The 111,503-nt window shown below is 71.0% G+C and carries 105 protein-coding genes and 1 tRNA gene (2 of these 106 cut by a window edge); 41 read left to right on the top strand and 65 right to left on the bottom strand.

All coding sequences use genetic code 11. The annotated features are described in order from the left end of the window. The 13 genes from CBM981_RS05805 to CBM981_RS05745 all read right to left on the bottom strand — a co-directional run. Window positions 1-1,258, bottom strand: the 5' portion of a protein-coding gene (locus CBM981_RS05805) for an ABC transporter substrate-binding protein (protein ID WP_172820934.1). Its footprint begins 332 nt before the window's first position; the window shows 1,258 of its 1,590 coding nt (coding positions 1-1,258); it begins with the start codon at window positions 1,256-1,258; the stop codon falls past the left edge of the window. An 82-nt stretch (window positions 1,259-1,340) separates the two neighbouring features. Further along, on the bottom strand, window positions 1,341-1,553 hold the full coding sequence (locus CBM981_RS05800) for a hypothetical protein (protein ID WP_087067644.1): 213 nt from the start codon (window positions 1,551-1,553) through the stop codon (window positions 1,341-1,343). A 386-nt stretch (window positions 1,554-1,939) separates the two neighbouring features. Then, window positions 1,940-3,274 (bottom strand): homoserine dehydrogenase, encoded by a 1,335-nt coding sequence (locus CBM981_RS05795; protein ID WP_087067643.1) that lies wholly within the window; start codon window positions 3,272-3,274, stop codon window positions 1,940-1,942. 34 nt (window positions 3,275-3,308) lie between these two features. After that, a complete protein-coding gene (locus CBM981_RS05790) occupies window positions 3,309-3,743 on the bottom strand; it encodes a SufE family protein (protein WP_087067642.1) in 435 nt (144 codons plus the stop codon). Beyond that, window positions 3,744-4,169 (bottom strand): hypothetical protein, encoded by a 426-nt coding sequence (locus CBM981_RS05785; RefSeq protein WP_172820833.1) that lies wholly within the window; start codon window positions 4,167-4,169, stop codon window positions 3,744-3,746. A 98-nt stretch (window positions 4,170-4,267) separates the two neighbouring features. Then, window positions 4,268-4,435 carry a hypothetical protein gene (locus CBM981_RS05780; protein WP_157665345.1) on the bottom strand — a complete coding sequence of 56 codons (168 nt, stop codon included), beginning with the start codon at window positions 4,433-4,435 and terminating at the stop codon, window positions 4,268-4,270. A 95-nt stretch (window positions 4,436-4,530) separates the two neighbouring features. Continuing rightward, window positions 4,531-5,175, bottom strand: coding sequence for a 5-formyltetrahydrofolate cyclo-ligase (locus CBM981_RS05775; RefSeq protein ID WP_087067640.1), 645 nt, complete (start codon window positions 5,173-5,175; stop codon window positions 4,531-4,533). Next, window positions 5,175-5,657: a crossover junction endodeoxyribonuclease RuvC gene (gene ruvC, locus CBM981_RS05770; protein WP_087067639.1), complete on the bottom strand. Its 483-nt coding sequence runs from the start codon at window positions 5,655-5,657 to the stop codon at window positions 5,175-5,177. The genes CBM981_RS05775 and ruvC overlap by 1 nt, the downstream gene beginning before the upstream one ends. 16 nt (window positions 5,658-5,673) lie before the next feature. Continuing rightward, window positions 5,674-6,762, bottom strand: a complete 1,089-nt coding sequence (bchI, locus tag CBM981_RS05765) for a magnesium chelatase ATPase subunit I (protein ID WP_087067638.1) — start codon at window positions 6,760-6,762, stop codon at window positions 5,674-5,676. Further along, window positions 6,759-8,231, bottom strand: coding sequence for a DUF3370 domain-containing protein (locus tag CBM981_RS05760; RefSeq protein WP_087067637.1), 1,473 nt, complete (start codon window positions 8,229-8,231; stop codon window positions 6,759-6,761). The genes bchI and CBM981_RS05760 overlap by 4 nt, the downstream gene beginning before the upstream one ends. Beyond that, window positions 8,228-9,235, bottom strand: coding sequence for a serine hydrolase (locus CBM981_RS05755; protein WP_087067636.1), 1,008 nt, complete (start codon window positions 9,233-9,235; stop codon window positions 8,228-8,230). The genes CBM981_RS05760 and CBM981_RS05755 overlap by 4 nt, the downstream gene beginning before the upstream one ends. Window positions 9,236-9,334: 99 nt before the next feature. Continuing rightward, entirely contained in the window at window positions 9,335-10,063 is a 729-nt protein-coding gene (locus CBM981_RS05750; protein ID WP_087069229.1) for an RNA methyltransferase, read from the bottom strand. Window positions 10,064-10,107: 44 nt separating this feature from the next. After that, a complete protein-coding gene (locus tag CBM981_RS05745) occupies window positions 10,108-10,485 on the bottom strand; it encodes a cytochrome c (protein ID WP_087067635.1) in 378 nt (125 codons plus the stop codon). A gap of 132 nt (window positions 10,486-10,617) precedes the next feature. On the opposite strand from CBM981_RS05745, the gene petG reads away from it, so the two are divergent. Continuing rightward, window positions 10,618-10,731, top strand: a complete 114-nt coding sequence (gene petG, locus CBM981_RS05740) for a cytochrome b6-f complex subunit V (RefSeq protein WP_087067634.1) — start codon at window positions 10,618-10,620, stop codon at window positions 10,729-10,731. A gap of 105 nt (window positions 10,732-10,836) precedes the next feature. On the opposite strand, the gene rsmD is transcribed toward petG, so the two are convergent. From rsmD to CBM981_RS05705, 7 genes are all read right to left on the bottom strand, one after another. Further along, complete coding sequence (gene rsmD, locus CBM981_RS05735; protein ID WP_087067633.1) at window positions 10,837-11,445, bottom strand: 16S rRNA (guanine(966)-N(2))-methyltransferase RsmD; 609 nt, start codon at window positions 11,443-11,445, stop codon at window positions 10,837-10,839. After that, complete coding sequence (hisH, locus tag CBM981_RS05730) at window positions 11,442-12,095, bottom strand: imidazole glycerol phosphate synthase subunit HisH (RefSeq protein ID WP_087067632.1); 654 nt, start codon at window positions 12,093-12,095, stop codon at window positions 11,442-11,444. The genes rsmD and hisH overlap by 4 nt, the downstream gene beginning before the upstream one ends. Continuing rightward, the gene (locus CBM981_RS05725; RefSeq protein ID WP_087067631.1) at window positions 12,092-13,150 is read right to left on the bottom strand and encodes an LOG family protein; all 1,059 of its coding nucleotides are present in this window, start codon (window positions 13,148-13,150) and stop codon (window positions 12,092-12,094) included. The genes hisH and CBM981_RS05725 overlap by 4 nt, the downstream gene beginning before the upstream one ends. 24 nt (window positions 13,151-13,174) lie before the next feature. Continuing rightward, window positions 13,175-13,498, bottom strand: coding sequence for a thioredoxin (gene trxA, locus CBM981_RS05720; protein ID WP_006909712.1), 324 nt, complete (start codon window positions 13,496-13,498; stop codon window positions 13,175-13,177). A gap of 166 nt (window positions 13,499-13,664) precedes the next feature. Further along, entirely contained in the window at window positions 13,665-14,828 is a 1,164-nt protein-coding gene (locus CBM981_RS05715; RefSeq protein WP_087067630.1) for a GuaB3 family IMP dehydrogenase-related protein, read from the bottom strand. Between the two features lie 57 nt (window positions 14,829-14,885). Further along, on the bottom strand, window positions 14,886-15,242 hold the full coding sequence (locus CBM981_RS15605; RefSeq protein ID WP_172820832.1) for a CAAD domain-containing protein: 357 nt from the start codon (window positions 15,240-15,242) through the stop codon (window positions 14,886-14,888). Window positions 15,243-15,579: 337 nt separating this feature from the next. Further along, window positions 15,580-16,764 carry a homocysteine biosynthesis protein gene (locus tag CBM981_RS05705; protein WP_087067628.1) on the bottom strand — a complete coding sequence of 395 codons (1,185 nt, stop codon included), beginning with the start codon at window positions 16,762-16,764 and terminating at the stop codon, window positions 15,580-15,582. An 83-nt stretch (window positions 16,765-16,847) separates the two neighbouring features. Here CBM981_RS05705 and gyrA point away from each other — a divergent pair, with 83 nt between their 5' ends. Continuing rightward, window positions 16,848-19,580, top strand: a complete 2,733-nt coding sequence (gene gyrA, locus CBM981_RS05700) for a DNA gyrase subunit A (RefSeq protein ID WP_225867552.1) — start codon at window positions 16,848-16,850, stop codon at window positions 19,578-19,580. Between the two features lie 55 nt (window positions 19,581-19,635). Beyond that, window positions 19,636-20,949, top strand: coding sequence for a lycopene beta cyclase (gene crtL / locus CBM981_RS05695; RefSeq protein ID WP_087069228.1), 1,314 nt, complete (start codon window positions 19,636-19,638; stop codon window positions 20,947-20,949). 32 nt (window positions 20,950-20,981) lie between these two features. On the opposite strand, the gene CBM981_RS05690 is transcribed toward crtL, so the two are convergent. Next, entirely contained in the window at window positions 20,982-22,550 is a 1,569-nt protein-coding gene (locus CBM981_RS05690) for a glycoside hydrolase family 57 protein (protein WP_087067627.1), read from the bottom strand. A 93-nt stretch (window positions 22,551-22,643) separates the two neighbouring features. Between CBM981_RS05690 and CBM981_RS05685 the strand changes: the two genes are divergently transcribed. The 3 genes from CBM981_RS05685 to CBM981_RS05675 are packed head-to-tail and all read left to right on the top strand — an operon-like array spanning window position 22,644 to window position 25,879. Then, window positions 22,644-23,324, top strand: a complete 681-nt coding sequence (locus tag CBM981_RS05685; RefSeq protein WP_087067626.1) for an NYN domain-containing protein — start codon at window positions 22,644-22,646, stop codon at window positions 23,322-23,324. Window positions 23,325-23,382: 58 nt separating this feature from the next. Then, window positions 23,383-25,026 (top strand): 2-isopropylmalate synthase, encoded by a 1,644-nt coding sequence (locus CBM981_RS05680; protein WP_087067625.1) that lies wholly within the window; start codon window positions 23,383-23,385, stop codon window positions 25,024-25,026. A gap of 4 nt (window positions 25,027-25,030) precedes the next feature. Further along, the gene (locus CBM981_RS05675) at window positions 25,031-25,879 is read left to right on the top strand and encodes a carbohydrate ABC transporter permease (RefSeq protein ID WP_087067624.1); all 849 of its coding nucleotides are present in this window, start codon (window positions 25,031-25,033) and stop codon (window positions 25,877-25,879) included. 22 nt (window positions 25,880-25,901) lie between these two features. Here the strand turns inward: CBM981_RS05675 and CBM981_RS05670 are convergent, their stop codons facing one another. Continuing rightward, entirely contained in the window at window positions 25,902-26,348 is a 447-nt protein-coding gene (locus tag CBM981_RS05670) for a hypothetical protein (protein WP_087067623.1), read from the bottom strand. 166 nt (window positions 26,349-26,514) lie between these two features. Between CBM981_RS05670 and galE the strand changes: the two genes are divergently transcribed. After that, window positions 26,515-27,540: a UDP-glucose 4-epimerase GalE gene (galE, locus tag CBM981_RS05665; RefSeq protein ID WP_087067622.1), complete on the top strand. Its 1,026-nt coding sequence runs from the start codon at window positions 26,515-26,517 to the stop codon at window positions 27,538-27,540. A 23-nt stretch (window positions 27,541-27,563) separates the two neighbouring features. Here galE and CBM981_RS05660 read toward each other — a convergent pair whose 3' ends face one another. The 4 genes from CBM981_RS05660 to CBM981_RS05650 all read right to left on the bottom strand — a co-directional run bounded on the left by CBM981_RS05660 (window position 27,564) and on the right by CBM981_RS05650 (window position 31,965). Continuing rightward, complete coding sequence (locus tag CBM981_RS05660) at window positions 27,564-28,181, bottom strand: hypothetical protein (RefSeq protein ID WP_157665344.1); 618 nt, start codon at window positions 28,179-28,181, stop codon at window positions 27,564-27,566. A 130-nt stretch (window positions 28,182-28,311) separates the two neighbouring features. Next, window positions 28,312-29,265 carry a peptide ligase PGM1-related protein gene (locus tag CBM981_RS16175; protein ID WP_369801670.1) on the bottom strand — a complete coding sequence of 318 codons (954 nt, stop codon included), beginning with the start codon at window positions 29,263-29,265 and terminating at the stop codon, window positions 28,312-28,314. Beyond that, window positions 29,187-29,867: a hypothetical protein gene (locus CBM981_RS16170; RefSeq protein ID WP_369801669.1), complete on the bottom strand. Its 681-nt coding sequence runs from the start codon at window positions 29,865-29,867 to the stop codon at window positions 29,187-29,189. Before CBM981_RS16170 ends, CBM981_RS16175 begins: the two co-directional genes overlap by 79 nt. Before the next feature lie 16 nt (window positions 29,868-29,883). Continuing rightward, complete coding sequence (locus tag CBM981_RS05650; RefSeq protein ID WP_087067620.1) at window positions 29,884-31,965, bottom strand: HDIG domain-containing metalloprotein; 2,082 nt, start codon at window positions 31,963-31,965, stop codon at window positions 29,884-29,886. A 96-nt stretch (window positions 31,966-32,061) separates the two neighbouring features. Here CBM981_RS05650 and folD point away from each other — a divergent pair, with 96 nt between their 5' ends. After that, the gene (gene folD, locus CBM981_RS05645; RefSeq protein WP_087067619.1) at window positions 32,062-32,943 is read left to right on the top strand and encodes a bifunctional methylenetetrahydrofolate dehydrogenase/methenyltetrahydrofolate cyclohydrolase FolD; all 882 of its coding nucleotides are present in this window, start codon (window positions 32,062-32,064) and stop codon (window positions 32,941-32,943) included. Window positions 32,944-32,982: 39 nt separating this feature from the next. Here folD and CBM981_RS05640 read toward each other — a convergent pair whose 3' ends face one another. Beyond that, a complete protein-coding gene (locus CBM981_RS05640; RefSeq protein WP_087067618.1) occupies window positions 32,983-34,404 on the bottom strand; it encodes a hypothetical protein in 1,422 nt (473 codons plus the stop codon). A 142-nt stretch (window positions 34,405-34,546) separates the two neighbouring features. Between CBM981_RS05640 and crtE the strand changes: the two genes are divergently transcribed. Genes crtE through CBM981_RS05625 form a run of 3 tightly spaced genes read left to right on the top strand, consistent with a single transcriptional unit; the run spans window position 34,547 to window position 37,617 of the window. Next, window positions 34,547-35,512, top strand: coding sequence for a geranylgeranyl diphosphate synthase CrtE (crtE, locus tag CBM981_RS05635; protein ID WP_225867551.1), 966 nt, complete (start codon window positions 34,547-34,549; stop codon window positions 35,510-35,512). Next, entirely contained in the window at window positions 35,509-36,093 is a 585-nt protein-coding gene (locus tag CBM981_RS05630; RefSeq protein ID WP_172820831.1) for a divergent PAP2 family protein, read from the top strand. Before crtE ends, CBM981_RS05630 begins: the two co-directional genes overlap by 4 nt. A 9-nt stretch (window positions 36,094-36,102) precedes the next feature. Then, window positions 36,103-37,617: an ATP-dependent RecD-like DNA helicase gene (locus tag CBM981_RS05625; RefSeq protein WP_225867550.1), complete on the top strand. Its 1,515-nt coding sequence runs from the start codon at window positions 36,103-36,105 to the stop codon at window positions 37,615-37,617. On the opposite strand, the gene CBM981_RS05620 is transcribed toward CBM981_RS05625, so the two are convergent. From CBM981_RS05620 to CBM981_RS05595, 6 genes are all read right to left on the bottom strand, one after another. Next, window positions 37,614-38,324: a GAP family protein gene (locus CBM981_RS05620; protein ID WP_087067617.1), complete on the bottom strand. Its 711-nt coding sequence runs from the start codon at window positions 38,322-38,324 to the stop codon at window positions 37,614-37,616. The two genes, CBM981_RS05625 and CBM981_RS05620, sit on opposite strands and share 4 nt — an antisense overlap. 60 nt (window positions 38,325-38,384) lie before the next feature. Continuing rightward, window positions 38,385-38,633 carry an acylphosphatase gene (locus tag CBM981_RS05615; protein ID WP_255376843.1) on the bottom strand — a complete coding sequence of 83 codons (249 nt, stop codon included), beginning with the start codon at window positions 38,631-38,633 and terminating at the stop codon, window positions 38,385-38,387. A 2-nt stretch (window positions 38,634-38,635) separates the two neighbouring features. Then, entirely contained in the window at window positions 38,636-40,141 is a 1,506-nt protein-coding gene (locus CBM981_RS05610; RefSeq protein ID WP_087067616.1) for a cobyrinate a,c-diamide synthase, read from the bottom strand. Window positions 40,142-40,192: 51 nt separating this feature from the next. Continuing rightward, window positions 40,193-41,503 (bottom strand): glucose-6-phosphate dehydrogenase assembly protein OpcA, encoded by a 1,311-nt coding sequence (locus tag CBM981_RS05605; RefSeq protein ID WP_087067615.1) that lies wholly within the window; start codon window positions 41,501-41,503, stop codon window positions 40,193-40,195. Between the two features lie 50 nt (window positions 41,504-41,553). Further along, a complete protein-coding gene (zwf, locus tag CBM981_RS05600; RefSeq protein ID WP_087067614.1) occupies window positions 41,554-43,077 on the bottom strand; it encodes a glucose-6-phosphate dehydrogenase in 1,524 nt (507 codons plus the stop codon). A gap of 138 nt (window positions 43,078-43,215) precedes the next feature. Then, complete coding sequence (locus CBM981_RS05595; RefSeq protein WP_087069223.1) at window positions 43,216-44,388, bottom strand: phycobilisome linker polypeptide; 1,173 nt, start codon at window positions 44,386-44,388, stop codon at window positions 43,216-43,218. 190 nt (window positions 44,389-44,578) lie between these two features. Between CBM981_RS05595 and CBM981_RS05590 the strand changes: the two genes are divergently transcribed. Continuing rightward, window positions 44,579-45,097: an SRPBCC family protein gene (locus CBM981_RS05590; protein WP_172820830.1), complete on the top strand. Its 519-nt coding sequence runs from the start codon at window positions 44,579-44,581 to the stop codon at window positions 45,095-45,097. 225 nt (window positions 45,098-45,322) lie between these two features. Here the strand turns inward: CBM981_RS05590 and CBM981_RS05585 are convergent. Both CBM981_RS05585 and CBM981_RS05580 read right to left on the bottom strand, forming a co-directional pair. Further along, window positions 45,323-45,395 (bottom strand) — tRNA-Glu (locus tag CBM981_RS05585). A 61-nt stretch (window positions 45,396-45,456) separates the two neighbouring features. Continuing rightward, window positions 45,457-46,614 carry a histidine kinase gene (locus CBM981_RS05580; RefSeq protein ID WP_087067612.1) on the bottom strand — a complete coding sequence of 386 codons (1,158 nt, stop codon included), beginning with the start codon at window positions 46,612-46,614 and terminating at the stop codon, window positions 45,457-45,459. Window positions 46,615-46,742: 128 nt separating this feature from the next. Between CBM981_RS05580 and CBM981_RS05575 the strand changes: the two genes are divergently transcribed. From CBM981_RS05575 to pepN, 3 genes are all read left to right on the top strand, one after another. Then, window positions 46,743-47,282, top strand: a complete 540-nt coding sequence (locus CBM981_RS05575; protein WP_087067611.1) for a hypothetical protein — start codon at window positions 46,743-46,745, stop codon at window positions 47,280-47,282. A gap of 92 nt (window positions 47,283-47,374) precedes the next feature. After that, window positions 47,375-47,806, top strand: coding sequence for a cAMP phosphodiesterase (locus tag CBM981_RS05570; RefSeq protein ID WP_225867549.1), 432 nt, complete (start codon window positions 47,375-47,377; stop codon window positions 47,804-47,806). 66 nt (window positions 47,807-47,872) lie between these two features. Then, complete coding sequence (pepN, locus tag CBM981_RS05565) at window positions 47,873-50,596, top strand: aminopeptidase N (protein ID WP_087067610.1); 2,724 nt, start codon at window positions 47,873-47,875, stop codon at window positions 50,594-50,596. Here the strand turns inward: pepN and CBM981_RS05560 are convergent. Further along, window positions 50,577-51,869, bottom strand: a complete 1,293-nt coding sequence (locus tag CBM981_RS05560) for a glycoside hydrolase family 10 protein (RefSeq protein WP_087067609.1) — start codon at window positions 51,867-51,869, stop codon at window positions 50,577-50,579. The genes pepN and CBM981_RS05560 overlap by 20 nt on opposite strands. Then, window positions 51,824-52,831 (bottom strand): ribose-phosphate pyrophosphokinase, encoded by a 1,008-nt coding sequence (locus CBM981_RS05555; RefSeq protein ID WP_087067608.1) that lies wholly within the window; start codon window positions 52,829-52,831, stop codon window positions 51,824-51,826. Before CBM981_RS05555 ends, CBM981_RS05560 begins: the two co-directional genes overlap by 46 nt. 69 nt (window positions 52,832-52,900) lie before the next feature. Here CBM981_RS05555 and CBM981_RS05550 point away from each other — a divergent pair, with 69 nt between their 5' ends. Next, window positions 52,901-53,479, top strand: coding sequence for a hypothetical protein (locus tag CBM981_RS05550; RefSeq protein ID WP_157665343.1), 579 nt, complete (start codon window positions 52,901-52,903; stop codon window positions 53,477-53,479). Here CBM981_RS05550 and CBM981_RS05545 read toward each other — a convergent pair. Beyond that, on the bottom strand, window positions 53,476-54,411 hold the full coding sequence (locus CBM981_RS05545) for an LCP family protein (RefSeq protein WP_157665342.1): 936 nt from the start codon (window positions 54,409-54,411) through the stop codon (window positions 53,476-53,478). The genes CBM981_RS05550 and CBM981_RS05545 overlap by 4 nt on opposite strands. Here CBM981_RS05545 and CBM981_RS15230 point away from each other — a divergent pair. The 3 genes from CBM981_RS15230 (at window position 54,410) to malQ (ending at window position 57,439) form a co-directional block, all read left to right on the top strand. Beyond that, window positions 54,410-54,625, top strand: coding sequence for a hypothetical protein (locus tag CBM981_RS15230; RefSeq protein ID WP_157665341.1), 216 nt, complete (start codon window positions 54,410-54,412; stop codon window positions 54,623-54,625). The two genes, CBM981_RS05545 and CBM981_RS15230, sit on opposite strands and share 2 nt — an antisense overlap. A gap of 121 nt (window positions 54,626-54,746) precedes the next feature. Continuing rightward, entirely contained in the window at window positions 54,747-55,907 is a 1,161-nt protein-coding gene (locus CBM981_RS05540) for a Coenzyme F420 hydrogenase/dehydrogenase, beta subunit C-terminal domain (protein WP_172820932.1), read from the top strand. Beyond that, the gene (gene malQ, locus CBM981_RS05535) at window positions 55,904-57,439 is read left to right on the top strand and encodes a 4-alpha-glucanotransferase (protein WP_087067604.1); all 1,536 of its coding nucleotides are present in this window, start codon (window positions 55,904-55,906) and stop codon (window positions 57,437-57,439) included. The genes CBM981_RS05540 and malQ overlap by 4 nt, the downstream gene beginning before the upstream one ends. Here the strand turns inward: malQ and CBM981_RS05530 are convergent. Both CBM981_RS05530 and CBM981_RS05525 read right to left on the bottom strand, forming a co-directional pair. Next, window positions 57,427-58,245 carry a helix-turn-helix transcriptional regulator gene (locus tag CBM981_RS05530; RefSeq protein WP_172820829.1) on the bottom strand — a complete coding sequence of 273 codons (819 nt, stop codon included), beginning with the start codon at window positions 58,243-58,245 and terminating at the stop codon, window positions 57,427-57,429. The two genes, malQ and CBM981_RS05530, sit on opposite strands and share 13 nt — an antisense overlap. 98 nt (window positions 58,246-58,343) lie before the next feature. Further along, window positions 58,344-59,072 (bottom strand): pseudouridine synthase, encoded by a 729-nt coding sequence (locus tag CBM981_RS05525; RefSeq protein WP_087067602.1) that lies wholly within the window; start codon window positions 59,070-59,072, stop codon window positions 58,344-58,346. Window positions 59,073-59,145: 73 nt separating this feature from the next. Between CBM981_RS05525 and CBM981_RS05520 the strand changes: the two genes are divergently transcribed. After that, complete coding sequence (locus CBM981_RS05520) at window positions 59,146-60,153, top strand: RpoD/SigA family RNA polymerase sigma factor (protein ID WP_087067601.1); 1,008 nt, start codon at window positions 59,146-59,148, stop codon at window positions 60,151-60,153. 25 nt (window positions 60,154-60,178) lie between these two features. Here CBM981_RS05520 and CBM981_RS05515 read toward each other — a convergent pair whose 3' ends face one another. The 4 genes from CBM981_RS05515 to CBM981_RS05495 all read right to left on the bottom strand — a co-directional run bounded on the left by CBM981_RS05515 (window position 60,179) and on the right by CBM981_RS05495 (window position 67,486). Next, the gene (locus CBM981_RS05515; RefSeq protein ID WP_087067600.1) at window positions 60,179-61,084 is read right to left on the bottom strand and encodes a M48 family metallopeptidase; all 906 of its coding nucleotides are present in this window, start codon (window positions 61,082-61,084) and stop codon (window positions 60,179-60,181) included. Then, window positions 61,081-65,199, bottom strand: a complete 4,119-nt coding sequence (locus tag CBM981_RS05510; protein ID WP_172820828.1) for a hypothetical protein — start codon at window positions 65,197-65,199, stop codon at window positions 61,081-61,083. Before CBM981_RS05510 ends, CBM981_RS05515 begins: the two co-directional genes overlap by 4 nt. A gap of 196 nt (window positions 65,200-65,395) precedes the next feature. After that, entirely contained in the window at window positions 65,396-65,866 is a 471-nt protein-coding gene (locus CBM981_RS05500; RefSeq protein ID WP_087067597.1) for a hypothetical protein, read from the bottom strand. Between the two features lie 27 nt (window positions 65,867-65,893). Further along, window positions 65,894-67,486, bottom strand: a complete 1,593-nt coding sequence (locus CBM981_RS05495; RefSeq protein WP_087067596.1) for an AarF/ABC1/UbiB kinase family protein — start codon at window positions 67,484-67,486, stop codon at window positions 65,894-65,896. Between the two features lie 236 nt (window positions 67,487-67,722). On the opposite strand from CBM981_RS05495, the gene CBM981_RS05490 reads away from it, so the two are divergent. The 3 genes from CBM981_RS05490 to CBM981_RS05480 all read left to right on the top strand — a co-directional run bounded on the left by CBM981_RS05490 (window position 67,723) and on the right by CBM981_RS05480 (window position 70,620). Next, a complete protein-coding gene (locus tag CBM981_RS05490; RefSeq protein WP_225867548.1) occupies window positions 67,723-69,045 on the top strand; it encodes a lysine decarboxylase in 1,323 nt (440 codons plus the stop codon). 103 nt (window positions 69,046-69,148) lie between these two features. Then, window positions 69,149-69,778: a precorrin-6Y C5,15-methyltransferase subunit CbiT gene (gene cbiT / locus CBM981_RS05485; RefSeq protein ID WP_087067594.1), complete on the top strand. Its 630-nt coding sequence runs from the start codon at window positions 69,149-69,151 to the stop codon at window positions 69,776-69,778. Beyond that, window positions 69,775-70,620 (top strand): phosphatidate cytidylyltransferase, encoded by an 846-nt coding sequence (locus CBM981_RS05480; protein WP_087067593.1) that lies wholly within the window; start codon window positions 69,775-69,777, stop codon window positions 70,618-70,620. The genes cbiT and CBM981_RS05480 overlap by 4 nt, the downstream gene beginning before the upstream one ends. Here the strand turns inward: CBM981_RS05480 and CBM981_RS05475 are convergent. The 5 genes from CBM981_RS05475 to CBM981_RS05455 all read right to left on the bottom strand — a co-directional run bounded on the left by CBM981_RS05475 (window position 70,617) and on the right by CBM981_RS05455 (window position 76,624). Beyond that, entirely contained in the window at window positions 70,617-71,255 is a 639-nt protein-coding gene (locus tag CBM981_RS05475; protein ID WP_087069221.1) for a DUF2993 domain-containing protein, read from the bottom strand. The two genes, CBM981_RS05480 and CBM981_RS05475, sit on opposite strands and share 4 nt — an antisense overlap. A gap of 7 nt (window positions 71,256-71,262) precedes the next feature. Further along, window positions 71,263-72,192 (bottom strand): alpha/beta fold hydrolase, encoded by a 930-nt coding sequence (locus CBM981_RS05470; protein ID WP_087067592.1) that lies wholly within the window; start codon window positions 72,190-72,192, stop codon window positions 71,263-71,265. Further along, window positions 72,189-73,367 (bottom strand): iron-containing alcohol dehydrogenase, encoded by a 1,179-nt coding sequence (locus CBM981_RS05465; protein WP_087067591.1) that lies wholly within the window; start codon window positions 73,365-73,367, stop codon window positions 72,189-72,191. The genes CBM981_RS05470 and CBM981_RS05465 overlap by 4 nt, the downstream gene beginning before the upstream one ends. A gap of 83 nt (window positions 73,368-73,450) precedes the next feature. After that, a complete protein-coding gene (locus tag CBM981_RS05460) occupies window positions 73,451-75,976 on the bottom strand; it encodes an ATP-dependent Clp protease ATP-binding subunit (RefSeq protein ID WP_087067590.1) in 2,526 nt (841 codons plus the stop codon). Between the two features lie 162 nt (window positions 75,977-76,138). Continuing rightward, complete coding sequence (locus tag CBM981_RS05455; protein WP_369801668.1) at window positions 76,139-76,624, bottom strand: GNAT family N-acetyltransferase; 486 nt, start codon at window positions 76,622-76,624, stop codon at window positions 76,139-76,141. 150 nt (window positions 76,625-76,774) lie between these two features. On the opposite strand from CBM981_RS05455, the gene lysA reads away from it, so the two are divergent. The 10 genes from lysA (at window position 76,775) to CBM981_RS05410 (ending at window position 85,091) form a co-directional block, all read left to right on the top strand. Next, window positions 76,775-78,193 carry a diaminopimelate decarboxylase gene (gene lysA, locus CBM981_RS05450; RefSeq protein ID WP_087067588.1) on the top strand — a complete coding sequence of 473 codons (1,419 nt, stop codon included), beginning with the start codon at window positions 76,775-76,777 and terminating at the stop codon, window positions 78,191-78,193. A gap of 20 nt (window positions 78,194-78,213) precedes the next feature. Then, window positions 78,214-79,044, top strand: coding sequence for a diadenylate cyclase (locus CBM981_RS05445; RefSeq protein WP_172820827.1), 831 nt, complete (start codon window positions 78,214-78,216; stop codon window positions 79,042-79,044). Next, complete coding sequence (locus tag CBM981_RS05440) at window positions 79,041-79,817, top strand: isoprenyl transferase (RefSeq protein WP_087067587.1); 777 nt, start codon at window positions 79,041-79,043, stop codon at window positions 79,815-79,817. Before CBM981_RS05445 ends, CBM981_RS05440 begins: the two co-directional genes overlap by 4 nt. A 44-nt stretch (window positions 79,818-79,861) precedes the next feature. After that, the gene (gene bioB, locus CBM981_RS05435) at window positions 79,862-80,821 is read left to right on the top strand and encodes a biotin synthase BioB (RefSeq protein WP_087067586.1); all 960 of its coding nucleotides are present in this window, start codon (window positions 79,862-79,864) and stop codon (window positions 80,819-80,821) included. Next, entirely contained in the window at window positions 80,818-81,774 is a 957-nt protein-coding gene (locus tag CBM981_RS05430) for a rhodanese-related sulfurtransferase (protein WP_087067585.1), read from the top strand. The genes bioB and CBM981_RS05430 overlap by 4 nt, the downstream gene beginning before the upstream one ends. 14 nt (window positions 81,775-81,788) lie before the next feature. Next, a complete protein-coding gene (locus CBM981_RS05425) occupies window positions 81,789-82,799 on the top strand; it encodes a DUF952 domain-containing protein (protein WP_087067584.1) in 1,011 nt (336 codons plus the stop codon). Then, the gene (locus tag CBM981_RS05420) at window positions 82,796-83,320 is read left to right on the top strand and encodes a hypothetical protein (RefSeq protein ID WP_087067583.1); all 525 of its coding nucleotides are present in this window, start codon (window positions 82,796-82,798) and stop codon (window positions 83,318-83,320) included. Before CBM981_RS05425 ends, CBM981_RS05420 begins: the two co-directional genes overlap by 4 nt. A gap of 21 nt (window positions 83,321-83,341) precedes the next feature. Further along, on the top strand, window positions 83,342-83,491 hold the full coding sequence (locus CBM981_RS15600; protein ID WP_172820826.1) for a hypothetical protein: 150 nt from the start codon (window positions 83,342-83,344) through the stop codon (window positions 83,489-83,491). Between the two features lie 59 nt (window positions 83,492-83,550). Next, window positions 83,551-84,177 carry a nitroreductase family protein gene (locus tag CBM981_RS05415; RefSeq protein WP_087067582.1) on the top strand — a complete coding sequence of 209 codons (627 nt, stop codon included), beginning with the start codon at window positions 83,551-83,553 and terminating at the stop codon, window positions 84,175-84,177. A gap of 119 nt (window positions 84,178-84,296) precedes the next feature. Then, window positions 84,297-85,091, top strand: coding sequence for an SDR family NAD(P)-dependent oxidoreductase (locus CBM981_RS05410; protein ID WP_197686669.1), 795 nt, complete (start codon window positions 84,297-84,299; stop codon window positions 85,089-85,091). Between the two features lie 84 nt (window positions 85,092-85,175). Here the strand turns inward: CBM981_RS05410 and CBM981_RS15595 are convergent, their stop codons facing one another. Then, a complete protein-coding gene (locus CBM981_RS15595) occupies window positions 85,176-85,436 on the bottom strand; it encodes a hypothetical protein (protein WP_172820825.1) in 261 nt (86 codons plus the stop codon). A gap of 333 nt (window positions 85,437-85,769) precedes the next feature. Between CBM981_RS15595 and CBM981_RS05400 the strand changes: the two genes are divergently transcribed. Then, the gene (locus tag CBM981_RS05400; RefSeq protein ID WP_157665339.1) at window positions 85,770-87,158 is read left to right on the top strand and encodes a glutamate decarboxylase; all 1,389 of its coding nucleotides are present in this window, start codon (window positions 85,770-85,772) and stop codon (window positions 87,156-87,158) included. A gap of 36 nt (window positions 87,159-87,194) precedes the next feature. Here the strand turns inward: CBM981_RS05400 and CBM981_RS05395 are convergent, their stop codons facing one another. Then, window positions 87,195-87,779: an EF-1 guanine nucleotide exchange domain-containing protein gene (locus CBM981_RS05395; protein WP_087067581.1), complete on the bottom strand. Its 585-nt coding sequence runs from the start codon at window positions 87,777-87,779 to the stop codon at window positions 87,195-87,197. Window positions 87,780-87,928: 149 nt separating this feature from the next. On the opposite strand from CBM981_RS05395, the gene CBM981_RS05390 reads away from it, so the two are divergent. After that, complete coding sequence (locus CBM981_RS05390; RefSeq protein WP_087067580.1) at window positions 87,929-88,627, top strand: type 1 glutamine amidotransferase domain-containing protein; 699 nt, start codon at window positions 87,929-87,931, stop codon at window positions 88,625-88,627. A 3-nt stretch (window positions 88,628-88,630) separates the two neighbouring features. Here CBM981_RS05390 and CBM981_RS05385 read toward each other — a convergent pair whose 3' ends face one another. The 3 genes from CBM981_RS05385 to recR form a co-directional block, all read right to left on the bottom strand. Next, window positions 88,631-88,957: a hypothetical protein gene (locus CBM981_RS05385; RefSeq protein ID WP_087067579.1), complete on the bottom strand. Its 327-nt coding sequence runs from the start codon at window positions 88,955-88,957 to the stop codon at window positions 88,631-88,633. A 273-nt stretch (window positions 88,958-89,230) separates the two neighbouring features. Beyond that, on the bottom strand, window positions 89,231-90,175 hold the full coding sequence (lipA, locus tag CBM981_RS05380) for a lipoyl synthase (RefSeq protein WP_087067578.1): 945 nt from the start codon (window positions 90,173-90,175) through the stop codon (window positions 89,231-89,233). Between the two features lie 97 nt (window positions 90,176-90,272). Beyond that, a complete protein-coding gene (recR, locus tag CBM981_RS05375; RefSeq protein WP_087069217.1) occupies window positions 90,273-90,851 on the bottom strand; it encodes a recombination mediator RecR in 579 nt (192 codons plus the stop codon). A gap of 158 nt (window positions 90,852-91,009) precedes the next feature. Between recR and psbP the strand changes: the two genes are divergently transcribed. Both psbP and CBM981_RS05365 read left to right on the top strand, forming a co-directional pair. Beyond that, window positions 91,010-91,588 carry a photosystem II reaction center PsbP gene (gene psbP, locus CBM981_RS05370; protein WP_087067577.1) on the top strand — a complete coding sequence of 193 codons (579 nt, stop codon included), beginning with the start codon at window positions 91,010-91,012 and terminating at the stop codon, window positions 91,586-91,588. Window positions 91,589-91,599: 11 nt separating this feature from the next. After that, window positions 91,600-92,637 (top strand): FAD-dependent oxidoreductase, encoded by a 1,038-nt coding sequence (locus tag CBM981_RS05365; RefSeq protein ID WP_087067576.1) that lies wholly within the window; start codon window positions 91,600-91,602, stop codon window positions 92,635-92,637. Here the strand turns inward: CBM981_RS05365 and CBM981_RS05360 are convergent. From CBM981_RS05360 to CBM981_RS05350, 3 genes are all read right to left on the bottom strand, one after another. Continuing rightward, a complete protein-coding gene (locus CBM981_RS05360) occupies window positions 92,631-93,488 on the bottom strand; it encodes an LCP family protein (RefSeq protein ID WP_172820824.1) in 858 nt (285 codons plus the stop codon). The two genes, CBM981_RS05365 and CBM981_RS05360, sit on opposite strands and share 7 nt — an antisense overlap. A 131-nt stretch (window positions 93,489-93,619) precedes the next feature. After that, complete coding sequence (locus CBM981_RS05355; protein ID WP_087067575.1) at window positions 93,620-95,422, bottom strand: ABC transporter ATP-binding protein; 1,803 nt, start codon at window positions 95,420-95,422, stop codon at window positions 93,620-93,622. A gap of 163 nt (window positions 95,423-95,585) precedes the next feature. Further along, window positions 95,586-95,933 (bottom strand): RNA-binding protein, encoded by a 348-nt coding sequence (locus CBM981_RS05350; RefSeq protein WP_087067574.1) that lies wholly within the window; start codon window positions 95,931-95,933, stop codon window positions 95,586-95,588. 237 nt (window positions 95,934-96,170) lie between these two features. On the opposite strand from CBM981_RS05350, the gene CBM981_RS05345 reads away from it, so the two are divergent. Next, on the top strand, window positions 96,171-96,371 hold the full coding sequence (locus tag CBM981_RS05345) for a hypothetical protein (protein WP_087067573.1): 201 nt from the start codon (window positions 96,171-96,173) through the stop codon (window positions 96,369-96,371). 66 nt (window positions 96,372-96,437) lie between these two features. Here CBM981_RS05345 and CBM981_RS05340 read toward each other — a convergent pair whose 3' ends face one another. The 6 genes from CBM981_RS05340 to CBM981_RS05315 form a co-directional block, all read right to left on the bottom strand. Continuing rightward, window positions 96,438-98,258: a DEAD/DEAH box helicase gene (locus CBM981_RS05340; RefSeq protein WP_369801688.1), complete on the bottom strand. Its 1,821-nt coding sequence runs from the start codon at window positions 98,256-98,258 to the stop codon at window positions 96,438-96,440. Window positions 98,259-98,606: 348 nt separating this feature from the next. Next, entirely contained in the window at window positions 98,607-99,005 is a 399-nt protein-coding gene (locus CBM981_RS05335) for a phosphomannose isomerase type II C-terminal cupin domain (RefSeq protein WP_087067572.1), read from the bottom strand. Window positions 99,006-99,023: 18 nt separating this feature from the next. Further along, the gene (locus CBM981_RS05330; RefSeq protein WP_172820823.1) at window positions 99,024-100,694 is read right to left on the bottom strand and encodes an ATP-dependent RecD-like DNA helicase; all 1,671 of its coding nucleotides are present in this window, start codon (window positions 100,692-100,694) and stop codon (window positions 99,024-99,026) included. Next, complete coding sequence (locus CBM981_RS05325) at window positions 100,691-104,422, bottom strand: UvrD-helicase domain-containing protein (RefSeq protein WP_087067570.1); 3,732 nt, start codon at window positions 104,420-104,422, stop codon at window positions 100,691-100,693. The genes CBM981_RS05330 and CBM981_RS05325 overlap by 4 nt, the downstream gene beginning before the upstream one ends. Beyond that, window positions 104,419-107,733: an exodeoxyribonuclease V subunit gamma gene (locus tag CBM981_RS05320; RefSeq protein ID WP_087067569.1), complete on the bottom strand. Its 3,315-nt coding sequence runs from the start codon at window positions 107,731-107,733 to the stop codon at window positions 104,419-104,421. Before CBM981_RS05320 ends, CBM981_RS05325 begins: the two co-directional genes overlap by 4 nt. Before the next feature lie 9 nt (window positions 107,734-107,742). Further along, on the bottom strand, window positions 107,743-108,426 hold the full coding sequence (locus CBM981_RS05315; protein WP_087067568.1) for a metallophosphoesterase: 684 nt from the start codon (window positions 108,424-108,426) through the stop codon (window positions 107,743-107,745). Window positions 108,427-108,553: 127 nt separating this feature from the next. Between CBM981_RS05315 and CBM981_RS05310 the strand changes: the two genes are divergently transcribed. Then, window positions 108,554-108,901, top strand: a complete 348-nt coding sequence (locus CBM981_RS05310; RefSeq protein ID WP_087067567.1) for a hypothetical protein — start codon at window positions 108,554-108,556, stop codon at window positions 108,899-108,901. 52 nt (window positions 108,902-108,953) lie between these two features. Here the strand turns inward: CBM981_RS05310 and CBM981_RS05305 are convergent, their stop codons facing one another. Beyond that, window positions 108,954-109,274 carry an MgPME-cyclase complex family protein gene (locus CBM981_RS05305; protein ID WP_087067566.1) on the bottom strand — a complete coding sequence of 107 codons (321 nt, stop codon included), beginning with the start codon at window positions 109,272-109,274 and terminating at the stop codon, window positions 108,954-108,956. Then, window positions 109,271-110,020, bottom strand: coding sequence for a pyridoxine 5'-phosphate synthase (locus CBM981_RS05300; RefSeq protein WP_087067565.1), 750 nt, complete (start codon window positions 110,018-110,020; stop codon window positions 109,271-109,273). The genes CBM981_RS05305 and CBM981_RS05300 overlap by 4 nt, the downstream gene beginning before the upstream one ends. A 110-nt stretch (window positions 110,021-110,130) precedes the next feature. On the opposite strand from CBM981_RS05300, the gene CBM981_RS05295 reads away from it, so the two are divergent. Then, complete coding sequence (locus CBM981_RS05295; protein ID WP_087067564.1) at window positions 110,131-110,928, top strand: 1-acyl-sn-glycerol-3-phosphate acyltransferase; 798 nt, start codon at window positions 110,131-110,133, stop codon at window positions 110,926-110,928. Window positions 110,929-111,002: 74 nt separating this feature from the next. Further along, window positions 111,003-111,503: the 5' portion of a hypothetical protein gene (locus CBM981_RS05290; protein ID WP_172820822.1), read on the top strand. It continues 54 nt past the right edge of the window; the window shows 501 of its 555 coding nt (coding positions 1-501); its start codon is at window positions 111,003-111,005; its stop codon lies off the right edge, out of view.

Genomic DNA, 111,503 nt, shown 5'->3' with positions numbered 1-111,503 from the left:
GAATCAGGTAGTTGTCGGCGTCGGGAAAGTCCCCCATCCAGTCCAGCAGGATCAGGGTGAAGGCCCCTTCGCCCAGCTGGCGGTAGGCCGTGGTGGATTCCATGCCCGTCACCTCCAGCTGCACACAGTCGCCCAGGTCCTGACGCAGCTGAGCCTGCCAGGTGAGGGCGAAGAGGCGGTCGCTGGGGATGTTCGAGCGGAAGGTGAGCGGCACCCGCAGCGCCTGGCCCTGGCAGTAGCCCGCCTGGCGGTAGAGACTGCGGGCCCGCACGGGGTCGTAGCGCACCCAGGCGACGGGATCGGAGCCCGGCAGGCTGGGGGGCACCAGCTCCCGCAGGGGCGGCCGCAGCCCCAGGGTCACCCGCTCGCTGATCGTGTCGCGATCGAGGCTGTAGGCCAGGGCCCGGCGCAGCGTGGGGTTGTCGAACGGCGGCTGGTCGCTGAGCAGGGTGAGATAGCTGATCTCCAGGGCCGCCCCGCTGCCCTCCCGCAGCTGACCCTGCCGGCTGCGCCGGCGCAGGGCGGCCTGCTGGTCGATCTCCAGGCTGGTGGAGAGGAGCACATCCACCTCGCCGCTGGTGAGGGCACCGAACAGGGCGGTGGAGTTGCTGAGCGACACCAGGTCGATGCCGTTGTTGGCGGGCTGGCCGCCCCAGTAGTCGGCGAAGGGCTCCAGCCGCTGCTGCTGCTTGCTGAAGAAGGTGAGCCGGTAGGGGCCGGTGCCCACGAAGCGCTCGTTGAGCAGCCGCCGCCCGTGCTGGCGGTAGGCGGTGGGGGAGAGGGGCGTGAGGGCCACGGCGCTGAGCAGCTCGGCCAGCGGCGCGAAGGGCTGGCCCAGGCTGAGCTCCAGGGTGTGGGAGTCGACCGCCCGAACCGCCGTGACCCGGTCGCCGAGGAGATAGCTCAGCTTGCCGATCGCCAGGAAGCGCTCGAGGCTGAACACCATGGCGGCCGCATCGAAGGCGGTGCCGTCATGGAACCGGACGCCCCGCCGCAGGGGAATCCTGGCGGTGCGGCCATCGGAGCTCAGCTGCGGCAGCTCCAGGGCGAGGCGCGGTTCCAGCTGCCCCGATTCGGTGACGGCATAGAGCGGATCTCCGATCGCGCTCAGCAGCTGCATGGCGCCGAAGGTGTAGGCCCCGGCGGGATCGACGCTGTCAACCCGGTTCCGGCTGGCCACCACCAGCCGGTTGCCGCTCGCTGCCGGGGACTGGGAGCCGGGGCTTCTCGGCAGGCAACCGGCCACGGTGGCGGACATCACCAGCAGCAGGACAGCCAGGGAGAGGGGGGTCAGCCGCAGAGCCCGATGCAAGCGATGGCCCTCAGAAGCTGGGAGCCATTCAAGAGCGGTGGGGCCGGGCCGGCCGCACCCGTTGCAGGGAAATTTCAAATACTTCCGAGCCGTGGCGGGCCAGGGGCCAGCGGCGCAGCCAGCAGCGGTCGTGGCGATCGTCCACGCCGATCACCTGGTAGAGCTGCTCCCCGGAATCGAGAAGCACGCACTCGCCCTGGCTGGGCGTGGTGGTGGCAGTGGTGCAGAAGAGGGCCGTCATGGGGCTGTCAGGACAGAAGGAAAACGGGGTACTCGGGGGAAGGTGCATCGACGTTGGCGCCATGGTGCGGACCTTCCAGGGGTGGAAATGTTCATGCGGATACCATCTGGGCGGGTCGTGCGCGGATGGAGATCAACGGCCGGGTGCTGAGCGTCGCTCTGTTGGGGGCTGCCTGATCATGTGGGGCTGCCTGATCAGCACGTGCCGGTGTGGTGCCGGTTTCTTCACGATGTCTTCAGCTCTCTCCACTCTGGCCCCTGGAGGTGGCTCCGCGCCAGGGGGGAACGATCGGAGCCGCTGATGATCCTGATCAGCCGGCTGCCCCGGGCCCGGGGCTGCGCAGGGCCACCTCAGCCTCTGAGGGTGCGCACTCAGAGCGTGTGCACTCAGAGGGTGCGCAGGCAGGCCGCCACCGACTCCACTTCGGGCAGGGCTTCGATCCTGGCCAGGGCCCGGCGGAAGTTCGCCTCCAGCACCTCGTGGGTGATCACCACGATCTCGGCATCCGCATCGCCGCCGTCCTGGTCCTGGGCGGCGAACTGCACGATCGACTGGATCGACACACCGGCCTCGCCGAAGCAGGTGCCGATCTTGCCGATCACCCCCGCCTCGTCCCGCGTCCTGAGCCGCACATAGTTCCGGTGGGTGGTGAGGGATCCCTCCACCAGCGAGCAGGTGCGCCAGCTGCCCGCCGCCAGCAGGGGATCCAGGCTGCCGCCCGATCCCCCGGTGGCCTGCCGGATGCCGGCGATGTTGAGGATGTCCGCCACCACGGCCGAAGCGGTGGGGCCGGCCCCGGCCCCGGGGCCGTAGAACATCACCTGCCCCACCGGATCGCCTTCCACCAGGATGGCGTTGTTCACACCGTTCACCCCGGCCAGGGGGTGGGTGCTGGGCACCAGGGTGGGATGCACCCGCACGTCCAGGAGGGGGTGGTCACTGCTGGCGTGCTCCCCCTCGGCCTCCATCAGCTGGGCCACGGCGAGCAGCTTCACCACGAAGCCCAGGCGGGCGGCATAGGCCACATCGCGGGCCTCGAGCTGGTCGATGCCTTCGGTGGGAATGGCACCCCGGGGCACGGTGCCGCCGTAGGCCAGGCGGGTGAGGATGGCGATCTTGTCGGCGGCGTCTCCCCCCTGCACGTCGGCGGCGGGATCGGCCTCGGCATAGCCCAGCCGCTGGGCATCGGCCAGCACGTCCGCGTAGGCGGCGCCCTCGGCGGCCATGCGGCTGAGGATGTAGTTGGTGGTGCCGTTGATGATCCCGCTCACCCGCTGGATGCGGTTGCTGCCCAGCGACTGCTTGAGCGGTTCGATGATCGGGATGCCGCCGCCGACGGCCGCCTCGATCAGCACGTAGACCCCCTGCGCGGCGGCCGCAGCGGCGATCTCCTCGCCATGGCGGGCGATCACGGCCTTGTTGGCCGTGACCACGGGTTTGCCGGCGGCGATCGCCCGCAGGATCAGCGTGCGGGCCGGCTCGAGGCCGCCCATCACCTCCACCACGATGTCCACGCCGGGATCGTCCACCACCGCCTCGGGGTCGGTGGTGAGCAGCTCGGCTGGCGGGGAGGTCGGCCGGGAGCGGTTGAGATCCCGCACCGCCACCCGTTGGAGCCGCAGGGCGGCCACCAGGGGATGGCGGCCTTCAGGGCTGGCCAGAATGCTCGCCACACCGGCGCCCACTGTGCCCAGTCCGAGCAGGCCGATGCCGATGGTCATGCTGTGGTGCCCCGCAATGGCTGGATCCTAGAAATCAGGCCGCCAGCGCTCTGGCCTGGGCCTGCATCATCGCCAGGATGTTGAGAAAGCCGTTGGCCCGCGACGGGGTGAGGCTGCCCTGCAGGCCGGTGGCGGCGATGAAGGCCGGATCGATCGCTGCGGCCTGCTCGGGGGTGAGGCCCTCCAGGCCCTCGATCAGCAGGGCCAGCAGGCCCTTGGTGATGGCGGCGTCCGAATCGCCTCGCCAGTGCAGGTGGCCATCCAGCAGCTGGCCCACCACGTACACCTGGGACACGCACCCCTTCACCTTGAAGGTGTCGCTGCGGAACTGCTCCGGCAGGGGTTCGAGCTTCTTCGCCAGCCACAGCACGTATTCGTAACGGCGCCTGGGGTCGGAGGTGCCGGCCAGGCGCGCCACGATGGAGTCGAGGGCGGGGCTGCCCGTGGCCCCCGATGTGGGCTCAGCCATTCAGAAACGGCGACGCAGGGCCAGCATGCCTGCTGCGCCGCCACCGATGAGAGTCAGACCCGCCAGGAGGTACCAGGGATCGTTCACGCCACGCCGGCTGTTGAGCGGCGGCCGCAGGCCGAGGGCTGCTCCGGTGCGGCCGGTCTCGCTCAGCTCCAGATAGTCCCGATGGCCGGGCCCGCGGTCCACCTGCACTTCCCAGTCCTTGGCGGCCTGGCTCGGCAGGCTGAAGCGGATGCGGCCGCTGGCATCGGTGCGGCCCACCTCGATCGGCTCCCCGCCTGGGGGGAGCAGCCTCACGACGGCGTCGTCGGCGGGTTCCCCGGTGCTGAAGCGGCTCTCCAGCATCAGCTCGTCATTGACGGCCGTGATCCGCTCGAGACTGCTCTCGATGGCGTGGGCCCACACCGGCGATGGCCCAGCCACGGCAGAACCGACAACAGCGGCCACGACGAGGGAACCCAGGACCCGGGCAGGAGGAAGCGAGGGGTGGACCATGGTTCGCCGTGGATGCAGGAGATGGGTCAGGAGTCTTTCCAGCGACTCTCGCGCGTTTTACCGGCCTGCACCATCCGCAGCATGGACGTGACCATCATGGACAGGGCGTCGTGGCTGTCGCTGCGGCCCGCCAGCTCCGAGGCCAGAACCCGCTCGGCGGCGCTGGGCGCCCCGGCTGCCGAAGAGCTCGCCATGGACAGGGATCCAGCGGTCATCGTCACGGGCGGAATGAGCACTGCGGCGATCTTGGCAGAGGTGCATGGCCAGGCCGGGTCCTGTTGCGGGTTTGTCAAGGTTCGCGACACGGCCGGGTGAGGCCTGCCTCGCTGATCCAGCCGTCCATCGGGATGTCCCAGGGCTCCTGCGGCAACCGATCGACCACACAGCCCTGGGGCAGCACCGCCAGGGCCTCGACCCGACGCCAGTCGGGGTCGCTGCGCAGCCGGTCGTACCAGCCTCCGCCGTAGCCGAGGCGGAGGCCGTGCCGGTCGACGGCCAGGGCCGGCACCAGGATCAGGCGGAGGTCGGAGGCGGCCAGATCGCCGGCGCTGCCAGGGGGAGCGGGAATGCCGCAGGCATCGGCCTGCAGCGCGGCGCCCGGTTGCCAGGGCCGGTAGTGCAGCCGGCCGGCTGCGATCGCCGGCAGGGCCAGGCGGCCCCGGCAGGCTGCGATCGCCTGCAGCACCGGCCGCAGATCGGCCTCGCCCGGCAGTGGCCAGTACAGGCCCAGCCATCCCCTCGCAGCCGGCCGGGCACCTGGCTGGGCGGCATCCTGTGGCGATGCCGCCGCCAGCAGGGTGGGCAACTGAGCCGCCAGCACCTCCGCGAGCGCCCCGGCGCAGGCCGGCAGCAGGGTGCGGCGCCGTTCCCGGAACTGCTGCCGCAGCAGACGTTTCCGGGCCGCGGAGGCTGACGGGGGCTCGGGATGGGGCATCACCGCTGGAACCAGCCCGTGAGGGCGGCCGCGAGGGCGTCGGCGGCATCGTCCGGCCGGGGGGGGGCCTCCAGGGCCAGCTCCCGCATCACGGCCTCCAGCACTTCGGGCTTGTCGGCATGGCCGTTGCCGGTGAGGGCCTGTTTGATCTGCATCGGCGGCAGCTCCATCACCGGCACCCGGAACCGTGCCAGGGTCATGATCACCACCCCCCGGGCCTGCACCACGGCGATGGTGGTGCTGGAGCGGTAGAAGAAGAACTTCTCCACCACCGCCAGCTGGGGCCGCCAGCGCCGCAGCAGCACCCGCAGGTCGGCCGCGATCTCCACCATCCGCTGGCCCTCGCTGCGGCCGGGATCGGTGCGCAGGATGCCGCAGTCGAGCAGCTGCTGGGGCTGGGCGGAGGCCCCGGGCTCCTCCTGCACCTCGATCACGCCGTAGCCCACCCGGGCCAGCCCCGGATCGATGCCCAGGATGCGCACCGGGCCGGGGCCGCCCCTAGGCCACCAGGGCCAGTTCGAACTGGCTCCGGTCGCTCGTGTCGGCCCGGTCGAACACCTTGCAGAACACCTTCACCACCCGCTCGCCGGAGTCGATCTGCTCGAGGGGATCCTTGCGCAGGCGGTGGCGCAGGCAGCAGGCGGCCACCCGGGCCACGTCGTCCTCGCTCACCTCGGTGCGGCCCTCGAAGGCGGCCAGGGCCCGGGCGGCGCGGTTGGTCACGATGTCGCCGCGCAGGCCGTCCACATCGAGCTCGCCGCACACGGCGGAGATGCGGATGCGCAGGTCGTCGTCGATCTCCACCTGGGGCAGGCGGTTCTGGGCCTCCACCACCCGGGCCTGCAGCGCATCCTGGGTGGTCTGCACCGCGGCGTTGAAGCCGTCGGGATCGTTGTCGAAGGCGGTGCGCTGGTCCACCACCTGCACGCGCAGCTCGGGGTCGCGCACGGTGCGCACCTCCACGCTCATGCCGAAGCGATCCAGCAGCTGGGGCCGCAGCTCCCCCTCCTCGGGGTTGCCGGAGCCGATGAGCACGAAACGGGCCGGGTGCCGCACGCTCACCCCCTCCCGCTCCACCGTGTTCCAGCCCGAGGCGGCCGAGTCCAGCAGCACGTCCACCAGGTGGTCGTCGAGCAGGTTCACCTCGTCCACATAGAGCAGGCCGCGGTTGGCCTTGGCCAGCAGGCCGGGTTCGAAGGCCCGCACGCCCTCGCTGAGGGCCTTCTCGATGTCGATCGTGCCGCAGAGGCGGTCCTCGGTGGCGCCCAGGGGCAGGTCCACCATCGGCACCTGGCGCTGCTCCACCGGCAGCTGCTCGCCCTGTTCGGCCCGCTGGCGCACCTCGGCGCTCTGCAGGTCGGGGTCGTCGGGGGAGCTGTTGTAGGGGTCGCCCGCCACCACGGGGATCTCGGGCAGCAGATCGGCCAGGGCACGGATCGTGGTGCTCTTGCCCGTGCCCCGGTCGCCCATGATCATCACGCCGCCGATGCGCGGATCGATCACATTGAGCAGCAGGGCCAGCTTCATCTCCTCCTGCCCCACGATGGCGGTGAAGGGGAAGACCCGGCGCTTGCGGGCTTGCGTCACGGTTGGCGGCTGGCTGGGGTCGGAGGGGATTGTTTCACAGGCAACAGGCTGAGCACCTGGGGCGGGGTGGCGTCGGCGGGGTAGATGAGCCGCACCCGCAGGCTGCGCTGGGCTCCCGGGGCCAGGCTCACGGTGCCCAGGGCGGGGCCTGGGTCGCCCGCCCGCTGCACCAGATGGAAGCGGCGGCGGCGGCTGGGCCGTCCCCCCGGCCCATCCAGCCCGCTCACTTCGATGGGCCCCCGGAACATCACCGCCCTCGAGGGGGTGACGTTGAAGCGGAGCCCCCCCTCGGGCCGGTCGCCCTTGATCGGCGATTCCAGCGCCAGCTGCAGGGTCACCGGCGTGCTGCCGGTGTTGCGCAGCGGGATGGTGAGGTCGTACTCCACGCCGTAGTTGCCGTGGGCGGCCCAGGCGGTGCCGGGGTAGAAGGCCTTGAGCTCGGCGGTCTGGATCTGGTCGGTGCCGAGGCTGCCCCGTTCGAGCGAGGCGATCGGCCAGGAGATCGGTGCGGCGGAGGCGCTCAGCCAGCGCTGGCCGGGATCGGTGATGGTGCCGCGCCAGGTGCTGCCGATCTGCACGCCGCTGACGCGGGAGTAGATGATCCGGCCGCTGGCCCCCCGCGGGGTGGGCGTGTGCTCCTTCGGGCTGAGCCCACCGTCGAGCAGGCGGGCCCAGGTGTCCGCTGGCGGTGGGCTGTCGTTGGGGCCGAAGGCGGCCAGGGTGGCCAGGCTCACCGGGCCGCTGCTCAGCAGCCGCAGCTGCAGGTTGCGGCCGTTCAGCAGGGGATCGAGCCCCCGCACCGGCAGGGGGAGCACCAGCAGGCTGCTGGGGCTGCCGGGGGGGAGGGTCCACTGGCGCGGAATCTCGGGGCTGGTTGTGCGGGCCAGCAGCTCGGTGGCCACCCGGCTGCCCGGGCCGGCGTAGGCCGGGGTGGTGGTTTCCGCCAGCAGCGGCGGCAGCGGCAGGAACGGTGCCCCCGCCATGGCCGGATCCAGGGATTGCGAGAGGGCGGTGGAGCCCCCCAGCAGGCGCAGGGTCACCGGCTTCGGCCCCCGCGGCTGGGCCACCACCGCCAGCCAGAGGGTGGAGTCGAGCGTGTCCGGCTTGCCGGCATACACGTGGTGGCTGAACAGATCGAAGCGGCCGCTGAGGGGGACATCGAGATGGGCCTCCGGCACGCCGCGGCCCCGGCCCGCGAAGGTGGAGAGCAGGATCCCGGGCCCCGTGATCAGCTCCGGGTTGTTGTCGTTGACCACCAGCACGGTGTCGAGCCCGCCGGGCAGGGGGGCCACGGTCTGGGGCCGCAGCACGGGCGCCGGCGCCGGCGCCGTGGCTGGTGCTGGTGCCGGGGTGGGGGCCGCGGCCGGGGCGGGTCTGGCGCTGCGCGCCGCGGCGGGGGGCGGCAGCAGGACCGTGGCGCTGACCACACCGGTGGCCACGGAGAGCAGGAGACGGAGGGGGAGAGTCATCGGCGGCCCACGAGGGTTTTGGCGGATTCGGCGGCCATCGAGCGGATCAGATCGGCGGAGCGGGGGTCGTTGAACGGCCCTTTCACCATGAAGGCGGCCACGGCCCGTTGACCGTTGGGGAGGTGGATCAGGGCGGCGTCGGCGTAGGCGATGCCGATGTCACCGGTCTTGTTGTAGACGGTGATGCCGTAGCTCAGCAGTTCGTTGTCGGGGTCGGCGGCATCCTTGCCGAGGCCCTGCAGCAGTCCGAGGGGGATCAGCGTGTTGGTGCGCGACGTGCCCATGATCTCGCGGAACAGATCCCGGGCCCGCGGGCTGAGCTTCTCGCCGGTGTCCACCAGGGCGATCGCCTTGGCCAGATCGCGGGCACTGGTGGTGTTGGTGCCATCGAGATCCGGAAGCCAGTTGTTGATCACCGTGGCCGGCAGGCCCAGGGCCTGGAAGCGGGCGTTGAGCTTGTCCTTGCCCCCCAGGCGCTTGATCAGCAGGTTGGTGGCGCTGTTGTCGCTCACCCGGATCATCTCGGTGGCCGACTCGAAGAAGGGGAAACGGGTTCCCACCGGCTTGCTGGCCATCCAGCCGGCGCCACCGCCCACCACCTCCTTGGTGAGGGGGAGGGGCTCGTTCCAGCGGATCTTGCCCGCATCCACATCCTCCAGGCTCGCCAGCAGGATCGGGGTCTTGATCGAGCTGGCCGCGGGCAGGGCCTGATCCGCCTGCAGTTCGGCGTAGCGGCCGTCATCCAGCACCAGCAGAAAGCCGCTGGCCTGCAGACCCTTCTGGGCGGCTGCCAGCCGGGCCCAGGTTTGGCTCAGGGCCGTGAGCTGCCGTTTCGGTTCGAAGCGGCCCGGATCCAGGGTGCGGGCCGATGCCTTGTTGGCGGGGTCGAGTTTCGGGGCCTCCACCGCTCCGGTGGCCAGATGGGGGGCCAGCAGCTTGAGCCCCGTGCCCGCCAGCACCCCCAGCCCGATGCCCATCACCGTGAGGCGCAGCAGCAACCGCATGGGGTGGCCCCAGCCGGCACGCGGGGTCTGGGGTGGGCGGCCAGCAGTCAACGGACGGAGGGAGGAGAAGCTCCGAAGCTAGGAGGGGTTGGCCGGAGTTCAGCCCGCAGGGTTGGCGCCCTGATGGCTGGCCCAGCGCAACTGGCGCACCATGCCGCGCAGCAGGGCGACCTCGCTGCCCCGGACCGCCCCCCGTTGCAGCAGGGCCCGCACTTTCGCCATCCGGGCCGCAGCCGTGTGGGGGTACAGAAACCCCACCTCCAGCAGGAGGGCTTCCGCGTCATCGAGGAGTGCTTCCAGCTCGCCGCGGCGGCAGGGTTCGGCCCCGTTCTCCGCCGGCTCGGACGGCGGCCGTTCCTGCCGCACCTCCCGGTGCCAGGCGTGCAGGGCGATCGCCACGGCGTGGGAGAGGTTGAGGGAGGTGTAGGCCGAGGCCGTGGGCAGGTTCAGCAGACGGCCGGCCTGGAGCAGCTCGTCGTTGCTGAGCCCCCGGTCTTCACGGCCGAACACGAGGGCCACCGGCTGTCCGGTCGGGCCTGCCGACAGCCAGGCCAGGCAGCTCCGGTCGTCCTGCAGTTCCAGGGGCACCCCTTCCCGGCGACCGCTGGTGGCCACCACGCGGTGGCAATCGCTGAGGGCGGAGGCGAGGTCATGGAACAACGCGGCCCGCTCCAGCACCCCGACCCCACGGACGGCCATGCGGCGGGCCTCCTCCCCGAGGGGGTCGCAGCGGGGAGCCACCAGGCGCAGCCGCTCCACGCCGTAGTTGGCGCACAGCCGGGCCACGCTGCCCACATTGAGGGCACCAGAGGGTTCCACCAGCACCACCACCAGGGGAGGGCCCGGCGGTGGACCTGCAACGTCGCCAGGCCTCACACCAGACCGTTCAGGTAAGAGAGCAGGTCGGCCATGGCCTGGGGTTCGGGCTGGAAGCGGGGCATCGGCGGCGTTCGGCCGCTCACCACCTGCTGGATGAGCTGGCGCTGGCTCTTGCGTTGCGACACCCCGTGCAGATCCGGGCCCACCAACCCCTGGGCGGCAATCCCGTGGCAGCCCGCACAGTTGAGCCGGAACAGCCGGGCGCCGTGCTCCACCGAACCCCTGAGCTCAAGGGTCTGGCGGGTGTAGGGATCGGTGCGGGCGGCCGGCAGCAGCAGCACGGCCAGAACCACGCAGGCAGCCGCCGCAGCCAGCACCAGGGCCGCCACCAGCCCACGCGGCATGGTGGGGGGCATCACCTGGCCGTTCATCGCGACGCTCCCGACTGGCGGTTCACGGCTGGACAGCCACGGCTGGCTGGTCTCGGTCGGCATGGGGCTGGCGCTGGTGCTTGGGGTGAGGCATGGGAAGATTGTGGCGCGAAAGCCCATCCCATCGTCCCCATGATCGAACCCCTGCTCTGCGGCATCGTGCTCGGTCTCATCCCGGTGACGCTGCTCGGCCTGTTCGTGGCGGCCTGGAACCAGTACCGCAGGGGCAGCGTTCTCGACGCCTGATCTGAACGCCTGCCTGAATCTGAACGCCTGATCTGGACGCCTGAACGAGTGGCAGCTGAGACGCCGGGGTTCCAGACCTGCCGTCTTGACCTTCCACAACGGCCGTCATTCAGCCCCCAATCCAGATCCTCCCGGGGTCCGTTCTGGATCCTGCTCCAGCAGGAGCACCGTGGTGGTGCCGTAGCGGCGGCGGTCCCGTTGCCTCCATCCCGCTGGTGTGGCGGGAAGCTGGTGGGTGGAACACTCCAGCACCAGGCACCCACCGCCATCGAGCCACCCCCCACGGGCCACGGCCACGGCGACGGCTGCATAGAGACCCGCTCCATAGGGCGGATCGGCGTAGATGATCGTGAAGGGCTCGCCGCAGCACCCCCGCTCCAGCCAGCGGAGTGCCTCGCAGCCGTGCAGCTCCACCTGCGGCTCCGGGCCGGTGCTGGAGCTGGGTGGTCCCCCTCCCTGAACCAGGCTGAGGTTGTGGCGGGCCACCGCCGCGATGCGGGAGTCCTGCTCCACGGCCACCACCCGGCGGGCTCCACGCTGCAGTGCCTCGCAGGCCATCACGCCACTGCCGCTGAACAGATCGAGCCAGGCGGCCCCGCGCAGCTCAGCTGCCAGCAGATTCATCACCGCCAGCCGCACCCTGGATGCCGTGGGCCGGGCCTTGTCGCCCGGGGGGCTCTGCAGCTTGCGGCCGCCACTCACCCGCAGAGTCATCGCGCCGTTGCCGCGTCCCCGGACGCTGCCTGCCGCTCGAGCCAGGTGAGCCAGCGTTGCAGCATCGCCTGCCCGGCCGCGGCGGACTTCTCGGGGTGGAACTGGCAGGCTCCGATCCGGCCCTGCCACACGGCGGCGGTGACCCGTTCCCCGGCGAAGTCCACCAGCGCCGTGGTGGAGGCCGGATCCGCCGGAACGGCGGCGTAGGAGTGCACGAAGTACATCCAGGCCTCGGGGCTGCCCGCGGGCAGCAGGGGGCTCGGACTGCCCGGCACCAGGGGCTCCCAGCCCATGTGGGGTATCGGATGGCCGGGTCTGCGGGGCAGGGCCCGTACCCGGCCGGCAATGATCCCCAGCCCGGGCGCCACACCCTCCTCGCTGCCCTCGAACAGCAGTTGCAGGCCCAGGCAGATCCCCAGCAGGGGCCGGTCCGCCTCCCCCCAGTGACGCAGGGCCTCGGCCAGGCCGCTGTGCTCCAGCCGCTCCATGGCGGGGTCGAAAGCGCCCACGCCCGGCAGCACCACGGCGTCACAGGCCTCCATGCCGGCGGGGTTCTGCACCGGCACCAGGGTGGCCCCGAGCCGCTCGAAGGCGCGCTGCACGGAATGCAGGTTGCCCATGCCGTAATCGATCAGGCCGATGCGGGTCATCGCAGCGCGGGTGCGGCGTCCGGCAGGTCCAGCCCGTTGAGGCTGTCAATCAGCTGGTACAGCCGGCCCATGCGTCGTTTGTCGAAATGGAAGCGCAGACAGGGCCGCAGAAAGCCCCTCTCGTCGATGGTTTCCGCAGCCTGGATGGCGCCCTGATCCACCAGATCGTCGTAGTCGCGGTTGAGCTGTGCGAGCGCCGGAGCTGGCACGGCATGGTTGAGCAGCAGCTCCACCCGGTCCTGCTGCAGGGCGGCGGCGTGATACACCCGGTAGAACCGGCCGATCTGGTCCATGGCCTCCCTGGCGCTCTGGGTGAGGAACAGCAGGGAGGAATCTTCCGGGGAGATCAGCCCCCGCTGCTGCATCGTGGCGAGGCTGTGCTCGTGCCAGCTGAGCCAGAAGGGGTCGTCCGGTGGCGCCAGCAACACCAGGGGCATCGGCGGCGTTCGGCCGGTCTGGATGAGGGTGAGCGACTCGAACAGTTCATCCAGGGTGCCGAAGCCTCCCGGCAGCACCACCAGGGCATCGCTCTCCCGCAGGAAGAACAGCTTGCGCGTGAAGAAGTAGCGGAAATGGAGCAAGCGGCCGTCGCAGCTGCTCACCACCGGATTCGGGTGCTGCTCGAAGGGCAGATCCACGTTGAGACCGATGCTGTGCTCGCAGCCGGCCCCCAGGTTGGCGGCCTCCATGATGCCGCCGCCGGCGCCGGTGATCACCTCGAAACCGGCTGCCACTGCCGCTTCAGCCAGTTCACGCGCCAGGGCATGGCTGGGGTCCTCGGCGGTGGTGCGGGCAGAGCCGAACACCGAGACCTTGCGGACGTCTCGCTGGGGGCGAAACACATCGAGGGCCTCGCTGATGTCGGCGAGGGTGCCCTCCACCATCCGCCAGGCCTCGGGTTCCGTTTCGTGCCGGCTCAGTTCCAGCAGGGACACCAGAGCCCGGTCGATCAGCCGACGCTGGGGGTGGCCTTGGATCGCCACCATCAGGGCGTCGATCGGACTCGTACCTCCACCACGTTCAGCGGCGCTGCAGGGGGACGGGGGGCCACTCACGGCCGTGGATGCAGCACGGAGAGCTCAGAGGTACTTGGTGATCGTGCCCGAGAGGGTGGTCTTGGGCACCGCACCCACCACGGTGTCCACCTTCTGACCGCCCTTGAACACCATCAGGGTGGGGATGCTGCGGATGCCGTACTGGCTGGCGACGTTGGGGTTCTCGTCGGTGTTGAGTTTGAAGACCTTGATCTGACCCTCGAATTCCTTGGCGATTTCATCCACGATGGGAGCCACCATGCGGCAGGGGCCGCACCAGGGAGCCCAGAAGTCAACCAGCACAGGGACATCGCTCTTCAGCACGTCTTGCTCAAAGGAGGCGTCGGTGACGGCGGCTGCGCTGGACATCCTTGTGGTGATCAGGGATCCTGCAATCTAGCAAGGGTGCTCTGGCCTCCCCAGACCGGAGCAGCCAAGCGTTGCAGGGTGTTAAGGACAAAAGGCCCGGACTCGCCGGGCCGGAGGGTGTGAGGAGTGTGTGAGCCGTAAAGCCCCCACGGTTTCAACATACGACTTACTTGCCCATCCCCAGCTGCTGGGCCTTCTGGTACACCTTGCCCTCGGTGAGCAGGGAGGGGGCCACCACCACCTCCACCTGCTGCATCTCCTTGAGGGTGCGGGCGCCGAGGGTGCCCATGGAGGTGCGGATGCAGCCCAGCAGATTCTGGGTGCCGTCATCCAGACCGGCGGGACCCCGCAGGATCTTCTCCAGGCTGCCGGTGGTGCCCACCTTGATGCGGGTGCCGCGGGGCAGCACCGGGCTGGGGGTGGCCATGCCCCAGTGGAAACCCCGGCCGGGAGCCTCGGCGGCCCGGGCGATCGGTGAGCCGATCATCACCGCATCGGCGCCGCAGGCCAGGCACTTGCAGATGTCCCCGCCGGTGACGATGCCGCCATCGGCGATCACCGGCACGTAGCGGCCGGTGGCGGCGGCATGGTCGTCACGGGCGGCGGCGCAGTCCGCCACGGCGGTGGCCTGGGGAATGCCGATGCCCAGCACGCCGCGGCTGGTGCAGGCGGCACCGGGGCCGATGCCCACCATCACACCGGCCGCTCCGGCCCGCATCAGCTTGAGGGCCACGTCGTAGGTGACGCAGTTGCCGATCACCACCGGCACGCCGAAATCGCGGCAGAGGGCTTCGAGATCCAGGCTTTCCTGGCCCTCCGGGCCGACGTGCTCGGTGCTCACCACCGTGGCCTGCACGAAGAAGAGATCGGCGCCCGCCTCGGCGATCGCCTTGCCGAAGCGGATGGCCGCCACCGGGGTGGCGCTCACGGCGGCGATGCCGCCCTTCTCCTTGATGTCGCCGATCCGCCTGCGGATCAGGTCTTCCCGCACGGGCTGGCTGTAGAGCTCCTGCATCAGCGGCACGAACTCCTCCTTGCCCACGGCCGCGATGCGGTCGAGCACGGGATTGGGGTCGTCGTAGCGGCACTGCACCCCCTCCAGGTTCAGCACCCCCAGGGCGCCCTGGCGGGTGAGCTCCACGGCCATGCCCACATCCACCACGCCGTCCATGGCGCTGGCGATGATCGGAATCTCGCGGTCGATGCCCCCGAGGGTCCAGCTGCTGTCGGTCACCGCCGGATCCACCGTGCGGCCGCCGGGCACCAGGGCGATCTCGTCGATGCCGTAGGCACGACGGACGGTGCGGGAGCGGCCGAGCTGGATGTCCACCGGAAACTGACGTATTCGGGTCAAGCTATCAACCGGTCCGCCGGCGGTCCGGCGGGGTCAGGACTTGCCGAGGAAGGCGTTCCAGCGCCGCTGCAGCTGCTGGGTCAGCTGCTCGCGCTCGCTGCTGCGCAGCAGCTTGGGCAGGCCGTGGCGCAGCACCCAGATCACCCCCACCAGCTCGAGCAGGCCCGGCACCAGCGGCAGGCTGTCGAGGGCTCCGAGCAGAGCGGCATAGACCCGCAGCACCAGCACGGCGGCCACCACGGCCAGCAGGGCCGTGAGCGGGGTGCGGGCGCTCTGCCCGATCTCCTGCAGCTGGCCGCTGTTCAGCCAGGCCTGCACCTTGCTGGTCAGCAGGTCCCACTCGCCGCCTTCTCCGGCATCCTGGCTGCCCTCCAGCGGCGGCACGCTCACGGAGGCGGCGATGCTGGGTTCAGGGCTGGGTGCGGGCGGGCGGGCGGGCTCGGGTGATGCCGGCGGGAGATGCTCCGGCGGAACCGCTGCCGCGGGGGCCGCCGTCAGATCAGACCCGGCGAGGGGTTGCTCCTCCAGGGTGCCCCCCACGCTGGTGGCCGGGTCGGCAGGTGGAGCTGCTTCAGGTGGAGCTGCCTCGGGTGGAGCTGACTCAGGTGGCTCGCCTGCGGGCAGGGCACTGGTCTGGTTCTCGTCTGCCATGGCGTGGAGAAAAGGTGCTGCGGCGGAAGATGCTGGTCGGGAGCTTAAGCGCGGTTTCCGCCTGGCCCTGTCCCCCTCAGGGATCCAGCGGCACGAGGCCCGCTCTGGAGCCCAGGGGCAGGGCCGGCAGCCGCAGGGGAAAGGCACCGGACTGCAGCAGGGTGATCAGCCGTTCCGTGATCGAGGCGGCCAGGCGTGGGCTGTGGGCGGGGGCGCAGCGCAGGCGGTGCCCCTGGATGGCGAAGCTGCCCTGCTGCAGCTCGGCGTAGCTCACCTGGCCCAGGGCCGGCTTGACCCGCCGGGGGATGGCCAGATCCAGCACCGGGGTCTGCAGCGCCTCGGGGCCGGTCGCCGCCCAGCGGGCGGTGCTGAGGCTGAGCAGGGGCACGGGGGCGGCGATCGCCACCAGCAGGCCGCTGCCATGCCCCTCGAAGTGGCAGGGCCGCAGCCAGCGGGGATCGAGCCCGTGCAGATCCACGGCCACCGCGGCCACCGCTCCGGGGGTGCGGGCATGGCCGCTGGCCTGGCGCCGGGGCTCGGGCTGGTGGCCGCTGCCGCTGCCCATCACCCAGCCGATCGCACCCGCCACCAGCACGGGCGAGCCCGGACCGAGTGCCCGCAGGCCCGGGGATGTCATGCCGATGCTGCCGGCCCCGCCACAGCTGTAGAGCCCCGTGGTGAGCGGACCCAGCAGGGGTCCGATCGGACTGTGGCAGATGCCGGGCAGGCTGCTCACGGCCACCACGCCGTTTTCGCCGATGGCCCGATGCAGCAGCAGCCGCCCCGCGGCGATGCGCTCCAGGGTCAGTTCCGTGTTCAGGTCCCGGCGCGGGTGCTGGCGCGTGGCTTCCCCGGCGGCGGCGAGGGGAACGGCCTGACCCCTCAGCAGCCGGTCCAGCACCGCCGCACCGCTGGAACGCTCCGGGTCCCCCATACCGCCGCCGATCGGCAGCACCAGTTCACCGCTGCCCCCGCTGGCCAGGCCCTGCACCCCGGCCATCTCGATCCGCTGCAGGCGGATCGGCGGATCCGTGGGCCCCAGGGAAAGGTGCAGGCTGGCCTGGTCGGTGAAGCCGGCGTCGGCGGCCACCACCACATCGGTGCGCTCGTAGGCGGTGGCCAGGTCGTGCTCCCGCACCAGCCGGCGGAAGGCCTCCGCCGAACGCACCCGCAGCTCTCCCTGCTCCTGGCGGTGGCGCAGCCCCGCCTCGCTGCGCTGCCCGGCCGCGCCCTCTGCGGCCGTCCGCTCCCCGGCGTTCATCTCCCGGTTCTCATGGGCGGGGTGCGGCTGCAGATCGGCGCGCTGAGCTGTCGATAGGATGGCCGTGTTGAAGGCAGTTCTGCATGGCGGATCCCACCGGACCGAACAATCCCGGTGATTCCGGCGCCGGCGATTCCGGATCCAACGGCGATTCGCGAATCATCCAGACCGATCTTCGCAACGAGATGTCGCGCTCCTACCTGGAGTATGCGATGAGCGTGATCGTGGGCCGGGCTCTGCCCGATGCCCGCGACGGGCTCAAACCGGTGCATCGGCGGATTCTCTACGCCATGTATGAGCTGGGTCTCACCAGCGACAGGCCCTACCGCAAGTGTGCCCGGGTGGTGGGTGAGGTGCTGGGCAAGTACCACCCCCATGGGGATACGGCCGTGTACGACGCCCTGGTGCGCATGGCCCAGGACTTCAACATGCGCCTGCCGCTCGTGGACGGCCACGGCAACTTCGGTTCGGTGGATGGCGATCCGCCGGCCGCGATGCGGTACACCGAGTCGCGGTTGCAGGCCCTCACCACCGATGCCCTGCTGGAGGACATTGAAGCCGAGACGGTGGATTTCGCCGACAACTTCGATGGCTCCCAGCAGGAGCCCACCGTGATGCCGGCCCGGATCCCCCAGCTGCTGCTGAACGGCTCCACGGGCATCGCGGTGGGGATGGCGACCAACATCCCGCCCCACAATCTCACCGAGCTCATTGACGGCCTGCTGGCGCTGATCGCCAATCCCGATCTTGAGGATCGGCAGCTGATGGCCATCATCCCGGGCCCGGATTTCCCCACTGGTGGCCAGATTCTGGGGCGGCGGGGCATCCGCGAGACCTACACCACCGGCCGGGGCTCGGTGACCATGCGCGGCGTGGCCTCGGTGGAGACGATTGAGGCGAAAGGGCGACCCGATCGTGACGCCATCATCATCACCGAGCTGCCCTTCCAGACCAACAAGGCCTCGCTGATCGAGCGGATCGCCGAGCTGGTGAATGACAAGAAACTGGATGGTATTTCCGATATCCGCGATGAGTCGGATCGCGATGGCATGCGCATCGTGATCGAACTGCGCCGGGATGCCTATCCGCAGGTTGTGCTCAACAACCTGTTCAAGCTCACGCCCCTGCAGAACAACTTCAGTGCCTACATGCTGGCCCTTGTCAAGAGTGAGCCGGTGTTGCTCACCCTTCGCAGGATGCTGGAGGTGTTCCTTGACTTCCGGGTGGACACGGTGGAGCGGCGCACCCGCTTCCTGCTGCGCAAGGCCGAGGAACGCGATCACATCCTGCTGGGCCTGCTGATTGCGCTGGACAGCCTCGATGCCATCATCGCCCTGATCCGCGCCGCTGCAGACACGGCCTCAGCGCGCAACGAGCTCATCGCCCAGTTCGGGCTCACCGAGATCCAGGCGGACGCCATCCTGCAGATGCAGCTCCGGCGCCTCACGGCTCTTGAGGCCGACAAGATCCGGCTGGAGCATGAGGATCTGCTCGCCAAGATCACCGACTACAAGGACATCCTCGCCCGGCGGGAACGGGTGTTCGGCATCATCACCGACGAGCTGGGGGCCATCCGCGCCCGCTACCTCTCGCCGCGCCGCACCGAGATCCTCGATCTCGAAGGTGGCCTGGAGGACATCGACCTGATCGCCAACGAGCGTTCCGTGGTGCTCCTCACCGAAACCGGCTACCTCAAGCGGATGCCGGTGAGTGAGTTCGAGGCCACCAGCCGCGGCACCCGGGGCAAGGCCGGCACCCGCAGCCAGGGGGAGGAGGCCGTGAAGCTGTTCATCAGCTGCAACGATCACGACAATCTCCTGCTGTTCAGTGACCGGGGCGTGGTGTATGCGGTGCCGGCCTATCGGGTGCCGGTGTGCAGCCGTGCGGCCAAGGGCACGCCGATCGTGCAGCTGCTGCCCATTCCCCGCGAAGAGCAGATCACGTCGCTGCTGGCGGTGAGTGCCTTCAGCGAAGAGGCAATGCTGGTGATGCTCACCAGTGGGGGCTACATCAAGCGCACCAGGCTCTCCGCCTTCAGCAACATCCGCTCCAACGGCCTCATCGCCATCTCCCTGGAGGAGGGCGACGACCTGCGCTGGGTGCGTCTGGCCCTGCCGGGCGACAGCGTGCTGATCGGGTCGCTCAAGGGCATGACGATTCACTTCCGCCTCATCGACGAGGAATTGCGCCCCCTGGGCCGCACGGCCCGGGGCGTCCGCGCCATGAATCTGCGTCCCGGCGATGAACTGGTGAGCATGGATGTGCTCTCCGCCGAGCTGGCCGACCGGGTGGCCAGTTCCGCGGAGCTCGCCGGCGTCGATGACACCGAGTCCGAGGACGCCGCGGGTGAGGAGATGGTGGCCGAGGAGATGGCGGCCAGCGAGGGGCCCTGGGTGCTGGTGGCCAGTGCTGCCGGTCTGGGGAAACGGGTGCCGGTGGATCAGTTCCGCTTGCAGAAGCGGGCCGGCATGGGGCTGCGGGCCATCAAGTTCCGCCGCGACGGGGACACCCTGGTGGGGCTGAAGGTGCTGGGAGCCGGCGAGGAGGTGCTGCTGGTGAGTGAAAAGGGCGTGATTGTGCGCACGGAGGCCGACGCCATCCCCCAGCAGTCGCGGGCGGCCACCGGCGTGCGCCTGCAGCGGCTCGATGCGGGAGATCGGCTGGTGGAAGTGGTGCTGGTGCCGCCGGCCCCCAGCGAGGAGGCCGGCGAGGTGGAGGACGGAGACGCCCCTCCGGCGGGGACCGGGCCCATGGATGCTGTGGCCGGCAGCGGCCTGGCGCCCGATTCCGCCGCCGCGGAGGCGGACCCCCTCTGATGGGGGCTCCGAAGCTGCCGGGCCGAGGGCTGGTGCCTTGAGCTCCGTGGGCAGCATGCGCGCGGCTCCCGCCGTGCCCCCCCCCAGCAGCGACGTGCTGGTGGTTGGTGCCGGCCCTGCCGGACTGTGCATTGCCGCGGCCCTGGCCGCGGAAGGTCTGCAGGTGGCGGTGCTGGCCGCGGATGACCCGGAAGCGCCATGGGCCAACACCTATGGCATCTGGGGTGAGGAGGTGGACACGCTCGGGCTGGCCCATCTGCTGGGCCATCGCTGGAGCCGCACGGTGAGTTATTTCGGCCCTGGGGAGGCCGATCCCGCCGGGCCCGGCAACGGGCCGGTGCGGCACGGCCGCGATTACGGCCTGTTCGACAGGCAGCGGCTGCAGGCCCACTGGCTGGAGCAGGTCCGGCGGCACGGCGTGCGCTGGCATCGGGGCGAGGCGGTGCACCTGGCGTTCGAGGGCGGGCGGGGAGCCCAGGAACCCGGCGGGGTGAGCGTGGTGGGCACGGCGGCCGGGGAGCGGCTCCGAGCCCGCCTGGTGCTCGACGCCAGCGGCCACCGTTCGGCCCTGGTGCAACGCCCCGATGAGGGGCCGGTGGCGGGGCAGGCGGCCTACGGCGTGGTGGGGCGCTTCACGGCCGCGCCGGTGGAGCCCGGACAGTTCGTGCTGATGGACTTCCGCTGCGATCACCTCAGCCCGGAGCAGCGCCGCGAATCACCCTCCTTCCTCTATGCCATGGACCTGGGCGAGGGGCGCTTCTTCGTGGAGGAGACCTCGCTGGCCCTGGCACCGCCGTTGCCCTTCGACACCCTGCGCCAGCGGCTGGAGCTGCGCCTCGCCCATCGCGGCGTGGCGATCAGCGCCGTGGAGCATGAGGAGTTCTGCCTGTTTCCCATGAACCTCCCCCTGCCGGATCCGCACCAGCCTCTGCTGGCCTTCGGCGGGGCGGCGGCGATGGTGCATCCCGCCAGCGGCTATCTGGTGGGGGCCCTGCTGCGCCGCGCCCCGGGTCTGGCCAGGGCCGTGGCCGCTGCCTGTGCCGATCCCCAGGCCTCCCCGGCCGCTCTGGCCGCCGCGGGCTGGGCTGCCCTCTGGCCGCAGGAGCTGCGGCGCAAGCATGCCCTCTACCAGTTCGGTCTGGAGAAGCTGATGCGCTTCCCGGAAGCCCGTCTGCGCGCCTTCTTCGCCACCTTCTTCGGGCTGCCGCCGCAGCAGTGGTATGGCTTTCTCACCAACACCCTGAGCCTTCCGCAGCTGCTCACGGCGATGCTGCGGCTGTTCGCCATGGCCCCCTGGGAGGTGCGCCTGGGGCTGCTCGGTCTGCAGGGCCGGGAGCCCGCGCTGCTCGGCCGGTTGCTGCGCCCCTGAGCGAGGAGCGGTTCAGGCGGACGCCGGGTGGCTCAGCGGATCGGGGTCATCCAGTCGGCGGCATTGAGCTCCGGCAGCAGGGCATCCTCCCCCTCCACGGCCTGGAGCCAGCCCTCCGGCAACGCGGTGCCCGCTTCGATCGCATCGAGCAGCCGCCAGAAGCGCTCCAGATGGCGTTCGATCCGTTCCCGGGCCAGCTCGGTGGTGGTGCCGGCCCTGAGGATGAAGCTCCAGTCGGAACTCTGGGCCAGCAGCAGCTCCCGGCCCGCCTGGGTGAGCATCCGCCGCTGCTCGGCGCTGCCCACCCCGCGGTTCACCCGGCGCACCATCGCCAGCGAGGCGCGCTGCCATTCCGCCACCACCCAGGCATTGGTGTCGTTGAGCCAGTAGTCGTGGTACCCCCCCTGGCCCCAGCTGCTGGGGGAGGGATGGCAGAGCTGCAGGGTCTGATCCCGGGCCAGCACCTCCCGCAGCGTCACCAGCTGCACCCCGGCAGCGGCGGCGTGGCGGAACAGGGCGGCCAGGAAGCGGGGACCCTCGAACCACCAGTGGCCGAACAGCTCGGCGTCGAACGGCGCCACCAGGAGGGGGGACTGGGCCATCGAGTCGGCCAGGCCGTTCAGCTCGAGCCGCCGGCCTTCGAGATAGGCGCTGGCGTGCTCCTCGATCCTCTGCGCGGCCAGGGCCGGGTCGTAGGGCTGTTTCCGATCGAGCGGGCAGCCCCTGCCGCTCACCCGGTGCAGCTTGAGCCCCAGCGGCCGGCGGCTGGTGATGCCGGCCGCCTCCAACCGCTCCACGGGCAGATCCCAGCCCAGGTCGCGGTGGAACTCCCGGTAGGCCCCGTCGCCTGGGTAGCCCTCGCGGGCACTCCACACCGGCAGGGTGGCGTTGCCGTCGCGGCCGAAGAAGGCCACCCCCGCCGGGGAGCAGATCGGCGCGAACACGCCGTAGCGCGGCCGGGGCTGGCCGTGCAGCAGGCCGTGACCATCCAGCACCGAGTAGCGCAGACCGGCGGCGATCAGCTGCTGATCGAGCCCTTCGTAGTAGGCACACTCCGGCAGCCAGATGCCCAGTGGGGGCTCGCCCAGCTGGCGGCGATGCTCGCGAACGGCGTTGAGCAGCTGGGCCCGCACCGCCTCGGGCACCTGGCGCAGCAGGGGCAGGTAGCCGTGGGTGGCGCCGCAGGTGATGAGATCGAGCACACCGGCCTGCTGCAGGCGGCGGAAGCGGGGGACCAGCCGCCCCTGGCACTCCTGCCACTGGTGCCGCACCCGCTCGAGCCGGTGGTGCAGATCGGCGGCGGCAGCCTCGAATCCGTGTGGTGCCAGGGCCAGCAGCTCCAGCCGGGTGTCGAGCCAGGGCAGGAAGCGGGCGTTGAGCTCCTGATCGGCCAGCAGGCTCAGCAGCGTGGGCGAGAGGCCGAGGGTGAGCCTGGGGTGCTGCTGCGGATCCGCGGCGGCGGCCTCCAGGCATTCCAGCAGCGGCAGGTAGCACTCCTGCAGGGCCTGGAAGTACCAGTCCGCCTCCAGTGAGCCGGGCTCGCTGGAGCGCACGTAGGGCAGATGGGCGTGCAGGACGAGGGCCAGTTGCCCGTTGGCCATGGCCTTGCCGCGAGACGCGAACTGTAGATCCAGGCCCTGGAGGCCCCGTTTCTCGCAGGCGCCCGGGGAGATCGACGGCCCTAGGGTTAGGGCATGGATACCAGTGTTCAGCCCCGCTTCCAGCCCCGTCCGCGGCAGCTGGTGGTGGCCGTGGATGGGCACAGCATGTTCTATGCCCAGCAGAAGCTGGGCTGGTTCTTCGACCCACGGCGCCTGCTGCAGCATGCTTCGGCGCAGGCCGGTCTGGAGCTGGCCGGGGCGTTCTGGTACGCGGGGCTGAAGGACCCCTCGGACCAGCGCCCGTTCCGGGATGCCCTCACCAGCCTGGGCTTCACGGTGCGGACCCGGCCCCTGCGGGAACTGGCTCCCCCGGCGGCGGCCAACGGCGGCGGCGCCCACGCCGGGGAGGCCGAGCACCGTCTGCCTGAGCACCGGCAACTCGAGCACCGCCAGCTTGAGCACCGAGCTCCCGAACCGCGCCCTGTCGAACAGCGCCACTTCGTGCGGGCCAACCTCGATGTGGAGGTCGCCGTGGACCTGATGATGGTGGCCCCCCGCACCGATGAGGTGTGGCTGCTGAGCGGCAGCCGGGACCTGGACCGGCTGGTGGAGGTGCTGCGGGCCAAGGGTCTGCGGATCACCCTGATCAGCACCGAGGGGATGGTGGCGCGGGAGCTGCGCAACGCCGCCGATGGTTTCGTGGACCTGGCCAGCCTGCGGGGCGTGCTGGAGAAGGCCGAATCGATCCAGCAGCCGGTGTTCCTGCGGACCTGAGGCTCCGCCGCCGCCTACAATCGGCTAACTCATAGTCACTACGGATAGAGGCGCCGTTATGGCCCGCGACCCAGGCCGTGTCCTGATTTTCGACACCACGCTGCGCGATGGCGAGCAGTCGCCGGGCGCCAGCCTCAACCTGGAAGAGAAGCTGGCCATCGCCCAGCAACTCGCCCGCCTGGGGGTGGACATCATCGAGGCCGGCTTCCCCTTCGCCAGCCCCGGCGACTTCAATGCGGTGCAGCGCATCGCCGAGAGCGTGGGCCAGGCCGAGGGTCCGGTGATCTGTGGCCTGGCCCGGGCCGCGGCAGGCGACATCAAGGCCTGTGCCGATGCCGTGGCGCCGGCGGTGCACAAGCGCATCCACACCTTCATCGCCACCAGCGACATCCACCTGGAGCACAAGCTCCGCAAGAGCCGCGCCGAGGTGCTGGCGATCACCGCCGAGATGGTCGACTACGCCCGTTCCCTGGTGGACGATGTGGAGTTCTCCTGCGAGGACGCCGGCCGCTCCGATCCGGAGTTCATGTACGAGGTGATCGAGGCGGCGATCAAGGCCGGCGCCACCACGATCAACATCCCCGACACGGTGGGCTACACCACCCCCGCCGAGTTCGGTGAGCTGATCGCCGGCATCAATGCCCAGGTGCCCAACATCGACCAGGCCGTGATCTCCGTGCATGGGCACAACGATCTGGGCCTGGCGGTGGCCAACTTCCTGGAGGCCGTGAAGAACGGAGCCCGCCAGCTCGAGTGCACGATCAACGGCATCGGCGAGAGGGCCGGCAATGCCTCGCTGGAGGAGCTGGTGATGGCGCTGCACGTGCGCCGCAGCTACTTCAATCCCTTCCTGGGGCGGCCGCCGGAGAGCACCGAGCCGCTCACCGGCGTGCGCACCGAGGAGATCACCAAGACCTCGCGGCTGGTGAGCAACCTCACCGGCATGGCGGTGCAGCCCAACAAGGCGATCGTGGGTGCCAACGCCTTCGCCCATGAATCCGGCATTCACCAGGATGGGGTGCTCAAGAACCGCCTCACCTACGAGATCATCGATGCGCGCACCGTGGGCCTCACGGACAACCGCATCTCCCTGGGCAAGCTGAGCGGCCGCAGCGCCTTCCGGGCGCGCCTCGAGGAGCTCGGCTATGAGCTCACCCGGGAGGATCTGGATGACGCCTTCGCCCGCTTCAAGGAGCTGGCCGATCGCAAGCGCGAGATCACCGACCGGGATCTCGAGGCGATCGTGAGCGAACAGGTGCAGCAGTACGACGAGGGCCGCTTCACCCTCAAGAGCGTGCAGGTGAGCTGCGGCACCGGCCTGCAGCCCACCGCCACCGTGACCCTGATCACGGCCGACGGCGCCGAGATCAGTGAGGCGGCCATCGGCACCGGGCCGGTGGATGCGGTGTGCCAGGCCCTCAACCGCCTGGCCCAGGTGCCCAACGAGCTGGTGGAGTTCTCGGTGAAGAGCGTCACCGAGGGCATCGACGCCATGGGGGAGGTGACGATCCGCCTGCGCCACCAGGGCGTGCTCTATTCGGGCCACGCGGCCGACACCGACATCGTGGTGGCCGCGGCCCAGGCGTTCGTGAATGCGCTCAACCGCCTGGTCTCGGGCAGTCAGGCCCTGCCGCTCCATCCCCAGAAGGCGCCGTTGCCCCAGCTGGGCGATCTGCCCCTGGCGGATCGGCCCAGGGTGTGAGGCCATGCGTCAGCCCCTCTCAGGTCCGCGCCGTTCCCTGGCCGCCTCGGCCCTCCAGCTGGCGCTGCTTCTGCTGCTGGCCGTGGCGATGCTGGTGCCACTGCTCTGGCTGGTGAGCACCTCGCTGAAGGGTCCGGCCGAGAACATCTTCACCAGCCCGCCGGCCCTGCTGCCGGCCGAGCCGAGCCTGGAGGCCTACCAGCGCCTCTTCGCCGATAACCCGATGCTCACCTATCTGCTCAACAGCACGGTGGTGAGCGCCCTGGCGGTGCTGGCCAACCTGCTGTTCTGCTCGCTGGCGGCCTATCCCCTGGCCCGGCTGCGCTTCGCCGGCCGCGGGCTGGTGCTGGCGCTGGTGGTGGCCACGATCCTGATCCCCTTCCAGGTGGTGATGATCCCGCTGTATCTGCTGATGGTGCAGATCGGCCTGCGCAACAGCCTCTGGGCCCTGATCATCCCCCAGGCGGCGACCGCCTTCGGCATCTTCCTGCTGCGCCAGAGCTTCGTGGGGGTGCCGGTGGAACTGGAGGAGGCGGCCCGCAGCGACGGCTGCTCCCGGGTGGGGGAATGGTGGAACGTGATGATTCCGGCGGCGCGGGCCGATCTGATCACCCTGGCGATGTTCGTGTTCATCGGCACCTGGAGCGATTTCCTCTGGCCCCTGGTGATCCTCGATGAGCCCCAGCTCTACACCCTGCCGCTCGGTCTGCAGCAGTTGGCCAGCAGCTTCTCGCTCGACTGGCGCCTGGTGGCCGCGGGGTCGGTCGTGTCGATCCTGCCGGTGCTGGTGCTGTTCATCGCCCTGCAGCGCTACATACTGCCCAGCGCCAGCGGTGATGCCGTGAAGGGCTGAAGGGCGTTGTGGGCTCCGGCGCTCACGGCTTGGGTGCCGGCGGCGGTGGCACCGGTGCCTGGGCCGGCGATGGGCTGGCCGGTGCCTCCGTCGTGGGGGTGGGGCTCGGCGTGGCAGGGCTGGGGGAATTGTTGGCACGGCTGCGCTTGAGCTGCCGCACTTCCGCCTGAAGCGCCTCAGCCTGGGCGCTCAGAAGATCGATTCGCGAGGTGTTCCGCTCCACCACCTGCAGCCGTTCCACAGTGGAGCGCAGCTGCTCCTCGAGGCCGGTGGTGCGCTCCAGAGCCCGGCTGTTTTCCAGCCCCTGCAGACGCTCCTGCAGTTCGCGGATCTGGGACCCCTGCTGCCGTGCCTTCCCCACCATCACCAGGAACAGCACCGCCAGAAGCGCGGTGAGGCCCGTCTGCAGCCAGTTCACCCAGTCGGGCAGCTGGGGCAGGCCTCTGGAGCGTTCAGGAACAGGAACCATGGGCTCGGTTGGGTTCGGAACAGATACGACCCTGACCACCGATCCTGACGCCCCGCCGTGGGCTTGGCCAGGCCAGGGAGGAGGTTGGTAAGGAGAGGTAAAGCGCTCGGCGCCTGCTGGGATCCTCAGCACCGGTCCCTTCCCTGCGATCGGCCAGACTTCTCCCATGACGATCCTGGTGACCGGCGGCGCCGGCTACATCGGCAGCCACACCGTGCGTGCCCTGCAGCGCGCCGGCCAGCCGGTGCTGGTGCTCGACAACCTGGTGTACGGCCACCGGGCCATCGCCGAGCAGGTGCTGCAGGTGCCCCTGGTGGTGGGGCAGCTGGGGGATCGCCCCCTGCTCGATGCCCTGCTCCAGGGCGACCACCCCCAGCTGCCGGCCGGGCCGGTGCGGGCCGTGCTGCACTTCGCCGCCTACGCCTACGTGGGCGAGAGCGTGACCGATCCGGCCCGCTACTACCGCAACAACCTGGGCGACACCCTGGTGCTGCTGGAGGCCCTGCACGCCGAGGCCGGGCGCCGTGGCCAGCCCATCCCGCTCGTCTTCAGCTCCACCTGCGCCACCTACGGCATCCCGGCGCCCGAGCAGATCCCGATCAGCGAGCGCTGTCCCCAGGCGCCGATCAACCCCTACGGCCGCAGCAAGTGGATGGTGGAGCAGCTGCTGGCCGATTTCGGCGCCGCCTACGGCCAGCCCAGCGTGATCTTCCGCTACTTCAACGCTGCCGGTGCCGATCCCGCCGCCGACCTCGGCGAAGACCACGACCCCGAAACCCACCTGATCCCGCTGGTGCTCGAAGCCCTGGCCGGCCGCCGCGAGGCGATCCAGGTGTTCGGCCGCGATTACCCCACCCCCGATGGCACCGGCATCCGCGACTACATCCACGTGAGCGACCTGGCCGCCGCCCATGTGCTCGGCCTGGAGCGGCTCTTCGCCCAGGGCGGCCAGCACATCTACAACCTCGGCACCGGCAGCGGCTATTCCGTGCAGCAGGTGATCGACGCGGCCCGGCAGCTCACTGGCCGCAGCCTGCGCGTCATCGACGCCCCCCGCCGCCCCGGCGATCCCGCCGAGCTCGTGGCCGATGCCGCCCTGGCGATGGATGAGCTGGGCTGGAAGCCCGAGCGCTCCGATCTGGCCACGATCCTGGCCGACGCCTGGGCCTGGCACCAGCGCCGCTGGGGCTGAGCAGGGGCCCGAGGGATCGGGAACTAACTCCCCAGGCTGGCCAGCGTCTCGCGCTTGCAGCTGCGGAAAGCGGCGAGGGCCTCCCGGTTCAGCTTCGCTTCGGGGGCGGGGCTCAGCACGGCCGGGTTGGCTGCACTCAGTGCCTGGCGCTGCCGCTGCAGCCGCGCCTGCAGGCGCTGGCGCTCCTGCCGCTGCTCCTCCCGCCACCGTGAACGGCGGCCCCGCTCCTCCTGCTCCCATGCCTGCAGGGCCTGCTGGTGGCGCTCGAGTTCCAGTTCCTGGTCGCTGATCGAGTAGCGCTGCAGCACGGCCGGATCCGGGGCAGGGGGCCGGGGCAGGGGGCTGTAGCGCCGCTGCTCCAGCCCGGCCAGGGCCGCCTCGGCGGCCGAGAGTGCCGCTGCCGCCGTCACGAGCTCCGCCTGGCCGGCCTGGCACCGCTCCACCAGGGCATCGAGGTCGCGCCGCTGGGCCGTCGCCGCCGCCTGCAGGGCCTGCTCCTGGCGCCGTGTTTCACCCTGCTGCTGCCGCTGCTGCCCCTGCTGGCAACCACCCAGCAGAGCCCCAGCCGTGACCGTGACCAGGACCAGACCCAGGGCGGCCCCCCGGGCCCGGCCCCAGGGGGTGGGTTGTGAGGTTGGCACGGGGTGACCCATGGCCGTTGCCGCAGAGGGTGCGCCTGCTGGAAACGATAGGGTCCAGGGTCCGGCGTGCCACCGCTTCCCGTGCCCCGCCCAGCCGGACGTCCCGCCGCCGGACGCACCGGTGGCCCGTTCACCGCAAGGGGCCGGTCAGGCCCCCCGCACGCTCCGCCGCGGCCTGCACCAGCCGTGCCTCGGTGGCCTCGTACACCGCCTCTGCCTCCGCCGCGCTGCGACCGATGCAGGTCATGCCCAGCTTGCCGTATTCCGAGAGGCAGCCCAGCAGGTGGAACACGCTGCCGCGCAGCTGGGCCGGGTCGTAGTGGAGGCCCGCCTCGGCCACGATGTCGATCAGGTCGATCGGCAGCAGGCCCCGCAGCTGGGGCGAGCAGAGGTTGTCCGTGGCCCGGTAGAAGAGCGGCGTGCCGGTGGGGGAGCGGTACAGCCCGTTCCCGGGCTCCAGCCGGCCGCTGGTGATGGCGTTCAGGGCCATGTAGGGATGGGTGGTGCCCCCCTGGCGCAGGTTGATCTCGATCGCCTGCAGCTCCCACCGCTCTCCGAAGCGGCGGGCGATGAAGTCCACGGCGTAGCGCTCCAGCGCCCCTTCCTGGGCCAGCGCCTCTCCCACCCGGGCCCCGTGGCGCATCAGGGCTGCCCGGTAGGGGTCGGCCGCGGGGAAGCGGCAGCCCAGGTAGGTCTGTCCCCCCGCTCCCCCCAGCACCTGCTCATGGCTGGAGAGCACCTCCACCGCCCCCGGGCGCCCCGCCGCCCCGGGATGGATGGTGCCCTGCACGCTCGGGGAGCGCAGTTCCTCGCCGCCCTCCAGCCAGGCCTCCACCAGCGCCCCCTGCTGGCCCATCAGCTCGCGCCAGCGCGGCGAGGGCATCGGCAGCGTGTCGAGGGCGGCGCGCAGCCGCTGGCGCCGCTGCCGCGCCGACACGTCCGCCAGCTGCAGCGGCGCCAGGGCCAGCCGCGCATTGCCCTCGCCGCTGAAGCCCTCGTTCAGCTTCACCACGCAGCTGCGCAGCTCCGGATGGGCCTCCCAGAGTGCGGCGGTGGCCTCGGCCAGCTGCTCGAGGTCGTGCACAGGCGCCGTGCCCGGGGGTGGGGCACGCCGCAGCGGGCGAACAGGGCGCGGCTGCCCGCCTTGCTGCCCCAGTGCAGCACATCCGGTGGAGTGCCCAGCAGCGGCACCTGCAGCCGTTCCGAGAGCTGCCGCTCCAGGTCACTCACCACGAAGCAGCTGATGAAGCTGCGCCCCGGCCGCAGCAGTTCAGCCATGCGGGCCAGCAGGGATGGACGCTCCAGCAGCTTGGCCGTGAGCGGGCGGTTGGAGGCATCGTCGGTGTCGAACAGATGCAGCCGCCGCCGGGCGTGGGAGGTGGGCACCCCGGGCAGCAGCTCGAGCACCGCATCCACCACCAGCTCACCCAGGGGTTTGCTGCTGGCGTACAGCATGCGCACACCGGGATGGCGCAGGCCGATCAGGGCGAACAGCTGGCGTTCCTCGTAGTGGTGGGCGCCGGTCACCAGATCCATCTGGCTCTGGTCCAGGGAAAGGGAGGGCACCATCAGCACGTCCACCCCAGGCCCCCGGCCTTCGGTGGTGTGCCCCCAGGAGGGCTGGAGCTGCTGCTGCAGTTCCCGGAAGCTCAGCGCCGCCAGCTCATCGGTTCCCCCTGTTGCCAACAGACCCCCCTCCCGGTCAGGCGCTGAACGCCTTGCGCCGCGGAATCGGATAGGGGATGCGCCGGTGCCGCATCCGCTTCCACACCCGCACGAAGGCCCTGATCAGCAGCTCCAGTTCGGCCCGGCCGATGCCGCTGTTGGCCAGCTGGCCATCCTGCATCCTTGCCTCGAGGATGCGCCGCACCATGGCGCGGGCCTCGGCCTCGTTGGTGCCGGGTGGCAGGGAGCGCAGCGCCGCCTCACAGCCATCGGCCAGCATCAGGATCGCGGTCTCCCGGCTGCGCGGTGTGGGGCCGCGATAGCGGAACAGCTGTTCCGGCACCGAGGGATCCCGCTCGCGGGCCTGATGGAAGAAGTACCCCATCTTCAGGGTGCCCTGATGTTCCGGGATGAAGTCCGCCAGGGGCCGTGGCAGGCGGTACCGCCTGGCCAGCCGGAGCCCCTCATCGACATGGGCCTGGAGGATCGCTGCGCTGGCGAAGGGATCGTCGAGCTTGTCGTGCGGGTTGGCCCCCTCCTCCTGGTTCTCGATGAACCACTGCGGGCCGTGCAGCTTGCCCACGTCGTGGTATAGGGCGCCGGTGCGTACCAGATCCACATCCGCGCCGATGCTGCGGGCGCCCTCCTCGGCCAGGCCCGCGATCATCAGGGTGTGCTCGAAGGTCCCCGGCGCCTCGCAGGACAGCCGCCGCAGCAGCGGCCGCTCCAGGTCGGCCAGTTCCAGCAGCCGCGTGCGCGTCATCAGCCCGAAGAAGGTCTCCACCAGAGGAGCGAGCAGCAGCCCGGCCATGAGCAGACCCCCCAGCAGCAGGGCTTCGCTCAGCAGGTCGAACTGGCCGGGCTGGCCGCGGCCCTGCAGGAGCATCCACTGCAGCAGGACGGCTCCCCCCGGCAGCAGCACCGCCAGCTGCAGCAGTTCGGCCCTGGTGCGCTGGCGCCCGGCCGCCACCGCCGCCACCCCGGCGGTGGCGGCGGCCAGCAGCAGGCGCAGCCCCAGGAGGCCGCTCAGGGGGATGGGCCAGAGGAGCGTGGCGGCCGCCAGCCAGGCCAGCCCGCAGGCCGTGCCCAGTCCCTGGGCCAGCAGCAGGGTGGGGGGCACCAGCAGCACCATCGGGCTGGCCAGCTGGTCGAGCCAGAGATGCAGCCCCTGCACGGCCAGGAGCGTTCCCAGCGCCAGCATCGCCTGGCGCGGCTCCAGGCTGCTGCGCCAGCGTCGGAGCAGCAGCACCATCGTTCCAGTCACGGCCAGGCTCTCGAGGAAGTGGCCCAGCCAGGCCAGCGGCCGCGGCCGCCGGTTCACCAGCCCGAAGTGATCGAGCACATCGAAGGCCTGCGCATTGATCGCTTCGCCCTGGCGCACCACCAGATCTCCCTTCTCCACCGCGATCGTGGGGATGCCCTGCTGGCTGATCAGGGCCTCGATGCGCCGCTGGCTGAGGGCCGGATCGCTGCGCAGGTTGGTCTGGCCGTGCAGGGTCTGCACCAGCAGGCGGGCACCGAGGTTGCGGCCCTGGTCGGACAGATCCTCCAGCTGCATGGTGGCGGCATCCACCAGCTGCCCCTCCGAGAGCCCCGGTGCCAGCCCCTGGCTGAGCATGCGCAGCTGGGCCTGGCGCACCTCCCGGGCCCAGGCGGTGAGCTGCAGGCTGTCCAGCCGCCGGAGCCAGCGGCGCTCCTCATCGGTGAGGGTCACGGGCTCCACCCGCGGCTGGTTGGTGGCCAGCATCTGCTCGATCGCCTGGATCTGTTCGTCCAGCAGGCGCCTCAGGCGCTGATTCGCGGGCTGGTCCACCACCTGCACCGTGGTGCGCGGCAGCATCTGCTGGCGCCGTTCCTCGAGGGCGGTGCTGTCGACCACCGCGGCCGTCTCGGGAGCCCGCACCGTGAAGGGCGCCAGCATGCCGGGGCGCAGATTCGGCTCCGCCAGCCAGGGCCAGCTGCTGACCATGGCCACCAGCGCACACACCACCAGCACCGCAGCGGTGTCGCGCAGCAGCCACCAGGCCGGAGGCTGGCGCGGCCGCTCGGCACGCAGCCAGTGCCGCCAGAGGCGGAGCAGCCGGCGTGGGATCGGGATCGTCGGCAGCCGCCAGCCCATGGAAGGACGCTAGCGACCGTGGCGGCTCCCGCAGGGCGGCAGCGCCAGCGGCCTGCCGTTGCAAGCTGGTGGCTGAGCCTCCCGCCGCACTGTTTCATGGCCACCCGTCTCGATGGGCGTCAGCTCGCCGGCCTGATCGAGCAGCGCCTCGCTGCCGTGATCGACGCCCGCCAGACGGCGGTGGGCAGGCCGCCGGGGCTGGCGGTGCTGCGGGTGGGTGAGGATCCTGCCAGCGGGGTCTATGTGGCCAACAAGGAGCGGGCCTGTGCCCGCGTCGGAATCCACAGCTTCGGCTCCCATCTGCCGGGGGACACGACCGCTGCGGAGGTGCGGGCGACCATCGAGCGCCTCAATGCCCACCCCGAGGTGGACGGCATCCTGCTGCAGCTGCCTCTGCCCGCTGGCCTGGATGCCGCTCCGCTGCTGCTGGCCATGGATCCGGAGAAGGACGCCGACGGCCTCCACACCCTCAACCTCGGCCGGCTGCTCAAGGGGGAGCCCGGACCCCGCAGCTGCACCCCCGCTGGCGTGATGGCCCTGCTGGCCCACCAGGGGGTGGAGCTCTCCGGAACGCGGGCCGTGGTGGTGGGGCGCAGCATCCTGGTGGGCCAGCCCATGGCGCTGATGCTGCAGGCCGCCGATGCCACCGTCACCGTGGCCCACTCCCGCACCCGGGAGCTGGAGTCCCTGACCCGTCAGGCCGACGTGCTGGTGGTGGCGGCGGGCCGCCCGCGCATGATCGGTGCCGAGCACGTGCGATCCGGGGCCGTGGTGGTGGATGTGGGCATTCACCGCAGGCCGGAGGGAGGGCTGTGGGGCGACGTGCGTTTCGAGGAGGTGGAGCCGCTGGCGGCGGCGATCACGCCGGTTCCCGGCGGCGTCGGTCCGATGACCGTGACCATGCTGCTGGTGAACACCGTGGTGGCCTGGTGTCGCCGCCACGGCCTCGATCACGGCCTGGTGGATCTGGTGGCCTGAAGCCGGCGCGGCCGACTGCCGCCTGCGGCGGCGGCGGCCTCAGCCCCTCCGTGTGTCGCCAGCCCGTGGCTCGCCGGCCCCGCGTCCGCCGGCGCTGGTCAGGCGCCGGCGGACGCGGGCCTGCAGCCGCTTCAGGAGGAGCCAGGCAGCCCCATCAGCCTGGCGGCTCGTGCCTGGCTGGTGTGCCTCGGCGAGCAGCTGGCTGCCCTGGGCCGCGATCGCGGCCAGCTCACCCCGCAGGCGGTTGCGCTCCTGCGGGGTGAGCTGATCCGAGTCCAGCCGGCTCAGCAGCTTGCGGCTCTGGCGCAGTGCGGTGAACAGCCGCTGGGGGCTCTGCTCCTGGCGGAGCTGCACCCGCAGGGTGTCCAGCAGCTCCTGCACGGCCAGGGCCCGCCTGCGCCGCTCCGTTGGAACAGCGGCCCGGCGGGCCAGCCCGCGCAACCAGGCCTTCGGCAGCGTCCTCACCGGCGGCGTGGCGGCACCGTCGCCCTCATCAGCGGCCTGCTCCGCGCCCAGGCCCCAGTCCTGCACCAGGCGCAGCAGCGCCTCCACCGGCAGGGAGGGTGCCACTGGCGCGCTGAAGGGGAAGTGCTTGGCCAGCCCGTCGTCGAGCTCCCGGCGCTGGTCGATCAGCAGGAAGCCGAGCTGCCGCCAGGCGGCCTGCAGGCGCGGCGGCAGCACCTGCAGCTGGGCCGTGAGCCCGGCGAACAGGGACTCGGCATCGCCGAGGCTGGAATAGCGCCTCGGCTGGCCGCGGAACGTCTCCAGGTAGGCCTCCGCCAGGGCCAGTTCCGCCAGCTCCCGCTCCAGCTGGGCCGGATCCCCCAGCCGGTAGGCCTCCTGGATCCAGTCGTCGGCCAGGCCCAGGCGCTGGTGCTGCTCCCGCAGCTTCAGCCGCCGCTCCACCCAGCCGTAGGCCAGCTTGGTTTCGGGCGCCATCTGGAGGCTGGCCTCCAGGAACTCCAGATCGGCCCGGCTCACCTCGGGCGGCAGGATGGCCACCAGGGGTTCATGGAAGCGGGCATAGCGGTGGGGGTCCTCCGCCAGCAGGCTCCGCATCGCGGCCAGGCGGCGGTTGCCGTTGATCACCACCCCGTCGGCCTCCACCAGCAGCGGCTCGGTCTGCACGGCAAGGCGACGCAGCTCCTGCAGGATCGGCCCGCGGGCGTCGCCGGCCTTGGTGAGCAGCAGGCCGTGCAGCATGGCCTGGGTGTCGGGGTGGTCTTCCTCGGCGTGGAGCCGCCGCAGCCGGGCAGGATCGTCGCCGTGCTGCTCCTCCAGGTCGGCCAGCAGCCGGCCGTTGTCCACTCGATACACCAGCAGCTCCTGGGCGAGCAACGCCGCCGGCACCGTGCGGGCGCCGTCGTGGAGCGTCACCCAGTGGTCGCGCACGGCCGTGGCCGCGGCGGCGCCGATCCTGTCACGGCGCTGGGATGCGGGGAGCAGGCGCGGGAGGTCCATCGTGCAGCCTGGGCGGTGCGCGATCAGTGTCCCCCGGCCTGCGGGTTTTTGGCCGCCGGGCCTTGCCGAGTGTGTGGCCTGGGCCATTCGGGCCGGCCCGTGCGGCTTCGCCTGAGAGAATCCCCGCAGATCCCATCTCCCCATGACCGCGGCGGTGAGCACGACCTCCGGCAACGCCGCCGGAAGCGACCCAGTGATCAGCGGCGGCGAGGGCCCTGCCGGTTTCGACTTCCATGCCTATCTCGAGGCCGGGCGCCTGAGGGTGGAGGCGGCCCTGGACGCTTCGCTCGGTCCTGAGAGACCGGAGGCCCTGCGCGAGGCGATGCGCTATTCCCTGCTGGCCGGGGGCAAGCGGCTGCGGCCGATTCTCTGCCTGGCGGCCTGTGAGCTGGCCGGTGGTGACAGCGAGCGGGCCATGCCAACGGCGGTGGCCCTGGAGATGATCCACACCATGTCGTTGATCCATGACGATCTGCCCGCCATGGATGACGACGACCTGCGCCGCGGCCGCCCCACCAATCACAAGGTGTACGGGGAAGCCAACGCCATCCTGGCCGGCGATGCCCTGCTCACCCGCGCCTTCGAGATGGTGGCCCTGCGCAGCCCCGGGGTGCCGGCGGAGCGCCTGCTGGCCGTGGTGGGCGAGCTGAGCCTGGCCTCGGGCGCCCCGGGTCTGGTGGGTGGCCAGGTGGTGGACCTGGAGTGCGAAGGCAAGACCGTGGATCTCGACACCCTCGAGTACATCCACTTGCACAAGACCGGTGCGCTGCTGCGGGCCTGCGTGCTCTGCGGCGCCCTGATCGCCGGAGCTCCCGAGGCGTTGCTCGCGGCCCTGCGGACCTATGCCCGCGGCATCGGCCTGGCCTTCCAGATCATCGACGACATCCTGGACGTGACGGCCAGCAGCGAGGTGCTCGGCAAGACCGCCGGCAAGGACCTCACCGCCGACAAGACCACCTACCCCAAGCTGCTCGGTCTGGACGAATCGCGCCAACGGGCCCAGGCCCTGGTGCTGCAGGCCAAGGAGGCCCTGGCCCCCTTCGATGCCGCCGGCCGCGCGGCACCGCTGCTGGCCCTGGCGGACTACATCACCAGCCGCGACCGATGAGGGGACTGCCGGGCCTGCTCAGCGCTCCCCATGACAGCCAGCCCCTGGTGGCCCTGCTCAGCAACGACGCCCTCTGGTGGGGCCTGGCGGCCTGTGGCCTGGCCCAGCTGTCCAAGCTGGCGATCGAACTGGTGGTGCACCGCCGCTGGCGGCCCGCCGTGCTGTTCGAAACGGGGGGGATGCCCTCGAGCCATTCCGCCCTGCTCACCGGCACCACGGCGGCGATCGGCTGGCAGCAGGGCTTCGCCGATCCCCTCTTCGCCCTGGCGGCCACCCTCTGCTTCGTGGTGCTCTACGACGCCTCCGGTGTGCGTCGTGCCGCCGGCCTTACTGCCCAGCGGGTGAATGGCCTGCCCGTGCGTCTCTGGGAGCCTTCCGAGCTGCCGGATTCCACCCCGCAGCCCCCGCCCACGACCCTGATCCTCAAACCCCTCAAGGAGAACCTGGGCCACACCAGGCTGGAGGTGCTGATCGGCAGTCTGCTCGGCCCGGCCATCGCCCTGCCCGGGCTCGTGCTGCTCGGTTCGCCCCTGGAGCTGGCCCACCGCTGGGGCTTGTCGCTCCCTCTGCCGTTGGCCTGAGCCGCACGATTGGGACCCGCCACCCGCTTCCCCGATCCCCCCCTGACGACCGGGCAGCAGCAGGCCAGCGCCAGCTTCGGCGCCTGGCTGGCGCAGCCGGCCCAGGGCGTGCCCTTCGTGCTCAGCGGCTACGCCGGCACCGGCAAGACGTTCCTGTCCATGGCTTTCCTGGCCCAGGTGGAGGCCCAGGGCCTGTGCTGGACCGTGGTGGCCCCCACCCACAAGGCCGTGGGCGTGCTGCGCAGCCACCTGGCCCGCGCCGGTCTCACGCCCACCTGGTACCCCTCCACGATTCACCGGCTGCTGCGGCTCAAGCTGCGGCGCCAGGGTGAGCGGGAACGCTGCGAGGAAACGGAGCAGACCGCCGCCGCCCTGGAGCATCTGGGCCTGGTGCTGGTGGATGAGGCCTCGATGGTGGACAGCACCCTGCTGGAGATCACGCTGCGCTGTGCCCACCCCTTCCGCACCCGGCTGGTGTTCGTGGGGGATCCGGCCCAGCTGCCGCCGGTGGGGGAGCCGAGCAGTGCGGTGTTCAGCCTCGGCCGGGCGACGACGGCCCAGCTCACCGAGGTGGTGCGGCACCAGGGGCCCGTGCTGCGGCTGGCCCGGGGCATCCGCGAGCAGGTGCTGCCCTGCCGCCTGCCGCCGGCCCTGCCCCCCGTGCGCACCCCCGTGGGGGAGGTGGCGCTGCTGCGGCGGCCCCAGTGGCTGGAGCTGGCCCAGGAGGCCCTGCGCCGCAGCGCGGCGGCGGATGATCCGGATCAGGCCCGCATCCTCTGCTACACGAACCGCTCCCTGGAGCAGCTGGTGCCGATCGCCCGCCGGGCCCTGCACGGTGCCATGGCCGACCAGGTGCCCGTGCTGCCCGGTGAGGTGCTGATCACCCGCAGCGCCGTGATGGCCCCGGCCTGCCGGGAAGGGGAGGAGGCCGGCGAGGAACCCGACATGGTGCTCGGCTCCAACCGGGAGGTGGTGGTGCGCGATGTGACGCCCGAGCGCTGTGATCTGGCCGGATTCGGGCTCACCAGCGCCGATCTGGGCGGAACGGCCGCCGTGCCGGTGATCGCCACCCTCAACGCCGCGGTGGACACCGGCGACAGCCAGATCAACCTGCGGCTCCTGCCCCCGCTGGGCTCGCCCGATCGCGCCGCCATCGACGCGGTGCTGGCTCGCTTGCGGCTGCAGGCCCAGCAGGCCGGCAGGCAGGGGGGGCGGGCGCTGTGGCGGCGGTTCTTCCTGCTGCGGGATGCCTTCGCGGCGCTGGGACCTGCGGCGGTGCTCACCGTCCACCGCAGCCAGGGGAGCACCTTCGCTCAGGTGTTCGTGGACGGGGATGTGTTCCTGCCCCGGGATCCGCTGCTGCGGCGCCAGCTCCTCTATGTGGCCGTGAGCCGGGCCAGTGCCTCGGTGGCCCTGGTGGCGCGGAATGGGGAGCCCGGGGCCGAGGAGGCCCTGTGGGGGAGCTGGCTGGCGGATGCCGAGGGCCCCGAGGGCCCGGCGCCGCCTGCCGAGAACCGCTCCTAGAGCCTCAGCTGCAGGCCCTCGATGCCCTGCCAGCCCAGATACCCAGCCAGAGCGAGGCTCACCAGCCCCACCACGGCGTCACCCCGGGCCAGCAGCCAGGTTTTCCCCCGCCGCAGCTGCGGCAGCATCCGCTCGGGGCCGAGCAGCAGTAGGGCCAGCAGCGGCGCCAGCAGCAGCAGGCTGCTCACCAGGCTGAACAGCACGGTGGCCAGCACCTCCTGGCCCGGCCCCAGCTTCGCCTCCAGCACGCCGGCGGCGGTTCTGGCGAACAGGAACAGATCATCCGGGCTGGCGATCTGAAACGCTGAACTCAGCGCCAGCAGCAGGGGCAGGGGCAGGGCACAGAACTGCTCGAGCTTGTCGGCCCAGCCCGGCGTGGCGGCTTCGGCGCTGCGGTTGAGCAGTTCCCGCAGGCCCAGGCCGAGCAGCCCTCCGGCCGCGATCAGATCGAGCCCGGTGCGGTGGGCACTGCCCCGCTCCATGCTGAGCAGCAGCCCGTGTCCCACCGTGAGGAGAGCCGCCACCACCAGGGCGCTGGTGGCCAGCCAGGCCAGCACGAAGGCCGTGCCCCGCAGGCGGGGCCGCTCGCCCAGCAGCACCAGCAGCAGCAGCACGATGTGGGCGGGGGAAAGGGCCACCGCCAGGCCGAAGGCTCCGATTTCCTCCAGCAGTTGGGTGGTGGAGCCATCCAGGGCGGCCAGGGTCATGGGAGCCAGGGCTGGGGCGGGGGCTCCATTGCAGCACTGCCGGCGGCGGATGCCCGCCGCTCAGGGACGCACTTCGAACCAGTCCTCCCCCGTGGTGCCCACCGGCAGGCTGGTGACACGCTGCACCTCGGCACCGGGAGGCCCGAACTCACACCAGAGCCGCAGGTCGTTCAGCTGCTGGTGGCCGCCCTCGGCCTCCAGCTCCACCCGGCCATCGGGGAGGTTGCGCACCCAGCCCCCCAGGCCGAGATCCTGGGCGCGGGCACAGCAGGCGGCGCGGTAGCCCACCCCCTGCACCTTGCCGTCCACGGTCAGGCGCCAGCGCTCTGCCGGTCCCCGCCATCCGGAAGCACCCGATGGGAAGGAAGGCTGCGGGCGGGTGCCACTGCGGCGCTCGCGGCTGCGGCGGCCAGCCGGGAAGGAATCCGCGGGCATCCAGCCCAGTGGAGATGCAGCCAGCTGGCGTGCAGGGTCGGTGTTGTCCATCCTTCGCTCCGGCGAGGGCTCCCCCAGCCTTCAAGCTGCCACAGCCCTCCCCCGTCCGTCACCGTCTGCAGCTGCCAGCGGTGGAACTCATGGCCGCGGAAGCTCTCCCCGCGCCGCACCAGCAGGCCATCGCTGCCGGCCAGGGCCTCGCGGTAGCCGAGGCTGAGCGCTCCGCGCCGGGCCGAGAACGGCAGCACGCCGGCCATGGGGTGGGTCCGGCCCTCGGGATCGCCGAGGGTTTCGCCCAGCAGCAGCAGCCCGCCGCATTCGGCCGCGATCGGCAGGCCAGTCCTGGCCGCCTGCCGCAGGGCTGCGAGGCTGCGGCCCGCCGCCGCCAGTGGGGCGGCATGGAGTTCCGGATAGCCCCCCGGCAGCAGCACGGCCCTGGTGCCCGGTGGCAGGGGCTCGTCCGCCAGTGGGCTCCAGGGCCGGGGATCGAGCCCGCAGCCCCGCAGCAGCTCATCGGCTTCCGGGTAGCGGAAGTGAAACGCCGCGTCCTGGGCCACGGCCACCGGCAGGGGCCCCGAAAGCATTCCGCTCCCGGACGCCATCCCGGTTCCCGAACCCATCCTGTGGTGGCCGGACCGGGATGGGGAGTGGGAGCCCAGCAGCCAGTCGATCGGATCCCCGTGCCCGGGGCCGCTGGCCGGCGCCGCCGGGGCCAGCAGGGGCCAGAGCTGCTCCAGATCCAGGTGGCGCTCCGCCAGAGCCGCCCAGGCCTGCTGGCGCTCGGGCAGGTCGGCCTGCTCCTGGGGCGGCAGCAGCCCCAGGTGGCGCTCGGGCCAGTCCAGGGCCGGATCGCTGGGCAGCACGCCCAGCAGGGGCACGGCGATGGCCTCGAGGGCTTCCGCCAGCAGCTGCCGGTGCCGCGCGCTGTTCACCCGGTTCAGCACCACCCCGGCCAGCCGCACCGGCGGCGGGCCGTGGTCGCGGAAGCCCCGCACCAGGGCCGCCAGTGAGCCGGCCTGGCGGGAGGCCTCCACCACCAGCACCACCGGCAGATCCAGCAGGGCGGCCACCGCCGCCGAGCTGCCCTCGCTGCCGGGGCCCCGCCCGTCGAACAGGCCCATCACCCCCTCCACCAGCGCCAGATCGGCCCGGCTGCCGTGCCAGTGGAAGCAGCGCCGCACCCAGGCCTCGCCGCACAGGATGGGGTCGAGGTTGCGGCAGGGCAGCCCGCTCACCTGGCTGAGCAGCTGCGGGTCGAGGTAGTCGGGCCCCACCTTGAAAGGCTGCAGCCGCAGGCCCCGCTGGCGGGCCAGGGCCGCCAGGCTCAGGGTGAGCAGGGTCTTGCCGCTGCCGCTGCAGGGGGCCGCGATCAGGCAGGGCAAGGGCCGGAGGTGCGCAGGATGGCGGGGCGCAGGATGGTGGGGCGCAGGGCGCTAGCTGGGGAGCAGCTTGGCAGCGATCGGGGCCGCGGCGGCCAGCAGCGGGTTGGTGGTGTCGTGGCCGCCGGAGAGCAGGCGGGCCAGCTCCTCCTCCTCGCTCTCATTGGGCAGGGGCACCACGTCTTCCGCCAGCTCCATCGAGGCCATGCCGCCGGCCTCCAGCCGCATGCAGCCCCCCGACTCGGAGCAGAGGATCACGCACAGGGGCGGCCGCCCCTCCGGCGCGCAGATCAGGCGCAGGCCCACCAGGGCCCCCGGGTGGATCTTGGGGCTGCCCACCGGCACGGGCATGAGCCGGAACTGCAGGGCCGAGCCATCGCGGCGGCGGAACTCGGCCCCGATGCCCTTCTCCCGCCGGGTGCCGGCCCAGTCGGTCTCCACCCCGTACGACTCCACCAGCTCCCAGCCCAGCCGGTCGGCCAGCCAGGCCGCCAGCAGCAGGCCCTTGAGCGGGTGATCGCCCTCCACGTCGATGTCCAGCTGCACCACGTGGTCGAGGGCGTTGCGGCGCGAGGGCGGATCAAACACCATCGCCAGCGACTCGCGCCAGCTGCGCAGCCGCAGCCAGTTGAGGTCGTTCACGGCCTGGCCGCTGGCGATCCGGTCCACCAGCACGTCGATGCAGCGCCGCGGCTGGCCCAGGGAGCTGTCCACCACCAGCCGGCGTGGGGGTGGAGCCAGGGCCTCCAGCAGTTCCGGGGCTTCGTCCAGGCTGCTGTTCCACCACACCCAGCAGGGCAGGTCGTCGCTGATCAGCGGCAGCACCAGATCGAGCTTGTTCTTGATCACCTCCCGGCCGCCCCGCAGCACCACCACATCGCCGCAGGCCGGGCCGCCGCCGCCCTCGTCCGGCAGGGGGCAGTAAGCCGCCACCAGGGTTTCGAGCGGCCGCGACTCCTCCAGGGTGGGGGCCAGCGTGATCAGCCGCCGCGGCATGTGGGCGCTGATGGCCGCATCCACGAACTGGCCGCGCAGGTCCTCTGCGCGGGCGTCGCCCGGCTGCTGGCCCAGCCGCCAGGCCAGGCGCTGATCCATCACCGCCGTGCTGAACGGCAGGTCCAGCACCGGCACCGCCTCCTTGGCCGCGGCGATCAGGTCACGGTCGAGCAGGCCTGTGAGGGGCCCGGCCACGCGGCCGGTGCGGATCAGCTGCTGCTGCAGCCAGGAGGGCTCGTACACCACCAGGCTGAAGGTGGCCGCGCCGCTGGTGTGCTGCAGATCTTCCCCCCAGAGCTTCTCCAGGTAGGGGGCCACGTCGGCGGGGGGAAGGGCGGTGGGGGCCTGAAGGGTGAGCTGGGCAGACATCAGCGGGAGCCGCGGCAGGGTGGGGAATGGGCAGGATCAGGCGATGGGGCTCAGGGGCGCCGCCACACCAGGTCGTCTTCGGCCAGCAGGTTGTCGGCGGCGGCGGGGCCCCAGGTGCGGGCTTCGTAGGGGTGCACCGGCAGCTGCCAGGGCGATTCCTCCAGCACCTCCAGCAGCGGCGTGTAGAGCCGCCAGGCCGCTTCCACTTCGTCGCTGCGGGTGTAGAGGGTGGGTTCCCCCAGCATGGCGTCGGCCAGCAGCCGCACGTAGCCCTCATCGCTGGGTTCGCCGAAGGAGTCGTCGTAGCTGAAGGCCATGTCCACCGGGCGGCTGCGCATGCCGGAACCGGGGGCCTTCACCTCGAACTTGATCTCCGCCCCCTCATCGGGCTGGATGCGCAGGATCAGCTGGTTGGGCGTCGGGGCCCCTGCGGCCGCATCGAACAGGTGCACCGGCGCCTCCCGGAAGGTGAGCACCACCTCGGAGAGGCGCTTGGGCAGCCGCTTGCCGGTGCGCAGGTAGAACGGCACCCCCTGCCAGCGCCAGTTGTTGATGAACAGCTTCATCGCCACGTAGGTCTCGGTGGTGCTGTTGGGGTTCACCCCCGGCTCCTCCCGGTAGCCGGTGATGGGGCTGTTCCTGCTGCCGCCGGGGCTGTACTGCCCCCGCACACAGCATTTCCAGGGTTCACCGGGGTTGGCCAGCTGGGCCGCCTGCAGCACCTTGGCCTTCTCGTTGCGGATGGCCTCGGCGTCGAAGCGGCCGGGCGGCTCCATGGTGGTGAGGGCCAGCATCTGGGTGAGGTGGTTCTGCACCATGTCCCGCAGGGCGCCGGAGGTTTCGTAGTAGCCGGCCCGCTCCTCCACCCCCACGGTTTCTGCCGCCGTGATCTGCACGTTGGCGATGTAGTTGCGGTTCCAGATCGGCTCGAAGATGGTGTTGGCGAAGCGCAGCACCAGGATGTTCTGGACCGTTTCCTTGCCGAGGTAGTGGTCGATCCGGAAGATCTGCTTCTCCTTGGCGCAGCCCAGCACCACCCGGTTGAGTTCCTGGGCGCTGGCGTAGTCGGTGCCGAAGGGCTTCTCGATCACCACCCGGCTGCGCTCCGGGTCGCTGAGCAGGCCGGCCGCGGCCAGGGAGCGGGTGCCGCTGCCGTAGAAGGCCGGCGACACCGAGAGGTAGAAGGTGCGGTTGCCGCGGGTGGCGCGGGCCCGGTCGATGTCATCGAGCCGCTCGCCCAGCGTCACGATCGTGGCGGGGTTGGAGAGGTCGGCGGGTTCGTAGAACAGCCCGGCGGAGAACTGCTCCCAGGCCTGGGGATCGGCGGCGATGGCGTCGGCCAGGGAGGCGGCCATGCGGGAGCGGAACTCCTCATCGCTCCAGGGCCGCCGGGCACAGCCCAGCACGGCGAACTCGCTGGGCAGACGGCGCTGGCGGTGCAGTTCGAACAGGGCCGGCACCAGCTTGCGGTGGGTGAGGTCGCCGCTGGCACCGAAGATCACGATGATCTGCGGCGGAATCACCCGTTCCTGGCGGAGGCCCACCCGCAACGGGTTGGTGAGAACGGCGGCCATGGGGCTCAGGCTGATCCCTCTGGTTTAACGGCGCCGGCGGGCTTTCCCATGCCCCCGGTGGCTTTGTGACCGTCTGTGTGTGCGAACACGAAAAAAGCCCGCCGGTTGGCGGGCCTGGAGTTCCGGACTGGGGATCGGTCAGTAGGTCTCGACGTGCCAGCGGTCGGCCTTCTTGAGCTGGGGCCGCAGCTCGCTCCAGTCGATGCCCTTGGCGGCGGCGGCGGCGGTCATCGCCTCGTCGATGCCGGGTTCCATGCCCCGCAGACCGCACATGTACACGTGGGTCTTGGGATCTTCGATCATCGTGAAGATCTCCTCGGCGTTCTCCAGCACCCGGTCCTGAATGTACATGCGGCCGCCCTTGGCGTTCTTCTGCTCGCGGCTGATCGCCTTGGTGTAGCGGAAGTTGTCGGGGAACTGGCTCTGGTAGTGCTCGAAGTCGGCGTCGTACAGCAGATTCGGGGTGGTGGGCACGCCCATGATGAGCCAGGCCTTGCCGCGGAAGGTCCAGCCGTTCGTCTCGCGCTCGGCGGGCTCGAACATGCGGCGCAGGTAGGCCCGCATCGGGGCGATGCCGGTGCCGGTGGCCAGCATGATCACGTTGGCCTCCTCATCGTCGGGCAGGAGCATCTCCTTGCCCACCGGGCCGGTGATCTTCACCTTGGCGCCGGGTTCGATGTCGCACAGGAAGGTGGAGCACACGCCGTTGATGGTCTCGCCGTCCTTCTCGTACTGGAGCTGCCGCACGCACAGCGACACGGTGTGGCCGCCCATGTTGTCGCCGTGACGGGTGCTGGCGATCGAATAGAGGCGGAGCTTGTGGGGCTTGCCGTTGGCGTCGGTGCCATCCGGAATGATGCCGATGCTCTGGCCCTCCACGTAGTGGAGCTGGGGATCACCACCGGCCAGGTCGAAGGTGATGTGATTCACCCGGCCGATCGCCCCCTCGGCCAGCAGGCTGTAGTTCTCGGTGACGGTTCCGACGAACGGATCCTTGGGCTTGTAGAGGTTGACCGGAACGGCGGCGTGGGACACGGCGGCTGGTTTCGATGGAGCGGTGGGGGCTGGGGCCGGAGCGGCCTGGGCTGGGGACTGCGCGGGGGCGGGAGCTTCCGGCAGAGACCCGGCGACCTCCACGGACGTGATGCGACCGCCCTGGCGGGCGATGGTCTGCATCGTGCTCTGGAGCTGGGCGAAGGGAACGGTGAAGCGACGCTCAGCCTGACGTTGGCGGCCGATCCCGAAGGCTTCGACCACCACAGTGACCATGCGGCTGTCGGACTGAGAAGCGCTGCCCGTTGAAACACGCATGATGGCTGGGTCCCTGGCAAAAATCCGGCTGATCATAGGAAACACACCAAGTCGTCGATCGCCGCCGAATCCGCTTAGGTTTGTGCCCCAGCACACACAGCACCCGTTGGCGCAGCTCCTTGCAACGTCCTTCGTTGCCCAGGCCCCGTCTGCTGAGACCCGTCCCACTGAGACCAGCCCCTCCGTGCCGATGACCGCGCTCAACGGCAGTTGCAGTCTCGACACCATCCAGCAGGAGATGGAGCGGCTGGAGCAGGGAGCCCGGCGGCTGGCCGTGCAGCTGCGGCTGCCCCTCGAGCCCGACTGGCTCTGGGGCGTGCTCACCGACTACGCCAATCTCAGCCGCTTCATCCCCAACCTGGCCAGCTCCCGTCAGCTGTGGCGCCGCGGCAACCGGGTGTGCCTGGAGCAGGTGGGCACCCAGCAGTTCTGCGGCATGCGCTTCACCGCCACGGTGGAGCTGGAACTGGAGGAAGACCGGGAGGCCGGTGAACTGCGCTTCACGATGAACCGGGGCGATTTTCGCCGCTTCGAGGGGGTGTGGCGCATCGGGCACGACACCGGCGTGAGCAGCCTGCTCTACGAACTGATCGTGCAGGGCCGGCCGGGCATGCCGATCGGTCTGATCGAGCAGCGGCTGCGCACCGACCTGGCCAACAACCTCCGGGGAGTGCAGATGGAGGCGATGCGCCGGGCCGGGCTGGTCTGAGGTCGCCAGCAGACCAGGGCGTGCCCTGCGAGCATGGCGCGCAACCTGCTGCCGAAGCCGACCCTGCTGCCGAAACCTCGTGCTGATACGGAGATCGCCAGACCGGTGATCCACGGGCCTGGAATGCCCAGTGCGGCGATGGAGAGGCTCCAAACCTGCCGGGTCCGGTCAGAGCACCGGCTTCAGCTGATCGCTTTCATCAGGTCTTTTTCAGCTGGTTGTCGATACCCCCAAGGGGATTCGAACCCCTGTCGCCTCCGTGAAAGGGAGGTGTCCTAGGCCTCTAGACGATGGGGGCGAGGCCACAGCAGGACAGGCGTCAGAACTGGGTTCTGGGCCTTTCGGCTGATGCAAGGAAACTACGGGCCAGGGTGACCCTTCGTCAAGGCGGACTGACCCTGGCCGGTCCACACCGGCACGGTCACGTGGAAGCAGGCCCCCTCGCCTGGCTCGGACACCACCCAGATCCGCCCGCCGTGCACCTCGGCGATCCGGCGGCACACGGACAGTCCCACGCCGTAGCCGGAGGTGGTGTCGGCTGTCTGGGGCAGGCGCACCCGGTCCATGAAGATCTGCTGCTGCTGCCCGGCCGGGATCCCGGGCCCGCTGTCCCCCACGCTCAGCTGCACCCACTGGTCGGTGCGGTGCAGCAGGGTGAGGCTCACCTCTCCACCCTCGGGGGTGTACTTGAAGGCGTTCTCCAGCAGGTTGAGCAGCACCTGGTGCAGACGGCGCTCGTCGCCGTACACATCCGGCAGATCGGCGGGAATGTCGGTGATCAGCCGCAGGGAGCGGCCCACCCAGAGTTTCTCCAGCTCCAGGATCGCCTCGGCGGCCAGCTTGCCGAGGCTGAGGCGCTTGGGATTGAACAGGGCCTCCCAGCGGGTGGTGCCCACCTCCAGCAGGTCCTTGGAGAGCTCCTCGATGTCGTCGAGGCGGCGGCGCACCACCTCCTGGTAGCGGCGCTCGTCGATTTGCCCGAGGCGGTGGCTCTGCAGGGCGAGCTTGGCGGCGGTGAGCGGCGTGCGCAGCTCGTGGGCCACCATGCGCAGCAGCCGCTCCTGCACGCCGATCCGCTCGATCAGGGCCTCGTTCTCCTGGCGCAGCACCAGCAGCTGGTCCTCCAGCTGCAGTTCCCGTCTGGAGTGGTTGGCCTCCATGTCGATGGTCTCGGCCTGGATGCCCAGGGCATTCACCACGGCGAGCTGCTGCCAGCGCGGCAGCCAGTTCTGGAGCCGCTGGCTGAGGGGATTGCCGGCGAACACCTGCTTGGGAGCGGGGGCGAGCTTCACCAGGGCGGGCGTCGCCAGCAGGCGGTGCAGCTCCAGCAGCTCAGGCTGCCGCCGTGGATCGGCCACCTCCAGGCTCACCTCGAAGCCGAGATCCTCCCGTCTGAGCAGCTGCAGCAGGGTGCGGAGGTCCTGTCCTGCCAGTTGCTGGCGCGTCGCCACAAGAAGCAGGTGTAGAACCTGGCGCTCACCGTCGGGAGCGCTCGTTGGTGAAAGGCTCTGGCTCACGCGGCAAGGTTATGGGGTCTGGGCAGTTCTGGCCCGACGTGGCTATGAGAAAGGAGTGTCTCCTGCCCGGGCATCCCAGCCTGTGATGGATCAGCCGCACCGATCCCCGTCACGGGCCCCTCGATCCCATGTCCACTGCTGTCCCCAGCCGTATCCAGCTCGACAGCAACCTGCGCCGCTGGTTTGCCCGCAATCTGGGTCTGTGGCGTTCGCGGCGTCTCTACTTCTTCGCTGATGGCGAGGCCCTGCGGGTCGACATGATGCTGCGGGTGGAAGCCTTCTCCGAGCCGATCGAGGGCGAAGCCGTCTACCGCTTCACCTGGTGGCCGGATCAGGAGTTCGACTTCTTCGCGCGCAAGCCCGGTTTCGTGCCCAGCGGCACGATGGACGCCTACCTCTGCGGTCACCAGTTGCAGTGCAGCTGCGGTTACCTCGGCGGCAATCTCGGTGGCAGCCCCACCAAGAGCCAGATCCGCCAGGTGGACGAGCACGAACTGATCTTCGAATCCCACGACCAGGAGTGGGACATCCTGGAGCACATCCGGCTGGTGGATCAGGACCGCTACCGCGCCCGATCGATCTATTCCTGGAAGGATGGGGAGCTGGAGCTGGCCGAAACCCACCATGAGCTGCGGGTGGAGGCAGCCGGTGAGGTCCTCCGCGGCTGAGTCTGGGCCGCGGCAGTGCAGCATGGAGACCTGCTCGGGGTGACGTGGCTGTGCGATCCAGATCCTGTTCCTGGTGGCTGGCCTCCCTGCTGGTGCTTCCCCTGCTAGGCGCCAGCCTGCCGGCGCAGGCGGCCAGCCCCGCCACCAGCCCTGCCACCGAGGCCGACATGGCCCTCTATTCCCGCATCGCGGCGGTGAATGTGTGCATCTCCCGGGCCGCCGGCATCGCCTTCGACACGGCGGTGGCGGTGGCCGGTGAAACCATGGCCCAGGTGATCCAGCACCAGAACGGTGGCGTGATCGCGCAGGTGGGCCGGGAGCCCCTGAACCTCGACGATCTGCGCAAGGGCTCGATCAACTCCGCCGTGCTCGGTGCCGCCGAGGTGTGCCCCAAGGACGTGCCCGCCGATGTGATGAAGGATGTGCAGGCCGCCCTGCAGCGCTCGGGCGGGGCCGAGGCGATTCCGCCCCCGCCCAGGCCCGGAACCAGTCAACGGACCCCCGCGGTCCCGCCCCGCCGCTGAAGCCCCCGGGGCCGGGTCCTCCCTGCTCCAGCCTCCCCCTGCCCTCCTCGCCACCCCCCTTTCGCCATGCCCACGGTGCGTCTTGCCGACTACCGCCCGGCGGCCTGTCTGATCAGCCGCACCGACCTGACGGTGCGGCTCTTCGACGACCATGCCGAGGTGGAGACGCAACTGGCCTTCGAGCCCAATCCGGCGGCGTCTCCCGGACCGCTGGAGCTCAGGGGGCTGGAGCTCACCCTGCTGGAGCTGCGTCTCGATGGCGAGGTGCTCTCCCCGGACGCCTATCGCCTCAGCGATGACGGCCTGGTGATCCCAGCCCCGCCCCGGCGTCCGTTTCTGCTCCAGAGCCGGGTGCGGATCCACCCCCACACCAACACCACCCTGGAGGGGCTCTACGAGAGCGGCGGGATGCTCACCACCCAGTGCGAGGCCGAGGGGTTTCGCCGCATCACCTTCCACCCCGACCGGCCCGACCTGCTGAGCCGCTTCCGGGTGCGGATCGAGGCCGATCAGGACACCTTGCCGGTGCTCCTCTCCAACGGCAACTGCGTGGACACCGGCCTGCTGCCCCAGCAGGCCGGGGCCCGACGGCGCCACTACGCCGTCTGGGACGACCCCTTCCCCAAGCCCTCCTACCTCTTCGCCCTGGTGGCCGGCCGGCTCGAGGAGGTGCAGGACACGTTCACCACCGCCAGCGGTCGCCGGGTGCGGCTGCGCCTGCACGTGGAGCCCGGCGATGCGCCGTACACGGCCCATGCCATGGCGTCGCTGCAGCGGGCCATGCGCTGGGATGAACAGCGCTATGGCCTCGAATACGACCTCGATGAGTTCAACATCGTGGCGGTGCGCCATTTCAACATGGGCGCGATGGAGAACAAGAGCCTCAACATCTTCAATTCCAAGCTCGTGCTCGCTGATGCCGAGACAGCCACCGATGCCGAGCTCGAGCGGATCGAAAGCGTGGTGGCCCATGAATACTTCCACAATTGGACCGGCAACCGCATCACCTGCCGCGACTGGTTCCAGCTCTCCCTCAAAGAGGGGCTCACGGTATTCAGGGATCAGAGTTTCAGCGCCGATCTCCATGGCGCGTCGCTCAACCGGATCGAGAATGTGGCGCTGCTGCGCAACACCCAGTTCCGTGAGGATGCCGGCCCCACGGCCCACCCCGTGCAGCCTGAGGCCTACCAGGCCATCGATAACTTCTACACCACCACCATCTACGAAAAGGGGTCCGAGCTGATCCGCATGCTCCATACCCTGCTCGGTGAGGACACCTTCATGCAGGGCATGGCCCTGTACGTGCGCCGCCACGACGGCAGCGCCGCCACCTGCGACGACTTCGTGCAGGCCATGGAGGATGCCGCCCAGGCGGCCTGGACCCGGGACGCGGTGGTGCCTGCCCCCTTCGACTTTGGCCAGTTCCGCCGCTGGTACCACCAGGCCGGCACCCCCGTGCTGCGGATCCACCGCCACTGGGACGGGGCCGCCGGCGTACTGGAGCTCTCTGTGGAGCAGCACACCCCGCCCACCCCGGGGCAGCCCCACAAGCAGCCCCTGGTGATTCCCCTGGGGCTCGGGCTGATCGATCAGGCCGGCCAGGCCCTGCCCGTGCGGCTGGAGGGGGAGGAGTCCGGGGCGGCCGGGGCGGCCGAGCGGAACAGGGCCTGGGGAGCGGGGACGCGGCTGCTGGTGGTCGACCAGCCGCAGCAGCGCCTGCGGCTGGTGGGGCTGCCCCGCCAGGCCCATCCCCCGGCGCTCTCCCTGCTGCGGCAGTTCTCGGCGCCTGTGAAGCTGGCGATGGGGCGCCCCACGGCGGAGCTGGTGCATCTGCTGGCCCATGACAGCGAAGCCTTCGCCCGCTGGGATGCGGCCCAGGTGCTGCTGCGCCAGGCGGTGCAGGCCCGGGCCTCCGGCCGTGGCGATCCGGCTCTGGAGGAGGCCCTCATCGACGCCTTCGGCCGCATCCTGGCGGATCCCCTGCTGTCGGAGGGCAGTCGCGCCGCGCTGCTCGCCCTGCCGGGCCTGGCGGAACTGGAGGATGCCGGCGAGGAGCCCGACCCCCCGGCCCTGTTCGCCGCCCAGCTGGCCCTGCAGCGCCGCTTCGGCGAGGCCCTGGCCGAGCCGCTGCAGGCCTGCCTGGAGCGCTGCCGCCCCGCCTGGACCCTGGCCTGGCCCGAGGGCAGCGGCGCGCGCCGGCTCACGGGCACGGTCTGGGCCTGGCGCGCTGCCGCCGGTGATGCCGCCGTGATTCAGGCGGCCCGCGATGCCGTGGATGGCCCCTCGATGACCCTCGCCCGGGCCGGCCTGCGGGCCCTGCAGTGCCTGCCCATCCCCGCCCGCCAGGAGGCGGTGGACGCCTTCTATCAGCGCTGGCAGGAGAGGCCGGTGATCCTCGATGCCTGGTTCGCGCTGGAGGCCTCGGCCCCCTTCCCCGACGGGCTGGAGCGGGTGGAGCGCCTGCTCCAGCATCCCCGCTTCGATCCCGCCGCCCCCAACTCGGTGCGCGCCGTGCTGGGCGGTCTGGCCGGCAATCCGCCGGTGTTTCACGCGGCCGATGGCGGCGGATACCGCTTCATGGCCGAGCAGATCGCCGGCCTCGATCGCCGCAACCCGATCACGGCCTCCCGCATGGCCAAGGTGTTCAGCCGCTGGCAGAGCTATGGCCCCGAGCGGCGCGAGCGGATGCGCCAGGCACTGGCCGCCCTGGCCTCCGAGGCTCTCTCCACCAACACCCGCGAGGTGGTGGAGCAGTGCCTCGGCTCCGACCTCAGCGCCGCGGCGGGTTGACCTCCTGGTGCAGGCGGCGGAAGGCGGCCTTGCGGGCGGCCCCGCCTTCCGGGCCGGCGTGTTCGCCCCAGAGACCCTCCCAGTAGAAATAGATCACGCCGTGGCCGCGGCTGGTGGCCAGCTTCACCTTCTCGCGAAGGGTGTCCATGGCCGGGGTGCGGCCCCCGAAGCCCGCCAGGATGCCGATCTCCACCGGCATGCCCCACGCCTTCGCCTTCACCAGGGCCGGCTGGTCGAGATCCTTGGCGAACCCCTTCACCGAGTAGGCGTAGTTCTGCACGATCAGATCGTCCACGAGCTCCCCCACCGACCACAGCTCCCAGTCCTGCAACCAGTGGTTGTAGGCGAAGCGGAACGGCCCCGGCGAGAGGCTGATCACCCGCTCCGGGCGCCGGGTACCCCCGGGGCGGATGCGCTGGTTGCGCTCCGCATCGAGCTGCCGCAGGCGCTGCCGCAGGTCCCGCAGCAGGCTGGTGAGCTTCTGGCGGCGCCACTTCATCCAGTAGCGATCGGTGTGGTTGGCAGGGGGTTCGCGGCCGGTTTCGGCGCGGTAGAGCTGGCGGGTGTAGGGGTCGTAGCCCAGCTCCACCGGCCAGGCGAAGTGGTCGTCCAGCTGGATGCCATCCACGTCGCAGCGCTTCACCACCTCCTCCACCAGCCCGATGAAGCGGGCCCGCACCTCCGGATGGGCGGGGTTCAGCCAGGCCATCGTGGTGCCGTGCATGGGGTAGGCGGTGCTGCCGTCGCGGCGCTGCAGCACCCACTCGGGCTTCTCGCGCACGACGGCGGCGCTGCCCGGCTCCATGAGCCCGTATTCGAACCAGGGGATCACCTCCAGGCCGCGGCGCTGGGCGCTGCGGGTGAGGCGGCAGATCGGATCGAGGTTGGGATCGGCCTTGATCAGGGCCGGCTCCATCGGGGCGTGCCGGGAGCGGTGGAAGGTGGTGCCGCGGCTCCACACGTTGGGATAGAGGGTGGTGAAGCCGCTGGCGGCCAGTTCGGCCACCGCCGTTTCGATGCGCCGGGGGTCGTAGTACAGCGGGCTCGGGCTGTTGGTGAGCCACACGCCGATGCGGCGGGGCTGGGGCTGGCGCGGGCGTGCCGACACCAGGCCGGGCAGGCTCACCGCGGCGGCCAGCAGCAGATTGAGGCTGAGCGGCAGGAGCGCCTTGAGCCGGCTGAAGCGTTTCAGAGGCGGTGGTGCCCCAGGGTTCCGCCGATCCGCCGTCAGCGGAACATCGAACTGACGGAGCTCTCTTCGTGGATCCGCCAAATCGCCTCTCCCAGCATGTTGGCTACCGATAGCACCCGCAGCTGGGGGAAGCGGCGATCCTCCGCCAACGGGATGCTGTTGGTCACCACGATCTCCTCGAACAGGCCGGGCTCGGAGAGCCGCTCGGTGGCCGGAGGCGAGAACACGGCGTGGGTGGCACAGCACAGCACCCGGGCGGCCCCGTTGCGGCGCAGCAGCCGCGCTCCCTGGCAGATCGTGCCGCCGGTGTCGATCATGTCGTCGATCAGGATGGCGGTCTTGCCGGCCACATCCCCGATCACCGTGAGGCTTTCCGCCACATTGTGGGCGGCTCGGCGCTTGTCGATGATCGCCAGGGGGGCATCGTGCATCTGCTTGGCGAAGGCGCGGGCCCGCGCCACGCCACCCACGTCGGGGGACACCACCACCACTTCGCCCAGGTCGCGGGTCTGGAGGTAGTCCACCAGCACCGGCGATCCGTAGATGTGGTCACAGGGGATGTCGAAGTAGCCCTGGATCTGGGAGGAGTGCAGGTCCATGGCCAGCACCCGGTCCACCCCGCTCATGGTGAGCAGGTTGGCCACCAGCTTGGCGGTGATCGATTCGCGCCCGGCGGTCTTGCGGTCGGCCCGGGCGTAGCCGTAGTAGGGGATCACGGCGGTGACCTGCCGGGCCGAAGCCCGCTTGCAGGCATCCACCATGATCAGCAGCTCCATCAGGTGATCGTTCACCGGGGCGCAGGTGGGCTGCACCAGAAACACGTCACAGCCGCGGATCGATTCCTGGATCTGGATGTAGGTCTCGCCGTCGGCGAAGCGCTTGATCACCCGTGGACCATCCGGCACGCCCAGATAGGCACCGATCTCGCGGGCCAGCTCCTGGTTGGACGTGCCGCTGAACAGCCGCAGGCGGCGGGTGTCGTGGGGCGTTTCCGACGCTGCGCGCTCCTGAGCCAGCCGATCAGCGGTGAGGAAACTGGTCACGGCGAGCGCAGACGCGTCGGCTGGTCTCTGATGGTAGAAGCGAGCCCGCCATCTGGAATGCAAACAACCATGACGCTTTCCGGAGTGCTGCCGGCCAGCCTGGTGCTGCTGGCAGCCGGCCCGAGCGAGCCCCAGGGGCAGCTGCTGGAGGAAGCGGGGCCAGCCCTGGCCGCGGCCCTGGGGCTGGCCCTGGCGCCCGCTCTGGATCCCGCCGATCCGCCGCAGCAGCTGTCGGCCCTGCACCGGCGCTCCCGTTCCCCCGGAGCGCCGCCCCGGCTGGTGCCGCTGCCGATCGACCCCGGCCGGACCCTGGACGAAGGCAGCTGCTGGGCCGAGGCGTTGGGGGCCTGGCGGCAGCCGGCGCTGCTGCTGCTGAGCGCCGATCAGCAGCGGAGCGGTCTGCCCGCGGCGATGACCGCCCTGCTGCGCCAGGCGGCCGTGCCGCTGGTGGGCCTGGTGCAGTGGGGCCTGCCCTGGCAGGCCGCGCTGCGGCGGCGCGATGGCCTGCCCTGGCTGGGAGCCCTTCCCACGGCCATCCCCGCCGATCCCGGCGCCGCCGAGGCGTGTGAGGAGCTGGTGCGCGCCCTGCCGGGGGCGTTGCGTCTCGGCTGTGCCCAGGTGAGGGCCGCGGGTTGGCAGGAGCCCTAGGAGCCTGGCTTGGCCGCTGGGGTGGGCTCGGGCCAGAGGGGGCTGGGGGCTGATTTGGCCAGCTCCCGCAGGTTGGCGCCGTCGGCGCTCCCCGGCGTGGACTTCGCGTTCGGCGCTGCCGTCCCGCCCTTGCGCGGGGGTTCCAGCGGCGCCACCGCGAACACCACGGTCTGGTCGGGCCCGAGAACCGCGGCCATCAGGCTGAGCACCTCGGTGGGGGTGAGGTTGCTCTCCACCTGCCCGCGCAGCTTTTGCACCAGGGGGGGGAGCGTCTCCACGCGGCTGCTGATGCTGAGTTCATTGAGCAGGCTGCGGATCACGGCTTCCTGGTTGGCCAGGCGGCTTTCCAGGGGCCTGGCAGGGTTGCGGTAGCGCAGCAGCTGCTCCACCTGGGCGCCTTTGAGACGCTGCAGGCCGCTCTGGATGTTGATCGTCAGCCCCTGCCGCTGGTCGCGGTACTGCATGGTGGCGTTGGGATTCACCTCCAACGACCCCAGCTCGTCCACGAGGGTGCGCAGGGCGCTGCGGCTCAGCACCAGGTACCGGTGGGGCTCCTGCCGCGGCAGGCCCACCAGTTCCCGGGCCGCATCGGCCGTCAGGGCGGCCCCCCCGACCCTGTAGAGGCTGCCGAGCGACTGAAGCCCGCCGCTTCCGGGCAGTTTCACCGCCAGGCTGGTCGGGAGGGTCAGCACCTGCAGGGGGCCGCCCGGATTGATGCGCAGCAGCAGCAGCGCATCGGCATTGGCCGGTCCAGGGGGAGCTGCCTTGTTGGTGGCAGCCTTGAGCTGATCCGCGTCCACCCCGATCACCAGCACGGTGACGGGCCGGTTGGGGGGTTTGGCCAGGTCGCTGACGGACCGCACCCCCTGGTTCTCCAGGACGGCGTCGGGCTTGGGCCAGAGCAGGGCCAGCAGGCTGAGGCCGCCCGCCATGCCTGCTGCCGCCAGCCCAAGCCTGAGCCACACCCTGGCGTTCGAGCTTCTGCTCCTGATCCGCCGTGCCGGCGCTGCTGTGCTGCCGGCCTTCCCGGTGCTGCCGGCCGAGCCGGTGCTGCCGGCCTTGCCGGTGCTGCCGGTGGAGGGTGACGCGGGGCGGGGTGGCATCGGGATCGCTGGGCGCCCGTTCGTGACAGGTCCACCACTTTGACCCACCCCCCGATGGGCGGCACCCGATAGGTTGTGAACCAGTGATTGGCCTTCCCTTGCCGGCCGCCCCCACCCCACCCCCTGCCGGCCAGGCCAGGGCCCCCCACGAGCGCGCGCGCCCTCTGGCCAAGGGGAGCACCTATCCCGCCAAGGACCTCTGCAGCCAGTGCGGCCTCTGCGACAGCCGCTGGGTGGCCTATGTGAGGCAGAGCTGTGCCTTTCTGAACCAGCGCTTCGAGGCCATGGAGGCTGCCGCCCACGGCCGCAGCCGCGATCTCGACAACGAGGACGAGCTCTACTTCGGCGTGCAGCAGCGGATGGTCACGGCCCGGCTGCGCCGGCCGCTCGAGGGCGCCCAGTGGACGGGCATCGTGAGCCGCATCGGTGTGCGGGCCCTCGAGACCGGACTGGTGGATGCCGTGCTCTGCGTGGGACAGAGCGAGCACGACCGCTTCACCCCGGTGCCCCGGCTGGCGCGCACCCCCCAGGAGGTGCTGGAGGCCCGGGTGAACAAGCCCACCCTCTCCCCCAACCTCGAGGTGCTGGAACAGCTGCCGGGCAGCGGCATCCGCCGGCTGCTGGCGATCGGCGTGGGCTGCCAGATCCAGGCCCTGCGGGCCGTGCAGCCCACCCTTCCCCTCGACGCCCTCTATGTGCTCGGCCTCCCCTGTGTGGACAACGTGTCCCGGGCCGGACTGCAGACCTTTCTCGAGAGCACGGTGAGCTCGCCGGGGACGGTGGTGCACTACGAGTTCATGCAGGACTTCCGCATCCACTTCCGCCACAGCGACGGACGCACCGAGACGGTGCCCTTCTTCGGTCTGGACACGCCCAAGCTCAAGGACGTCTTCGCCCCCAGCTGCCTCAGCTGCTTCGACTACACCAATGCCGGAGCCGACCTGGTGGTGGGCTACATGGGGGCCGAGTTCGGCCGGCAGTGGATCACCGTGCGCAACCCGCTGGGCCAGCAGCTGCTCGAGCTGGTGGAGCCCGAGCTGGATCTGGCTCCCGTGACCAGCCGCGGCGACCGCCGGGCGGCGGTGCAGCAGGGCATCGAGGCCTATGACAAGGCCGTGAGGCTGCCCCGCTGGCTGGCGGAGCTGATCGGCCTGGTCGTGCAGCGTTTCGGACCGAAGGGGCTGGAGTACGGCCGCTTCTCGATCGATTCCCACTTCACCCGCAATGCCCTCTGGGTGCGCCGCCACCATCCCGAGAAAGCCGAGGCCCACATCCCGGCCTTCGCCAGCAAGATCGTGAGCCGCTACCGGCTGCCCTCCGCGTGAACCACCCCCACGCGCCCGCCCGGCGTCGCTGCGGCGTGCTGCTCCACCCCACGGCCCTGCCCGGTCCTGGACCCTGCGGCACCTTCGGTGCGGCCGCCCGCGACTGGATCGACCTGCTGGCCAGGCACCGGATCGGGCTCTGGCAGCTCCTGCCCCTGGCGCCCACCGACAGCACCGGCTCCCCCTACAGCTCTCCGAGTGGATCGGCCCTCAACCCCTGGCTGCTGGATGGGGATCTGCTGGAGCAGGAGGGGTTTCTCCGTTCCGAAGACCTTCAGGCCCTGCCGGTGCCCGAGTCCACCGAGCAGGTGGATCTGGAGCTGATGCCCCGGCGCGCCGCCGCCCTGGCCGCGGCGCTGGCCCGTCGCTGGCCGGACCAGTCCGCCGCCAGCCACGCCGCCTTCGCGGCCTGGTCGCGGCGGCAGCGCTCCTGGCTGCCCGACCATTGCCGCTACATGGTGCTGCGGGACCAGGAGGGCGGCCGGCCCTGGTGGCAGTGGCCCCGGTCCCTGGCGCTGCGCGATCGCGCCTGCCTGCGGCAGCTCGATCGCACCATGGCGGGGCCGCTGCTGGAACAGGCGCTGCTGCAGTGGCAGCTGCAGCGCCAGTGGGAGGCCCTGCGGGCCCAGGCCCACCGCTGCGATGTGGACCTGGTGGGCGACCTGCCGTTCTATGTGGCCCACGACAGCACCGATGTGTGGTGCCATCCCGAGCTCTTCTCCCTGAACCGTGACGGCTCCCTGGTGGAGCAGAGCGGTGTGCCGCCCGATTACTTCTCCGCCACCGGCCAGCTGTGGGGCACGCCGGTGTACCGCTGGTCCCGCCACCTGCGCAGCGGCTTTCGCTGGTGGCTGGCCCGCCTGGGCCGTCAGTTCGAGCTCTTCGATCGGCTGCGGCTCGACCATTTCAGGGCCCTGCAGGCCTACTGGAGTGTGCCGGGAGGGGACGACACGGCGCAGAACGGACGCTGGTGCCCGTCCCCGGGAACCCTCCTGCTGGGCCTGCTCTGGATCCGATGCCGCCTCAAGGGACAACTCCGCGATGGGCGCCTGCCGCTGATCGCCGAGGACCTCGGTGTGATCACCCCTGCCGTGGAGGCCCTGCGCGACCGCTTCGCCCTGCCCGGCATGAAGATTCTTCAGTTCGCCTTCAACGGCGACGACGACAATCCCTACCTCCCGGCCAACATCCAGGGCCCCCGCTGGGTGGTGTACACCGGCACCCATGACAACGCCACCACCACCGGCTGGTGGCAGGGCCTGGGCGACGAGGAGCGGCGGCGGGTGGAGCAGGTGCTCGGCGTGACGATCACGTCCCCGGCCTGGCAGCTGCTGGAGGCGGCGCTGGCCACTGAGGCCGAGCTGGCCGTGGCCCCGGTGCAGGATCTGCTCGAACGCGACGACAGCGCCCGCTTCAACACACCTGGCACCAGCTCCGGCAACTGGACCTGGCGCCTCACCGATCCGATCGCCAGCCTCGATGGTCCGATCAAGGGTCTGGGTGAGATGGCCCGCCACCATCAGCGCTGCTGAGAGTCCGGCGCCCTGAAGCTGCCCGGCTCGCCGGCTGTGGCAGCCAGGGGCTGTCCCCGCCATCGCACGGCCCCCGCCCGGGTGGGTGCAGGGGTGATGCGCAGGGTCCAGGGTTGGGTGAGGCTGAACTCCAGGCGGCCGCCGCTGCTGCGGAACCTGGTGCTCTCGCCATTGCCGCTCTCCAGATTCACCGTGGCTGGGCCAGCCAGCTCGAGCACCAGGTCCCCCTGCTGCTGGGGTGCCGGGGCCCGGTTGCTGCCAGGATCCTGGCGCCGCAGCAGTTTGAGGCCTTGCCCCTGGGCCGCCACCTGCAGCGGCCGCAGGTCCGGTGCGATGGCAAGCAGGGACTGGCCCGCTCCCGTGCGGCGTTTCTGCTCTTCCGGGGGAAGCGGTGCCACCGGGCGCTGCGTCAGCAGGCCCTCCTGGGCGAGGCGCTGCTGCTGCAGGTTCAGGCCGTAGATCAGCCCGAGGGTGAGCAGCCCGTAGAGCACCGTTCCCTGCCAGGTGGTGAACACATCGATCGAGCCGGGTGTGAAGCGGCTCAAGAGCCCCTGGCGCTGGCGACCCGGTGAGGGCGTGGCCGTCACCGGCAGCACCACCTCGAGGCTGCCGGGATCCAGCTCGAGGTGGCGCTCGATCAGGGGCAGCATGGTGCGCAGGTAGGTGGCCTCCGGCAGCCGGTCACGCCAGCCCCGCTCCAGCGCCTCGAGCACCGGCGTGCTGATGCGGGTTTCCAGGGCCAGCTGCCGCAGCGTGAGGTGGCGCTCCTCGCGGCGCTGGCGCAGCTGGCGTCCGGCCGCGACCAACGGGTCGACCGCGACGGTGTCGCTGTTCGGAGGCTGGCGACCGCGGCCCCAGCGCCAGAACCGGCCGAAGCGAGCACGCGGGGGGGCAGGGGGGCGGCTCAGGGGGGGGGAGTGGCCAGGGCCTGCCATTCTTGGCGATCGAGCGCCCGCCAGCACCCTTCCGCCAGCGAGCCCAGGCGGAGCGGACCGATGCCCACCCGCTGCAGATCCAGCACCGGGTGGCCCAGAAGGGCTGCGGTGCGGCGGATCTGCCGATTTCTTCCCTCCTCCATCACCAGCTCCAGCCGGGTGCCGCGCCGGCTGCGCTGCAGCACCCGGACCCCCACCGGCTGGCTGGTCACCCCCTCCAGGGGAACCCCCGCGGCCCATCGCTCCAGGGTGCGGGGGCTGGGGTCACCTGTGATCCACACGCGGTAGAGCTTGCGGTGGCCGTAGCGCGGATGGGTGAGCTGCAGGGTGAGCGTCCCCTGGTTCGTGAGCAGCAGGGCACCCCTGCTGTCGGCATCGAGGCGGCCCACGGGATGCAGGCCCTGGCCCCGCTGCAGCGCCGGAGGCAGAAGGTCGAGCACGGTGGGACGCCCCTGCGGATCGGAGCAGCTGCACAGCACCCCCACCGGTTTGTTGAGCAGCAGCAGCAGCGGCCGTGCCGGCCGGGCCAGCGGTCTGCCATCCACGGCGATGGTGTCGCGGTCGGGATCGGCGCTGTCTCCCAGCCTGGCCGCGGCGCCGTTCACCCGCACGCGCCCCTGCCGCAGCAGCTCCTCGGCATGGCGCCGTGAACAGACTCCGGCCGTGGCGATCAGTTTCTGCAGGCGCTGGCTGGCCATCGCCCCATGCTGGATCAGGGCCGAAAAAGGGTGGTAAATTTACGAAACAGAACCGTTTCGTAAACCGACCGTCATGCCCTCCCTGCCAGTGGCCGCGACCGCCGATGGCTCCGCTCAGGCTGGAGGCGGCGATCTGGTGCGCAGTTACCTGCGGGACATCGGCCGTGTGCCGCTGCTGACCCATGAGCAGGAGATCACGCTGGGCCGGCAGGTGCAGGAGCTGATGGCGCTGGAGGAGGTGGAGCAGGAGCTGACGATGCGTGCGGGCGGCACGGCGCCGAGCGCGGCGGAGCTGGCGAAGGCGGCGGGGTTGAGCCCGGCGGTGCTGAAGAAGCGGCTGCAGGCGGGCCGGCGGGCGAAGGAGCGGATGGTGGCGGCGAACCTGCGGCTGGTGGTGAGCGTGGCGAAGAAGTACACCAAGCGGAACATGGAGCTGCTGGATCTGATCCAGGAGGGAACGATCGGACTGGTGCGGGGCGTGGAGAAGTTCGACCCGACGCGGGGCTACAAGTTCAGTACGTATGCGTACTGGTGGATCCGCCAGGGGATCACGCGGGCGATCGCGGAGAAGAGCCGCACGATCCGTCTGCCGATCCACATCACCGAGACGCTGAACAAGCTGAAGAAGGGTCAGCGGGAGCTGAGCCAGGAGCTGGGGCGCACCCCCACGGTGACGGAGCTGGCGGGGTTCGTGGAGCTGCCGGAGGAGGAGGTGAAGGACCTGCTGTGCCGTGCGCGCCAGCCGGTGAGCCTGGAGACGAAGGTGGGGGACGGGGAGGACACGGAGCTGCTGGACCTGCTGGCGGGGGATGGGGAGCTGCCGGAGGAGCGTGTGGACGGGGAGTGCCTGAAGGGAGATCTGCGGGCGCTGCTGGAGCAGCTGCCGGAGCTGCAGGGGCGGGTGCTGAAGATGCGCTACGGCATCGCCACGGAGGGCGCCGGGATCACCGAGCCGATGAGCCTGAGTTCGATCGCCAAGAACCTGGGCATGAGTCGCGACAAGACTCGCAATCTCGAGCGCAAGGCCCTCGAGGGCATCCGCTCCCAGTCGCGGCGGCTGGAGGGCTACCTGGTGGCCTGAGGTCTTCGGGATCCACGCACCCCGTTCATCTCTCGGCTTCCACCCATTCCTCGGGGTGGTCCCGCTGCAGGCGTGTGCGTCGTTCCGAGAGGTTGCGTGCGCCCCGGTAGCGCCGCTCACCGGTATGGCCCCGCCACCAGGACCGGCTCCGCTGCTCGTAGAGGTGCTGCCGGAGCTCCGAGGGCGGATGGCTGCGGGAGAGGTCGCCGAGCAGGCCCACCGGGCGCCGACGGCCCTGGCCGGCCACCAGGATGCGGAAGGAGCCCGCCAGGGCGGAGGGGTCGTAGGGGCTGTCGGTCAGCAGGGCGAAGGCATAGGCGTCACTCTCGGACTCGGCCGCCTGGCTGTAGCGACGGCGCACGAGGATGGTGAGAATCTGATCGGCCAACCGCCCCAGCAGCACCGTGCCGGTGCGGCGGGCCAGCAACTCGCTGCGTACCAGCTCGAAGCAGTGGCCCAGCTCCAGATGGCCGATCTCATGCGCCAGCACGGCCACCACCTCCGCTTCCGTGGTCATCTCCTCCAGCAGTTCACGGCACACGAGCACAACCCCTCCGGGGAGCGCGGAGGCGTTGATGCCGCCGCAGGGGCCCACCGCATAGGCGCGGTAGTGGAGGTTGCGATGGCGATGGGGGCTCAGTAGCTCCATCAGGGCGTCGAGATAGGCCTGATCGGCATCACCTGGCTGGATCCGCCGGGCGTAGCGGGCGTGGAGCATGGTGCCCAGCTCCCGTTCATCCAGCTCCCCCACGGGCACCATGCGGCTGGCCAGGCGGTCGGCGAGCTGAAAGGGGGTGCCCAGCAGCCGGGCCGTGGGGGCCAGCGACGGGCGCAGCGGTGGGGCCGGGCCCTGGAGCACCAGCAGGCCGATCAGTCCACCGCCGCCCGTGAGCAGGGCCAGGAGCACGAGCAGCCGGGGAGGTGGCTTCATGGTCCGGGGCCCAGGGGTGGTTCGGCGTCCTCTCCGCCGCCGGTTGCCGCGCTGGCTTCAGGGCCGCTCTCGAAGCGATTGCGGAACCGGTTGTAGAGGGCGTTCATGCCCACCATCAGCAGGCCCACCCCGATGAACACCGCGCCGCGGATGCCCAGGTCGGCCTGGGCCATGTCGATCGCGACCAGCCGCAGCAGGCAGGCCCCCAGGGCGATGAGGGCCAGCAGCCGGAACTTGCCGTCCCGCAGCACGGCACTGAGGCCATAGATCACGAAGGCCTCGGTGGTCCAGAGGAGGGTGAGCAGGGCGCGGTCGTAGCGCAGCCAGAGGTAGTAGGTCACCACGGCGAAGAGGGGCAGGTAGATCCAGCGGTGGGGACGGCGACTGATGCGGCGGCCGATCCAGCCCAGTGGTCCCCAGGCGCGGCTGCTGCTGAGCTGCTCCACGTCCAGTTGGCGGTGGGTGACGAGGATGAAGCCCACCTGGAGGCCCATGGCCAGCAGAGCAATCTGCCCGGGCTGGAGGATCCAGGCCTGGGCCGGGGTCTGCAGCGTGCTCAGCACCGCCAGAAGCGTGGCCAGGCTCAGCCAGTAGAGCAGCACCGCATAGATCTGCAGCCGGGCCGCGAACAGCCGCCTGATCGGGCGGAGGATCACCAGCAGGGCCAGGCCCGCCCAGGCCACAGGGCGCCAGAACACCTCCACCTCGCTGAGCACGGTGACGACAGTCCCGAGCACCAAGGCTTCCAGCAGCAGCGGATGCAGCCGGTTCCAGAGCGCCAGACCGGTGAGACGGCTGCTGGAAGGGAGGAACCACCAGTACAGGAACACGGCCATGGCCAGCAGTTCGATGGCGAACCGGCCGGGCAGCGTCAGGCCTCCCAGCTCCAGCAGTACGGGGCTCTGGCTGATCACCAGCCCGTAGCCGCAGGCGAAGGCGAGCAGGAGGCCCACCGCGCAGATCAGGGCATGGCGGCCATCCGCCATGGGGAGCCTGCTGGTGAGCTCCAGGGCCAGCAGGGCCAGCAGCAGCCAGGCCACCGGCGGGATCAGGGGCGACACCGGGGCGAGGAGCAGCCAGCTCGCCAGACCTGCACCGCTGCCGATCAGATAGATGGGCAGGGGGTTCAGTCCGCCGACTCCGGAATCCGGCCCAGGGCGATCCGCCAGACGCTGCAGCAGGGCCAGGGCCGCCAGGGGCAGCAGGATCTGCAGCACCTCCTGGGCAGGGCAGGGCTGCTGCAGCAGCAGTTGCAGCCAGAGCTGCAGGTGCAGGGCAGTGACGCCGCACGCCGCGGCGGCGTGCAGCCCGGAAGGTCGCCACTGCCGGGCCAGCAGCAGCAGCCCGCCGAACGCCAGCAGCCCCCCGATGCCCCGCCAGGGCGCAGGCAGGCCCAGGGCCACACCGGCGTAGGTGAGGGCTGCCCCTTGCCAGGCGAGAGCTGGCGGCAGCAGCTGAGGGATCCCGGTTCGCTGCAGCCGCCCGTGCAGCACCGGGATCAGCTGGCCGGCGATCAGCAGGGTGGCGGCGCGGCTGCGGATCACCTCCGGACCCACCGCCCAGGCCAGCAGGGCGCTGAGCAGCAGCGCCACGGCCGTGCCGTTCAGCAGGATCCAGGCGCCACGGCGGGGGGCGCGCGCCCCCCGCAGCCACAGAATCTGCACCACCAGGACCAGGGGCAGCAGCCGGGGCAGGAGTTCCTGCCAGCTCCAGGACTGGGGTGCCAGCAGCCACACCCAGCTTCCCGCCAGCAGGACGCCGGTGGCGGCGGTGGTGCCGGCCACCAGGCCGGGGGGCCGGCGCCAGAGCCCGACCAGAAGGCTGAGCTGCAACAGGGCCGTGGCGATGGGCTCGGGCCAGGGCCGCGGCAGGCAGCCAAGGCTGCCGAGCAGCAGCAGCCCCGGCCCCAGCCAGCCCATCAGCTCGGGCCAGGGGGCCCGCAGCCGCCAGCGCATCATCCCCAGCTGGACGGCCACCAGCAGGGCTCCCCCGGCCAGGAGCAGCACGGCGTGGCCGGCCAGCCGCTCCGGCCCCACGACTCCCAGCCGCACCAGCAGGGTCATCTGGCCCCAGAACCCACCGCTCAGGCAGAGCAGCCACCAGCCCGTGGCCCTGGGGACGTCGTGCCGCCGGTCGCAGAGCAGCAGCAGGGCCAGAAGCAGCGGGGGGAGTGTCAGCGCGGCCAGGCTCTGCGGAGCCCAGGGCACCTGGTTCAGTAGCCGGATCCAGCTGCCGATGTGGATGAGCGTGATCATGGCCGCCAGGCCCTGGGCTCCCCCCGGCAGCTGCCAGTGCCTGGCGCTCAGCAGCGCGGCCGTCAGCACGGTGACGGTCAGCCAGGGCTGCCAGGCGTCTGGGGGGATCACGCTGGAGCCCAGCCAGAGCAGCAGGGCCCCGATCCATCCCATCCCGCCGGCTCCCGGCAGGGCCTTGGGCCGGTGCACACGGTGCTGGCTGGCCAGGGCCAGGGCCCCGCTGACCAGCAGCACAGCACTGTTCTGGAGGGGAGGGGCCTGCCCTGGTGGTGCCGCCCCCAGGGTCACCGCAGCCAGGGCCAGACCGGCCAGCAGGCTGAGCCACCAGCCCAGCTGCCGCACCATGGTGTCGGGATCCTGATGGCCCAGGTGAAGCAGGGCCAGGCACTCCAGCAGCACCAGGGCCGTGAGCAGGGTGGGATTGGCGACCCAGGGTCCGAGGCTGAGCAGGGCGGCGAGGCTGAAGGCCTGGGCGAGGATCACATCGCAGCGGCGCAGCCAGGAGAGCTCGGCCCGGCGGGCGCGGACGGCCAGCACCGCCAGCAGCCCGGCGCACGCCGCCAGGGCCAGAGCGCGGCTGCCCAGCTGGGGCGGTTCCAGCAACAGCGCCAGGGCAAGCCCCCCGCTGTTCACCAGCTGCACGAGCAGCGGCAGCGTCAGGCCGTGCTGCCGCAGCCGCTGCGGCCGTTGCAGCAGCACTGTGCCGGAAATGAACACCAGAGCGGCGGCCAGGGCGGCCTGGTTGCGGAGGGTGTCGCTCCCGGCCAGCAGGGGCAGGGTGCGAACGACCCAGTTGGCGTGGAACAGGCCGTAGCTCAGGCCCACCAGGAGCCGATGGCCGTACCAGGGCCGCGCCAGGGGCAGCACGACGCCCACCAGGGCGACCAGGCTGGCCACCGCCAGGATCAGCCCGCCCTGGGGGACGATCGTGAGGGGGACGAGGCACACCACCACGTGGAGTCCCGCCACGGTCTGGTTGGTGGCGACAGCGGCCAGCACCAGATTCACCGCGATGGCGGCGCCGAGCAGCGCCAGGCTCTGTCCCGGATCGTCCAGCCATTGCAGCCCCAGCTGAGGCAGGCCCCCGGCCGCGGTGCAGGCGAACAGCAGCAGGGCCGCCCCGCCGCTTCTCAGCCAGCGGCTCAGGCGCAGCCAGGGGGAGGCGGGTTTCAGCAGCAGGGAGGGCAGGGCCATGGCGGTGGCCGCCGCCACCACCAGCAGGAATCGTTGCCAGGGGTTGAACTGCAGGGCGACGTTGATGGCGGCGAAGGTCACGCCGGCCACCACCACCACGACCCCCAGCAGACCGGTCCAGTTGGCGATCAGGAGCTGCTCCCAGCGACGCCAGCGCTGCTGCCAAGGGCCCGGGGCACGGGGGGGCGCGGCGGCGCGGACGGCCTGGGGCCCAAGGGGGGGCGGTGGAGGCGGCGGTGCGGGCTGGGGGTGGGTGTGCGGTGGCGGCTGGGGTCGCGTCTGGGGTGGTGGCGGCTGGGGTGGCGGCGGTTCCCGTCGCGGTTCGGGCCGCAGTGGTGGGGGTGGCCGTCGTGCGGGGGCTGGCTGTTCGCCCGCTTCCCTTTCAGCCGCTTCCCGTGCCTGCGGTCTCCGTGCAGGTGTCCGATCGCTCTCTGGGGAGGGGCTCTGGTCCGGTCGCTGCCCGGCGGCGGTCGGGGCCTCGCCCCGCGGGGCACCCATCTGACGCTGGAGCCGCTCCAGCTCCAGCTCCAGCCGATCGAAGCGCAGCAGGATCGCAGCCACCGCGGCTTCCTGGCGCTCCAGGCGCTGGTCCAGGGAGAGGCCTCGGGCAGGGTCGGCTTGGCGGGATCGCTGGTCTTTCCTGTTCTCCAGGACGGCCAGGACCAAGACCACGATGGCCAGGAGAACCAGGAGAACCAGGAGAACCAGGAGGAACCCCATGATTGCCCGTCGTTCCTGTGATGGATTCAGGTTGACCTGGGTGAAGCCGTTGCGGAGCGAGTTGTTACATCGTTCCGGGCCTGGGAGGGGAACCAGGCTCAGCAGCAGGACTGGTCCGGGACCCGGTTCAGAAGAACTGGTCTCAGAAGAACTGGTCGAAGTTGTCGAAATCCACGGCGCTGAAGGTGCCGTTCTCCACCTGGGTCATGAGCCGCTCCAGCTGGGCCCACAGCGCTCCGGCGGTGCCGATCGAGAGCACGAACGACACCAGCAGGGCCGCCCCCGAGGAGAAGCCGAACACCTGCAGGCTGCCGCCGATGAACAGGGTCACACCGATCACCACGCCGATGTAGGGCACGGTGGTGCTGGCGGTGCCGAGGGGCAGCAGGGCCAGTCGGTCCTGTTTCCAGCCCTCGAGGCGGTCCTGCACCAGCCGGGCGAAGGTGAGGCCGCAGAGCACGCCGATGGCCAGGCCGACCCCCGCCACCAGATAGGGCGGCTCGATCAGCGGGGCGTACTCCAGCAGGATCTCGCTGGGGTCGAGGTCGCCGTAGAACCCGCTCGCCGCATCGAGGCTGGCGTCCTGCAGGTCGATGGGCGCAGGGTCGATCACGGCACGACAGGAAGGGTGGGGGTGACCCTAGGCCGCGGCCAGGGGGTTCAGTCTGGCCAGCAGCCCACCGGCCAGCTTGCGGGCGCTGAAGGTGCGCCGCAGCAGGCTGGCCAGGGCCCGCAGATCCTCGGTGTGAAGCCGGTCGTCACGCACCAGGGTGAGCAGCAGCCGCCGGCGCAGGCTGTCGCCCTCGGGTCCCAGCAGCAGCTTCAGGCCTGAGCCCATCACCGGCAGCAGATCGGGCCCTGGTCCGTCGTTCTCCAGCACGGCCAGCAGGCTTTCCAGCCGTTCGATCTGCAGCCTGCCATTGCTGTCGAACAGCACCTCGAGCAGCTTGTCGCGCATCTCCGCCGTGTCGCCGGCCAGCAGGCGCCGGGCCACGTAGGGGTAGGCCACCCGGATGATCTTGAAGTCGGGGTCGAGCCGCAGGGCCAGTCCCTCCTGGCTCACCACGGCCCGGATGATCAGGGCGAAGCGCACCGGCACCCGGAAGGGGTAGTCGAACACCAGCTCCGAGAAGCGATCGGTGACCGCCTTGAAGTTGAAGTTGCCCACGTTCTCGCCCAGGGCGCCGCCCAGCACCTCCTCCAGGGCGGGGATGATCGGCTCGAGGTCGGCGTCGGGGTTGAGGAAGCCCAGGGCCACGAAGTCCTGGGCGAGGGCCCGGAAGTCCCTGTTGATCAGGTGCACCACCGCGCCGGTGAGGGTGAGGCGGTCGGCGTCGCTGATGGAATCCATCATGCCGAAATCCACGTAGGCCACATGGCCCAGGGGCCCGGTGCGGCCCGGCAGGGCGAAGAGGTTGCCCGGGTGGGGGTCGGCATGGAAGTAGCCGAACTCCAGCAGCTGGCGCAGGCCGGCCACCACCCCGGTGCGGATCAGGGCGGTGGGGTCGAGATGGCGTGCCTCGAGCACATGGCGCTCCTGCAGCTTGGTGCCGTGGATCCAGCTGGTGGTGAGCACCCGACGGGTGCTGAGGCTGCGCTCCACCGCGGGCACGGTCACCTCGGGATGGTCCTCGAACAGGGCCGCGAAACGGTCGGCGTTGTCGGCTTCCTTGCGGTAATCGATCTCGTCGAACAGGGTCTGGCCGAACTCGTCGATGATCTCGTCGAGTCCGAAGCCCAGGTTGAGGGGCAGCAGCGGAGCACTGAGCACCGCCAGCAGACGGATGATCACCAGATCGCGCCGCAGGATGTGCGGCAGGTCCGGACGCTGCACCTTCACCGCCACCCAGTGGCCGTTGTCGAGCCTGGCCTTGTACACCTGGCCCAGGCTGGCGGCCGCCACCGGGTAGTCCGGGAAGCTGGCGAACAGGGTGCTGGCCGGAGCGCCCAGTTCCTCCTCGATCGTGCGCAGGGCCACCTCCAGGGGGAAGGCGGGGAGGTTGTCCTGCAGCTGGATCAGCTGTTCGAGCCAGTCCCGCCGCACCAGGTCGGGGCGGGTGGAGAGGGCCTGGCCCACCTTGATGAAGCAGGGGCCCAGGTTGGTGAGGGTGGTGAGGATGCGTTTGCCGAGCCGCTGCTGCACGCGGCGGTCGCTGCTGTTGGCCTGCACCACCAGCACCAGGGCGAGGCTGGTCAGCTGCCAGAGCACGGCCGTCAGCCTGCCGAGAAACATCCAGGGACGAGCCAGCAACCAGCGGCGATCGGCCCGGGGGTCGTAGGCAGGAGGCTCCGGAGGCGCCCCAGCGGGCCTCTCAGCAATGGTCAAGGCTGTGGTCGTTTGGGTGGGCAGACTCTAGGAACCCCGGCCGGTGAGGGGTCAGGAGCGCTCCATCCCTCCCGCTCCCCTGCTGCCGCCCTGCACGGCTTTTCCCCACGCTGTTCCCGCGCCTGTCTGCCTCCGACCCCCTGGTGCTGCACCTGCCGGCCCATGGCCGTGGCCGCGGCCTGCCGCCGGGCCTGGTCCGCCTGCTCCGCGCCAGGCCGGGCAGCTGGGACCTGCCGGAGCTGCCGGAGATCGGCGGTCCGCTCGAGGCCGAGGGCCTGGTGGCCGAGGAGCAGCGGGCCTGCGCCGCCCTGCTGGGGGCGGAGCGCTGCTGGTTCGGGGTGAACGGCGCCAGTGGCCTGCTGCAGGCGGCCCTGCTGGCCCTGGCGCCCCCCGGCAGCCGGGTTCTGCTGCCCCGCAACCTGCACCGCTCGCTGCTGCACGCCTGTGTGCTCGGCCAGCTGCAGCCCGTGCTGTTCAGCCTGCCCTTCGACCCTGCCACCGGGCTCTGGCTGCCCCCGTCACCGGCCTGGCTGGAGCGGTCCCTGGCGGACGCCCTGGCCGGCGGTCCGCTGGCGGCGGTGGCGGTAGTGAGTCCCACGTATCAGGGGTTTGGCGCCGATCTGCGCGGCCTGACCCAGCTGGTGCACGGGGCCGGTCTGCCGCTGCTGGTGGACCAGGCCCATGGGCAGGGGGAGGCCGTGGCCGCCGGTGCCGACCTGGTGGTGCTCTCCTGCCAGAAGAGCGGGGGGGGGCTGGCCCAGAGCGCGGCTCTGCTGGCCCAGGGGCCGCGGCTGGATCCCGCCGCGCTCGAGCGGTCTCTGCTGTGGCTGCAGACCTCCAGCCCCAGCGCCCTGTTGCTGCACTCCACCGCGCTGAGCCTGCGCCACGGCTGCAGTGCCGCCGGCCGTCGCCAGCGGGCCCGCGCCCTGGGGATCGCTGATCGCCTGGGCCGCCGCTGCCGCGAGCTCGGCCTGCCTCTGGTGCACGGTGAGGATCCGCTGCGGCTGGTGGTGCACACCGCGGCCTTCGGGGTCAACGGCCTGGTGGCCGATGCCTGGCTGCTCTCCCGGGGGGTGATCGCCGAGTTGCCCGAGCCCGGCACCCTCACCTTCTGCCTTGGCACGGCACCACCGCGGCGGGTGGTAAGGGAGCTTCCCCGGGCCCTGGCTGGCCTGCGGAGGGCCCTGGGTGGCGACCCGCTGCCGCCGTTCGCGGCCCCGCCCCTGCCGCGGGTGGCCGAGCCCGAGCAGGCGATCGCCGCGGCCTGGCGTGCCCCTTCGCAAGCGGTACCGCTGGCCGCGGCGGCCGGCAGGATCGCCGCCGAACCCCTCTGCCCTTACCCGCCGGGGATTCCCCTGCTGATCCCCGGGGAGCGCCTGGATGCGGCCAGGGCCGCCTGGCTGCAGGAGCAGCGGCGTCTCTGGCCGGGGCAGATCGCTGATACGGTGAACGTGGTGGTTGGGTGATGCGGAGCTTCCGGGCCCGGGGCTCTTCCCGGCCTGTCGGCTCCAGATGGCGCGCCCTCCCGTGCCACCCTGAGCTGCCCCGCTTGTTCCGAAGACCCGGCCGGTGATCGACGACCCCAGTGCTGCGTCCTCGGCCCCGCCCTACCAGTGGGACTTCGTCACCCCCGGCCTGCCGGATGGCGCCTTCGCGGCCGCCCCTGGGTTCAGCCCCACGCCGATGGAACTGCGGGTGATGCTGCTGGCCCACCTGCGCCCCCGGGCGGATTCCCTGGTGTGGGATGTGGGCGGGGGCACCGGCGCCCTGGCGCTTGAGATCGCCCGGCTGATGCCGCGGGGTCAGGTGCACACGCTGGAGCGCGACCCCGAGGCGATCGTGCTGCTGGAGCAGAACCGCCAGCGCTTCGGGATCACCAACCTCCACATCCATGCCGGGGCGGCGCCGGAGGACCTGGCCTCCCTTCCCGGCGCCCCGGACCGGGTGCTGCTGGAGGTGGGCCGCCCCCTCGGCGATGTGCTGCGGCAGGTGTGGTGGGTGCTGCAGCCCCAGGGCAGGCTGGTGATCAGCACCGCCAGCCTGGAGGGGCTGGTGGATGCCACCGACACCCTCGGCCAGCTGGCGGCCCGCGACGTGCAGGTGGTGCAGGCCACCGTGCACCGCATGCAGCGCCGCGGCAGCCAGGCCAAGCTGGCCGCCGCCGAGCCCCTGTTCCTGATCGCGGCGGAGCGGCCGTGATCCCCCAGCCCCGCACCAGCACGTCGCTGCCACGCCTGGTGAGCGGCTGGGCCGCCGGGGCCTTCGGCTTCGTGGTGGTGATGCTCGGCGGCTGGTGGTTCACCGTGGCGGTGGGGGTGATCGTGCACCTGGGCCTGCTGGAGTTCTTCCGCATGGCCCAGTTCAAGGGCATCCGGCCCGCCACCAAGACCACCCTGGTGGCGGTGCAGCTGCTGCTGGTGACCACCCAGCTGGCCAGCGGCGGCAGCTGGCTGGCCGGCGACGTGGCGGCGGCTGTGCTGCCGGCCTCGGGGGCCGTGATCTGCGGCTGGCTGCTGCTGCAGCCGGTCACCGGCACCATCGCCGACATCGCGGCCTCGGTGTTCGGCCTCTTCTACCTGGGCTTCCTGCCCAGCCACTGGATCAAGCTGCGCGAGCTGCCCGAGTCCGGCCTGGCCCTCACCCTGCTGGCCTGCTTCCTGATCGTGGCCACGGACATCGGCTCCTATGCCATCGGGCGCCGCTTCGGCCGGCGGCCCCTCTCGCCCATCTCCCCCGGCAAGACCGTGGAGGGCGCCCTGGGCGGGGTGGCCTGTGCCATGGCGGTGGGCGCCGTGGGCGGCACCTGGATCGGCTGGAGCTGGGGCTGGCTGATCGGTGCCGGCCTGGGCGCGGTGGTGGCGCTGTTCGCCCTGGTGGGGGATCTCACCGAGTCGATGATGAAGCGGGATGCCGGCCTGAAGGACTCCGGCGACGCCATTCCCGGCCATGGCGGCATCCTCGACCGCATCGACAGCTACCTGTTCGTGCCGGCGGTGGTGTATACGCTGGTCACGCTGGTGCTGCCGCTGCTGGGCGCCTAGGGCGTCACCGTGGCTTCTCCTTCCAGCACCACCAGCCCGCCCTCCACTGCGGCGCGCTCGATCGTGATGGCTGGATCCATCGGCAGCCGCATGGCGGTGGTGCCATCGGCGGCGTGCAGGGCGATGCTGCCCAGCTCGGCCTGCAGCCGAGTATCCAGCTCCCGCACGGTTGTGCTGCCGGGGATCCGGGCCTTCAGCACCAGCCATGGCTGCCGCACCGTGACTGCAAGCAGAGGTCCGATGCCCAGCAGGGTTTCGGCCAGGCTGTCCGCCAGAGGGCGCCAGGCCTGCTGGGCCAGCGACCGGTCCAGCCCTTCCGGGGTGAACCGCACCAGGCCGCGAATCCTGAAGGCCTCATCCAGCTGAAGCGGCTGTCCCCGCAGCACCTTGCCCAGCTGCACCTGAATCGGCTCGCTCCGCAGCGTCACGCTCTCCAGCTCCAGTCCCTGGTAGCGCACCCGCCTGGCCTGCAGGCGCACCCCGTCGAGATGGCCCCCCAGCAGCTGCAGCGCCGATCCGTCCAGGTCCAGCTCCAGCTGGTCGATGGCCTCGCACTGCTGGCGGATCCAGAGGCGCAGCGCCGCCGCCAGCAGCTGCAGGGCCGGGCCGCCGCGACGCTGGCCCGCCTCAGCCATCCCCGCCTCAGCCATGCCCGGCGGCCACGGCGGCTGGCGCCGGCTCGGGACTGTGCCAGGTGATGGCCACCTGGTCCGGCTGATCGATGTGGGGCAGGTGGCCGCAGTCCGCCAGCTCCTGCACCCGCTCGCCCAGCAGGGCCTGGGCGGCCCGCTTCTGGGGCGGCCGCAGGATCCGGTCGTCGGCGCCCCACAGCACCTGGATCGGCAGGGGTGGGAGGGGCTCGCCGCAGCCGGCGAAGCCACCGGAGCGGGCGAAGCGGCGCAGGGCCTCGGCCCAGCCCGGCGTGGCCAGATGCAGGGAAGCGATTTCCAGCTCGGCGGGCCCCACATCCCGATCCGGCTGGGCGAAGGCGCTGCGGCAGAGACCCCGCCGCACGCCGGGCAAGGCCAGGAAGCGCACACCCAGGCCGTCGAGCACCGGAGGCAGCGGCATCGGCCGTCCGGTGAGACCGGCCGGGGCCAGCAGCAGCATCCTGTTGAACTGGCCAGGCCGGCACCGGGCCAGTTCCACGGCCACCGCGCCACCCATGGAGGCCCCGATCAGGCCAAAGGGTTGGCCCGCTTCCCCCTTCCCGGCCAGCCCGCGGGCCTCCAGCGCCTTGAGCAGCGCCTCCAGATGGGCCAGCACCGCGGCGGGGCCGTACTCGGCCAGCGGATCGCGCGGCGTGAAGCCGAAGCCGAACAGGTCGGGAATGATCAGCCGATGCCGCTGGGCCAGCAGCGGTGCCAGACGGCGGAATTCCAGGAACGAGCTGTCGAAGCCGTGCAGCAGCAGCACGGGCGGGCCCTCCCCCAGCACCGCCACGGGCCAGAGCCCCTCGAAGCCTTCCAGAGGCCACCACTGCACCGCGCCTGCCAGGTGGCGGCCCTGGGGATCGAGGAGCTGGCGGGTTGCCTGATCCACCAGCTCGCGGCTGGCGTCGTGGCGGTTCACACCGGCCTCCGCTCGCCGCTGCAGGTGCTCACCAGGGCGGCCAGCAGATCGGCGCAACCCACCGCAAAGGGGAGGTGATGCAGGTCGGAGTCGGGGGCACAGGCGAAGGCGCAGGCCTGCTGCAGCTCCTGCAGGGTGGCCTGGCCGAGCCCGAGGTCATTGAGGGTGCGCGGAAGGCCGAGCCGCTCGAACAGGGGCAGCAGCTGGCGTCGCGCCTGGGCGGCCAGCTGGTTCTGCCCCAGCACCTGCTCCAGCCGCAGCTGCACCAGGATGCCGAAGCCCACCTTCTCGCCATGCAGCGCCCCATGGCTGGCGGCCAGCTGGGTGAGACCGTTGTGCACCGCATGGGCGGCCACGGTGCGGCAGCGGGCTCCTCCGAGCCCACCGATCAGCCCGGCGCTGAGGGCGCAGGCCTCGGCCACCCGCACCCAGGCCTCACTGGAGGGGTCCGCCAGAGCCGTCTCGGCATCGAGCAAGAGCTGGTCCCGCAGCACCCGGGCCATCTGCACCGCCTGCTGAATCAGCCCGTCGCTGCTGCCTCCCGAGCTCACCGAGGCCTCGTACCACTTGGCCAGGGCGTCGGCGATGCCGCTGGCCAGGGTGCGGGGCGGAGCCGTGCGCACCAGGGCGTGGTCGAACACCAGCAGCTCCGGACAACGCCGCAGCTCCACATCCTGGAGAAAGGCACCCTCCGGGCTGTAGAGGTTGGCCAGGGCCGTCCAGCCCGCACAGGTGGCGGCACTGGAGGGAACGGTGATGCAGGACAAACCGTGGCGCTCGGCGAGCAGCTTGCCGGCATCGAGCACCTTGCCGCCGCCGCAGGCGATGACAGCATCCACCGCCGGCGGGCCGGAGGAAGCGTTCAGGCCGGCGCTGAGGCGCTGCAGGTCGGTCTCGCAGCAATCCCAGTGCAGGCGCTCGTGGCGAAGGTCCAGGCCCGCCCGCTGCAGGTCATGGGCCAGCTGCTGCCGCAGCGGGGCGGTGCCCTCCCCCCTGCCGAGCAGCAGGGGACGCCGACAGAGCGCGGCGATGCGCGGCACGGCCTTCCGCCAGGCCCCTTCCCCACGGAACACCTCGGCCGGCGCGATCCGGTGGGTCTGGATGGATGGAGGGGACGCCTGCGTGGACGTTGTGGGGGCGGACTGGTCGGCCGTGCGCCGGGAACGCTGAGGCATGAATCAGTGGTGAAGATCCCCCCGCCCATCCCCGGCCGGGAGCCAGGGGTGTCGCGGGGGGATGGGGAAGGGAGGGGGGTGGCTCAGGCCCCGGCTCCCGCCAGCTCGGGGATGGCGGGCATGGCGTTCTGCTTGAGAATCACCACCTGCTTGTCGTCGTTCACATCGACGACCGCAGAATCCCCTTCGCCGATGCGACCGGAGAGGAACTCTTCGGCCAGGGAGTCCTCGAGCAGTCGCATCACGGCGCGGCGCAGGGGCCGGGCGCCGTACGAGGGGTTGTAGCCCTCTTCGACCAGCCGCTCCTTGAAGGCCTCGGTGACGGAGAGGTGGATGCCCTTGTCATCCATCCGGGAGAAGACCTCCTTGAGCATGATCTCGGCGATCTCCTTCACCTCATCGCGGGTGAGCTGGCGGAAGACGATGATCTCGTCGAGACGGTTGAGGAATTCAGGCCGGAAATACTGCTTCAGCTCCTCGTTCACCAGAGAGCGGATGCGGTTGTACTGGGTTTCTTCAGCATCGCTGCCGGAGAATTCGAAGCCGAGGCCACCGCCGCCCTTCTCGATCACCTTCGAACCGATGTTCGAGGTCATGATGATCAAGGTGTTCTTGAAGTCCACCGTGCGGCCCTTGGAATCGGTCAGACGACCATCTTCCAGAAGCTGCAGCAGCAGGTTGAACACATCGGGGTGGGCTTTCTCGATTTCGTCGAACAGCACCACGGTGTAAGGCCGGCGGCGCACCGCCTCGGTGAGCTGACCGCCCTCGTTGAAGCCCACGTAACCCGGAGGCGAGCCGATCAGCTTGCTGACCGTGTGGCGCTCCATGAATTCCGACATGTCGAGGCGGATCATCGCCTCTTCACTGCCGAAGAAGTAGGCCGCCAGGGATTTGGTGAGCTCGGTCTTGCCCACACCGGTGGGTCCGGAGAAGATGAAGCTGGCGATCGGCCGGTTCGGGTTCTTCAGACCCACCCGGGCGCGGCGAATGGCACGGGACACCGCCTTGACCGCCTCGTCCTGGCCGATCAGGCGCTGGTGGAGGGTTTCCTCCATGTTGAGCAGCTTGGCCGACTCGCTCTCGGTGAGCTTCTGGACGGGTACACCGGTCCAGGAGGCCACGATGTGGGCGATGTCCTCTTCGGACACCATCGGCGAGCGCTCCCCGTCTTCGGTGACGGTGGCGACGCTGCCGTCGGCCTCGGCGATACCCGGCTCCTCGTCCTTGCGGGCCTGCAGGATGGAGCGGATCTGCTCGCGGAGTTCAACCTCGCGGTCCCGGAGTTCACCGGCCTTGGTGAAGTCCTGCTCGCGCACGGCCTCTTCCTTCTGTTTCTGAACGGCGCGCAGCTGCTTGTCCACCTCCTTGGCGGCCGGGGGCAGCTTGGAGTTCATCAGGCGCACGCGGCTGCCGGCCTCATCGATCAGGTCGATGGCCTTGTCCGGAAGGAAGCGGTCGGAGATGTAGCGATCGCCCAGGGTCGCCGCCGCGATCAGGGCCTCGTCGGCGATCTTGAGCCGGTGGTGCTCCTCGTAACGCTCCTTCAGTCCGCGCAGGATCTCGATGGTGTCCTCCACGGAGGGCTCACCCACCATCACCGGCTGGAAACGCCGCTCCAGGGCCGCATCCCGCTCGATGTGCTTGCGGTACTCATCCAGGGTGGTGGCACCGATGCACTGCAGCTCGCCCCGGGCCAGGGCCGGTTTGAGGATGTTGGCGGCATCGATGGCGCCCTCGGCGGCACCGGCGCCGATCAGGGTGTGCACCTCGTCGATCACGAGGATCACGTTTCCAGCACCCCGGATCTCCTCCATGATCTTCTTGAGGCGCTCCTCGAACTCGCCGCGGTACTTGGTGCCGGCCACCAGCAGGCCGATGTCGAGGGTGAGCACCCTCTTGTCCTCGAGGATGTCCGGCACGTCGCCGGAGTTGATGCGCTGGGCGAGGCCCTCGGCAATGGCGGTCTTGCCGACGCCGGGCTCGCCGATCAGCACAGGATTGTTCTTGGTGCGGCGCCCGAGGATCTGGATCACCCGCTCGATCTCGTGCTGCCGGCCCACCACGGGGTCGAGCTTGCCGTCGGCGGCCTGCTGGGTGAGGTTGCTGCCGAACTCGTCGAGGGTGGGGGTCTTGGTGGAGCCCTTGCCACCGCCACCGGCGGCGACCTCGGCGGTCTCGCCGAGCATGCGGATCACCTGGGTGCGCACCTTGGCGAGATCCACACCGAGGTTCTCGAGCACCCGGGCGGCCACGCCCTCGCCTTCCCGGATCAGACCCAGCAGCAGGTGCTCGGTGCCGATGTAGTTGTGGCCGAGCTGGCGGGCCTCCTCCAGGGAGAGCTCAAGCACCCGCTTGGCCCTGGGGGTGAAGGGAATCTCCACGGCCACGAAGCCGGAGCCACGGCCGATGATCTTCTCCACCTCGACCCGGGCGTCCTTGAGGTTGACCCCCATCGACTTGAGCACCTTGGCGGCGACGCCCGTGCCCTCACCGATCAGACCCAGCAGGATCTGCTCAGTGCCCACAAAGTTGTGCCCAAGGCGGCGGGCCTCTTCCTGGGCCAGCATGATCACCTTGATGGCCTTCTCGGTAAACCGCTCGAACATGGGGCGGGGCCTGGTGCAAGTTGATCCAACCTATCAGGGTTGGACGGCCAGTGTGGTCAGGGGGAGATCAATGGGCAGAAGCCAGTGATCGCAGGCCGGTGGCGGCTTTTCATTGCAACTCAATCCGGCTAAGTCAGCCGATTGAGCAATAAGAAACGGCGGTTATCCGCACTGGTTCGGCGTGTTGTCCAGCCCCGGTCCTGCCGGCTCCGTCAGCGAGGCCCATTGGATCAGGGCGTCGGCCCCATCGCGGTAGTAACCGCGACGGCGGCCATGGATCCGGAATCCAAGCCGGCTGTACAGCCCCAGGGCCGCCCCGTTGGAGGCATGCACCTCGAGGGTGGCGGCGCCGGCCCCCCGCCGCCGCGCCTCGGCAAGAAGGTCGCGGAGCACCTGGCTGCCCAGGCCCCGGCGGCGCTCCGCGGGCTGCACCGCCACCAGGGTGATGTGCAGCTCATCCACCACCAGCCAGCCGCAGGCCATGGCCAGCAGGTCGGGGCCGCGCCAGAGGGCCCGCTTCAGGCGCTGGCCGTCGCGGAGTTCGGCACACCACTGCGCGGGGGTCCAGAGTCCCTCCAGGCTGGCCCGGTCCAGCGCCAGGCAGGCATCGAGGTGCTCAGGCCCGAGGTTGCCCGGCCGCAGCGGCACGGGCTCAGCTGGCTGGTGTTGTGTCTCAGCTGGTGGCCCATCGGGCTGCGCTGATCCCCCGGCGGCTGTGGGTCCAATCCCACCCAAGGCACTGACGGGCGCATTGCTTCCGTACATTCTGGAGGTCAGGTGCATGCACGGCGGAAGCCCATGGTGATCTCCAGCGAACCCGCCGCCGGGGTCCAGGCCCATCCCGGTCCGGCGGCAGGGCCCCGGCCGTTCGAGCCTGACCGGGATCTGACGAGCCCCAACTGCAACCTCACCCCCATCACCACGGAGGTGGATGGGGAAGGACGGCTGCAGGTGGGAGGTTGCGCCCTGGGCGATCTGGCCCGCACCTACGGCACGCCGCTGTATGTGCTGGATGAGGCCACCCTGCGGGCCAGCTGCCGGGCCTACAGCCAGGCCCTCAGCCAGGCCTACCCGGGCCCCTCGCTGGCGCTCTATGCCTCCAAGGCGAACAGCTCGCTGGCCATCACGGCGCTGGTGGCCCAGGAGGGACTCGGCCTCGATGCCGTCTCGGCGGGAGAGCTGCTCACCGCCCTGGCGGGTGGCATGCCGGCCGAGCGGATCGTGCTCCACGGCAACAACAAGAGCCTGGAGGAGCTCGCCCTGGCGGCGGAGCGCGGCGTCACGGTGGTGGCCGACAACTGGCGGGACATCGAGCTGCTCAGCGAGCTGGCGCCAAGCCTGAGGCAGCCCGTGCGGTTGATGCTGCGCTTCACCCCGGGCATCGAGTGCCACACCCACGAGTACATCCGCACCGGCCACCTCGACAGCAAGTTCGGCTTCGATCCCGACCAGCTCGAGGCGGTGCTCCAGCACCTGGCCGGCTGCAGCTGGGCACGGCTCACCGGTCTGCATGCCCACATCGGTTCCCAGATCTTCGAACTTCAGCCCCACCGCGATCTGGCCGGGGTGATGGCCGACGTTCTGAAGCTCGCCCGCAGCCTCGGCCATCCCGTGAGCGATCTCAACGTGGGCGGCGGCCTCGGCATCCGCTACGTGGCCAGCGACGATCCGCCCAGTATCGAGCTCTGGGTGCGGACCGTGGCCGAGGCGGTGGCCCGGGCCTGCCGTGAACGCGACCTCGAGCTGCCGCGGCTGCTGTGCGAACCGGGCCGCTCCCTGGTGGCCACGGCGGGGGTCACGCTGTACACGGTGGGCAGCCGCAAGCCCATCCCCGGCCTGCGCACCTATCTCGCGGTGGATGGGGGCATGAGCGACAACCCCCGCCCGATCACCTACCAGTCGCTGTACACCGCCGTTCTGGCCGATCGCCCGGGCGCCGAAGCCACCGAAACGGTGACCGTGGCCGGCAAGCACTGTGAGTCGGGCGACGTGCTGCTGCACGACATTGCGCTGCCCCCCGCCACCAGCGGCGACCTGCTGGTGGTGTTCGCCACCGGCGCCTACAACGCCTCGATGGCCTCCAACTACAACCGCATCCCACGGCCGGCGGCGGTGCTGGTGCATGACGGCCTGGCCGATCTGGTGCAGCGGCGCGAGCAGCCGGAAGACCTACTGCGCTATGACGTGCTTCCCGCCCGCCTCACGCCGGTAGCCTGAGCTGAGGATTGGGTTCAGGCGTGACCGGGCCGTGGCTGGGAGGTTGGCTTCGGCTGCTGGATCTGCGTCTGGTTCTTGATCTGTTCTGCGCCACGGCCCTGGGCGTGGTGGTGCTGGGCCGGGTCACCGAGGCCCGCACCCTCTGGCTGCTGCGGGGCTATCTGCTGCTGGTGGCCATGGCCTGGCTGGTGCAGCGCTACGCCAACCTGCCCCTCACCACCAAGCTGGTGGATGCCCTGGTGCTGGCCTGCAGCCTGGCCCTGGCCATCCTCTGGCAGGGGGAACTGCGCCGCCTGATGGAACTGCTCGGCACCGGCCGGCTGGGTGCGCTGTTCGGCAGCCGACGCCGCGACCAGATGGCCTCCGGATCGGTGGCGGTGCTCAGTGAGGCGGCGGGCCGCCTCTCCCAGGCCCGCCGCGGCGCCTTGATCGTGGTGGATCTCGGCAGCGACCTGCGCCCCGAGGACTTCCTCAATCCCGGCCTGCCGATCGACGGACAGCTCTCGGTGGACCTGCTGCTCAACCTGTTCGCGGCCGACACTCCACTCCACGACGGTGCCGTGCTCGTGAAGGGCAACCGGATTCTGGCGGCCGGGGTGATCCTGCCCCTCTCCCGCCAGGGCCTGAACCGCTACGGCACCCGCCATCTGGCGGCCATGGGCCTCACCGAACGCTTCGACCGCTGCCTGGCCATCGTGGTGTCCGAGGAGACGGGCACCCTGGCGCTGGCGAGCCAGGGTCGGCTGGAGCGACCGATCACCAGCAGCCGCCTTCACGATCTGCTGACCCGCTCGCTTGCCCTGGCGGGCGGGCGTAGCGTGGCCAAGGACACGCCGGATACCCGCGGATGAGTCGCGCCCTGGCGACCAGCACCCCCAGGCCACAGCATCCGTTCCCAGCGGGGCTGGACCCCACCCGTGTGCCCGCCCATGTGGCCGTGATCATGGATGGCAACGGCCGCTGGGCCCGGCGCCGCGGCCTGCCGCGGGTGATGGGGCACCGGGAGGGCGTGGAGGCCCTCAAGCGCACCCTGCGCCTCTGCAGCGACTGGGGGGTGGGGGCCCTCACGGCCTACGCGTTCTCCACCGAGAACTGGAACCGGCCCGGCGAGGAGGTGAACTTCCTGATGGCCCTGTTCGAACGGGTCCTGGAGCGGGAGATCGAAGGGCTGGAGCGGGAGCAGGTGCGCATCCGCTTTCTCGGCGACCTGCAGCCCCTGCCCCGGGGGCTGCAGCAACGCATCGCCGATGCCACCGCCCGCACCGCCGCCAACACCGGCATCCGTTTCAACGTGTGCACCAACTACGGCGGGCGGGCGGAGCTGGTGCGGGCGGCCCGGCGGCTGGCTGAGCGGGCCGCCCGCGGGGAGCTCGATCCGGCCAGCATCGACGAAGGCTGTTTCGCCGCCGAGCTGCACACCGCCGGCCAGCTCGATCCCGATCTGCTGATCCGCACCAGCGGCGAGCAGCGGATCAGCAATTTCCTGCTCTGGCAGCTGGCCTACGCCGAACTGCACATCACCGACGTGCTCTGGCCCGACTTCAATGCCGAGGCCCTGCTCTCGGCCCTGCTGGACTATCAGAACCGGCAGCGTCGCTTCGGCGGTGTCGACTCCGCCCGCTGAACCACGCCGGCCTCCCCTTCTCCCTGCCCCCCTGCCCCTCCGCTGTGACCCCCTGCCCTGCCACGCGGCACGACTGGACCCGCGCCCAGATCCAGCGGCTGCTCGAGCTGCCCCTGATGGACCTGCTCTGGCAGGCCCAGCAGGTGCACCGTGCCGCCAATCCCGGCTACAGGGTGCAGCTGGCCTCCCTGCTGAGCGTGAAGACCGGCGGCTGCGAGGAGGACTGCGCCTACTGCCCCCAGTCGATGCACCACAGCAGCGATGTGAGCGGCCGGCCGGAGCTGGAGGTGGAACCGGTGCTGGCGCGGGCCCGGGCGGCCCGGGAGGCCGGCGCCCACCGCTTCTGCATGGGCTGGGCCTGGCGCGAGATCCGCGATGGGGCCCCCTTCGAGGCGATGCTGCAGATGGTGCGGGGCGTGCGCGCGCTGGGGATGGAGGCCTGCGTCACGGCCGGCATGCTCACCGATGCCCAGGCGGCACGGCTGGCGGAGGCGGGCCTCACCGCCTACAACCACAACCTCGACACCAGTCCCGAGCACTACGACCGCATCATCACCACCCGCACCTACCAGGAGCGGCTCGAAACCCTGGCCCGGGTGCGCCGCGCCGGGGTGACCCTCTGCTGCGGCGGCATCATCGGCATGGGCGAGGCTGTGGCCGACCGGGCCGGCCTGCTGCAGGTGCTGGCCAGCCTCGATCCCCATCCGGAAAGCGTGCCGATCAACGCCCTGGTGGCGGTGGAGGGCACCCCCCTGGAAGACCAGCCGGCGGTGGATCCGCTCGAGCTGGTGCGGATGGTGGCCACCGCCCGCATCCTGATGCCCCACAGCCGCGTGCGGCTCAGCGCCGGGCGCGAGCAGATGAGCCGGGAGGCCCAGGTGCTCTGCCTGCTGGCCGGGGCCGATTCGATCTTCTACGGCGACAGCCTGCTCACCACCTCCAACCCGGCGGTGGAGGCCGACCAGGAACTGCTGGCGGCCGCCGGAGTGCAGGTGGCCGCATGAGCGCGCGGGTGGCCGCCTTCTACCGCTTCGCGCCCCTGGCGCCGCAGGAGCTGCCGTCCCTGCGTCAGCGCCTGCAGGCCCGCGGCGACGCTGCCGGGCTGAAGGGCACGGTGCTGCTGGCGCCCGAGGGCGTGAACGGCACTGTGAGCGGTCCGCAGGCCGGGGTGGAGGCGCTGCTGCAGGCGCTGCGCGCCGATCCCCGGCTGGCGGCGCTCCAGGCAAAGTGGGCCGAGGCCCCCCAGCAGGCGTTCCACCGCTTCAAGGTGCGGCTCAAGCGCGAGATCGTCACGATGGGGGACCCTGCCCTGCAGCCCTACCTCGCCACCGCGGTGGGGACCCACGTGGATCCCGAGGCCTGGGATGCCCTGATCACCGATCCCCGCACCCTGGTGATCGACACCCGCAATGCCTACGAGGTGGCGCTGGGCAGCTTCGAGGGGGCGATCGATCCGGGGACGACCAGCTTTCGGGAGTTCCCCGCCTGGGTGGAGCGGGAACTGAGGCCCCTGGTCGAGCAGCGGCGCCCCGAAGCGATCGCCCTGTTCTGCACCGGCGGCATCCGCTGCGAAAAAGCCACGGCCCATCTGCTGCGGCAGGGCTTCGAGGGCGTGCATCACCTGCATGGCGGCATCCTGCGCTATCTGGAGGAACGGCCGGAGGCCGGCAGCCGCTGGCAGGGCGAGTGCTTCGTGTTCGACCAGCGGGTGGCGGTGAACCACCGGCTCGAGCCGGGTGAGGCCAGCCTCTGCCATGCCTGCCGCAGGCCCCTCACCGCCGCCGACCGGCAGCTGCCCAGCTACCGGGAGGGGGTGAGCTGCCACCACTGCCATGACCGCCGCGATCCGGCCGACCGGGCCCGCTTCGCCGAACGGCAGAGGCAGATGGACCTGGCCCGCCGGCGGGGGGAGGTTCACATCGGGCGGGTCTTCCCGACCCCGGCCCCGATCTCCTGAGCGGCCCTTCCGCTGTGACGGCCCCGCCCGTGCTCTACAGCTTCAGGCGGTGCCCCTACGCCATCCGCGCCAGGCTGGCCCTGGCCGTGGCGGGTCTGGAGCCGGGCCGGGATCTGGAGCTGCGGGAGGTGAGCCTGCAAAGCAAGCCCCCCGAGCTGCTGGAGGTTTCCCCGAAGGGCACGGTGCCGGTGCTGGTGGAGCCTTCCGGAGCGGTGCTCGACGAAAGCCTGGCGATCATGCGCTGGGCCTTGGTGCGCCGCGATCCCCACGGCTGGCTGTCCAGTGCTGGAGGGTGCGGCGCAGCCGGCCCGGAACAGGAGGCCCTGATCGCCGAGAACGACGGCCCGTTCAAGCACCACCTGGACCGCACCAAGTACGCCAGCCGCTTCGGCCCGCAGGGGGAGGCCCGGCGCGAAGAGCACCGCCAGGCGGCCCTGGCGATCCTGGCCGGCTGGAACCGGCGTCTGCAGGCTGGCGGCTGGCTGCTGGGGGCTCGCCCTTCCCTGGCCGACTGGGCCCTGCTGCCCTTCGTGCGCCAGTTCCGCCTGGCCGATCCCGCCGGTTTCGATGCGCTGCCGCCCGATCTGGCGGCGCTGCAGGCCTGGCTGGCCCGCTTCCTGCAGGGGCCGGAGCTGGCGGCGGTGATGGCGCCAGCCTGGGCCGGTCGGGAGCCCTGGCGTTCACCCCGCTGGCTCTACCACCTGGCACTGGAGGCGGAGTGGCGGCAGGCGCGGCAGGCGGGGGTGTACGCGCGCTCCACCCGGGGCCTGGCGCTGGAGGAAGTGGGCTACATCCACGCCAGCTACGCCCACCAGCTGGAGGCCACCGCCCGGCGCTACTACCGGGATGCAGGCCCCGTGGTGCTGCTCACCCTCGATCCCCGGCGGCTGGAGCGGGCCGGTGTGCCGGTGCGGGCCGAAGCCCCCCCGCAGGGCACGGAGCTGTTCCCCCATCTCTACGGACCGCTGCCCCTGGACGCGGTGCTGCGGGCTGATCCCTGGAGGCCGTTGCCGGCACAGCCATGACTCTGGCGGGCCCCACCCTGGAGCAGATCGAGCAGGAGGCGAGCCGGCGCCAGCTGCTGCTGCGCCTTCAGGTGGGCCGCCCCGGCGGCGTGGCCTGGAGCTTGCGGGTGGGGGTGGCGCGGCGTGAGGCTGCCGGGCTGGCTCTGCTGGGCGAGCTGAAGGGCTGGGCCCTGCCGGCGTTCGATGGACTGCGGCTGGACACGCTGCGGGTGCAGGGCGAGGGCACCACCGCGGTGGGCCCGCTGATCTGGGCGGCCACCTTCGCCTGGGCGCTGGAGGACACGCCATGCCGCCAGGCCCGGCTCCTGGCCATCCGCGACGGCGAGCGCCAGCACGTTCGGCTGGTGCGTTACTTCCGCCAGCTGGGGTTCACGCCGCTGCGGGAGCTCGGAGCGGGGCCAGCCGATCTGCCGGCCCGGCTGGTGTGGGGAGGGGCCGGACTGCTGATGCGGTGTGACTGCGCCGAGGGGCTGAGGCGCAGCGTCCGGCGCCTGGGCCACGGGGGTGGCGTGACACAGTGAGAGCCTCTGGCAGCCGGACCGGTGACGAACAACAGCGATTCCCGCAAGACACGCCTGGTGAGTGTTCTGGTGGCGCTCGGCTCCCTGGCCGGTCTGGCCGTGGTGGTGTGGTCCACCGTGGTGATGCTCGATCTCAAGCATCTCAACACCTCGGGCTTCACCCTGCCTTGATCGCCGGGGCCAGCCTCCGTAGGTTGTTGGCTGACCCCCGCTGCCACCGGGCCTGAGCCATGGATGTGATCGAGGCGATCTATGCGCGGCGGTCGGTGAAGCAGTTCGATCCCGCCCATCGCCTCACGGCCGAGGAGGAGCGCACCTTGCTGGAGGCCACGATCCAGGCGCCCACCAGCTTCAACATCCAGCACTGGCGCTTCGTGATCCTGCGGGATCCGCAGCTGAGGGCCAGGATCCGCCGGGAGTACGGCAACAACCAGGCCCAGATCACTGACGCCTCCCTGCTGGTGCTGTTCACGGCGGATGTGAAGGCGTTCGCCAAGAGCCCCGAGCGCTACTGGGCCCACGCCCCCAAGGAGGTGGCCGAGCTGCTGGTGGGCTGGATGGGACCGTTCCACGAGGGCCGCGAGTGGCTGCAGCGCGATGAGGCCCAGCGCTCGATCGGCCTGGCGATGCAGACCCTGATGCTGGCGGCCACCGGCATGGGCTACCAGAGCTGCCCGATGATCGGCTTCGAGATCGAGAAGCTGGCGGAGCTGATCCACCTGCCGGCTGATCACGTGATGGGCCCGCTGGTGGCCATCGGCAAGGGCACGAAGGAGCCCTGGCCCAAGCCCGGCCAGCTGCCCCTCGAGGAGCTGGTGCTGGAGAACGGCTTTCCGCCCTCGAGCACGGGCCAGTAAGGCTCCCGCTCCCTCCCGCAGCCCGCAGCCTGGAGGTGAGCCTGTCTTCGATGGGACTGGATCCGCTGGACTGTCTTTGCGGGGGTGGTCCGACACTGGCGTGACCGTCAATGCTCGTCATGCACTCCGAGGCCGACCGACCGACCCTGCCGGGCATGTTCGACCTCAGTGGTCGCGTCGCCCTGATCACCGGGGGCAGTCGCGGGCTCGGCAAGGCGATCGCCCGGGGGTTTGCCGAAGCTGGCGCAAGCCTGGTGCTCGTGAGCCGAACGGAAGATGAACTCGTGTGGGCGAGCGATGACATCGAACGGGCCACTGGAGCGAAGGTCGCCTGCATCGCCACCGACCTGAGTCGCCGCGCCGACATCAGCACCCTGGCGGCGAGAGCCCTTGGGATGTTTGGCCGGATCGATGTGTTGCTCAATAATGCTGGAGGCAATCAACCGCAACCGATTGATGCCATCACAGATGAAGTCTGGGATTATTTTCTGGAACTCAATCTATCGAGTTGCATGGCGCTGACGCGTGCGCTGGTGCCGCAGATGAAAGAGCGTCGCTGGGGTCGAGTCATTTACACATCATCGCTTCTTGGCTTCACATCGGTTGCTGGACGAAGTGTTTATTCCGCCACAAAAACTGCCCTGCTTGGGCTGGCACGCGCCAATGCCATTGATCTTGGGCCGTTCGGGATCACCGTGAATTGCCTGGCTCCCGGACCGTTTTCAACGGAGCTGTCGGCAGCCAACTTCAGCCAAGAGGCACGGGAACGCTTCGCCAGCCGCACCGCCCTGGGCCGCTGGGGTGAGACCCATGAACTCGTAGGGCCTGCTCTGCTTCTCGCCAGTGAGGCGGGCAGCTACATCACCGGTACGGCCCTGATCGTCGACGGCGGGGCGCTGGTGAAAATGTTGTAAAGGGTTGATGGTGAGGGATTGGCCCTAAAAAGGGCGTTCGGACAATAGAACTGCTGCGTTGCGCTGGCGCTTGCCATGACCGTTTCATCCTGCAGGCGCTGCGACGCCGATACGGTGGAACGGCTGGTCGTCAGAACGTTTTCCGATGCCCATGGCGAGGCTGAGGGACGGGCTGTGGGTGCCCTGGCCGGAGAACTCCTCAGGAGGACGCCACAATCCGGCCGCTATGGCTCCGCTGTCCGCAGCAATGACCACCTTGTGGGCAGCATCCTTCTGTCGCGCCTCAGGTTTGAGAGTGCCGTGGCGGCGTTCCTCCTGGCTCCGGTGGCGATCCGCACCGACCATCGGCGTTGGGCTTGTGCTCACCTACGGCGACCCCCGCTTCTCGGGGAAGGTCGGATTCGCGCCAGTGGAGGCAGGCTGGCTGCCAGCTCCTTTCCCCCTGTCCCGGCCGGAAGGTTGGATGGCCCTGTCCTTGCCGGCCCCCCCGATCGCGCCGGTCCTTGGGCGTTCGCGCTGTGTTCCTGCCCCTCTCCAGAGCTGAGCACCGGTGAGCAAGGCAGCGGCTCCCAGATCCAGACCCGCTGGCCCCAACCGAGCCTGTGGCCTGCCGGCCTCCCCCGCGGCCTGATCGGGAAGGTCTGCATAGCTTGAGACCCCTGGACCCCTCGCCCACCGATGGCCCTGCACCTCACGCGCCCCACCCGGGCGGATGCCGTTCTCCACAGCGAGGAGTTCACCCGGCCCCTGCCCCGCGACCGCTTCCCCCAGCACGGCCAGGAGGCCGCCGCCACCGCCGAGATCCTCAGCGACGAGCTGCTGCTCGATGGCAACAGCAAGCAGAACCTCGCCACCTTCTGCCAGACCACCGAGGGCCCCCAGGTGCATGCCCTGATGGACCTGGCCATGGACAAGAACCTGATCGACAAGGACGAATATCCGCAGACGGCGGAGCTGGAACGCCGCTGTGTGGCCCTGCTGGCCGATCTGTGGCATGCCCCGGCCGGCGCCATCGGCTGCTCCACCATCGGCAGCAGCGAAGCGGCCATGCTCGGGGGCATGGCGGCCAAGTGGCGCTGGCGTGCCCGCCAGCAGGCCGCCGGCCGGCCCACGGACAAGCCCAACATGGTGTGCGGCAGTGTGCAGATCTGCTGGCACAAGTTCGCCCGCTACTGGGACATCGAGCTGCGCGAGATCACCATGGAGCCCGGCAGGCTCTGCCTCACCGCGGAGGACGTGCTCAGCCGGGTGGATGAGAACACGATCCTGGTGGTGCCCACCCTGGGCGTGACTTATCACGGGCTCTACGAGGATGTGGCCAGCCTCAGTGCCGCCCTCGACGGTCTGCAGCAGCGCTCAGGCCTCGACATTCCCATCCATGTGGATGCGGCCAGTGGGGGCTTTCTGGCGCCCTTCACCGCTCCTCACCTGCCGCCCTGGGATTTCCGGCTGGAGCGGGTGAAGTCGATCAACGCCTCGGGCCACAAGTTCGGCCTCGGGCCCCTGGGGGTGGGCTGGGTGCTGTGGCGCCAGGCCAGTGATCTCCCCAGCGAGCTCGTGTTCAAGGTGAGCTACCTGGGCGGCGACATGCCCACCTTCCAGATCAACTTCTCCAGGCCCGCCGGCCAGGTGATCGCCCAGTACTACACCTTTGTGCAGCTGGGTCGTGAGGGCTACCGCCGCATCCATGCCGTGTCCCACGCCGTGGCGCAGGTGGTGGCGGCGGCGCTGCAGGCGATGCCGCTGTTCGAGGTGCTGCACGATGGCAATCCCCATCGCGGCATCCCTGCCGTGGTGTGGCGTCTGGCTCCGGGGCAGGATCCCGGCTTCAGCCTGTACGACCTGGCCGACCGGCTGCGGGTGCGTGGCTGGCAGGTGCCGGCCTACCCCCTCACCGGCAGCCTCGCCAGTACCCCCTTCCAGCGCATCCTGGTGAAGCGGGGCTTCACCCGCGAGATGGCCGACCTGCTGGTGGAGGACATCCGCCAGGCGGTGGACCATCTCCACAACCACCCGCGGGCCGTGCCGCTCTCCGCCGAGGAAGCGGCGTCCTACAACCATCTGTGAGCCAGCAGGCGCCGCGGCCCGGATGCAGCGCCCGATTCAGCGCGAGGCTTCGGCGTGGTTCAGCAGCAGGTGCTCCACCTGATCGAGCGATTCGCCGGCCAGGGCGCGCACCGTTTCGAACTGGCCGTCGCCCTCCTCCAGCAGGGCCATGGCCACGCGGTCGAGCAGATCGTCGCGCTGCTCCTTCAGCAGCACCAGCACTTCCCGCTCGATCAGCTGCTGCAGCACCCGCGCGCGCAGCGAGCCGCTCGCTCCGGTGGCGGCCAGGGTGCCCTGCACCAGTTCCCGAACGAACAGGCGCTGCACTTCATGGCTGCGCAGGAAGCTCTCCACGGCATTGATCGCTCCGTCCACCACCGTGCGCTCCGGCTCGGCCTCCTCGCCCTGCAGGCGGAATTCCCAATCGAGGTGGCGGCGCTGCCAGCCCGGCTGGTGCAGGTGGGGGGTCACGCTCTGGCTGAAGCTGTCCACCGAGAGTTCGTAGACCCGCTCGGCGAGGCGCTCGCACCAGTCGCGGCCGTGGCGCTGCAGGCTGTCATCCAGGTCGGTGCGGGCCACGGTGTGGCCGCCGTGGAAGCTGTGACAGACGCCGTTGGGGCACTCAACCGCCGAGAGGCTCATGCTGAAAAAGGAGCAACGCCCCAACAGCTAGCCACGCTCCACGCCGACCACCAACAGCCCCTGTTCGTTCCGCCGTTCCAGCGTGGGTCACGCCCTCCAGGGCCGGTAGGGTGCGCCGAGGAAGGACCCCCTCCAGGAGAACCCCGCCGATGCGCATCCTCATGGTGCTCACCTCCCACGACCGGCTGGGAGAGACAGGCGAGAAGACCGGGTTCTGGCTCGAGGAACTGGCCGCGCCCTACTACGTGCTGCGCGATGCCGGCGCCGCCGTGAGCCTCGCCTCGCCGAGGGGCGGGGAGCCGCCGCTGGATCCCAAGAGCAGCGCGCCCGATTTTCAGACCGACGCCACCAGACGCTTCGCGAGCGACTCCGCGGCCCGGCAGGACCTGGCCACCACCCTGCCCCTGGCGCAGGTCCGGGCCGATGACTTTGACGCCGTGTTCTTTCCCGGAGGGCACGGCCCGTTGTGGGACCTGGCGGTGGACCCTGCCGTCCGCGGCCTGATCGAGGCCTTCGTGGCCCAGGGCAAACCCGTGGCGGCGGTGTGCCATGCCTCGGCGGTGCTCCAGGCCGCCACCACCCCCACCGGCGAACCCCTGGTGGCGGGTCGGCGCGTCACCGGCTTCAGCAACAGCGAGGAGGAGGCCGTGGGGCTCACCGAGGTGGTTCCGTTCCTGGTGGAGGAAAGGCTGAAGGCGCTGGGGGCCCGCTACACGGCCGCTGAGGACTGGCAGCCGCTGGTGCTGGTGGATGGCCCCCTGATCACCGGCCAGAACCCCGCCTCCTCCGAGCCCGCGGCCCGGGCGCTGCTGGAGCGGTTACAGGCCGGGATGGCAGGGCAGGCCTGAGCTTCAGGACTGCTCCATTTCCAGGATCACGATCGCCATCACACCCACGCCCATGCCGAGATACTGCTGGCGAGTGATGGTTTCTCCGTAGAGAAATCGGGTGGCGATGATCAGCGTGATCACGTTGAACACCACGCAGATGATCGAGGCCGTGGCGATGTTGCGGTGGCGAAAGGTGTGGGCCAGCACGGCCATGCCGGCCATGTAGATGGCCATGCCCAGCCAGAAGGCGGGGCGGTTCTGCTGAATGATCCATGTCTTGATGGCCAGGTCGCCGAGGGTGAGGATGGCGCCACCGAGCAGCATCAGGGCCGTTGGACTGAGATTCATCCACGGCATCACGGTTCACCGCATCACGGATCCATGCATCCCTACACCCTGCATGGGGAACTCGCGTCTGTGAGCTGCATGCACAGGAACTTCATGCATAAGGACTTCATGCATGGAGATTTCATGCATGGGCTTCATGCATGAAAGGTGTGTTTATGATGCTGCAACCCTAGCGCTGGTTGCATCCAGCGGCGGAAGGTTGGTCTGCAAGGTCAATATCTTGTCAACTTCTCTGTGCCCAGATTCCGCCTCCGGCCCGCCACCTGGGCAGCTTCAGCCGGAAGGGGGCTGCCCCTCGCCGGCGTGGTAGCTGCTGCGCACCAGGGGACCACTGCGCACCTGGGCGAAGCCCAGCTCCCGGGCCACCGCCGCCAGCTGCTCGAACTCCTCCGGCCGCCAGTAGCGGGCCACCGGCAGGTGGGCGAGGGAGGGCCGCAGGTACTGTCCCAGCGTGAGGCGCTGGCAGTCCACGGCCCGCAGGTCCTGCAGGCTGGCCACCACCTCCTCGACACTCTCCCCCAGCCCGAGCATCAGGCCGCTCTTGGTGGGGATCCCAGGGGCCAGTTCCCGGGCCGCTGCGAGCAGCCCAAGGGAGCGGCGGTAGGTGGCGCCGCGGCGCACCTCCCCCTGCAGGCGTTCCACCGTTTCCAGGTTGTGGTTGAAGCACACGGGGGCGGCGGCCAGCACGCTGGCGAGCCGCTGGCGCTGGGCGCGCAGCGCCGCTGCAGGATCGGCAACGCCACCCCAGAAGTCCGGGGTGAGCACCTCGATCGCCACCTGGGGTGTGCGGCGCCGGATCGCGGCCATGGTGCTGGTGAACAGGCCGGCGCCGTGGTCGGCCAGATCGTCGCGGGCGACGGCGGTGAGCACCACGTAGCGCAGCTGCAGGGTGGCCACCGCCTCGGCCACCCGCTCCGCTTCGCCCCCATCCACGGGGGTGGGGGCCAGCCCCTTCTCCACCTGGCAGAAGGCGCAGCTGCGGGTGCAGATCGGTCCGCCCAGCAGGAAGGTGGCGGTGCCGGCGGCGTAGCACTCGCCGCGGTTGGGACAGCGGCCCTCCTCGCAGATGGTGTGCAGCCGCTGCTGCTTCACCACTCCCTGCACCGCCTCCAGGCCTGAGGCGTCGCCGATCGGACGCCGCAGCCACGGTGGCAGCCGCTCGCTGGGGGGGATGGCGCGGTAGCGGCTGGTGCTGCTCCGAGGGGGGGAGGGGCTCATGGCGCAGGGCTGATCACAGCGGAGGGCAGATCACGGCGGGGAGCGGGGCGGGAGGCACCGAAGGGGGTGAGAGCCTCATCAGAGACTCATCAGAGGCTCATTCCACCCGGCGGCGCCCCTCGAAGGCCCGGGCCAGGGTCACCTCATCGGCATACTCCAGCTCGCTGCCCACCGGCAGGCCGTAGGCGATGCGGCTCACGGTGGTGAAGGGTTTGAGCAGCCGGGCCAGGTAGAGGCTGGTGGTGTCGCCCTCCACGCTCGGTGTGAGCGCCAGGATCACTTCCTCCACGCCGTCGGCCGCCACCCGCTGCACCAGCGGCTGGATCTGCAGCAGCTCCGGCCCGATGCCGTCCATGGGGGAGATCAGGCCGCCCAGCACGTGGTAGCCCCCCCGGAATTCCCGCGTGCGCTCCATCGCCAGCAGATCACGGGAGTCGGCCACCACGCACAGCTGGCCGTTGCGCCGTTCCTCGTTGCGGCAGATCTCGCACAGCGGTTCGGCGGAGAGGTGGAAGCAGCGCTGGCACTGCCCCACCTGGCTGCGGGCGGCCAGCAGGGCATCGGCGAAGGCGCGGATCTGCTCCTCGGGCTGGCGCAGCAGATGCAGGGCGAGCCGCTGGGCGGTGCGGGGGCCGACGCCGGGCAGTCGCTCGAACTGCTCGATCAGCCGGGCCAGCGGGCGCGTGAAACCGCTCAGGGTGGCCTGCGCAGGGGCCACGAATGTAGGCGGGGCCGCCGCCTGGCCGTGTCCGGCGGGGGCGCCGCGCGGTGCCCCAAGCAATGCCCCCAGCCCAGCCCCACGCAGAATGGAGCCAGCCTTGCCTGCCTGCTTCCATGACCAGCCTCTCTGCACCCGGGCCGCACCCCCTGCCGAGACCCCTGCTGCGGGGGGTGGTCGCGGTGCTGCTGGCCCTGGTGCTGGTGGGCTGCAGTGCCGCGGCCGCCGGGCTGAACCGCTACCAGAATCCGGATGGCCGCTTTGCCTTCCTCTACCCCACCGGCTGGACGCGGGTCCAGGTGAGCGATGGTCCCCAGCTGGTGTTCCACGACCTCATCAACAGTGATGAAACCCTCAGCCTGGTGATCTCTGACGTCAAGGCGGATGGTGATCTCGCCGATCTGGGCAGCGCGGTGGCCGTGGGTGAGCGGCTGCGCCGGGCCGTGATCGCCCCGGAGGGCAGCGGCCGCCAGGCCGAACTCCTGCAGGCGGAGGAACGGGACCAGGACGGCCGCACCTTCTACGACCTCGAATATTCCGTGCACCTGGGGGACCGGGACCGCCATGAGCTGGCCACGGTGGTGGTGGACCGGGGGCGCCTGTACACCTTTGCCGCCAGTACCAACGAGATCCGCTGGGGCAAGGTGAAGGACCTCTTCCATCAGGTGGTCACATCCTTCACCCTGCTGGTCTGATCACGGAGCGGATGGCTGGGGATCCCCGCCCCGGACCCTGGGATGTGGCGGTGGTGGGTGGCGGGCTCGCCGGTGGCCTGCTGGCCCTTGCCCTGGCTGACCAGGGATTGACCGTGATCCTGCTGGATGCTGGCAACGCCTCGGCCACGGCCCTGAGCTACGGGCTGATGACCGTGCCGGCGGCCGCCCCCTGGGTGGCGCTCCAGCTCCGCCATGGTCCACTGGGGCTGCGCTGGCGCTGGGCACGGCTGGCGGGTGCCCCTCTGGATCAGAGGGGCCTCACCCGCTGGCTGGAGCGGCTGCCGCTCCCGGTGGCCCAGGTGGAGGCCCCGGCGTTCCTGGCCGCCCTGCCGGATGCCCTGGCTGCTGCCGGGGTGGCCGTTGTGCGGGAGCGGGTGCGGCCGCTGCCCCGGTTGCCGCGCCGCAGTGCCCCACCGTGCTGGCCGCTGGCGCTGGAGGGAGGCGCGCTCCTGGAGGCCCGGCAGGTGGTGCTGGCGGCAGGCGCCGGCTGCCGCACCCTCTGGCCCGCTCTGGATCTGCGCCTGCGCACGAGCTGGGCCGGGGTGCTGGAGCTTGGCCAGCCACCGGCCTGGTCCCTGCGCTGGCCGGCGCAGCTGGTGGTGCCCCGCCGTTTCCAGCGCCTGGAGCTGGAGGCTCGGGCGGCGGAGCTCACACGGCCGCAGTGGGTGGTGGATGCGGGGCTCGTCTGCAATGGCTGCCGCTGGCTGGCCGGGCAGGTCAGCCTGGTGGATCCGCAGCCCGATCCAGCAGCTGCAGCACCGCATCCCGAGGCGATGGAGGCGAGGCTGAGGCTGGGTCTGGCGGGCCTGGGGGAGGTCCTCCGCACAGCCGGCGGGCACTACGTTCAGGTGCCGGTGACCTACTGCACCGATGCCAGGCCCCTGGTGGGAGCCGTGCCTCACGCCCCCGGGCTGTGGGTGTTCACCGGCTTCACCGCCGCGTTCGCTCAGGTGCCCCGGGCGGCCCGTTGCCTGGCCAGCACCATCAGGGAGGCCACTGGCCGAAAGGGATCCCGGGGGGATCAGTAGACGTAGCGGTTGTCGAATCCTGGGTCGGCGGTGCCCCCCTGCTGCCGGGGCCAATCCGCCTCCCAGTAGCTGATGCCGTTGAGCATGAAGGGCCGCCCCCCCAGCCGTTCGGTCCTGAGCTCGGTGGTGCCCATGGCGGTGATCAGACCGCCCAGTTCCATCGGGCCGAGGTCGGTCTTCACATCCTTGCCTCCGGCATTCAGCAGCACCGGCAGCCGCACCAGATTCTCCGGCCTGGTGAGCTTGCGGAACAGGGCCTTGAGCGCCAGCTGCTGCCGTTCGATCCGGCCGATGTCGCCCCACTCGTCATGACGGAAGCGCAGGAATCCCTCCAGATCGTTGCCCTTGAGCAGCTGGGGGCCGGGCTGAAGATCGATGGTGAGGCCCTGGCTGCGGTCGGTGTAGCGCATGCGTTTGGGCACATCCACCTCGATGCCACCGAGCGCGTCGGCCATGTGGCGGATCGCCCGCAGGTTCACCACCAGATGGTGGGTGATCGGCTGGCCCAGCTTGCGGGAGAGCTCTTGCTCCAGCAGATCCGTGCCGCCGATCGCATAGAGGGCGTTGATCTTCTGGGGCCCGTAGCCCTCCGGTTCGATGTAGGTGTCGCGCGGCACCTGGGTGATGTAGGTGGTGCCCCCCTCAATCCTCAGGGTGGCGATCACGTCGGTGTTGCCGCCGCCCACATCGGTGCCGAGCACGAGGATGTTCTGGTTACCGATCCCCCGCCAGGCGGTGAAGGGGTTGGTGATGCGTGGGTTTTCAGGCAGCCTGGCCCCGCTGAGCCACTCCGCCAGGGGCATCGAGGCGAGCAGCCCTCCACCCAGGCCGATCAGCATCGCCAGAAGCACCGGCGCACGCCGCCGTCGCCGCGGAGGCGGTCGATGGAGAGCCTGCGGGCGTGCCGAAGTCTTCATTCCGAAAAGCTATTCCACGGCAGCAGGTGGGCCGGTCGCCGTTGAGCCGGTTGCGCTGGCTGACCTCAGAGCGTGAGGGCCTCATCCCGGCGCAGCCCAGCCTGCACCCGCCAGAGGTTGGCGTAGGCCCCCTCGGCGGCGATCAGCTGGTCGTGGCGGCCGCTCTCCACGATGCGGCCGTGCTCCATCACCACGATGCGGTCGGCATGGCGCACGGTGGAGAGGCGATGGGCGATCACCAGGGTGGTGCGCTCCGCGGTGATCTGCTCCAGGGAGCGCTGGATGGCCGCCTCGGTGTCGTTGTCCACCGCGGCGGTGGCCTCGTCGAGCACCAGCACGGGGGGGTTCTTGAGGATGGCCCGGGCCAGGGCGATCCGCTGCCGCTGGCCGCCCGAGAGCCGCTGGCCGCGCTCCCCCACCACGGTGGCGTAGCCCTGGGGCAGGCCCCGGATGAAGGCGTCGGCCTCCGCCAGCCGGGCGGCGGCCTCGATCGCCTCGCGGCCGGCCTGGAAACTGCCGTAGGCGATGTTCTCGGCCACCGTGCCATGGAAGAGGAACACCTCCTGGCTCACCAGGCCGATCGCCTGGCGCAGGTCGTCGAGGCGCAGCGCGCCGATCGGGATGCCGTCCAGCCGGATCTGGCCCGCCTGGATGTCGTAGAGCCGCAGCAGCAGCTTCACGATCGTGCTCTTGCCGGAGCCGGTGGAGCCCACGATGCCGAGGGTGCTGCCGGCCGGGATCTGCAGATCGAAGTGCCGCAGCAGCGGATCCCGCCCCGGGTAGGCGAAGGAAACGCCCTCGAAGCAGAGTTCACCCCGCACCCGGCTCAGCGGCAGCTGCCGCTGGCCGCCCGGGATCGTCACCGGCGTGTCGAGCAGATCGAGCACCCGGTTCGTGGAGGCCATCGCCCGCTGGTAGTCGTCGAGGGTGCGGCCCAGCGTGGTGAGCGGCCAGAGCAGGCGCTGGGTGATGAACACCAGGAAGGCGTAGGTGCCGGTGGCGATCGTGCCGCGCCAGGCCTGCAGGCCGCCGATCACCAGGATGGCGATGAAGGCGAACAGGATCGCGTAGCGGATCAGGGGCACGAAGGCCGCCGAGAGACGGATCGCGCGCCCATTGGCGTTGCGGTAGGCCTGGCTCTGCTGGCGCAGCCGCTCCAGCTCCCAGGCCTCGGCGGTGTAGCTCTTGATCGTGAGCATGCCGCCGAGGTTCGTGCTCAGGCGGCTGGCGAGATCCCCGGCCTGCTCGCGCACCGCGGCGTAGCGGGGAGCCAGCCGCCTCTGGAAGCGCAGCGAGCCCCACAGGATCACCGGGATCGGGATGAACGACACCCCGGCCACGGCGGGCGAGAGCACCACCATGGCGCCGCCCACGGCCAGCACGGTGGTGATCAGCTGCAGGATCTCATTGGCGCCGTGGTCGAGGAAGCGCTCCAGCTGGTTGATGTCGTCGTTGAGCACGGCCATCAGCCGGCCGCTGCTGCTGGATTCGAAGTAGGCCATCTCCAGCTGCTGGAGATGGCCGTAGGCCTCGAGGCGCAGTTCGTGCTGCACGGTCTGGGCCAGGTTGCGCCACAGCACCCCGTACAGGTATTCGAACAGGGATTCGGCGCTCCAGATCAGGAAGGAGAGCACCGCCAGCACCCCCAGCTGCCCAGGCACGCTGACCACGCCGAAGCGGCTCAGCCAGGCCGTGTTCTGCTGCACCACCACGTCCACCGCAAGGCCGATCAGCACCGGTGGCGCCAGATCGAACAGCTTGTTGAGCACGGAGCAGGTGGCGGCCAGGGCCACCAGGCGGCGGTGGGGCTGCAGGGCGATGAGCAGCCGCTGCAAGGCCGTGGGGGAGGCCGGCGCCTGGTGAGCCATGGGGGGAGGAGCGATCGGTGAGCGCGTACCGCCCACTCTCCCTTGTCGGGGGGAGGCTCTCGGCAGCACCGGCGGCACCAGGCCGGCAAAAAAAACCCGGCCCCAGGCCGGGCACGCTGGGGTCAGCGTTCGATGAGATCAGGGCGGCAGTGCCGACCGGCGCTCACCAGCGGTTGCCGCCGCCCCCGCCGCCATAGCCACCGGCACGGTTGCCGCCACCGCCACCGCCACCGCCGTAGCCGCCACGGTTGCCGCCCCCGCCGCCGCCTTCGCGGGGGGTGGCCTTGTTGACGCGGATCATCCGGCCCATCCACTCGACGTCCTGCAGGTCGTCGATGGCCTTCTGTTCGTCGGCATCGCTGGTGAGTTCAACAAAGGCGAAGCCGCGCTTGCGACCGGTTTCACGATCGAGCGGCAGGCTGCACTGACGGACCTCTCCGTACTGGCCGAAGAGATCGAGCAGGTCCTCGCGTTCAGCCTGGAACGAGAGGTTGCCAACGTAGATGGTCATTAATGGAGCAAAACCTGGAACTGATTCGGGAGATGCTGCGGGTCCAGGGGAAATGGCCAGCGGAAGCTGGACGACCCATGGGGGCGCAACGACGCCTGAAATCGCCCACCACCTTACGGCCGGGCCCGCCGGACTATGGCGAAGGTTGAAGGTGTTGTGAAGACACCCTGTAGAAGTGCCGCTGATCCCCAGGACTGACCCATTGTCAGCAAATCCTGATCCAATCCCGAAGCTGAGATGACGGCCCCTGTTCCCTGGAGCCTCGCCTGGAGCGAGGATGGAGAGCTGGCTCCGCAGGATCGTTTCGACCTGCTGCAGAGCCTGGTGATGAGTGAAACCGAGGAGGTGCAGGCCTCCCTGATCGCCGCTGTGGAAAGCCTCTCGGTGACCGACATCACCACCAGCAGCTACACCTCAGTGACCCGGCTGTGCGCGTGACCCTCCGGCTGCCCCGGGGGCGGCCCGGTTCAGCCCCGGCGCGGTGGTCGCCCCGGGGTGGTCAGCTCAGCCCCGGAAGCGGGAGATCTGCAGGGGCTTGTTCAGCACCCTGAGGCTGCGCAGCCCCTGGAAGATGTCCTCGGGCATCCCCTTGGGAAGATCGATGACGCTGTGGGTGTCGAAGATCTGAATCCGGCCGATCGCCCGGCCCTGCAGGCCGGTCTCGTTGGCGATCGCGCCCACCAGATTGCCCGGCTTGATGCGGTCGCGCCAGCCGAGCTCGACCCGGAAACGCTCCATGTCGGCTTCGGGTGCGCCCACGGGGCGCTCGCTGCGGCTGCGGCGCGGTTCCCGGTTGCCGAACTCCCTGCTGTCGCGGCTCTCCCGGCCATCGCGGCGGTTCAGACCCTGGGAGCGCGCCTGGCTGAAGTCATCGTTGCCGTGGAGCAGCAGTGACTTGCCACCGAGGCTCAGTTCCAGCGCTGCCAGCGCGAGCTGCTCAGGGCTGCAGGATTGCTCCTGGGCCACCCGCTGCACGATCTCGCTCAGGAGGGCCTGCTCCTCGGCGCTGATAGCGCTCTGGTGGAGGGCGTTGGTGAGGCGCTGGCGCAGGCGGTCGAGCCGGTTCTGGTTGATGGTGGCGTTGCTGGGCACCTCCATCGGTTCGATCGGCTTGCCCGCAGCCCGCTCCAGCCCCCCCAGGAAACGCCGCTCGCGCGGGGTGAGGAAGAGGATGGCCTCACCGCTGCGACCGGCGCGACCGGTGCGGCCGATGCGGTGCACGTAGGCCTCGCCGTCGAAGGGGATGTCGTAGTTGATCACCAGGCCGATGCGCTCCACATCCAGGCCCCTGGCGGCCACGTCGGTGGCCACCAGCACATCCACCTGGCCGGTCTTGAGCCGTTCGATCGTGCGTTCGCGCTGGGCCTGGGGCACGTCCCCGTTGAGGACGGCCACGTCGTAGCCGTGGGCCTCCAGCGACTCGGCCACCGTGACGGTGATGGCCTTGGTGCGGGCGAAGATGATCACCCCCTCGCTGCTCTCGCTTTCAAGCACCCGCTCCAGGGCGGCGAGCTTGAGGGGGGCTGGCACGGTCAGGAAACGCTGACGAATCCGACTCGCGTCCGCGGCCTTGGTCCGGATCGTGATTTCGGCAGGGCTGTTGAGGTACTGCTGGGAAATACGCCGGATTTCAGCGGGCATCGTGGCGGAGAACAGCACCACCTGGCGCTGCTCCGGCAGCTGGCCGAGCACCCACTCCACATCGTCGATGAAGCCCATCCGGAGCATCTCATCGGCTTCATCGAGCACCAGTGAACGGAGCTCGGAGAGATCGAGGGTTCCCTGGCGCATGTGATCCATCACCCGCCCGGGGGTGCCCACCACGATCTGGGCGCCGCGCCGGAGATGGTGGATCTGATCGCGGAAGTCGGCACCGCCGTACACCGCCACCGTGCGCACCTGGGGAAGCTGGGCCGCATAGCTGTTGAACGACTCAGCCACCTGCAGGGCGAGCTCCCGCGTGGGGGCCAGCACGAGCACCTGCGGTTTGCGCTGGTCCGGATCCAGACCGGCCAGCAGCGGCAGGGCGAAGGCGGCGGTCTTGCCGGTGCCGGTCTGGGCCTGGCCCACCAGGTCCCGGCCGAGCATCAGCTCGGGGATCGCGGCCTTCTGGATCGGGGAGGGTTCGCTGTAGCCGATGGTCTCGAGCGCCTGCAGGATCTCCGGGCCGAAGCCGAAGCCCGCGAATCCGCCGGAGGCGGTTGAGGTGCTGGCGGCCGCAGCCTCGGAAGAGGGGGCTGATGCGCCGCTGCCGGGGTCAGCGCTGGTGGCGGCCTCAGTGGGCGGCTGGTTCAGGGGGGAATCGCCCAGCGCAGCAGTGGTCACGCCGGTTTCGCTGGAGGATTCAGGACACAACGAAGAAATGCCGCTGATCGGTTCGGTCACGGAAGTCAATGGGGCCTGCACAGGCCGGAGCCTGATGTGATCCTTCTACGCAGGCTGGCAGTGTCCAGAGGTTGAAAAGCTCTGGTTCGCAAGGGGTGGAGTCGTCGCTGATGGCTCCCGCCGGTCGATGACGTTCTCGACGGTGAGGCAGGGCGTGGGGCCGATCGCCTTGGTGTCGATGGTTTGCGCCATGGGGGCGCAGGTCCTTGAAGTACGCGTGAAAGGCGCAGTACTGCCGTGCCCTTGAAAAAGGGGTGAAAAGAAACCTTAACACCAGGCCTTCCCCATTCAGCCCGGCCCCACCGTGCCAGTGCCGCGCCCGTAGTCATCGGCCAGCCGTTCAATGTCCTCCTCGCTCAGGAGCCCGCCGCGCTGCACCTCCACGATCACCAGCGGAGTGGCGTCGTCGGCGCGGGCTCGATGCGCCGCCCCCAGGGGGATCCACAGGCTGGTCCCCGCCCGGGCCGCGTGGGTGGTGCCATCCACCTCCAGCTCCCCCTCGCCGGCCACCACCACCCAGTGTTCGCAGCGGTGGTGGTGGCGCTGCAGGCTGAGCCGCCGTCCGGGCTCCAGCTGCAGACGCTTCACCCGGTAGCCAGGCCCCTCGCCGAGCGTCTCGAACCAGCCCCAGGGGCGGAACACACGCTGGGCAGGCGGATCGGGCAGGGGGCTGTTCGGCGGAACCATGCCGCCAGTCTGGTGGCCTCAGGGCGGCGGGGTGATCAGGTGGGCCTGCTGCCGCGCCCGGGTCAGCGCGGTGTAGAGCAGCCGGTCCGTGGGACGGCCGCTGTCGGGGATCAGCACCCACACCTCCTCGGCTTCGCTGCCCTGGGCCTTGTGCACCGTGAGAGCCAAGGCCGGCTGGGGATCGGGCAGCTGGGCCGGGTGCAGCCACAGGAGCTCACTGCCGCCCCCCGGGGCGAAGAGCAGCCGCCGCCCGGCGCTGGCCTGTCCGTGGGAGGCCCCGGCTGTCCCGGCCGCGTCCACCACGATGCCCACATCCCCGTTGGCCAGCCCCGGGGCAGGGAGATTGCGCTGGCAGAGCACCGGGGTGCCGGCCGGCCAGGCCTGGATCGGCTGCTCGAGCGCTTCGCCCAGCAAGGCCCGGTGCACCGCCTCCACCCCCCAGCGCCCCCGCCGCGCGGGGCTCAGCACCAGCAGGGCATCAAGCTGTTTCAGCAGGGCCCTGGCCGCGGCATGGTCGCCGCTCTCCAGGGCCTGGGCCTGGCGCTGCAGCGCCCGCTGGTGCCGCCGCAGCCGTTCCAGCAGGGCGGGGGGCAGGTGGAGGGGCGAGGCCGGCAGCCAGTGCAGGTTGGCCGTGGCCGGCAGCCGCTCCAGGGTGGGGCACAGGGCGCGCCAGCTGCCGGAAGGCTCGGCGTCTGCCGCTGCCGCTCCCTGCCACCGCAGCTGGTCCGCCACCTGGGCGATGGCGCCGTTGTTGCGGTAAGTGGTGTGCAGCTCCACCACGGCCCCACCCAGAGCCTCACGCCGCCGAGGGGTCTGCAGCTCCAGCAGCACAGCTCCCGGCCGCACTGGTGGGAGCTGGGCGGCATCGCCCACCAGCACCAGGCGGCAGCTGGACGGCAGGGCCTCCAGCACGGCGCCCATCAGCTCCAGATCCACCATCGACACCTCGTCGATCACCAGCAGGTCGAGATCGAGCGGGTGGTGGCGGTGGCGTCCGAAACGCTCTCCCTGGCTCTCCAGCAGCCGGTGGAGCGTGCTGCAGGCCATGGCGGAGCCGCCCCGGGCGCCGGCAAGGGCGGCACGCAGCCGTGCCGCCGCCTTGCCGGTGGGTGCCGCCAGCTGCATGCGGGCTGCGGGAGCGTGAGCGCGCAGGGCTGCCAGCATGCGGGCCACGGTGCTGGTCTTGCCGGTGCCCGGTCCGCCCTGCAGCAGCACCAGCCCGTAGTGCAGCGCCGCGGCCACGGCCCCCCGCTGGTCAGCATCCAGGCCCTCACCCTGGGCGGCAGCCCTTTGCCTGGCCTCCTCGAGGCCGCAGGGCTGCCAGCGGGCTGGTCCGGCCCGCTGGCACAGGGCCTCCAGCACCGCCTCCCGCTGCTGGAACCAGCGCCGCCACAGCAGCCGGTCACCCTCGAGCACCAGCGGACTCCATGGCCCGCTGCACAGCGGGGACGCGGCCAGCTGCTCCCGCTGCTGCGGGTCGGGCAGCACCAGTTCCAGCTCACCGGCGGCCAGCAGGTGGGCCATGGCGGCGAGCGTCGCCTCGATGGCGGGATCGGGGGGGCAGCCATGCAGCCGCGGCAGGGCTTCCACCAGTCCGCCCGTGAGGGCGTCCAGCCAGGCTGGAGTCTGCGGCGCCTGGGCTGGTGCCGGAGTCGCGGCCGGAGTCGGCGCTGAGGTGGGTGCCGTCATGCGGCGGTCCCCCGGGCCTGGCCCAGGCCCGGATCCAGGGCCATGTCCAGGGCGAGCAGGCGTTCCAGCGGTGGGCATTCCACGGCCAGCCCCGGCAGCGGGGCACCGGCCTCGGCCCCCTCCAGCAGCGTGTCCGAGGCCTCCGCAACGCCGCGCAGGAACACGTAGGCGTAGCCGCCCAGGTGGCGGGCGGGGTCGTAGCCGCCCAGACGCCAGCGCAGGTAGCGGTGCAGGGCCACCAGGTAGAGGTGGGCCTGGAGGGGGTAGTGGTTCGCTGCCATCAGGGCCGTGAGGGCCTCCGGCCCGTAATGCCGCGGTCCGCAGCGGCAGGGCTGGCCGTCGGCCCCCCGTTCGCCCAGCCAGTTGCTCTTCCAGTCGGCCACCCACCAGCGGCCCCGATGGCAGAACACCAGATCGATCGAGCCGGTGAGGAAGCCGCGGCCCCGTATGGGGAGGGTCGCAAGCTGGCTGGCGTAGGTGGCCCCGAAGCTGCCGCCCGGGTGCTCCCGGAAGGGGCGGGCCAGGGCGTCGCTGTCCACCGGCCCCAGGGTGAGATCGAAGTTCATCTCGTTGATGCGGGCGTCGCGGGCCAGCCCGGCCAGACGGAAGCTGCCCAGGGGGCCGCCCATCGGGCTCAGCCGCAGCCGCTCGAGCCCCGTCAGCACGGCCTCCAGGTGATCGCTGGCGATGCCGCTGCGGCCGAGCTCCCGCAGCACAGGATCGGCCTGCATGGCGGCGGGTTGCTGGTAGTCGAGGGTCTCCAGGATCCGGTGCAGGCAGTCGCCGGCCTGGGATCCCCGCGGGAAGGCTGCCAGCGGACTCTCCCCGGGCCAGAGCTCCTGCTCCGGTGCCTCCAGCTCGGGCTCGCGCACCAGGGCGTCGGTTTCCCGGCCCTCCTCCAGGGCCTGGGGCGCTGCGGCGTGGCTGCCCCGGGTCCAGCTCGTGTAGCTGCTGCGGCCCCAGCCGAGATCGAGGCGGCGCACCGGCACCGGGCCCAGCTCCAGCGGCCCCTGGGCCGTGGCTGGGGGGATGGCCGGCGGTGGGGCGCCGGCCTCGGGCAGCGCGACCAGGGTCATCGGCACCTCCCGGGCGGCGATCTCCCGCTCCAGGGTCTGGCGCAGCTCGTCATCCCCCTGGGCCAGATAGGGATCGTCGTCGGGGTCCGGCGGCGGAGCCTGGCCCAGCAGCCAGGGGTGCAGGGGGTTTCCCGCCTGCCCCTTCACAGGCCCCCATGCCAGCAGCAGGCGCCGTCGGGCGCGGGTGCAGGCCACGTAGGCCCGCCGCTCCGCCTCCTGGAGGTCGGCGGCCCGGTGCTGCACCAGCGCCTGATGGCCCCGGCCCCAGCGGCTGCTGAGGTGCAGGTCGAGCACCGGTCCGGGGCGATCCGGGGGATGCCAGCGCAGGCCGGGCCCCGGTGGGCTGGGGTTGGGGGCTTTCCACAGGTAGGGGCAGATCACCACCGGATACTCGAGGCCCTTGCTGCGGTGCACCGTCACCACCCACACCGCCTCATCCTCCACGTCGCTGTTGGGCTGGTGGCTCTCGGGGGGGGAGGGGTCCGGCGCCAGGCGCCGCTGCCGCAGCCACTCCGCGGCCGCGGCCGCCCCCAGCTGGTCGCTGTGGATCCGTTCCTGAAGCAGCGTGGCGCACTGGTGGAGATCCGCCAGCAGGCGTCCGCCCCGGCCCAGCCGCGCCAGCCCCTCCTCGTCCAGCAGTGCCGCCAGCACCCCCAGCAGCCCCTGGGAGGCCAGCCCGTCACGGCCCCGCAGCAGGGTCTCGCTGAGCTGATTCCACTGCTCCGGGGTGGCGGCAGCGACGGCGGCGGCGCTCCAGCCCAGCAGGGGTGAAGCCGCCAGCAGCCGCAGCCGGCGCGGATCGCCGGGATGGGCCAGGCCATCCAGCAGCCGCTGCAGGGCCGTGGCGCCAGGGCTGGCGAACACATCCCCGTTGCTCACCAGCCGGCTGGCGATGCCGGCGCGGGCCAGGGCCATCCGCAGCTGCCCGGCCTGGTGATGGGTGTTCACCAGCAGGCAGAGATCGCCCGGGGCCTCGCCGGCCCGGATCTCGGCGGCCACCTGGCTGGCGATCCGGCCGGGCAGCTCCTGCTCCAGCGCCGTGGCGGTGGTGGCGGCTTCACCGGCCTGGCGGTTGCCCCCCAGCCACAGCAGGGCCAGGGGCGGGCCTCCGCGTCCTGCGTCGGTGCCGCCCTCGGCTGGGGGGGAGGGCCTGGGCCGCACCGGCGGCACCTCCAGGCCGGAGCGGCCCAGGCCCGCTGCCATCAGGGTGTTGAGGCCGGCGATCAGGGAAGCGGTGGCGCGGTAGTTGGTGTCGAGCCGGCTGATGCCGCCTCCGGCCGCGGCGGCCTGGAACGCCCGCCGGTAGGTGGCCAGGTCGCCGCCGCGGAAGCGGTAGATGGCCTGCTTGGGATCGCCCACCAGCACCAGCCGGTGGCGCGGGGAATCGAATGCCCGGCACAGGATCCGCCACTGGATCGGGTCGGTGTCCTGGAACTCGTCCACCAGCACGGCGCTGTAGCGCTCCCCGACCGCGTCCAGCAGGGGAGACGGCGCGTTGGGGTCGTCGCCGGGATCGAGGCACTGGAGCAGCTGGCCGTAGCCCATGCGTCCCTGGCGCTCGCGGCGGCGGGCCAGCTCGCGGCACCCCCAGTGGGCGGCATGCAGCAGGAGCGCCTCCGCCGGCCCCTCCCGCAGGGCAGCCACCGCCTCCATCAGGGGGCGCTGGGGCAGGCTGGGCTCCAGGCCGCGGTCGCCGGCGGCGGAAGCCTCGATCGGTCGGGCCACCTTCAGGAAGGCCCCGGGGTGGAAGTAGTCCACCAGCTCCTTCTGCCCGAGGGTGGCGGCGTAGTTGCCCGCACTGCCCTGTCCTGCGATCCAGGCCGTCACCTCCTGGTGGCGGTCCTTCCGCGGCCTGGGGCTGTAGGGGGTCGTCTTGCTGTGTCCCTGGGCGCGCCACTGGCCGGCGGCGGAGCGCAGGTCCGCCTCCAGGGCCTCGCCGCCCTGCTGCCACAGCTGCCGAAACTCCATCCAGCGGCGGTCCCACAGGGCCTGCAGTTGCGGGGCCAGGGGGTGGTCGGCCCCCATGCCGTCCGGTAGCGGATCCAGCTCCAGCGCCGGATCGCCGTCGAGTCTCTGCACCACGCTCACCAGCGCTTCCGGACCCTTCACGAACGTCTGCACTCCCTCCAGCAGGTGCAGGGGCAGGGCGAGCACCTGCTGGCGCCAGTAGTCGTGGCACACCTGGCGCACCAGCGGGGTGGCGTCGGTTTCGAGCTGCAGCTCGGGGGGGTGGCCGGCCTCCAGGGCCTGGCGCTGCAGGGTGCGCAGGCAGAAGCCATGGATGGTGGTGATGTCCGCGCCGTCCAGCTCCTCCAGCGCCAGCAGCAGCGGCGCCCGCAGCAGGTCGGCCCGGGGCCGTGCCCAGCGGAGCCAGGCTGCCAGGCTGGGGTCCGGTGACCCCTGGGAAGGGGCCTCCTGCTCGAGGCCGATCAGGGCCTGTTGCAGCCGCCGGCCGATCCTGTCGCGCAGCTCAGCGGCCGCCGCATTGGTGAAGGTCACCACCAGCAGCTGGCGCCATGGCACCTGGGCTTCGCTCAGGTAGCGGAGCACCAGATGGGCGAGGGAGAAGGTTTTCCCCGTGCCGGCACTGGCCTCGAGCAGCCGCAGGCCCGGGTCCAGCGGAAAGGTGTGGGCATCAAAGCGTTCGGTCATGTCTGCTGCTCCACCAGCGGGCCCATCAAGGTGTTGGCGCAGCACTCCAGCGGGTCCTGGAGCAGTTGGGCCGCAGGAAGATCGGGGCCGAAGCAGAGGGCCTGCTCCGGTTCCTCCCGTTCACCAGGGCGCTGGAAACCGCCTTCCCAGCAGGCGATGGCGGCGCTTCTGCCCTTGGTCAGCAGGGCCCAGCCGGTGTCGGGCGGCACCGGCCAGCAGCGCTGACGCCAGCGCTCCCGCAGGGCAGCCAGCCGCCGCAGCTCGGCCTGGGCAGCGGGGATGTCGGGAGGGCGGAGCCGCAGCTGTTCGCCGAAGCCCTTGTCGCCGCGGGCCACCAGCACGCCTGCCTGCGGTCCCTGACCGGCGGCGGCCGCCAGCAGCAGCCGCAGCCACAGATCCAGGCGGTGGCGGCTGCGGGCCCTGGCGGGGTGCACCTGCACCAGGGTGTCGCCACGCCATGCCAGGGTCGACGCCCACAGGTCCCACAGGGCTGGTTCCTGCCGCGCGGGCCCGAGCCGCTCCAGAGCGGCCTGGAGATCGCTCCAGCGGCGGGAGAGCTGCCGGGCCTCGAGGATGCCGCCCGCCGCCGGGGGCAGCAGATTGCGGCCGCGCTGCCCCAGCAGCCAGGCCTGCGGTTCCTCCAGGCCGACCGGCGTTGATGGTGTTCCGCTGGCGTCCGGCGCCTTCCCCAGGGCCTCCCGCAGCAGCCGCGAGCGCTGGCGCTCATCCAGAGCGGCGGCGTCGAGGTCGTCGACCAGATCGGCCCATTCCCGGGGCTGCAGGCCAAGCCCCCGCAGCCAGCTCGCCTGGGGCTCCATCGCCCAGCGGCGCAGGTCCTCGAAGGCCGCGTTGGGGCATCCCTCGTCCGCGGGCGGCTGCGGCCCGGCGGCCACTCCCTCCGGGGGGGGCGCCGTGGCCGCCAACTGGCGTGGCGGTTGCCGGCTGCCGGCGGCGTCCAGCCGACGCCGGGCCGCCAGCAGGCGGCGATCACAGCTGGCGGGGGGGCGCTCTGCGGAGGCAAGGAAGTTGCGGCGATCCAGGGGATTGGCCGGATGGATCACCTCCAGCTCGCCCGCCTGCTCCCCCAGCTGGTGCCTGAGCCACACCATCCACTGGCTCACCGGAGTGGCGGGCTGCAACGGTTCGCCGTTGCGCTCATCCCGGCAGTTCCAGGTCACCAGCAGGTGGTCGCGGGCTGAGAGCACCGCCTCCAGCAGGGCGTAGCGGTCCTGATCGGCCGGGCTCGGGTCGCCCAGTTGCCGCGCCCGCTCCAGGTGGTGGAAGCCGGGCCGCTGCCGCTGGCGGGGAAAGCTGCCCGCATCCAGACCCATCAGCACGATCACCCGGTGGGGAATCGCCCGCATCGGCTCGAGGGCACTGATGGTGAGCGCGCCGCTGCGGTGGCCGAACCGCCCCGCATCCGCCGCCAGCCGTTCCTCCAGCACCGCTGCCACCACCGGGGCTGCCAGCTCCAGCTCACACCCCGCCGCCGCCTGCTGCCAGGCGTCGATCGCCTCCAGCAGCTGGGGCAGCTCCCAGCTCGTTTCGCCCGTGTCACTGAACAGATCGGCCAGGGCGGCTTTCAGGCTGCTGTCCCAGGCGGGGCCGGGCCGCGGCTGCCGCCACTGCTGCAGCCAGTGCCGCAGGCGCTGCAGCAGATGCAGCCAGCGGCCCACCTGCTCCAGATCGGCAGGAGCCCTGAAGGGGGCGGTATCCGCTGGAGCCAGCCCGGGCTGTTCGGGCAGCACCAGGCCGAGCAGCAGCCGGTCGATGGCCCAGCTCAGGCTGCCCGTGCATTCGCCACCCCGTTCCTGGCCGTCCAGGCCCCAGCGGAAGCCCGCCTGCTGCAGGGTGCGGTGCAGGGCGGTGACGGCCTCGCCCTCCAGCTGGAAGCGCTCCCCCAGCGGGGCACTCTCGAGCAGCGCCTGCAGCGAGGAGGCCGTGAGGCGCTCGCCCGCCTGCCGCAGCAGGGCCAGCAGGGTGCGGCTGAGGCCGGCCTGGCTCTGCTGGCTGCGGTCGGTGAGCCGCCACTCGAGGGCCACTCCGGTGGCATCGCGATCCCCGAACACCGCCGCCACCAGCGGAGCGAAGTCATCCACCTGGGGCGTCATCACCAGCACGTCGCGAGGCTCGAGCGTGGGGTCGTCGTGCAGGAGCTGGAGGATGCGATCGCGCACCAGCTCCACCTGGCGCCACCGCCCCGGGCAGGGATGGAACTCCAGGGAGCTGTCCCCGGGGGTGCGCTGCAGGCCCGGGGTGGTGGCGGGTTCCGCCAGCTGGCGTTGCAGTTGCCGCAGCAGCGTGGGCTGCCGGGATCCCTGCCGTCCGGAGGCGTCGCCGGGACCCTGGTGGGGCTGGAGCGTGCAGGGATCGAGGAAGAGATCGCCGTAGGCACTGCTGCCGAGCTGGCACTCCCCGGTTCCCTCCAGCAGCTGCTGGAACTCCGCCCCGAGCCGGCCGAAGCGGGCCTCGAGGCCGTCCGCCCGGCTGAGCCAGTCGCTGCCGAGGGGCTGGCGCAGGGCCACCGCGTCACTGAGGGCGGCGCGCCGGTTGGTGCAGTGCTGCCAGAGGTCGGGGCAGGGGGTGAGCAGGTAGAGGTCCACCGCCAGGTGGGCGCTCACGGCGTGGAGCAGTTCCACCTGCACCGGGGCCATGCTGCTGAGGCCGAAGAGCCGCAGCCGTCCGCTGCGCCAGGGGCCGTCGCCGGGCGGTTGCCATTGGTGCCCGCGCAGTCGAGCGGTGGCCTCCCGCACCTTCAGCGCGAAGGGTTTCTCCCCCAGCCGCTGGCGGAGTTCCCGCACCAGCAGGGCCTGCCAGTCGCTGCCGTCGTCGCGCCCCTGCCACCACTGCTCCAGGAGATCGGGACGGTAAAGGGCGTAGTCGTCGAGGGCATCGGCGATGCTGCGGCCCAGCTGCCAGCGGGCCAGATTCAGCTCCCGCGGGGAGCCGCCACGGCGGATCAGCCATTGCGCGAGGGGGGCCGCCGCCGGCTGCGCCGCGAGCGCGGGCAGCACCTCCAGCACGGGCCAAACCAGCTCGGTGGCGCGCCAGGGGTCGGGCCCGCCGCCGCTCTCCTCGCCCAGGACCGCCTGCACCAGCCTGCGCAGCTGGCTGCCGGGGAAGGGGTAGCGGATGTGGGCAGCGATGCCGCCGAGTTGTTCAGCCAGCTGTTCTCCCAGCCAGCGGCTGGTGGGCCAGGTGTTCACCACCACCTCCACCGGCTCGAAGGGGGGCGGCGGCGTTTCGCGCAGCTGGGCGGCCAGGAGGCTGGCCAGGGTCTCGGCGTTGTTGCTGCGGTAGATCGTGAGCACCGGGCGTGCTCAGGAGCGGCAGACCTGACGCAGGGCGTCGCGGGTTTCGTTCCCGAGCCCCGTCCGCATGAACCAGGGGCGCGCCCCCGGCACGCTGCGGCTGCAGCCGGTTTCCGGGCAGTAGGCCGAGAGCAGGCCCCCGTAGCAGGCGCCGGTGTCGATCAGCACGATCCTTCCCCGGGCCTGCCGGCGCACCCCATGGCCGGGGGTGTGGGCGACGATCACGTCGCCGAAGCGGCCGTCGTAGGCCTCCCAGAACGGCATCCTCACCGTGAGCGAGGGTTCCCAGGTGGTGGGATCGAAACCGGCGTGGGTGGCCACCCAGCCGTCGCCGGCGTAGGTGAGGGGCAGCGAGGCCAGCCGATCGAGCCACAGCCGGCAGCTGCGGTCGCCCAGTTGCCGGTAGGTGTCGCAGCCGGCGAGGGTCTGCTCGGCCTGCCAGTCGCCCCGGCCCAGGGCCTTCACCAGATCGGCCTCGTGGTTGCCCTGGAGCCACACGGCCCGCCCGCTGCACACCAGGGCCCAGGCCAGCTCCATGCTGCGCTCGATCTGGGGGCCCCGGTTGATCACGTCGCCGCAGAGCACGAGTCGATCACCGCTCGGCAGCTCCTTCACCAGCTGTTGCAGGGCTTCCGCACAGCCGTGAACATCCCCGATGACCCAGTGGCGGGCAGGGGCTGAGGGGGACGACATCAATCCGGGGCGATGGAACCAGTCTTGCCTTGCGGGGGGTGGATTGTCAGCCCCCGGGGGAGGGGCGGGTCTCCCCCCGCACCGGGACGGCGCTGGTACGGTTCGCATCACACTGCCTGTGGCCGCCATGGATCTGCAGTCGCTGCCGGTGGGCCAGCGGGTCAAGGCCCTGGTGAAGGCCCTCAACGGCGCTCAACGCACCAACGAGGCCCTGGCCCGCTGCAGCGATGGCGAGCAGATGCTGGATGTGCTGCTGGATGCCTCGGCCAAGCTCGGTCTCGGGCTCACCCGCCAGCAGCTGCGCGACACCCCTCCGATCCGCGACTGGATCTGGTGGAAGAACAAGGAGGCGCTGCTCACCATCGGCGACAACAAGCCCCGCTACCAGCAGGACGGCGGCCAGGGACGCCCGGTGCCCCCCGAACCGGAGGCCGAGGGGGACACCGGCCGCAAACGGTTCTTCGGCCTGTTCTGAGCGTTGTCTATGTGTGGAGTCTCTGAGCGGTGTCCCCGCCAGGGTCGAGGCTTCAGCTGAGGCTGGCGAGCGGATCGGGGATGGCCTCGCTGGGGCTCTCGAACTGGCCCACCAGAACGAACTCCAGCCGCAGCTTCAGGAAGGTGATGAACTTCTCATCGGTGGAGACCACAGCGGCGGCGGGCCGGGGCACCGAAGCGCTGGCGGCGGCGAGGGCGGGAGCTTCGAGGAAGGCGGGCCGCCGCACGAGCCAGAAGTCGATCGCCTTGCCCTTCTCGCCGTAGTTGCGCACCCGCTCCCGCAGCACCTCCTCCAGCGGCTCCTCCACGGTGAGGAACGGCTCGCTGGCGGCGACGAAGTGGTAGGTGGTCATGGCTGCAGGCTGCCGAACAGGGGGTCGCGGCGGGGATTCTGAACCAGCGCCTTCATCTCCCGCACCGCCTGCTCCAGGCCCACGGCAAGGGCCCGAGCCACGATCGTGTGGCCGATGTTGAGTTCTTCCATCCCCTCGATCGCCGCCACCGGCTCCACGTTCTGGTAAGTGAGTCCGTGGCCGGCGTTGACCCGCAGCCCGAGGCTGCGGGCGATGAAGCTGCCTTCACAGAGCCTGGCCAGTTCGCGGGGCTGCTCGTGCCAGCCCGCTTCGGCGTAGGCGCCGGTGTGCAGCTCCACCCAGCGGGCCCCGGTGGCCTGACAGGCCTCGAGCTGGGCGGCAACCGGATCGACGAACAGGCTCACCCCGATCCCTTCCCCCTGCAGGCGAGCCACCATCGCGCCGAGGGGGCCGGTCTGGGCCGCCACGTCCAGGCCCCCTTCGGTGGTCACCTCCTGGCGCTTCTCCGGCACCAGGGTCACCATGTCGGGGTGCAGGCGCAGGGCGGTCGCCTCCATCGCGGCGGTGGCGGCCATCTCGAGGTTGAGCCGGCTGCGCACGGTCTGCCGCAGCAGCTCCACGTCCCGGTCCTGGATGTGGCGGCGGTCCTCGCGCAGATGCACGGTGATGCCGTCGGCACCGCCCAGTTCCGCCAGCAGGGCGTAGGTCACCGGATCGGGCTCCACGGTGCGGCGGGCCTGGCGCACGTTGGCGATGTGATCGATGTTGACGCCGAGGCTCGCCATGGCGGGTGTGAAGGGCCAGCTGGATCCTATGGAGCCGAACCCGGTGGGCCGCAGGCCCAACTGCCCGCTCCGGGGGCTGGAAGCCGCACGGGCTCCGTAGCGTTCGGGCCATGACTTTGACCGGGGAGCGATCAGCGCCGATGGCCCAGCCGGAGGCGGAGGGCGAAGGCCGAAGACCCGGCCCGGGCGGCGACAGCGCGTCAGGGAGGTCCGGCGTCGCCACCAGTTCGCGGGAGCCGCAGGTGTGCCGCGGCATCAGCCCCTGGTTGGCCCCTGTGGCCATGGTCACCACCCAGGACCTGGTGCTGCCCCTCTGGTTCCGCTCGATCACGGTGGAGGGCCGGCCCCATCTGCCCAGCGCGGGTCCGGTGCTGCTCGCCCCCACCCACAAGGCTCGCTGGGATGCCCTGCTGTTGCCCCACGCCGCCGGCCGCCGTGTCACCGGCCGCGATTGCCGCTTCATGGTCACCATCGATGAGATGCGCGGCCTGCAGGGCTGGTTCCTGCAGCGGCTCGGCTGTTTCCCCGTGAACCAGACGCGGCCCTCCCTGGCCAGCCTCCGGTATGCCGTTGACCTGCTGGCCGCCGGCGAGCAGCTGGTGGTGTTCCCGGAAGGGCGCATCCGCCGCGAGCCGGGGCCGATCCGCCTGCACCAGGGCCTGGCCCGCCTGGCCCTGCTCGCCGCCGGACGGGGGGTGTCGGTGCCCGTGGTCCCGGTCGGCCTGGCCTACAGCCACCCCTCGCCGCTGCCCTGCGCCAGGGCCGCCGTTCATGTCGGCCCCCCGATGTGGATCCAGGGCGAGGGGAGGGACGCGGCCCTGGCCTTCACGCGGGAGCTGGCCGATGCCCTCACGGTGCTGGAGGCCCGGGCCAGCGCGGCCATCGGCATCCCGCCGCCCTCCGGGTAAGCCCCCCGTCGTGTTGGTCCGATCGAGAAGCTCCCTCGAAAGCGCGCGGAGCAGCCCCTTTAGAGTCTCCCCCCATGGTGTCATCTGCTGTGCGTAGGCCTTCCCGCCAACTGGGCGGAACCGCCCTGGCCCTTCTGGCTGTGCTTGCCCCCGGTGTCTGTCTTCCGGCCCTGGCGCAGCAGCAGCCGGAGCGCACCCTGGCCGCCACCCAGAGCCCCATCAGCCTCGATGCCGCCCGCCGCCTGCTGGCTCAGGGCGATGCCGCAGCCGCCAGCGGCAACCTGGCCGAGGCCCGCCGCCAGTTCGACCTGGCCCGCGACTACTGCCGCCGCCTCCTGGGCTTCTACCGCGACCTGAGCGGTTCCTTCCGGGGTCTTGATGCCCGCATCCCGCGGGAAATGGATCAGAAGGGTCGCCAGGCCCTCGAACTCCTCGCCCAGACCAACCTGCGCCTGGCCGCCCTGTTCCGCCGCCAGAACGAGCCCGAAGTCGCGGTTCCCCTGCTGGTGGAGGTGGTCAAGGTGATGACCCCGGCCACCGAGGAGGGCCGCAAGGCGTACCAGATGCTCCTGGAA

This window comes from Cyanobium sp. NIES-981 (assembly GCF_900088535.1).
Taxonomy (GTDB): domain Bacteria; phylum Cyanobacteriota; class Cyanobacteriia; order PCC-6307; family Cyanobiaceae; genus NIES-981.
The sequence above is the reverse complement of the archived record's forward strand: the minus strand, read 5'-3'. Positions and strand labels throughout refer to the sequence as shown.

Excerpts from the sequence above, each read along its gene's own strand:
- CBM981_RS05310 (WP_087067567.1), top strand. The coding sequence starts at position 108,554 with ATGGATCTGCAGTCGCTGCCGGTGGGCCAGCGGGTCAAGGCCCTGGTG.
- CBM981_RS05335 (WP_087067572.1), bottom strand. The coding sequence starts at position 99,005 with ATGGTTCCGCCGAACAGCCCCCTGCCCGATCCGCCTGCCCAGCGTGTG.
- CBM981_RS15595 (WP_172820825.1), bottom strand. The coding sequence starts at position 85,436 with ATGGTCGGTGCGGATCGCCACCGGAGCCAGGAGGAACGCCGCCACGGC.
- CBM981_RS05305 (WP_087067566.1), bottom strand. The coding sequence starts at position 109,274 with ATGACCACCTACCACTTCGTCGCCGCCAGCGAGCCGTTCCTCACCGTG.
- CBM981_RS05620 (WP_087067617.1), bottom strand. The coding sequence starts at position 38,324 with ATGACCCTGGCCGCCCTGGATGGCTCCACCACCCAACTGCTGGAGGAA.
- CBM981_RS05395 (WP_087067581.1), bottom strand. The coding sequence starts at position 87,779 with ATGAGCCTCTCGGCGGTTGAGTGCCCCAACGGCGTCTGTCACAGCTTC.
- CBM981_RS05345 (WP_087067573.1), top strand. The coding sequence starts at position 96,171 with ATGACGGCCCCTGTTCCCTGGAGCCTCGCCTGGAGCGAGGATGGAGAG.
- CBM981_RS05520 (WP_087067601.1), top strand. The coding sequence starts at position 59,146 with ATGCCCTCCCTGCCAGTGGCCGCGACCGCCGATGGCTCCGCTCAGGCT.
- CBM981_RS05525 (WP_087067602.1), bottom strand. The coding sequence starts at position 59,072 with ATGGCCAGCCAGCGCCTGCAGAAACTGATCGCCACGGCCGGAGTCTGT.
- gyrA (WP_225867552.1), top strand. The coding sequence starts at position 16,848 with ATGGCGGATCCCACCGGACCGAACAATCCCGGTGATTCCGGCGCCGGC.
- CBM981_RS05630 (WP_172820831.1), top strand. The coding sequence starts at position 35,509 with ATGAGGGGACTGCCGGGCCTGCTCAGCGCTCCCCATGACAGCCAGCCC.
- CBM981_RS05745 (WP_087067635.1), bottom strand. The coding sequence starts at position 10,485 with ATGAACGGCCAGGTGATGCCCCCCACCATGCCGCGTGGGCTGGTGGCG.
- CBM981_RS05690 (WP_087067627.1), bottom strand. The coding sequence starts at position 22,550 with ATGGCCAACGGGCAACTGGCCCTCGTCCTGCACGCCCATCTGCCCTAC.
- CBM981_RS05300 (WP_087067565.1), bottom strand. The coding sequence starts at position 110,020 with ATGGCGAGCCTCGGCGTCAACATCGATCACATCGCCAACGTGCGCCAG.
- CBM981_RS05575 (WP_087067611.1), top strand. The coding sequence starts at position 46,743 with ATGTCCACTGCTGTCCCCAGCCGTATCCAGCTCGACAGCAACCTGCGC.
- CBM981_RS05365 (WP_087067576.1), top strand. The coding sequence starts at position 91,600 with ATGGCTGGGGATCCCCGCCCCGGACCCTGGGATGTGGCGGTGGTGGGT.
- CBM981_RS05420 (WP_087067583.1), top strand. The coding sequence starts at position 82,796 with ATGACTCTGGCGGGCCCCACCCTGGAGCAGATCGAGCAGGAGGCGAGC.
- rsmD (WP_087067633.1), bottom strand. The coding sequence starts at position 11,445 with ATGACTCTGCGGGTGAGTGGCGGCCGCAAGCTGCAGAGCCCCCCGGGC.
- CBM981_RS05775 (WP_087067640.1), bottom strand. The coding sequence starts at position 5,175 with ATGCCCCATCCCGAGCCCCCGTCAGCCTCCGCGGCCCGGAAACGTCTG.
- CBM981_RS05475 (WP_087069221.1), bottom strand. The coding sequence starts at position 71,255 with ATGGCTGAGGCGGGCCAGCGTCGCGGCGGCCCGGCCCTGCAGCTGCTG.
- CBM981_RS05330 (WP_172820823.1), bottom strand. The coding sequence starts at position 100,694 with ATGACGGCACCCACCTCAGCGCCGACTCCGGCCGCGACTCCGGCACCA.
- CBM981_RS05410 (WP_197686669.1), top strand. The coding sequence starts at position 84,297 with ATGCACTCCGAGGCCGACCGACCGACCCTGCCGGGCATGTTCGACCTC.
- CBM981_RS05800 (WP_087067644.1), bottom strand. The coding sequence starts at position 1,553 with ATGACGGCCCTCTTCTGCACCACTGCCACCACCACGCCCAGCCAGGGC.
- CBM981_RS05595 (WP_087069223.1), bottom strand. The coding sequence starts at position 44,388 with ATGCGTGTTTCAACGGGCAGCGCTTCTCAGTCCGACAGCCGCATGGTC.
- CBM981_RS05680 (WP_087067625.1), top strand. The coding sequence starts at position 23,383 with ATGGCCCGCGACCCAGGCCGTGTCCTGATTTTCGACACCACGCTGCGC.
- CBM981_RS15230 (WP_157665341.1), top strand. The coding sequence starts at position 54,410 with ATGCCTGCTGCCGCCAGCCCAAGCCTGAGCCACACCCTGGCGTTCGAG.
- CBM981_RS05795 (WP_087067643.1), bottom strand. The coding sequence starts at position 3,274 with ATGACCATCGGCATCGGCCTGCTCGGACTGGGCACAGTGGGCGCCGGT.
- CBM981_RS05780 (WP_157665345.1), bottom strand. The coding sequence starts at position 4,435 with ATGGCGAGCTCTTCGGCAGCCGGGGCGCCCAGCGCCGCCGAGCGGGTT.
- CBM981_RS05515 (WP_087067600.1), bottom strand. The coding sequence starts at position 61,084 with ATGAAGCCACCTCCCCGGCTGCTCGTGCTCCTGGCCCTGCTCACGGGC.
- CBM981_RS05705 (WP_087067628.1), bottom strand. The coding sequence starts at position 16,764 with ATGAACGCCGGGGAGCGGACGGCCGCAGAGGGCGCGGCCGGGCAGCGC.
- CBM981_RS05590 (WP_172820830.1), top strand. The coding sequence starts at position 44,579 with ATGACCGCGCTCAACGGCAGTTGCAGTCTCGACACCATCCAGCAGGAG.
- CBM981_RS05385 (WP_087067579.1), bottom strand. The coding sequence starts at position 88,957 with ATGAATCTCAGTCCAACGGCCCTGATGCTGCTCGGTGGCGCCATCCTC.
- CBM981_RS05640 (WP_087067618.1), bottom strand. The coding sequence starts at position 34,404 with ATGGACCTCCCGCGCCTGCTCCCCGCATCCCAGCGCCGTGACAGGATC.
- zwf (WP_087067614.1), bottom strand. The coding sequence starts at position 43,077 with ATGGCCGCCGTTCTCACCAACCCGTTGCGGGTGGGCCTCCGCCAGGAA.
- CBM981_RS05440 (WP_087067587.1), top strand. The coding sequence starts at position 79,041 with ATGAGTCGCGCCCTGGCGACCAGCACCCCCAGGCCACAGCATCCGTTC.
- CBM981_RS05415 (WP_087067582.1), top strand. The coding sequence starts at position 83,551 with ATGGATGTGATCGAGGCGATCTATGCGCGGCGGTCGGTGAAGCAGTTC.
- CBM981_RS05605 (WP_087067615.1), bottom strand. The coding sequence starts at position 41,503 with ATGTCTGCCCAGCTCACCCTTCAGGCCCCCACCGCCCTTCCCCCCGCC.
- lipA (WP_087067578.1), bottom strand. The coding sequence starts at position 90,175 with ATGAGCCCCTCCCCCCCTCGGAGCAGCACCAGCCGCTACCGCGCCATC.
- CBM981_RS05430 (WP_087067585.1), top strand. The coding sequence starts at position 80,818 with ATGAGCGCGCGGGTGGCCGCCTTCTACCGCTTCGCGCCCCTGGCGCCG.
- CBM981_RS05675 (WP_087067624.1), top strand. The coding sequence starts at position 25,031 with ATGCGTCAGCCCCTCTCAGGTCCGCGCCGTTCCCTGGCCGCCTCGGCC.
- CBM981_RS05495 (WP_087067596.1), bottom strand. The coding sequence starts at position 67,486 with ATGTTTCTCGGCAGGCTGACGGCCGTGCTCTGGCAGCTGACCAGCCTC.
- hisH (WP_087067632.1), bottom strand. The coding sequence starts at position 12,095 with ATGACCCGCATCGGCCTGATCGATTACGGCATGGGCAACCTGCATTCC.
- trxA (WP_006909712.1), bottom strand. The coding sequence starts at position 13,498 with ATGTCCAGCGCAGCCGCCGTCACCGACGCCTCCTTTGAGCAAGACGTG.
- CBM981_RS05325 (WP_087067570.1), bottom strand. The coding sequence starts at position 104,422 with ATGACCGAACGCTTTGATGCCCACACCTTTCCGCTGGACCCGGGCCTG.
- galE (WP_087067622.1), top strand. The coding sequence starts at position 26,515 with ATGACGATCCTGGTGACCGGCGGCGCCGGCTACATCGGCAGCCACACC.
- CBM981_RS05670 (WP_087067623.1), bottom strand. The coding sequence starts at position 26,348 with ATGGTTCCTGTTCCTGAACGCTCCAGAGGCCTGCCCCAGCTGCCCGAC.
- CBM981_RS05400 (WP_157665339.1), top strand. The coding sequence starts at position 85,770 with ATGGCCCTGCACCTCACGCGCCCCACCCGGGCGGATGCCGTTCTCCAC.
- CBM981_RS05315 (WP_087067568.1), bottom strand. The coding sequence starts at position 108,426 with ATGTCGTCCCCCTCAGCCCCTGCCCGCCACTGGGTCATCGGGGATGTT.
- psbP (WP_087067577.1), top strand. The coding sequence starts at position 91,010 with ATGACCAGCCTCTCTGCACCCGGGCCGCACCCCCTGCCGAGACCCCTG.
- CBM981_RS05650 (WP_087067620.1), bottom strand. The coding sequence starts at position 31,965 with ATGGGCTGGCGGCTGCCGACGATCCCGATCCCACGCCGGCTGCTCCGC.
- CBM981_RS05545 (WP_157665342.1), bottom strand. The coding sequence starts at position 54,411 with ATGGCGGGCGGCCTCAGCCTGCTGGCCCTGCTCTGGCCCAAGCCCGAC.
- CBM981_RS05355 (WP_087067575.1), bottom strand. The coding sequence starts at position 95,422 with ATGGCTCACCAGGCGCCGGCCTCCCCCACGGCCTTGCAGCGGCTGCTC.
- petG (WP_087067634.1), top strand. The coding sequence starts at position 10,618 with ATGATCGAACCCCTGCTCTGCGGCATCGTGCTCGGTCTCATCCCGGTG.
- CBM981_RS05550 (WP_157665343.1), top strand. The coding sequence starts at position 52,901 with ATGACGCTTTCCGGAGTGCTGCCGGCCAGCCTGGTGCTGCTGGCAGCC.
- lysA (WP_087067588.1), top strand. The coding sequence starts at position 76,775 with ATGGTGATCTCCAGCGAACCCGCCGCCGGGGTCCAGGCCCATCCCGGT.
- crtE (WP_225867551.1), top strand. The coding sequence starts at position 34,547 with ATGACCGCGGCGGTGAGCACGACCTCCGGCAACGCCGCCGGAAGCGAC.
- CBM981_RS05755 (WP_087067636.1), bottom strand. The coding sequence starts at position 9,235 with ATGCGGTTGCTGCTGCGCCTCACGGTGATGGGCATCGGGCTGGGGGTG.
- CBM981_RS05390 (WP_087067580.1), top strand. The coding sequence starts at position 87,929 with ATGCGCATCCTCATGGTGCTCACCTCCCACGACCGGCTGGGAGAGACA.
- CBM981_RS05460 (WP_087067590.1), bottom strand. The coding sequence starts at position 75,976 with ATGTTCGAGCGGTTTACCGAGAAGGCCATCAAGGTGATCATGCTGGCC.
- pepN (WP_087067610.1), top strand. The coding sequence starts at position 47,873 with ATGCCCACGGTGCGTCTTGCCGACTACCGCCCGGCGGCCTGTCTGATC.
- CBM981_RS05790 (WP_087067642.1), bottom strand. The coding sequence starts at position 3,743 with ATGGCTGAGCCCACATCGGGGGCCACGGGCAGCCCCGCCCTCGACTCC.
- CBM981_RS05465 (WP_087067591.1), bottom strand. The coding sequence starts at position 73,367 with ATGCCTCAGCGTTCCCGGCGCACGGCCGACCAGTCCGCCCCCACAACG.
- CBM981_RS05760 (WP_087067637.1), bottom strand. The coding sequence starts at position 8,231 with ATGACTCTCCCCCTCCGTCTCCTGCTCTCCGTGGCCACCGGTGTGGTC.
- CBM981_RS05350 (WP_087067574.1), bottom strand. The coding sequence starts at position 95,933 with ATGACCATCTACGTTGGCAACCTCTCGTTCCAGGCTGAACGCGAGGAC.
- CBM981_RS05685 (WP_087067626.1), top strand. The coding sequence starts at position 22,644 with ATGGATACCAGTGTTCAGCCCCGCTTCCAGCCCCGTCCGCGGCAGCTG.
- folD (WP_087067619.1), top strand. The coding sequence starts at position 32,062 with ATGGCCACCCGTCTCGATGGGCGTCAGCTCGCCGGCCTGATCGAGCAG.
- crtL (WP_087069228.1), top strand. The coding sequence starts at position 19,636 with ATGCGCGCGGCTCCCGCCGTGCCCCCCCCCAGCAGCGACGTGCTGGTG.
- CBM981_RS05295 (WP_087067564.1), top strand. The coding sequence starts at position 110,131 with ATGACTTTGACCGGGGAGCGATCAGCGCCGATGGCCCAGCCGGAGGCG.